Annotated in this window: 106 protein-coding genes, 4 tRNA genes, 2 pseudogenes and 1 riboswitch (2 of these 113 cut by a window edge); of the genes and pseudogenes, 74 read left to right on the top strand and 38 right to left on the bottom strand. The window is 60.8% G+C overall.

The genetic code is table 11. The features are described from left to right. Positions 1-698, bottom strand: the 5' portion of a protein-coding gene (locus LQ249_RS24365) for a LysR family transcriptional regulator (protein ID WP_017847215.1). Its footprint begins 157 nt before the window's first position; the window shows 698 of its 855 coding nt (coding positions 1-698); the start codon lies at positions 696-698; its stop codon lies off the left edge, out of view. 87 nt (positions 699-785) lie between these two features. On the opposite strand from LQ249_RS24365, the gene LQ249_RS24360 reads away from it, so the two are divergent. Continuing rightward, positions 786-1,298, top strand: a complete 513-nt coding sequence (locus LQ249_RS24360; protein WP_046382304.1) for a multidrug/biocide efflux PACE transporter — start codon at positions 786-788, stop codon at positions 1,296-1,298. On the opposite strand, the gene LQ249_RS24355 is transcribed toward LQ249_RS24360, so the two are convergent. Then, positions 1,197-1,955: an SDR family NAD(P)-dependent oxidoreductase gene (locus LQ249_RS24355; protein WP_046382305.1), complete on the bottom strand. Its 759-nt coding sequence runs from the start codon at positions 1,953-1,955 to the stop codon at positions 1,197-1,199. The two genes, LQ249_RS24360 and LQ249_RS24355, sit on opposite strands and share 102 nt — an antisense overlap. A 105-nt stretch (positions 1,956-2,060) precedes the next feature. Between LQ249_RS24355 and LQ249_RS24350 the strand changes: the two genes are divergently transcribed. Continuing rightward, a complete protein-coding gene (locus LQ249_RS24350) occupies positions 2,061-2,957 on the top strand; it encodes a LysR family transcriptional regulator (RefSeq protein ID WP_017847218.1) in 897 nt (298 codons plus the stop codon). On the opposite strand, the gene LQ249_RS24345 is transcribed toward LQ249_RS24350, so the two are convergent. Further along, complete coding sequence (locus LQ249_RS24345) at positions 2,954-3,871, bottom strand: LysR family transcriptional regulator (protein ID WP_017847219.1); 918 nt, start codon at positions 3,869-3,871, stop codon at positions 2,954-2,956. The genes LQ249_RS24350 and LQ249_RS24345 overlap by 4 nt on opposite strands. A gap of 104 nt (positions 3,872-3,975) precedes the next feature. Between LQ249_RS24345 and LQ249_RS24340 the strand changes: the two genes are divergently transcribed. Genes LQ249_RS24340 through LQ249_RS24330 form a run of 3 tightly spaced genes read left to right on the top strand, consistent with a single transcriptional unit; the run spans position 3,976 to position 6,640 of the window. Beyond that, positions 3,976-4,734, top strand: a complete 759-nt coding sequence (locus LQ249_RS24340; protein WP_057004500.1) for a 5-oxoprolinase subunit PxpA — start codon at positions 3,976-3,978, stop codon at positions 4,732-4,734. A 56-nt stretch (positions 4,735-4,790) separates the two neighbouring features. Further along, positions 4,791-5,669: a 5-oxoprolinase subunit B family protein gene (locus LQ249_RS24335; protein WP_017847221.1), complete on the top strand. Its 879-nt coding sequence runs from the start codon at positions 4,791-4,793 to the stop codon at positions 5,667-5,669. Next, complete coding sequence (locus LQ249_RS24330) at positions 5,666-6,640, top strand: biotin-dependent carboxyltransferase family protein (RefSeq protein WP_057004499.1); 975 nt, start codon at positions 5,666-5,668, stop codon at positions 6,638-6,640. The genes LQ249_RS24335 and LQ249_RS24330 overlap by 4 nt, the downstream gene beginning before the upstream one ends. A gap of 141 nt (positions 6,641-6,781) precedes the next feature. Here the strand turns inward: LQ249_RS24330 and LQ249_RS24325 are convergent, their stop codons facing one another. Then, positions 6,782-8,398 carry an inorganic phosphate transporter gene (locus LQ249_RS24325; RefSeq protein ID WP_046382307.1) on the bottom strand — a complete coding sequence of 539 codons (1,617 nt, stop codon included), beginning with the start codon at positions 8,396-8,398 and terminating at the stop codon, positions 6,782-6,784. 140 nt (positions 8,399-8,538) lie between these two features. After that, on the bottom strand, positions 8,539-9,561 hold the full coding sequence (locus tag LQ249_RS24320) for a transporter (protein WP_017847224.1): 1,023 nt from the start codon (positions 9,559-9,561) through the stop codon (positions 8,539-8,541). A gap of 65 nt (positions 9,562-9,626) precedes the next feature. Between LQ249_RS24320 and LQ249_RS31840 the strand changes: the two are divergent. Both LQ249_RS31840 and LQ249_RS31835 read left to right on the top strand, forming a co-directional pair. Next, positions 9,627-10,517, top strand: a pseudogene (locus tag LQ249_RS31840) (hypothetical protein); the annotation flags it as partial. Between the two features lie 165 nt (positions 10,518-10,682). After that, the gene (locus tag LQ249_RS31835) at positions 10,683-11,450 is read left to right on the top strand and encodes a methyl-accepting chemotaxis protein (protein WP_370737557.1); all 768 of its coding nucleotides are present in this window, start codon (positions 10,683-10,685) and stop codon (positions 11,448-11,450) included. Between the two features lie 59 nt (positions 11,451-11,509). On the opposite strand, the gene LQ249_RS24310 is transcribed toward LQ249_RS31835, so the two are convergent. Together LQ249_RS24310 and LQ249_RS24305 are read right to left on the bottom strand one after the other, a co-directional pair. Then, positions 11,510-11,818, bottom strand: coding sequence for a PepSY domain-containing protein (locus tag LQ249_RS24310; protein ID WP_017847226.1), 309 nt, complete (start codon positions 11,816-11,818; stop codon positions 11,510-11,512). A gap of 87 nt (positions 11,819-11,905) precedes the next feature. Then, positions 11,906-13,033: a glycerophosphodiester phosphodiesterase family protein gene (locus LQ249_RS24305; RefSeq protein WP_017847227.1), complete on the bottom strand. Its 1,128-nt coding sequence runs from the start codon at positions 13,031-13,033 to the stop codon at positions 11,906-11,908. Positions 13,034-13,266: 233 nt separating this feature from the next. On the opposite strand from LQ249_RS24305, the gene LQ249_RS24300 reads away from it, so the two are divergent. Further along, positions 13,267-13,590 carry a DUF2025 family protein gene (locus LQ249_RS24300; protein ID WP_017847228.1) on the top strand — a complete coding sequence of 108 codons (324 nt, stop codon included), beginning with the start codon at positions 13,267-13,269 and terminating at the stop codon, positions 13,588-13,590. A gap of 58 nt (positions 13,591-13,648) precedes the next feature. Here LQ249_RS24300 and LQ249_RS24295 read toward each other — a convergent pair whose 3' ends face one another. Together LQ249_RS24295 and LQ249_RS24290 are read right to left on the bottom strand one after the other, a co-directional pair. Beyond that, positions 13,649-13,969 carry an antibiotic biosynthesis monooxygenase family protein gene (locus tag LQ249_RS24295; protein ID WP_017847229.1) on the bottom strand — a complete coding sequence of 107 codons (321 nt, stop codon included), beginning with the start codon at positions 13,967-13,969 and terminating at the stop codon, positions 13,649-13,651. Beyond that, positions 13,966-14,673 (bottom strand): CTP synthase C-terminal region-related (seleno)protein, encoded by a 708-nt coding sequence (locus tag LQ249_RS24290; protein ID WP_126589222.1) that lies wholly within the window; start codon positions 14,671-14,673, stop codon positions 13,966-13,968. Before LQ249_RS24290 ends, LQ249_RS24295 begins: the two co-directional genes overlap by 4 nt. An 80-nt stretch (positions 14,674-14,753) precedes the next feature. On the opposite strand from LQ249_RS24290, the gene LQ249_RS24285 reads away from it, so the two are divergent. Next, complete coding sequence (locus LQ249_RS24285) at positions 14,754-15,635, top strand: LysR family transcriptional regulator (RefSeq protein ID WP_079444558.1); 882 nt, start codon at positions 14,754-14,756, stop codon at positions 15,633-15,635. A gap of 20 nt (positions 15,636-15,655) precedes the next feature. Here the strand turns inward: LQ249_RS24285 and LQ249_RS24280 are convergent, their stop codons facing one another. The 3 genes from LQ249_RS24280 to LQ249_RS24270 all read right to left on the bottom strand — a co-directional run bounded on the left by LQ249_RS24280 (position 15,656) and on the right by LQ249_RS24270 (position 18,174). Continuing rightward, the gene (locus tag LQ249_RS24280; RefSeq protein ID WP_046382313.1) at positions 15,656-16,180 is read right to left on the bottom strand and encodes a DUF1003 domain-containing protein; all 525 of its coding nucleotides are present in this window, start codon (positions 16,178-16,180) and stop codon (positions 15,656-15,658) included. Positions 16,181-16,297: 117 nt separating this feature from the next. Next, entirely contained in the window at positions 16,298-17,356 is a 1,059-nt protein-coding gene (locus LQ249_RS24275) for a diguanylate cyclase (protein ID WP_046382314.1), read from the bottom strand. Between the two features lie 191 nt (positions 17,357-17,547). After that, on the bottom strand, positions 17,548-18,174 hold the full coding sequence (locus LQ249_RS24270; RefSeq protein ID WP_232565953.1) for a TetR/AcrR family transcriptional regulator: 627 nt from the start codon (positions 18,172-18,174) through the stop codon (positions 17,548-17,550). Positions 18,175-18,298: 124 nt separating this feature from the next. On the opposite strand from LQ249_RS24270, the gene LQ249_RS24265 reads away from it, so the two are divergent. From LQ249_RS24265 to LQ249_RS24255, 3 genes are all read left to right on the top strand, one after another. After that, positions 18,299-19,357, top strand: coding sequence for an MBL fold metallo-hydrolase (locus LQ249_RS24265; protein ID WP_126589223.1), 1,059 nt, complete (start codon positions 18,299-18,301; stop codon positions 19,355-19,357). A 198-nt stretch (positions 19,358-19,555) separates the two neighbouring features. After that, positions 19,556-20,209, top strand: coding sequence for a hypothetical protein (locus tag LQ249_RS24260; protein ID WP_232565952.1), 654 nt, complete (start codon positions 19,556-19,558; stop codon positions 20,207-20,209). A 140-nt stretch (positions 20,210-20,349) separates the two neighbouring features. Continuing rightward, positions 20,350-21,855 carry an amidase family protein gene (locus tag LQ249_RS24255; protein ID WP_052735760.1) on the top strand — a complete coding sequence of 502 codons (1,506 nt, stop codon included), beginning with the start codon at positions 20,350-20,352 and terminating at the stop codon, positions 21,853-21,855. 58 nt (positions 21,856-21,913) lie between these two features. Here the strand turns inward: LQ249_RS24255 and LQ249_RS24250 are convergent, their stop codons facing one another. The 4 genes from LQ249_RS24250 to LQ249_RS24230 all read right to left on the bottom strand — a co-directional run bounded on the left by LQ249_RS24250 (position 21,914) and on the right by LQ249_RS24230 (position 25,452). After that, positions 21,914-22,288, bottom strand: coding sequence for a helix-turn-helix transcriptional regulator (locus LQ249_RS24250; RefSeq protein ID WP_057004494.1), 375 nt, complete (start codon positions 22,286-22,288; stop codon positions 21,914-21,916). Positions 22,289-22,445: 157 nt separating this feature from the next. Further along, positions 22,446-23,399 (bottom strand): hypothetical protein, encoded by a 954-nt coding sequence (locus tag LQ249_RS24245; protein WP_232565951.1) that lies wholly within the window; start codon positions 23,397-23,399, stop codon positions 22,446-22,448. A gap of 117 nt (positions 23,400-23,516) precedes the next feature. Next, positions 23,517-24,161, bottom strand: a complete 645-nt coding sequence (locus LQ249_RS24240; RefSeq protein WP_017847240.1) for an HAD-IB family hydrolase — start codon at positions 24,159-24,161, stop codon at positions 23,517-23,519. 364 nt (positions 24,162-24,525) lie between these two features. Then, positions 24,526-25,452: a LysR family transcriptional regulator gene (locus LQ249_RS24230; RefSeq protein WP_046382319.1), complete on the bottom strand. Its 927-nt coding sequence runs from the start codon at positions 25,450-25,452 to the stop codon at positions 24,526-24,528. A 305-nt stretch (positions 25,453-25,757) separates the two neighbouring features. On the opposite strand from LQ249_RS24230, the gene LQ249_RS24225 reads away from it, so the two are divergent. The 3 genes and pseudogenes from LQ249_RS24225 to LQ249_RS24215 all read left to right on the top strand — a co-directional run. After that, positions 25,758-27,194 (top strand): NAD-dependent succinate-semialdehyde dehydrogenase, encoded by a 1,437-nt coding sequence (locus LQ249_RS24225; protein ID WP_128191987.1) that lies wholly within the window; start codon positions 25,758-25,760, stop codon positions 27,192-27,194. Between the two features lie 12 nt (positions 27,195-27,206). Continuing rightward, positions 27,207-27,539 carry a carboxymuconolactone decarboxylase family protein gene (locus tag LQ249_RS24220; RefSeq protein ID WP_017847243.1) on the top strand — a complete coding sequence of 111 codons (333 nt, stop codon included), beginning with the start codon at positions 27,207-27,209 and terminating at the stop codon, positions 27,537-27,539. Positions 27,540-27,568: 29 nt separating this feature from the next. After that, positions 27,569-27,709, top strand: a pseudogene (locus LQ249_RS24215) (zinc-binding dehydrogenase); the annotation flags it as partial. A 186-nt stretch (positions 27,710-27,895) separates the two neighbouring features. On the opposite strand, the gene LQ249_RS24210 reads toward LQ249_RS24215, so the two are convergent. Together LQ249_RS24210 and LQ249_RS24205 are read right to left on the bottom strand one after the other, a co-directional pair. Then, positions 27,896-29,146 (bottom strand): ribonucleotide-diphosphate reductase subunit beta, encoded by a 1,251-nt coding sequence (locus LQ249_RS24210; RefSeq protein WP_079444551.1) that lies wholly within the window; start codon positions 29,144-29,146, stop codon positions 27,896-27,898. Positions 29,147-29,655: 509 nt separating this feature from the next. Further along, entirely contained in the window at positions 29,656-29,925 is a 270-nt protein-coding gene (locus LQ249_RS24205; protein WP_017849219.1) for a DUF2790 domain-containing protein, read from the bottom strand. A gap of 394 nt (positions 29,926-30,319) precedes the next feature. Between LQ249_RS24205 and acs the strand changes: the two genes are divergently transcribed. The 14 genes from acs (at position 30,320) to astE (ending at position 46,382) form a co-directional block, all read left to right on the top strand. Further along, positions 30,320-32,275, top strand: a complete 1,956-nt coding sequence (gene acs / locus LQ249_RS24200) for an acetate--CoA ligase (RefSeq protein ID WP_017849218.1) — start codon at positions 30,320-30,322, stop codon at positions 32,273-32,275. A 668-nt stretch (positions 32,276-32,943) separates the two neighbouring features. Beyond that, positions 32,944-33,729: an ABC transporter substrate-binding protein gene (locus LQ249_RS24195; protein WP_017849217.1), complete on the top strand. Its 786-nt coding sequence runs from the start codon at positions 32,944-32,946 to the stop codon at positions 33,727-33,729. A gap of 91 nt (positions 33,730-33,820) precedes the next feature. Then, positions 33,821-34,510: an ABC transporter permease gene (locus tag LQ249_RS24190; RefSeq protein ID WP_010566615.1), complete on the top strand. Its 690-nt coding sequence runs from the start codon at positions 33,821-33,823 to the stop codon at positions 34,508-34,510. Then, positions 34,507-35,205 carry an ABC transporter permease gene (locus LQ249_RS24185; RefSeq protein WP_017849216.1) on the top strand — a complete coding sequence of 233 codons (699 nt, stop codon included), beginning with the start codon at positions 34,507-34,509 and terminating at the stop codon, positions 35,203-35,205. Before LQ249_RS24190 ends, LQ249_RS24185 begins: the two co-directional genes overlap by 4 nt. 1 nt (position 35,206) lies before the next feature. Then, positions 35,207-36,319: a succinylglutamate desuccinylase/aspartoacylase family protein gene (locus tag LQ249_RS24180; protein ID WP_046382322.1), complete on the top strand. Its 1,113-nt coding sequence runs from the start codon at positions 35,207-35,209 to the stop codon at positions 36,317-36,319. A 27-nt stretch (positions 36,320-36,346) separates the two neighbouring features. Next, entirely contained in the window at positions 36,347-37,111 is a 765-nt protein-coding gene (locus LQ249_RS24175) for an ABC transporter ATP-binding protein (protein WP_046382323.1), read from the top strand. A gap of 209 nt (positions 37,112-37,320) precedes the next feature. Beyond that, entirely contained in the window at positions 37,321-38,301 is a 981-nt protein-coding gene (locus LQ249_RS24170; protein ID WP_017849213.1) for a GlxA family transcriptional regulator, read from the top strand. A gap of 267 nt (positions 38,302-38,568) precedes the next feature. Then, entirely contained in the window at positions 38,569-39,789 is a 1,221-nt protein-coding gene (locus tag LQ249_RS24165) for an aspartate aminotransferase family protein (RefSeq protein ID WP_046382325.1), read from the top strand. 204 nt (positions 39,790-39,993) lie between these two features. Further along, entirely contained in the window at positions 39,994-41,013 is a 1,020-nt protein-coding gene (gene aruF / locus LQ249_RS24160) for an arginine/ornithine succinyltransferase subunit alpha (RefSeq protein WP_017849211.1), read from the top strand. Positions 41,014-41,063: 50 nt separating this feature from the next. Continuing rightward, positions 41,064-42,089: an arginine N-succinyltransferase gene (astA, locus tag LQ249_RS24155; protein WP_017849210.1), complete on the top strand. Its 1,026-nt coding sequence runs from the start codon at positions 41,064-41,066 to the stop codon at positions 42,087-42,089. Continuing rightward, positions 42,086-43,555: a succinylglutamate-semialdehyde dehydrogenase gene (astD, locus tag LQ249_RS24150; RefSeq protein ID WP_165933344.1), complete on the top strand. Its 1,470-nt coding sequence runs from the start codon at positions 42,086-42,088 to the stop codon at positions 43,553-43,555. The genes astA and astD overlap by 4 nt, the downstream gene beginning before the upstream one ends. Before the next feature lie 150 nt (positions 43,556-43,705). Further along, a complete protein-coding gene (astB, locus tag LQ249_RS24145; protein ID WP_046382327.1) occupies positions 43,706-45,052 on the top strand; it encodes an N-succinylarginine dihydrolase in 1,347 nt (448 codons plus the stop codon). A gap of 23 nt (positions 45,053-45,075) precedes the next feature. Beyond that, on the top strand, positions 45,076-45,366 hold the full coding sequence (locus LQ249_RS24140) for a hypothetical protein (RefSeq protein ID WP_017849207.1): 291 nt from the start codon (positions 45,076-45,078) through the stop codon (positions 45,364-45,366). 11 nt (positions 45,367-45,377) lie between these two features. Then, positions 45,378-46,382 (top strand): succinylglutamate desuccinylase, encoded by a 1,005-nt coding sequence (gene astE / locus LQ249_RS24135; protein ID WP_017849206.1) that lies wholly within the window; start codon positions 45,378-45,380, stop codon positions 46,380-46,382. A 131-nt stretch (positions 46,383-46,513) separates the two neighbouring features. Here astE and LQ249_RS24130 read toward each other — a convergent pair whose 3' ends face one another. Further along, entirely contained in the window at positions 46,514-47,023 is a 510-nt protein-coding gene (locus LQ249_RS24130) for a 6,7-dimethyl-8-ribityllumazine synthase (RefSeq protein WP_017849205.1), read from the bottom strand. 113 nt (positions 47,024-47,136) lie between these two features. Next, a riboswitch (FMN riboswitch) is annotated at positions 47,137-47,306 on the bottom strand. Between the two features lie 190 nt (positions 47,307-47,496). Here LQ249_RS24130 and ltaE point away from each other — a divergent pair. The 8 genes from ltaE (at position 47,497) to mgtE (ending at position 55,233) form a co-directional block, all read left to right on the top strand. Next, on the top strand, positions 47,497-48,501 hold the full coding sequence (gene ltaE / locus LQ249_RS24125) for a low-specificity L-threonine aldolase (protein ID WP_079444548.1): 1,005 nt from the start codon (positions 47,497-47,499) through the stop codon (positions 48,499-48,501). A 146-nt stretch (positions 48,502-48,647) separates the two neighbouring features. Then, positions 48,648-51,266 (top strand): alanine--tRNA ligase, encoded by a 2,619-nt coding sequence (gene alaS / locus LQ249_RS24120; RefSeq protein ID WP_232565950.1) that lies wholly within the window; start codon positions 48,648-48,650, stop codon positions 51,264-51,266. 97 nt (positions 51,267-51,363) lie between these two features. Next, the gene (locus tag LQ249_RS24115; RefSeq protein WP_017849202.1) at positions 51,364-52,605 is read left to right on the top strand and encodes an aspartate kinase; all 1,242 of its coding nucleotides are present in this window, start codon (positions 51,364-51,366) and stop codon (positions 52,603-52,605) included. Between the two features lie 173 nt (positions 52,606-52,778). Next, on the top strand, positions 52,779-52,967 hold the full coding sequence (gene csrA / locus LQ249_RS24110; RefSeq protein ID WP_003175645.1) for a carbon storage regulator CsrA: 189 nt from the start codon (positions 52,779-52,781) through the stop codon (positions 52,965-52,967). Positions 52,968-53,029: 62 nt separating this feature from the next. Then, positions 53,030-53,120: transfer RNA gene (locus LQ249_RS24105), tRNA-Ser, on the top strand. 108 nt (positions 53,121-53,228) lie between these two features. Continuing rightward, a tRNA-Arg gene (locus tag LQ249_RS24100) sits at positions 53,229-53,305 on the top strand. A 72-nt stretch (positions 53,306-53,377) separates the two neighbouring features. After that, positions 53,378-53,454 (top strand) — tRNA-Arg (locus tag LQ249_RS24095). 336 nt (positions 53,455-53,790) lie between these two features. Further along, complete coding sequence (gene mgtE, locus LQ249_RS24090; RefSeq protein ID WP_046382330.1) at positions 53,791-55,233, top strand: magnesium transporter; 1,443 nt, start codon at positions 53,791-53,793, stop codon at positions 55,231-55,233. A 102-nt stretch (positions 55,234-55,335) separates the two neighbouring features. Here mgtE and LQ249_RS24085 read toward each other — a convergent pair whose 3' ends face one another. The 3 genes from LQ249_RS24085 to LQ249_RS24075 all read right to left on the bottom strand — a co-directional run bounded on the left by LQ249_RS24085 (position 55,336) and on the right by LQ249_RS24075 (position 56,470). Continuing rightward, positions 55,336-55,662, bottom strand: coding sequence for an Arc family DNA-binding protein (locus LQ249_RS24085; RefSeq protein ID WP_017849200.1), 327 nt, complete (start codon positions 55,660-55,662; stop codon positions 55,336-55,338). Positions 55,663-56,051: 389 nt separating this feature from the next. Then, positions 56,052-56,231: a PA3371 family protein gene (locus LQ249_RS24080; protein ID WP_017849199.1), complete on the bottom strand. Its 180-nt coding sequence runs from the start codon at positions 56,229-56,231 to the stop codon at positions 56,052-56,054. An 11-nt stretch (positions 56,232-56,242) separates the two neighbouring features. After that, complete coding sequence (locus LQ249_RS24075; RefSeq protein ID WP_017849198.1) at positions 56,243-56,470, bottom strand: hypothetical protein; 228 nt, start codon at positions 56,468-56,470, stop codon at positions 56,243-56,245. Between the two features lie 324 nt (positions 56,471-56,794). On the opposite strand from LQ249_RS24075, the gene LQ249_RS24070 reads away from it, so the two are divergent. Together LQ249_RS24070 and LQ249_RS24065 are read left to right on the top strand one after the other, a co-directional pair. Beyond that, a tRNA-Arg gene (locus LQ249_RS24070) sits at positions 56,795-56,871 on the top strand. A 179-nt stretch (positions 56,872-57,050) separates the two neighbouring features. Beyond that, positions 57,051-58,273 (top strand): IS3 family transposase gene (locus LQ249_RS24065; protein WP_165933345.1). Its coding sequence is split into 2 segments (ribosomal slippage): positions 57,051-57,402 and positions 57,402-58,273, totalling 1,224 coding nucleotides; the frame shifts between segments, so codons are not numbered across the junction. Positions 58,274-58,448: 175 nt separating this feature from the next. Here the strand turns inward: LQ249_RS24065 and LQ249_RS24060 are convergent. From LQ249_RS24060 to LQ249_RS24025, 7 genes are all read right to left on the bottom strand, one after another. After that, positions 58,449-58,814 carry a YidH family protein gene (locus LQ249_RS24060; RefSeq protein WP_046382334.1) on the bottom strand — a complete coding sequence of 122 codons (366 nt, stop codon included), beginning with the start codon at positions 58,812-58,814 and terminating at the stop codon, positions 58,449-58,451. A 200-nt stretch (positions 58,815-59,014) separates the two neighbouring features. Continuing rightward, complete coding sequence (locus tag LQ249_RS24050) at positions 59,015-59,203, bottom strand: YgaP family membrane protein (RefSeq protein WP_017849187.1); 189 nt, start codon at positions 59,201-59,203, stop codon at positions 59,015-59,017. 13 nt (positions 59,204-59,216) lie between these two features. Then, positions 59,217-59,636 carry a DUF6691 family protein gene (locus tag LQ249_RS24045; RefSeq protein ID WP_017849186.1) on the bottom strand — a complete coding sequence of 140 codons (420 nt, stop codon included), beginning with the start codon at positions 59,634-59,636 and terminating at the stop codon, positions 59,217-59,219. Then, complete coding sequence (locus LQ249_RS24040) at positions 59,633-60,073, bottom strand: YeeE/YedE family protein (RefSeq protein ID WP_201021460.1); 441 nt, start codon at positions 60,071-60,073, stop codon at positions 59,633-59,635. Before LQ249_RS24040 ends, LQ249_RS24045 begins: the two co-directional genes overlap by 4 nt. Then, positions 60,070-60,384, bottom strand: coding sequence for an ArsR/SmtB family transcription factor (locus LQ249_RS24035; protein ID WP_046385196.1), 315 nt, complete (start codon positions 60,382-60,384; stop codon positions 60,070-60,072). The genes LQ249_RS24040 and LQ249_RS24035 overlap by 4 nt, the downstream gene beginning before the upstream one ends. Positions 60,385-60,663: 279 nt before the next feature. Continuing rightward, on the bottom strand, positions 60,664-61,950 hold the full coding sequence (locus LQ249_RS24030) for a carbohydrate porin (protein ID WP_126589471.1): 1,287 nt from the start codon (positions 61,948-61,950) through the stop codon (positions 60,664-60,666). Between the two features lie 138 nt (positions 61,951-62,088). Continuing rightward, positions 62,089-64,485 carry a membrane-bound PQQ-dependent dehydrogenase, glucose/quinate/shikimate family gene (locus tag LQ249_RS24025; protein WP_232565949.1) on the bottom strand — a complete coding sequence of 799 codons (2,397 nt, stop codon included), beginning with the start codon at positions 64,483-64,485 and terminating at the stop codon, positions 62,089-62,091. An 866-nt stretch (positions 64,486-65,351) separates the two neighbouring features. Between LQ249_RS24025 and LQ249_RS24020 the strand changes: the two genes are divergently transcribed. Beyond that, positions 65,352-66,737 (top strand): MFS transporter, encoded by a 1,386-nt coding sequence (locus tag LQ249_RS24020; protein WP_057005513.1) that lies wholly within the window; start codon positions 65,352-65,354, stop codon positions 66,735-66,737. A 58-nt stretch (positions 66,738-66,795) separates the two neighbouring features. Here LQ249_RS24020 and LQ249_RS24015 read toward each other — a convergent pair whose 3' ends face one another. The 4 genes from LQ249_RS24015 to flgA form a co-directional block, all read right to left on the bottom strand. After that, positions 66,796-67,545 (bottom strand): flagellar brake protein, encoded by a 750-nt coding sequence (locus LQ249_RS24015; protein WP_017849177.1) that lies wholly within the window; start codon positions 67,543-67,545, stop codon positions 66,796-66,798. Positions 67,546-67,641: 96 nt separating this feature from the next. After that, complete coding sequence (locus LQ249_RS24010) at positions 67,642-68,112, bottom strand: flagella synthesis protein FlgN (RefSeq protein WP_057005512.1); 471 nt, start codon at positions 68,110-68,112, stop codon at positions 67,642-67,644. Positions 68,113-68,160: 48 nt separating this feature from the next. Then, positions 68,161-68,484, bottom strand: a complete 324-nt coding sequence (gene flgM, locus LQ249_RS24005; protein WP_017849175.1) for a flagellar biosynthesis anti-sigma factor FlgM — start codon at positions 68,482-68,484, stop codon at positions 68,161-68,163. A gap of 142 nt (positions 68,485-68,626) precedes the next feature. Then, positions 68,627-69,391, bottom strand: a complete 765-nt coding sequence (flgA, locus tag LQ249_RS24000; protein ID WP_032804943.1) for a flagellar basal body P-ring formation chaperone FlgA — start codon at positions 69,389-69,391, stop codon at positions 68,627-68,629. 81 nt (positions 69,392-69,472) lie between these two features. Here flgA and LQ249_RS23995 point away from each other — a divergent pair, with 81 nt between their 5' ends. From LQ249_RS23995 to LQ249_RS23965, 7 genes are all read left to right on the top strand, one after another. Then, positions 69,473-70,405: a chemotaxis protein CheV gene (locus tag LQ249_RS23995; protein WP_026140310.1), complete on the top strand. Its 933-nt coding sequence runs from the start codon at positions 69,473-69,475 to the stop codon at positions 70,403-70,405. Positions 70,406-70,447: 42 nt separating this feature from the next. Next, positions 70,448-71,275: a protein-glutamate O-methyltransferase CheR gene (gene cheR, locus LQ249_RS23990; protein WP_026140309.1), complete on the top strand. Its 828-nt coding sequence runs from the start codon at positions 70,448-70,450 to the stop codon at positions 71,273-71,275. Positions 71,276-71,578: 303 nt separating this feature from the next. After that, entirely contained in the window at positions 71,579-71,986 is a 408-nt protein-coding gene (flgB, locus tag LQ249_RS23985) for a flagellar basal body rod protein FlgB (protein ID WP_003175633.1), read from the top strand. 3 nt (positions 71,987-71,989) lie between these two features. Then, a complete protein-coding gene (gene flgC, locus LQ249_RS23980) occupies positions 71,990-72,433 on the top strand; it encodes a flagellar basal body rod protein FlgC (protein WP_046382341.1) in 444 nt (147 codons plus the stop codon). A gap of 16 nt (positions 72,434-72,449) precedes the next feature. Further along, the gene (gene flgD / locus LQ249_RS23975; protein ID WP_126589468.1) at positions 72,450-73,175 is read left to right on the top strand and encodes a flagellar hook assembly protein FlgD; all 726 of its coding nucleotides are present in this window, start codon (positions 72,450-72,452) and stop codon (positions 73,173-73,175) included. Positions 73,176-73,206: 31 nt separating this feature from the next. Next, positions 73,207-74,523, top strand: a complete 1,317-nt coding sequence (gene flgE / locus LQ249_RS23970) for a flagellar hook protein FlgE (RefSeq protein ID WP_057005510.1) — start codon at positions 73,207-73,209, stop codon at positions 74,521-74,523. 227 nt (positions 74,524-74,750) lie between these two features. Further along, entirely contained in the window at positions 74,751-75,821 is a 1,071-nt protein-coding gene (locus LQ249_RS23965; RefSeq protein ID WP_232565948.1) for a hypothetical protein, read from the top strand. Positions 75,822-75,924: 103 nt separating this feature from the next. On the opposite strand, the gene LQ249_RS23960 is transcribed toward LQ249_RS23965, so the two are convergent. Continuing rightward, on the bottom strand, positions 75,925-78,819 hold the full coding sequence (locus LQ249_RS23960; protein WP_046382345.1) for a ribonucleoside-diphosphate reductase subunit alpha: 2,895 nt from the start codon (positions 78,817-78,819) through the stop codon (positions 75,925-75,927). Positions 78,820-79,604: 785 nt separating this feature from the next. On the opposite strand from LQ249_RS23960, the gene LQ249_RS23955 reads away from it, so the two are divergent. After that, on the top strand, positions 79,605-80,330 hold the full coding sequence (locus LQ249_RS23955; RefSeq protein WP_046382346.1) for a response regulator: 726 nt from the start codon (positions 79,605-79,607) through the stop codon (positions 80,328-80,330). Next, complete coding sequence (locus tag LQ249_RS23950) at positions 80,327-81,937, top strand: ATP-binding protein (protein WP_057005508.1); 1,611 nt, start codon at positions 80,327-80,329, stop codon at positions 81,935-81,937. Before LQ249_RS23955 ends, LQ249_RS23950 begins: the two co-directional genes overlap by 4 nt. A 90-nt stretch (positions 81,938-82,027) precedes the next feature. Here LQ249_RS23950 and LQ249_RS23945 read toward each other — a convergent pair whose 3' ends face one another. Beyond that, positions 82,028-82,744 (bottom strand): 4'-phosphopantetheinyl transferase family protein, encoded by a 717-nt coding sequence (locus LQ249_RS23945; protein WP_057005507.1) that lies wholly within the window; start codon positions 82,742-82,744, stop codon positions 82,028-82,030. 132 nt (positions 82,745-82,876) lie between these two features. Between LQ249_RS23945 and LQ249_RS23940 the strand changes: the two genes are divergently transcribed. Genes LQ249_RS23940 through LQ249_RS23930 form a run of 3 tightly spaced genes read left to right on the top strand, consistent with a single transcriptional unit; the run spans position 82,877 to position 85,224 of the window. Beyond that, complete coding sequence (locus LQ249_RS23940) at positions 82,877-83,185, top strand: hypothetical protein (RefSeq protein WP_057005506.1); 309 nt, start codon at positions 82,877-82,879, stop codon at positions 83,183-83,185. A gap of 18 nt (positions 83,186-83,203) precedes the next feature. Further along, on the top strand, positions 83,204-83,881 hold the full coding sequence (locus LQ249_RS23935; RefSeq protein WP_046382350.1) for a response regulator: 678 nt from the start codon (positions 83,204-83,206) through the stop codon (positions 83,879-83,881). Beyond that, positions 83,878-85,224 carry an ATP-binding protein gene (locus LQ249_RS23930; RefSeq protein WP_046382351.1) on the top strand — a complete coding sequence of 449 codons (1,347 nt, stop codon included), beginning with the start codon at positions 83,878-83,880 and terminating at the stop codon, positions 85,222-85,224. The genes LQ249_RS23935 and LQ249_RS23930 overlap by 4 nt, the downstream gene beginning before the upstream one ends. 21 nt (positions 85,225-85,245) lie before the next feature. Here the strand turns inward: LQ249_RS23930 and LQ249_RS23925 are convergent, their stop codons facing one another. Next, a complete protein-coding gene (locus tag LQ249_RS23925) occupies positions 85,246-86,244 on the bottom strand; it encodes an AraC family transcriptional regulator (RefSeq protein ID WP_232565947.1) in 999 nt (332 codons plus the stop codon). A 339-nt stretch (positions 86,245-86,583) separates the two neighbouring features. Between LQ249_RS23925 and LQ249_RS23920 the strand changes: the two genes are divergently transcribed. From LQ249_RS23920 to LQ249_RS23900, 5 genes are all read left to right on the top strand, one after another. After that, positions 86,584-87,915, top strand: coding sequence for a dicarboxylate/amino acid:cation symporter (locus LQ249_RS23920; RefSeq protein ID WP_057005505.1), 1,332 nt, complete (start codon positions 86,584-86,586; stop codon positions 87,913-87,915). A gap of 254 nt (positions 87,916-88,169) precedes the next feature. After that, the gene (locus tag LQ249_RS23915; RefSeq protein WP_046382354.1) at positions 88,170-88,640 is read left to right on the top strand and encodes a (2Fe-2S)-binding protein; all 471 of its coding nucleotides are present in this window, start codon (positions 88,170-88,172) and stop codon (positions 88,638-88,640) included. Continuing rightward, on the top strand, positions 88,637-90,958 hold the full coding sequence (locus tag LQ249_RS23910) for a xanthine dehydrogenase family protein molybdopterin-binding subunit (RefSeq protein WP_232565946.1): 2,322 nt from the start codon (positions 88,637-88,639) through the stop codon (positions 90,956-90,958). The genes LQ249_RS23915 and LQ249_RS23910 overlap by 4 nt, the downstream gene beginning before the upstream one ends. Continuing rightward, positions 90,958-91,944 (top strand): XdhC family protein, encoded by a 987-nt coding sequence (locus LQ249_RS23905; protein ID WP_046382356.1) that lies wholly within the window; start codon positions 90,958-90,960, stop codon positions 91,942-91,944. The genes LQ249_RS23910 and LQ249_RS23905 overlap by 1 nt, the downstream gene beginning before the upstream one ends. Then, a complete protein-coding gene (locus LQ249_RS23900) occupies positions 91,941-92,525 on the top strand; it encodes a nucleotidyltransferase family protein (protein WP_232565945.1) in 585 nt (194 codons plus the stop codon). Before LQ249_RS23905 ends, LQ249_RS23900 begins: the two co-directional genes overlap by 4 nt. A 115-nt stretch (positions 92,526-92,640) precedes the next feature. On the opposite strand, the gene rne is transcribed toward LQ249_RS23900, so the two are convergent. Then, positions 92,641-95,841 carry a ribonuclease E gene (rne, locus tag LQ249_RS23895; RefSeq protein WP_232565944.1) on the bottom strand — a complete coding sequence of 1,067 codons (3,201 nt, stop codon included), beginning with the start codon at positions 95,839-95,841 and terminating at the stop codon, positions 92,641-92,643. Between the two features lie 768 nt (positions 95,842-96,609). On the opposite strand from rne, the gene rluC reads away from it, so the two are divergent. The 3 genes from rluC to sppA are packed head-to-tail and all read left to right on the top strand — an operon-like array spanning position 96,610 to position 99,223. Further along, on the top strand, positions 96,610-97,569 hold the full coding sequence (rluC, locus tag LQ249_RS23890; RefSeq protein WP_046382359.1) for a 23S rRNA pseudouridine(955/2504/2580) synthase RluC: 960 nt from the start codon (positions 96,610-96,612) through the stop codon (positions 97,567-97,569). Continuing rightward, on the top strand, positions 97,556-98,218 hold the full coding sequence (locus LQ249_RS23885) for an HAD-IA family hydrolase (protein WP_046489270.1): 663 nt from the start codon (positions 97,556-97,558) through the stop codon (positions 98,216-98,218). The genes rluC and LQ249_RS23885 overlap by 14 nt, the downstream gene beginning before the upstream one ends. A gap of 21 nt (positions 98,219-98,239) precedes the next feature. Beyond that, positions 98,240-99,223: a signal peptide peptidase SppA gene (gene sppA / locus LQ249_RS23880; RefSeq protein ID WP_108526640.1), complete on the top strand. Its 984-nt coding sequence runs from the start codon at positions 98,240-98,242 to the stop codon at positions 99,221-99,223. A 130-nt stretch (positions 99,224-99,353) separates the two neighbouring features. On the opposite strand, the gene LQ249_RS23875 is transcribed toward sppA, so the two are convergent. Beyond that, positions 99,354-99,932 carry a Maf family protein gene (locus tag LQ249_RS23875; protein WP_046382362.1) on the bottom strand — a complete coding sequence of 193 codons (579 nt, stop codon included), beginning with the start codon at positions 99,930-99,932 and terminating at the stop codon, positions 99,354-99,356. A gap of 105 nt (positions 99,933-100,037) precedes the next feature. Between LQ249_RS23875 and LQ249_RS23870 the strand changes: the two genes are divergently transcribed. From LQ249_RS23870 to LQ249_RS23805, 14 genes are all read left to right on the top strand, one after another. After that, a complete protein-coding gene (locus LQ249_RS23870; RefSeq protein WP_027607804.1) occupies positions 100,038-100,568 on the top strand; it encodes a YceD family protein in 531 nt (176 codons plus the stop codon). Positions 100,569-100,581: 13 nt separating this feature from the next. Then, the gene (rpmF, locus tag LQ249_RS23865; RefSeq protein ID WP_008152339.1) at positions 100,582-100,764 is read left to right on the top strand and encodes a 50S ribosomal protein L32; all 183 of its coding nucleotides are present in this window, start codon (positions 100,582-100,584) and stop codon (positions 100,762-100,764) included. 4 nt (positions 100,765-100,768) lie between these two features. Further along, positions 100,769-101,779, top strand: coding sequence for a phosphate acyltransferase PlsX (plsX, locus tag LQ249_RS23860; RefSeq protein ID WP_079444532.1), 1,011 nt, complete (start codon positions 100,769-100,771; stop codon positions 101,777-101,779). A 126-nt stretch (positions 101,780-101,905) separates the two neighbouring features. After that, positions 101,906-102,844 (top strand): ACP S-malonyltransferase, encoded by a 939-nt coding sequence (gene fabD / locus LQ249_RS23855; RefSeq protein WP_046489281.1) that lies wholly within the window; start codon positions 101,906-101,908, stop codon positions 102,842-102,844. Positions 102,845-102,868: 24 nt separating this feature from the next. After that, positions 102,869-103,612, top strand: a complete 744-nt coding sequence (gene fabG / locus LQ249_RS23850; RefSeq protein ID WP_046382365.1) for a 3-oxoacyl-ACP reductase FabG — start codon at positions 102,869-102,871, stop codon at positions 103,610-103,612. A 192-nt stretch (positions 103,613-103,804) separates the two neighbouring features. Continuing rightward, the gene (acpP, locus tag LQ249_RS23845; RefSeq protein ID WP_003175607.1) at positions 103,805-104,041 is read left to right on the top strand and encodes an acyl carrier protein; all 237 of its coding nucleotides are present in this window, start codon (positions 103,805-103,807) and stop codon (positions 104,039-104,041) included. 126 nt (positions 104,042-104,167) lie between these two features. Continuing rightward, a complete protein-coding gene (fabF, locus tag LQ249_RS23840) occupies positions 104,168-105,412 on the top strand; it encodes a beta-ketoacyl-ACP synthase II (protein ID WP_046382366.1) in 1,245 nt (414 codons plus the stop codon). Then, positions 105,412-106,227, top strand: coding sequence for an aminodeoxychorismate lyase (gene pabC, locus LQ249_RS23835; protein ID WP_046382367.1), 816 nt, complete (start codon positions 105,412-105,414; stop codon positions 106,225-106,227). The genes fabF and pabC overlap by 1 nt, the downstream gene beginning before the upstream one ends. A 1-nt stretch (position 106,228) precedes the next feature. Next, positions 106,229-107,359, top strand: coding sequence for an endolytic transglycosylase MltG (mltG, locus tag LQ249_RS23830; RefSeq protein ID WP_046382368.1), 1,131 nt, complete (start codon positions 106,229-106,231; stop codon positions 107,357-107,359). A 19-nt stretch (positions 107,360-107,378) separates the two neighbouring features. Then, complete coding sequence (gene tmk / locus LQ249_RS23825) at positions 107,379-108,011, top strand: dTMP kinase (protein ID WP_046382369.1); 633 nt, start codon at positions 107,379-107,381, stop codon at positions 108,009-108,011. Next, positions 108,004-108,993 (top strand): DNA polymerase III subunit delta', encoded by a 990-nt coding sequence (locus LQ249_RS23820; protein ID WP_046489299.1) that lies wholly within the window; start codon positions 108,004-108,006, stop codon positions 108,991-108,993. Before tmk ends, LQ249_RS23820 begins: the two co-directional genes overlap by 8 nt. Positions 108,994-109,056: 63 nt before the next feature. After that, complete coding sequence (locus LQ249_RS23815) at positions 109,057-109,842, top strand: TatD family hydrolase (protein ID WP_046382371.1); 786 nt, start codon at positions 109,057-109,059, stop codon at positions 109,840-109,842. 445 nt (positions 109,843-110,287) lie between these two features. Continuing rightward, positions 110,288-110,956, top strand: a complete 669-nt coding sequence (locus LQ249_RS23810; RefSeq protein ID WP_046382372.1) for a TetR/AcrR family transcriptional regulator — start codon at positions 110,288-110,290, stop codon at positions 110,954-110,956. A 114-nt stretch (positions 110,957-111,070) separates the two neighbouring features. After that, on the top strand, positions 111,071-111,208 hold the 5' end (the start) of the coding sequence (locus tag LQ249_RS23805) for a GTP 3',8-cyclase MoaA (protein ID WP_046382373.1). Its footprint extends 831 nt past the window's final position; only the first 138 of its 969 coding nucleotides appear in the window; its start codon is at positions 111,071-111,073; its stop codon lies off the right edge, out of view.

The following is a 111,208-nucleotide window of genomic DNA, read 5'->3' as shown; positions in this document are numbered from 1 at the left end:
GCGGCCCAGCCAAAACCGAGCTGGGCCATTTCCATCAGCATCAGAAAACTCGGCGCCGACCAGACGCGGCCCATGGGGCGGGTTTCATTCGGGTTGATGATGCTCGCCAGGCGCAGCTCACGGTGTTGCTGCAACACCTGTTGGTTGACGCTTTCCAGGCTGGCCAAGGGGTGCGTGGGCGCGACGAACAGGGCAATTTCGGTGCGCTCTTCCACCGGCGAACGGCTCAGGTCGGGTGGGTAAACCTCCTGGGCCTCCACCAGGGCAATCTGGGCCCGGCCACTTTGCACCAGGGCTATCAGGTCTTCGCACTCGGCGATCAGCCATTCCAGTTCCAGGTCGGGGTAGCGTTGCTCAAAGGCCTTGAGCGCAAGCTCGAAGCGCTCCGACTGGTAGGTGTCGGACATCGCAATCGTCACTTTCGCCTCCAACCCCTGGGATAGCTGACTTGCCGCCAACGCCAGCCGACTGCTCGCCTCCAGCACCTGCTCGGCGCGTTGCAGCAGCACGTGGCCAGCGGCGGTCAGCGTCGGCTTGCGGCTGCTGCGGTCGAACAGCAGCACATCGAGGTCAATCTCCAGGCTCGCCACCGCCGCGCTGACGGTGGACTGGCTCTTGCCCAGCTTGCGTGCCGCCGCAGAAAACGAGCCTTGGGTCGCGGCCTGAACAAAGGCCTGGAGCACTTCATGGGAGGCCATGACTATCGCCTTTATCGATGGTTATTGGTTATGAAGTATCGATAAAAAACGCAATGATGGCAACACAGTCACTCACGGAGCCGGGGCATGAACCCTACCAAGTCGATTACTGAACGTGTGTGCCAGGCCATCGGTTTCGAGGCCCTGGCGTTGTTGATCTGCACGCCGTTGCTGGCGTGGATCATGGACAAGCCCGCGGTGGAAATGGGCATGGTCACCCTGGCAATCAGCCTGATGGCGCTGACCTGGAACGTGATTTTCAACGGCCTGTTCGACCGCCTCAAGGCACGCCTGCAACTGGCCAACAACGGCTGGACCCGGGTGCTGCACGCCTTGCTGTTTGAAGGCGGGCTGGTCCTGATGTGCGTGCCGTTGATTGCCGCGTGGCTGAACATCAGCCTGCTGCAGGCGTTTATCCTCGATATCGGCGTGTTGCTGTTTTTTCTGCCGTACACCTACGTGTACCACTGGGGCTACGACGTGATGCGCGAAAAGCTCTTACAGAAACATGCCGCCCGAAGCCTCGATCCGCTGGCCGGTGATCCAGTGGCTACCGTCCGCCAGCAGGCTGGCAATGGCCCCGCCGATATCATCCGGTAACCCGGCGCGGCCCAGGGCGGTGTTATTGGCGACCATCGCGTTGAGGTTGGCGTTGTCGCGCACGGCACCGCCGCCGAAGTCGGTTTCGATGGCGCCCGGCGCGAGGATATTGACGCTGATACCGCGCGCGCCGAGCTCTTTGGCCTGGTAGCGGGTCAGCACTTCCATGGCGCCTTTCATCGCCGCATACGCGGCATAGCCGGGCAGGCTGAAACGGGCGAGGCCGCTGGAGATATTGAGGATGCGGCCACCGTCACGGATCAGCGGCAGCAGTTTCTGGGTCAGAAAAAACGGGCCTTTGAATTGAATCGCGACCAGTTGGTCGAACTGCGCTTCGCTGGTCTCGGCAAAGCTGGCGTGGATGCCGATACCGGCGTTGTTGATCAGAAAGTCGAAATCATCCCGTGCGAAAACACGCTTGAGCACGCCGCCGACGGCTTCGACGAACGCGTCGAAGGTGGCGCTCTGGCTCACATCCAGTTTCAGCATGGCGGCGCGGCCACCCCATTGTTCGATCTGCTCGACCACTGCCTGGGCTTCATCCGCCTGGCTGTGGTAAGTGCCGATGATATCCACGCCTTGTGCGGCCAGGCGCAACGCGGCGCTTCTACCCAAGCCGCGGCTGGCGCCGGTGATCAGTGCGATTTTGCGGGTCATGGTGCAGTCCTCTGAGGTGATCGTGGGAATGAGTGTATTTGTCCGCCTGTAACGTGATAAACAGCGGTAAAGCGAAATCACTGGCCGGAAAAAGCGAACAATCCCATGAACAAACTGGAGTTGCTGCGCACCTTCGTGCGCGTCACCGAACTGTCGAGTTTCACCGGCGCCGGCGAGAGCCTGGGCCTGCCGCGTTCCACGGTGTCCGAGCATGTGCAGGCACTGGAAGAACTGCTCGGCGCGCGCCTGCTGCAGCGCACCACGCGCAAGGTGCAGGCGACCCAGGACGGCCGCGTGCTGTATGAACGCAGCAAGGACTTGCTTGCGCACATGGAGGAACTGGAGGGCTTGTTTCGCCAGGACGAAACACAACTGACCGGACGCATTCGGGTGGACCTGCCGACCATGATGGCGCGGGATTTGATCCTGCCGCGCCTGCCGCATTTCATGGACGCGCACCCGTTGATCGAGCTGGAAATCAGCGCCACCGACCGTCAGGTCGACCTGCTGGCCGAGGGGTTCGATTGCGTGCTGCGCGTCGGTGCGCAGCCGGACCAGTCGGTGGTCGCCCGGTTGTTGTGCAGCATGCCGATGATCAACTGCGTGAGCGCAGGCTACCTGCAACGCTATGGCGTGCCGCGGACGCTGGCCGACCTGGCCGACCACCACTTGGTGCATTACGTGCGCCCGCTGGGTTCGCGCTCGGCGGGGTTCGAATACCTGCAGGGCAACAAGGTACAGCGCTTGCCCATGGCCGGGCGGGTCACGGTCAACAGCACCGATGCCTACAAATCCGCCTGCCTGGGCGGCTTCGGGATTATCCAAGTGCCGGCCCTGGGCATTGGCGATCAGTTGGCCAGTGGCGAACTGGTGGCGGTTTTGCCGGAATACCCGGCGCCGCCGTTGGACGTGTCCCTGCTCTATGCCGGGCAGCGGCATTTACCGCTGCGGGTGCGGGTGTTCATGGACTGGTTGGCCGCGACGCTGCAAGCCCAACTCTAACGCCGCGCCGACAACTGCTGCGGGGCCAGGAAGGCGTCGTGGAAGTAGTCCCGGAACGCCTGCATCGCCGGGGTAAATGCGCGCTCGCGGTGCCAGGCCAGGCCGACGCTCATGGGCGTCACCGGGTCGGTCACGGTCAGGGTTTCGATGCGCTTGCCTTCCAGGGACCAGGGCCGATGCACCAGGTCCGACAGGATCGCCACGCCGCTGCCATTGGCGACCATGCTGCGCACTGCTTCCACCGAACTGGTGCGCAGCCGCACCTTGGGCGTTTGCCCGGCCTGTTCCCAGTAGCGCATGGCGCTGTGTTCGGCTTCGTCGACGGTCAGCAGGATGTAGGGCTCGCGGGCCACGTCCGCCAAGCTGACGGCGCCGCGTTCGCACAACGGGTGATGGCTGGGCAGCCACAGGCGGCGTTCGGAGTTGAAGAGGATTTCCGACACGATATCCGCGTGGGTGAGGTTGGCGGTGAGCACCACCGCCATGTCGAACTGGCCGTCGAGCAGGCCGTGTTCGATGGCCTGGCGCTCCTGCTCGAACACCTCGATGGTCACGTCCGGGTGCCAGTGTTCCATGCGCTGCAGATGGTGCGGCAGGAAGTAACCGAGCACCGTGTAACTGGCGGCGACCCTTAGCACGCCGCTGGCGCGGTAGTCGGGCAATGGGCTGTTCAGCGCGTCGTCGACACTGCGCACGATCACATAGGCGCGGTTGAGAAAGTGCCGCCCGGCGTCGGTCAGGTTCATGCCCTGGGCCGAACGCACAAACAATTGCACGCCGAGCATCGCCTCCAGTTCCTTGATCGCCGTGGTCACGGCCGATTGGGAGATGTTCAGGTGAATCGCCGCCTGGGAAATCTGGCCGATCTCGGCGGTGGCGACGAAGTAGCGGATTTGGCGCAAAGTCAGCGACATGGCGATATCTGTTTTTCAGAAGATAGGCCATCTGATAATAGATCTTCCCAAGGGGTCAAGCCGCAGCCTACTTTTCAGCATCACCTTTGGCGGAGCGACTTTTCATGCAGGCAGTGGATTTCAATTCAGACATGGGCGAAGGCTTCGGCCCCTGGACGATCGGCGATGGCGTCGATGCCGAGCTGATGGCCTACATCAGCTCGGCCAATATCGCCACCGGCTTCCACGCCGGCGACCCCGGCACCATGCGCCGCACCGTCGCACGCGCCAAGCAACTGGGGGTCGCCATCGGTGCCCATCCGGGCTTTCGCGACCTGGTGGGCTTCGGTCGCCGCCATATCAACGCGCCGGCCCAGGAGTTGGTGGACGACATGCTCTACCAGCTTGGCGCCCTGCGTGAAATCGCCCGCGCCCAGGGTGTGCCCCTGCAACACATCAAGCCCCACGGCGCGCTCTACATGCACCTGGCCCGCGATGAAGACGCCGCGCGGTTGTTGGTGCAAAACCTGCAACTGATTGAGCCGACACTGTTGCTGTACTGCATGCCGAATTCGGTGATCTGGCGCATTGCCAAGGAACTGGGGCAGCCGGTGGTGCGTGAGTTCTACGCCGACCGCGAGTACGACCTGAGCGGCTCCATCGTGTTCACCCGCACGGTGCGCGCCCTCGACCCTGCCACCGTCGCGGCGCGGGTCCTACGGGCTTGTCAGACGGGTCTTGTACGCACCGTAGAAGGCGAAGACCTGTTTATCGAATTCGATTCCATCTGCCTGCACAGCGACACCCCCGGCGCCCTGGAATTGGTCGAAGCCACCCGTGAAGCCCTGGACCAAGCAGGCATTGCGGTCAGAACACCCGAATAAGATCGACCCCATACTTTTTTGCCTGCCTTTCTATAACGATTCCAAGAGGAACAGACATGGCTGAAACGTCCCCCATCCGCTACAGCTTCGGCGCCGATGAACACCTGTTCGCCGAGGTCAGCGACAGCATGTCCCTGGAGGCTTTCTTCAAAGGCATGGCCGTGACCCGCGCCGTGGAACGCCTGGCGTTGGACGGTGTGCTGGATGTGTGCCTGGCCAACGCCTCCTTCCAGATCCGCTTCGACCCGGACCGCATTGCGCCCCATGTGCTGCTCGACGCGGTGCAAAGCGCCGAAGCCCAGGCCGTGGCCGAACGCACCTTGCACACGCGCATCATCGAAATCCCGGTGCTCTACAACGACCCCTGGACCCACGAAACCCTGATGCGCTTTCGCGATCGCCATCAAGACCCCAGCGGCACCGACCTGGAATATGCGGCGCGGATCAACGGCCTGGCCGATGTCGACGCTTTCATCGCGGCCCACAGTGGCGCGCCGTGGTTTGTGTCGATGGTCGGCTTTGTCGCGGGCTTGCCGTTCATGTTCCAGATGGTCGAGCGCGAGCGGCAGTTGCAGGTGCCCAAGTATCTGCGCCCGCGCACCGACACGCCGAAACTGACCCTCGGCCATGGCGGCTGCTTTGGCTGCATCTACTCGGTGCGCGGCGCTGGCGGCTACCAGATGTTCGGCGTCACTCCGGCACCGATCTACGACCCGGCGCAGCAGTTGGCCTACCTCAAGGACCACATGGTGTTCTTCCGGCCGGGCGACATCGTGCAGTTCAAACCGATCGACCGTGAGGCCTACGACCTGGCCGTCGCCGAGGTGGACGCAGGACGTTTCGACCTGCGCATCCGCCCCCTGGAATTTTCCCTGGATGCGTTTCTCGCCGACCCCATCGGTTATCCGAAAACCCTGCAGGAGGCGCTGGCATGATCAAGGTGCTCAAACCCGGCCTGGCGACCTCGGTACAGGACCTGGGCCGCGAAGGTTATTACCACCTGGGTATTCCGCCGTCGGGCGCGCTGGACCAGTACGCGCTGAGCGCGGCCAACCATTTGGTGGGCAACCCGCCGGGCGCGGCCGGCCTGGAATGCACGCTGATCGGTCCCGAGCTGGAGTTTCGCCGGGACGCCTTGGTCGCCCTCAGCGGCGCCTTGATGGCGCCGCGCCTGGACGGTGAAGTGGTCCACCAGGACACCGCGTTCCAGGTCCGCGCCGGGCAGGTGTTGCGCTTCGAATTTCCCCTGGCCGGTGCGCGTACCTATCTGGCGGTCGCCGGCGGCATCGACGTGCCGTTGGTGCTCGGCAGTCGCTCGACCTACACCCTCGGCGCACTCGGTGGCTTTCACGGGCGGCGGTTGCAGGCGGGGGATGAGCTGCCCATCGGCGAGCCCAGTGGGCAGGGGCGGGCGGGCAACAGCTTGCCGATGGCCTTGCGCCGGGCAGTCGGTGGCGATGTGACCTTGCGCGTGGTGCCCGGCCTGTATTACGAACGCCTGACGGCGGCGGCGAAAAGCAGCTTTTTTGCCGAGCCGTGGACGGTGGGGTCCGAGGCGGATCGTATCGGCTATCGCTTCAAGGGCGGCAGTGCGTTGAGCTTTCAGCCACGGGAGCAGCCGTTTGGCGCGGGGTCCGATCCGTCGAACATCGTCGACAGTTGCTACCCGATCGGCTCGATCCAGGTGCCGGCCGGGCTGGAGCCGATCGTGCTGCATCGGGACGCGGTGTCGGGCGGCGGCTACGCGATGATCGGCACGGTGATCAGTGCCGACCTGGACTTGATCGGGCAGATGCAGCCGAACCAGCGGGCGGGGTTTGTGGCGGTCAGCCTGGAGCAGGCGTTGGAGGCGCGGCGGGTGTACAAGAAGCGTCTGAAGGCAATGACCGGGCTCTTCAATACCTGAAACACCACCCAGCAAAATGTAGTGGGTCAGCAGAGTTTGGTGAACAGCCAGTAGAGCAGCATCGCCACCCTGGTCACTGCCACACCGGCCAACAATGTGGGAGCGAGCAAGCCCCCTCCCACATTGTTGACCGGCGCTGGGTCAGAAGAGTTTGGTGAATAACCAGTACAGGCTACCCGACAGTAGAATCGCTGCCGGCAAGGTCAGCACCCAGGCCATCAGCAAATTGCGGATGGTCTTCATCTGCAAGCCGCCGCCGTTCGCCACCATGGTCCCCGCCACGCCGGACGACAACACATGGGTGGTCGACACCGGCAAGCCGAACATATCCGCAGCGCCGATGGTCAGCATCGCCACGGTCTCGGCCGAGGCGCCTTGGGCGTAAGTCATGTGCGTCTTGCCGATTTTCTCGCCCACGGTCACCACGATGCGCTTCCAGCCGACCATGGTCCCGAGCCCCAGGGCGATGGCCACGGCGATCTTCACCCACAGCGGAATGAAGCGCGTGGAGTTGTCGATCTGTTGCTTGAACAGTTGCAGCTTGCCTTGGGTGTCGGCGTCGAAGTTGCCGATCTTGGCCTTGTCCATCAACCGAATGGTTTCGCTGGTCAGGTACATGTCGTTACGCACGTTGCCTACGGCTTCGGCGGGGACTTTAGCCAAAGAGCCGTAGCCTTTGACTTCATCGCCGATCTGGCCGGCGAGGGCGGCGAGGGCCGGGATCAGTTCGGGTGTGGCGTCCTTGGTCCGCACGTAGGTCGAGAGGATGGGGCGCGGGTCGCCCGGCAGCGCTTGCGGCGCGCTTTTCATCAGCGCGACCTGGGTCACTTCAGCCACCGCGGCAAACTGCAGCGATTGTTCGGCGGGCATGGCGCGGTTCAGCGCATACGCCATCGGCAGGGTGCCGACCAGGATCAGCATGATCAGGCCCATGCCTTTTTGCCCGTCGTTGGAGCCGTGGGCGAACGATACACCGGTGCAGGTGAGGATCAGCATGCCGCGAATCCACCATGGCGGCGGGGTGTCGCCTTTGGGCGCCTTGTACAGCGCGCGGTTTTTCACGAAGGCGCGCAGGGCCAGCAACAGCAGGGCGGCGAAAGCGAAACCGATCAGCGGCGAGAGCAGCAGGGCGTAACCGATCTTGATCGCCTGGCTCCAGTCCACGCCGCTGGTGCCATCACGTCCGTGCATCAGGGCATTGGCCACGCCGACGCCGATGATCGAACCGATCAGAGTATGGGAGGACGAGGCCGGCAGGCCCAACCACCAGGTGCCGAGGTTCCATAGGATCGCCGCGATCAGCAGGGCGAAGATCATCGCGAAACCGGCCGAGGAACCCACCTGCAAAATCAGCTCGACCGGCAGCAGGGCAATGATGCCGAACGCCACTGCGCCGCTGGAGAGCAGCACCCCGAGGAAGTTGAAAAAGCCCGACCACACCACCGCGAACTGCGGCGGCAGCGAGTTGGTGTAGATCACCGTCGCCACGGCGTTGGCGGTGTCGTGGAAACCGTTGACGAATTCGAAACCCAGGGCGATCAGCAGTGCCACGCCCAGCAGCAGGAACGGCGTCCAGGTGGTGACCAGCGTGCCCAGTTCGTGCATGTCGCGCATCAGGCTGTAGGCAGTGAACAACAGGCCCATCGCGAGCACGGCAAAGAACATGATCACCGTCAGCAGGCCGGGTTTTTTGTCCAGCCTGGGTCGGGTATCAACGGATGACGTATGCGTTGAAGCTGTCAGGGAAGGGGTGGCCATGCAGTAACATCCAGTGTCGGAAAGGATGTCGCCCATGATCATTGCAGAATATTACAGAGATGCTGCGATAGATCAGTGTTTAGCGGATTGGATCGGCCGTTGGTCTACAAACGCACAGATTTTTTGAGCGCATGTGAGGGTCAGTAGTCGTTGCGTTTCCTGAAGGCCCAGCGCCCGGCAATCAAGGTAAAGGTCGCGACCAACGCCACCAGAATCCAGAAGCCTTCCGGGTCTTGGGAAAGCGGCACGCCGCCTACGTTCATGCCGAAAAAGCCGGCAATGATATTGATCGGCAACGCCAGCACCGTGACCACCGTCAGCGTAAACAGCGTGCGGTTGCTTTGTTCGTTGAGGTTGGCGGCGATTTCTTCCTGCAACAATTTGATGCGTTCGCCCAGGGCCGTCAGGTCGTTGATGATCAGCGCAAACTCCTCGGTGGATTTGCGCAGCTCCTTGACGTCTTCCTTTTGCAGCCACTGCGGCGGGCGGTTGAGCAGCCGCAGCAACGAGCCGGGCTCCAGCGCCAGCAGGCGTTGCAGGCGCACCAGCACCCGGCGCATGGCGCCCAGCTCGGCGCGGTTGGTGGACAGGTGCGAGGAGAGCAATTGGTCTTCGATGTGGTCGACGCTGATGCTGGTCTTGCGCACGATCTGCGTCAGCACCTCGCCCTGGTCGCGCAGCAAGTGGACCAGTAGCTCCAGCGGCGAGCGGAAGTGCTCACCGGCCTTGACCGACGAACGCAACTTGTCCACCGAGTGCAGCGGTTGCAGGCGCGCGCTGATCAGCAAGTGACTGCGGGCGCAGACCCACAATGTGGAAATATCCGACGAGACCATGCTGCTGAAGTTGAACACCACGTCGTTGACCACCGCGAGCAAGGCAGAGTCGACGTGTTCGATACGGGTGGAGCGCGAGCCTTCGTGCAAGGCTTCGAAGAATTCTTCCGGCAATTGCAGATGCGCCAGCATCCAGCGCTCGCATCCGGCATGCGCCAGGTTCAGGTGCAGCCATAGAAACTCCTGCGGGTCTTGCGGTTGCTGCAAGGCCTGGAGAGCGGTGGCTGAATCAATCTGCTCACCCTTTTCGCCTGGGCGGAAACGGAAACCGTAAAGCAAGCCAAACAGATCGGAGTCCTGGTGGCTGTGGTCGATGCTGTGGTTCATGGAGTCTCGCAGAGAAAGGACCTGTAGGACGTTTCACAGGTTCGCGTGAGCGAATCATTGCAAGGATGCTTGACAGTTTTGTGACAGTTTTCGACTTATTTCGCCTTGATGACATTTTATTGACCGGCTATCGAAATGAGCTCAAGAAGTGTCTAGATCGGCCGATTCAGGGCGCAAGAACCGCTGCGGATGACGGCGCCTTCGACGACAGGGATGTCATGACGTATTTGCACCTTTTCCTTGTTTCGAGGCTTTTCCCGATGACTTTTTTGCGAACATCCCTGCGGGCACAGATTTTGTCGCTGCTCGGCGGCAGCCTGCTGGCGATGCTGTTGATAGCCCTGGCCTGTTTCAACTTCCTTTCCAACGGGGTGCAGAGTTACCGCAGTTTGCTCGACGGGCCGTTGCTCACTTCACAGTTGATCGATGAGGCCAACCTGCAATTCAAGGTGCAGGTGCAAGAATGGAAAAACGTGTTGTTGCGCGGCAAGCAGCCGCAGGACCTGGAGAAATACTGGGGCCAGTTCCAGGATCGGCAGCGCGATGTACAAGGCATTCTCTCGCGGCTGGTCACCCAGACCGCCGGTGACCCGGCGCTGAGCCAGCGTATCCAGAACCTGCGTCAGGAACACCAGCAGCTCGGCGTTGCCTACCAGAAGGGCCGCGATGCCTACTTGGCCGCCGGCGCCGACCCGAGCGCCGGAGACACCGCGGTCAAGGGCGTGGACCGCGCCGCCAGTGAACAGATGAGCGCGCTGGTCAGCGACCTGCGTGCCCAAAGCACCCAGCAATCCCAGGTCATCAGCGCCCATGCCGAGCGCACGGTGATGGTGGGGCTGGCGATCATGTTGCTGTCCGGCGTATTGATCGGCCTGTTCAGCCTGTGGTTGATCAACCGCAACCTGATCCTGCCGATCCGTGGCTTGATCGACTATGTGAGCCAGCTGAGTCACGGCCGTTTTGCCGAGCGTGTCGCCAGTCGTCGCCAGGACGAACTGGGGCATCTGGCGGAGGCCGCGAACACCTTGCGCGACTTCTTGGCCGAAACCTTCAGCCGCCTGCAGCGCAGTGCCACCGATCTGGTCCACGCCAGCGGTGAGTTGAATTCGATCGCCGGGCAAATGGCGACTGGTACCCACGAACAATTCAACCGTACCGACCAGGTGGCCACGGCCATGACCGAAATGTCGGCCACCGCCCAGGAAGTAGCGCACCACGCCGCCAGTGCGTCCCGCGCGGCCGATGACGCAGACCAATCGGCCCGCGAGGGCGGCGAAGTGATGAAAGTCACCATTGCCACCATCGGCCAGATGCGTACTGAAATCCTCAACACCGGCACCATCATCCGCCGCCTGGAAACCGACAGCGTGCGGATCGGCAAGGTGCTCGAAGTGATTCGCGGGATCGCCGAGCAGACCAACCTGCTGGCGCTCAACGCCGCGATCGAGGCGGCACGGGCGGGCGAGGCGGGGCGCGGGTTTGCGGTGGTGGCCGATGAAGTGCGCAGCCTGGCGCAACGCACGGCGGCGTCGATCATCGAGATCAATCAGATTATCCAGGCGGTGCAAACCGGCGCGGTCGACGCGGCCGAGGCGATTGTCACTGGCCAGTCGTGCAGCGATGACAGCGTGGAAAAAGTCACTCAGGCCGGCGCGATGCTGGCTCACATCACCCAGGCCGTCGAAGCGATTCGCGACATGAACCGCCAGATCGCCACGGCGGCCGAGGAGCAGACGTCGGTGGCCGAGGATATTTCGCGCAATATCACCCAGATCACCACCGTGGCCACCGCCAACCTCGACAACGTGAAGCGCACCGAAGCGGCGAGCCAGAATCTGCGTGGTTTGTCCGGCGAATTGAACGAGGTGACGGCGCGACTGAGCGCTTGATCAAGCGCCCATAAAAAACCGCGCCACCCGAAGGTGGCGCGGTTTTTTCAGGGTTTGACTCAGGTGTCTTGCTTGTCTTCGAGCACGGTGCCGGTCTTGGCGTCGAGTTTCACTTCAAAGCGCTTGCCGGCGGTGTCGGTCAGTTCAACTTCGTAGACCAGGACGCCGCTGTTGTTGTGGTCCAGCTCGGTGTCGGTAATCTGGGCGCCGGCGTGTTTGGCCACGGCGGCGGCGTTGAGCTTGTCGAAAGGCATCACGGCACCGGATTTGAGCAGACCTTCGATATGATCCGGGCGGACATCGGCCTGGGCCAGGCCGGCGGCCAGGGTCAGGGCGGTCGCGGCAAACAGAGCAGTCAAGGTTTTCATGGTGTGTATCCTTTTTCGGTGAGCTGTTTAAGTGGCGCCAGATTAACCGGCGCAACTTAATTCATCCTTAATGGCACACTGACTCGCTCAGTATTTGTGGTCGTTCAGCAGGTCCTGCACGCTGGACGACGGCCAGCGCTTGTAGAACTTCAGCAGTTCGGCGGCGCGGTTGGTGAAGATACCGTCGACGCCGGCGTTCATCACTTTCTCGAAGTCCACAGGTTCATCCACGGTGTAGACGTGTACCAGCAGGCCCTTGTCGTGGGTCAGCTTGTTCATTCCAGGCTTCACCAGGTCGGTGTAGCTCTGGTCGCCAAGGGCGGTCAGCTCCGCCGACGGGCCCGTGCCGATGGCGCCGAGGCTCTTGGCTTCGTCGACCCACTTTTCGAACTCGGCGGCGTCCTTGGGCTCTTGCTTGGCGTAGTAAGCGGCCTTGGTCGCTTCGCCGGATTCGGCGAAGGTTTGCTTGGATTTCGGCTCGATGCTGCCTTCACCCACCCACAGCAGCAGGATTTTCGGGGTGTTGGGCATTTCTTTCTGCAGCTCTTTCAGGCTGGCCGTCTCGAAGGTCTGCAGCACCACGCGCCCTTTGCCCTGGCCGACCCCGGTGTTGCTCTTGCCCAGCTTGGAGCCGGCGGAGCTCAACCAGCCTTTGTCCAGCAGCTTGTTTTTCAGGTCGGCTTCGATGCCCGGGAATTGCTTGGGTTCTTTGGTTTCGATGTACAGGCCCGGTTTGTGCTGCGGGTTGCCTTCGGCGATCTTGATGATGTCGTCCAGGCTGAGGATTTTCAGGCCGACGAAGCCCGGGCGGGCGCGGTCCGGGTAGGCGGCGTTGAACCAACTGCCGGCGTCGAGGGTTTGCAGTTCTTTCCAGGTGAACTCGTTGGCCGGGGCGTCTTTGCGCTCGGGGAACTTGGTGGCCACGTCGGTGGTGCGTTGCAGGTTGTTGTCGTGCAGGGCGAACAGCACGCCGTCCTTGCTGCGCTGCAGGTCCAACTCCAGGTAGTCGGCGCCCAGGTCGCGCGCGACCTTGTAGGCTGCGGCAGTGGACTCGGGGGCGTCGTAGGACGCACCGCGGTGGGCGATCACCGCAGGGTAGGGAATGCCTTCGTTAGTTGCCAATTCAGCCGGGCTGATCGGGTCGGCAGCCTGCGCCTGGCCAAGGCCAAGCATCAGGGCGAGCAGCAAGGCACTCTTGGTGAACGTGACAGGCATATGTGGAGTCCTTTCGTGGAGGGAGCTTTGAGAAGGCTTCCTTTTTAACAATTGATAACGAAAGGCGCTATCACCAAACCGACATTAACGTGTGTGCGCGCCAATTTTCTGGGTTTTTTTTGCGTGGCTTTGCAGTACTCTTGCCGCGAACCGCCCCGTAAGAGGGCAGTACTTTCCGCCACGCGTGTAAACCATCTTTCCAGTCCCTGTGGGACTTTTCAGTGAGGTTTACCATGCGAATCACCTCCGAGCTTATCTGCCAGGCCGCCGACCAGCTTCACGGTTTTGTCGGCCTCAACCGCAAGACCGGCCAGTACATCGTGCGTTTCAGCGAGGACTCCTTCGGTATGGATGTCGCCGATGACGGCATCATCCCCACTGCCGAATTTGTCTGGCTGCCGGCCCCCGAGCACGTCATGACGTTGTCCCGTGAGCGTCTGCAGCTGCTGCTCGATCAGAACATCGACGACCGCATCAACATCACGGAGCCGCTGCGCGTGTACATGCGGCGTGTGGAGATCCCGCAGATCAGTGCGTTGCGCAGTCTCGTCAGCTAGCCTGAGCGGCGTTTTGGCATCGATGAAGATCAACGGCGGGAGGGCTTCTGGCTGCCGTTCAGTTCTGGAATGTGTAGGCCCGCTCCACCTTGCATACGCGGGTGTGAAACGCCGAGTACCAAGTGGAACGCCCCTGCTCGCGCACCGCCCGATGCTCGGCCTGTTGTTTCCAGGCGAGGATGTCGGCTTCGCTGCGCCAGTACGATACGGTGATCCCCAGGCCATCCTCCCGCGCCGACTCAACCCCGAGAAAGCCCGGCTGCTCGCGCGCCAGTTCCAGCATGCGCGTGGCAGCCTCAGCGTAACCGTGGTCACCGGCGGTGCGCAGTGAGCTGAAGATCACTGCGTAGTAAGGCGGAGCGGGGGTGTGGGCAATCATACCGAGGTCTCCTGGCAGGCTTTGAGCAGAGCGATCACCAGCGGCGGCGTGACGCCCCTGAGGGCGGCGCGTTCGGGTTGGAACAGCGTGGCGACAAAGAACGGATGGTCCAGCAACTCCACCGCGCGCAGGTCGCCGGCCGAGTCGTGGCCGCAGGGGATCAGAGCACCGTCCAGCAGCGCGCTGGCGAAGTCGGGGTTGATGCCGTAGCGGCAGCGATAACCTTCGTGGATATCGCGTGTGCCGTAGGCGTCGGCGATGCGCGTGTAGGCGGCCAGGCGCACGGTGTCGGTGGCTTCCACCAGAGAACAGCTCAGTGGCGCGATCACCGCACGTGGGGCGTTGGGGGCCAGTTCGCCATGTTCGGCATCGGCCCAGCCCAACACATTGCGGGCATATTCCAACACCGCGTGTTGAAAACCGCCGCAGGTGCCGAGGAAAGGGCGCCGCTGCTCGCGGGCAAAACGGATCGCACGCAGTGCGCCGTCGATGTCGCGGTACGGGCTGGCGGGCACGCACCAAAAGCCATCGAAACCCTGCAGCGCGGAGGTGGTGTTGAGGGTGTCGGTCTCCAGCCATTGCGTGCGAACCGTCAGGCCCAAGGCGTCGGCGGCCTGTTGCAGCGCCACGGGAATGGCCTGGTGTGCAATGACATCGGGGTTGTAATCGCCGATCAGGGCGAGGTGCAGCGTGCTGGCGTTCATCTTAGGCATCCCCTGGCTTGTTGTGTCCTGGCGCGCACTATAGATTGGCGTTCACGCAATCAATATTGGCGTTTGCCCACATGTTCAATGCACTCACGCACTATCGAATCGATTACCCCGACCTGTCGCTGATCCTCGCCCTGGTGCGCGGTGGCACCCTGGCGCGGGCCGCCGCGTTGTTGCGGGTGGATGTGTCGACGGTGTTCCGCGCCGTGCGGCGCCTGGAGGCCGCGCTGGGCCAGACGTTGTTTGAAAAAAGCCGCGCCGGTTACCTGCCCACCGGCCTGGCCAGTCATCTGGCGCAACAGGCCGAACGCGCCGAACAAGCCCTGGAAGCGGCGCGGGTCGGCGTCGAGCAAGGCGGTGAAGTGATCAGCGGCACCGTGCGCCTGACCTGCACCGACTCGGTACTGCAAGGCTTATTGTTGCCGGCGCTGGCGCAGTTCATGCCGGATTACCCGGCGCTAACCCTGGAGCTGAGCACCTCCAATGACTTCGCCAACCTCAGCCGCCGCGATGCCGACATCGCCTTGCGCCTGACCCGGACACCGCCGCAGCATCTGGTCGGACGTTGCCTCGGCACCGTGAGGTATCAGGTGTGCGCGAGCACAGATTTTGCGCGGCAGCACGCAGGACGCGAGCTGGCGGAGCTGGCCTGGATCGCACCGGATGATTTCCTGCCCGATCATCCCACCGTCGTCTGGCGCCGCGCGCAGCTGCCGGGTGTGCGTCCCGGCTATCGCTGCAACAGTATGTTGTCGGTCACCGAACTGGTGCGGGCAGGGCTGGGCGTGGCGGCGCTGCCGGATTTCCTGTTGGATGAACACCTGCAACCGCTGGGCCCCGCGTTGGCGGGGCATGACACGGCGCTATGGCTGCTGACGCGCCCCGATTGCCGGGCATTGCGCTCGGTGGTGACGCTGTTTGATCAACTGGGGCGGCATGTCCGACTGAGCCCCTGAGACCGGCGGGCATGGGGTGCTTAAGGTTTTCGCACAAACTGCGCGTGCATTTCACACGTCAGGGTCTCGATGCGCTCGGTCAGTTGCTTGGTCATTTCCGTCAGCCGAGTGTTCTGCTCCAGCAGTTCCAGCAGCTGTTTGCTGGTGTTCTGCGCCTCGGCCTGGCGCTCGGCATTGGCGACGGCCAGCGCTTCACGGTGCTGCGCGTCGGCATCGGACTGGGCTTTGTCGCGCGCGGCCTGGCGTGTCTGGGCCAGCAGAATCAGCGGCGCCGCGTAGGCCGCTTGCAGGCTGAAGGCCAGGTTGAGCAGGATGAACGGGTAGACGTCGAAGTGCGTGATGCCGCTGACGTTGAGCGCAATCCACACGGCCACGATCAAGGTTTGCGCACCGAGGAACATCGGCGTGCCGAAGAAGCGTGCGAAAGCCTCGGCCTTGAGGGCGAAGGTGTCGTTGCCAAAGGTCGGCGCCAGGTGCGCGTGGCGTCGATGAAAACGTAGATGATCGACGGGGACGGCTTTGGGGTTGTCGGGGGTTGGGCTCATGGCAAACTCGGGTCATCAATGTTTAAGACAGGCGGCCACTATAGCCTTGGCGACCTGTCTTACGCATGAATAACCCGAGGACGACCTGGGGTGCCTACGAGATGCCGTATGACCGCCTCAGGCGGAATGGGCGACCGCGTAGTTACTCGCATTGACCCGGTTGCGCCCGGTGTCCTTGGCGGCGTACAGCGCGCGATCCGCCGCGTTCAGCCAGGTGGCGGCATCGGTGAAGATCCGTTGGAAATCGGCGAGGCCGATGCTCAGGCTCACGCGCAACTCGGGGATCTGCGGGTTGCGATAATTACTGAAGTTTTCGCGGATACGCTCCATCACCCGTGCAGCTTCTTCCAAGGGCATTTGCGGAAGAATCACACAGAACTCATCGCCCCCGTAGCGTCCGGCCAGATCGTTTTCGCGCAGGTTGCGCCGTATCTCCAGGCTCAGTTGGCGCAGTACGGCATCGCCGACGATATGGCCGTGAGTGTCATTGATTTGTTTGAAGTGATCGATATCGATCAGCGCGATGGTGGCGTGGCTTTGCTGTTGCCGGCACTTGTGGAACTTGAGGTGCAGCAGATCTTTCCAGGAACCGTGGTTGAGCAGGCCGGTGAGGCTGTCGGTGCGGCTCAGGGCGCTGAGGGCGCGTTTGTGTTCCGACAGTTTGATCGCCAACTCGTAGCAGACCATGCCGATGGCCATGGGGTACAACGTCAACATCGGCAGGCAGGTGTAGACCTGCAGCAGGCTGACGTCGGGGTTGAACCGCACGCCGAACAGCGCCCATGCCACCCCGATCCCCACCCCTTGCGCGAGCAAACCGCGCAGGAACAGGCGCTTGCCGCCGGCGGCGAAGTTGTTCATGGTCATCATCGAGAGGATGGTCACGGCCGTCAGCGGCGTGAACTGGGCAGCGGCGGCCCAGAAACCACCGCACAACGAGTCATACAAAATGTTGCGCTGTTCGGCGTGGTAGGGGAAGGGTGAGCGGATTGACAGTTGGTACGCCACATGTGCCCACGCCAACCCATTGAACAGCAGGAACGCCCACACCCAGCCCGGCATCGCGAGCGGGTACAAGCCGCCGATGACACTGATGCAGCCGATACCCAGGCCGATGATCCTTGGCTTGTAAATACGCCTGGCAAATGAAAGCCCTTTGCCTCGTCTGTTTTCCATAGATTCCCAGGTCAGCTCTTTTTCACAGATTCAGCCGCGCGCGTGTGCAGGGATAACCGTTGATCGGATAATGTGTGTGAATATTGTCGATTATTCATGTAGGAATAATCAGTGTCCTTCCAGGCCATTCGCGCAAAACAGAGGGCAAATAGGCCAAAAACGACCAGGTATGTCGCGTCTGCAACGGTCGTTTACTGCGGGCGGCGAGTGTCGGCGTCGTAGCAGGACAGAAACATATCGATTGCCGACTCGATCACGCGGGCTTGGTCGGCGGCGTCGAGGGTGGGTTGGCCGAGGGTGATCTGCGGCCAGAAGGCGAATGCCTTGAGCAGGCTTTGAATCTGGTGCGCGGCGAAGGCCGGGTCGGCACACGTGAGCCGGCCGTCTTCCTGGGCGGCGCGCACCCATTGAGTGAAACCTTCTTCGCGCATGCTCAAGCGGTTGACCATGTCCTGGGCGCGTTCCGGCGAGTGAATGGTGGCGGCGATGGCGACCCGGGCCAGGTCGAGGAAGTTAACGTCCGACATCATCTTCATCTTCGCTTCCAGCAACCCGCGCAGTTGTTCACGCAACGGGCGGTCGCTGGCGTAGCTCACGTCGAGTTGCGCGACGCTGCTGGCCCAGAGTTGGTTGAGAATTTCGGCGAACAACTCTTCTTTGCTGGGGAAGTGGTTGTACACCGTGCGCTTGGAAACGCCGGCGGTGGCGGCGATCCTGTCCATGCTGGTGACCTCGAACCCATTGACCCGAAACTCTGCGATGGCGGCGGCCAGGATGGCTTCGCGTTTGCGTTGGGTGAGGCGTTGAGGCGCAGTCATGAACAGTGATCGACTCTAAAAGGAAAATTACACTCGGTAGTTTACTTGCTCCGGGTTTTGTTGCAATCTTGAAACTACACTGTGCAGTGTAATTCCATGAGCGGTCCGTAGGAGTCACCTTGTAATGGCCACGATTTCAACCCGTCTCGATCCCTCGCCTGTGGTACGCAAAGCTGCCGAACAGGAGCAAGGCACCTTCAGTAACCATGCTGCCGTACAGCGCGCCGGCTTCGGCAGAACCTTGCGCATTTTCTGGAAGATGCTGTTTCACAAGCCGCGCAGCACGCGGCCGGTGGGGGATATTCCGGTACATTCGCTGACCCGCGAACAGCTGTCGGCCGCCCCCGACCACAGTGTGTTCCGCCTGGGGCATTCCACCGTGCTGCTGAAAATGCGCGGCAAATTCTGGCTGACCGACCCGGTATTCGCCGAGCGCGCTTCGCCGTTCAGTTGGGCCGGCCCCAAGCGATTCCATGCCCCGCCGATCAGTCTCGAAGACCTGCCGCCGTTGGAAGCGGTGATTCTTTCCCACAACCATTACGACCATCTCGACCGCAAGGCCGTCATCCAACTGGCCGACAAGACCCGCTACTTCCTTGCGCCGCTGGGCGTCGGCGACATCCTGGTGAAGTGGGGTGTGGACGCCGGCCAAGTGCGGCAGTTGGATTGGTGGCAGGGCAGCGAAGTCGATGGCATTCATTTTGTCGCCACTCCCGCGCAGCATTTTTCCGGGCGTGGTTTGTTTGATAGCAACCAGACGCTGTGGTGTTCCTGGGTGATGATCGATGGCGCGCGTCGCGTATTTTTCAGCGGCGACACCGGTTATTTCGACGGTTTCAAACGCATCGGCGAACAGTACGGGCCGTTTGATCTGACGCTGATGGAAACCGGTGCTTACAACGTCGACTGGCCCCATGTACACATGCAACCGGAGCAAACCCTGCAGGCGCACATCGACCTCAAAGGTCGCTGGCTGCTGCCGATTCACAATGGCACCTTCGACCTGGCCTTCCATGCCTGGCACGAGCCTTTCGACCGTATCATGGCGTTGGCGTGGGAGCGTAACGTGTCGATTACCACACCGGCCATGGGGCAGGCGTTCAGTTTGAGCCAGCCCGCGCGAGGTGTCGCGTGGTGGTTGGAGGTGGAGGTTCAGAGCGGTAAGGAAGCGCTTGTGAACTGACGGTTGGGAAAAACGGAAAAAAAGGAATTTTCAAGGTGTTGCAGGCCTACGACAAACGCCAGATGAGAGTGCGATGATCTCGGGAAGGTCAATTTCCGGGAGTCGGCTCTGATGGACAATAAATGTGGGAAGTCTTTGCTATCGCCTATGTCTTGTCGGCGGGAAGCGTTTTTACCCCCCTCTGCGGAACCGGTTTGTTTGGCGCAGGCGCCCTCCAACGCTCACGTCGAAACGGGGAGCACGACGGCACTGGGCATCGGCTACGTCCCCGATGCACATCTTGGTGCCGGCGTTGTAATCCCTGGCTATAACGTGCCGGCCCTGCCTCTGAAACCTGTGCGCGACCCCGCGCTGTCATTGATCGCCTTGAGTGGTGTCGAGCCCACTGAATCGGGCAAGGTGGAAGCTGCCTTGGTGCAACACTCCAGCAATTGCGCCGTCCCCTACACGTTGGCGGGCACTCGCGTGGGGTTCGCCGACCGCCTTGTGCGTGGCAATGATCAGGAGCCGATTGAACACAGCACATCCTTCCTGGAAGCGTTGGGCTTCCTGCGTCAGGCCGGTGCCCAACTGGTGGCGGTGCCGGCAGAGCGGGCTGATGACGGCCTGCGCTTCACCCTGCATTCGCGCAATGAAATCGATGAGCGTGTGAGTGAGTATCGGCTGGATGCGCTGGTGTCCGAGAGCCATAGCGCTGCATTCCATGCCGCGTGCTGGAGTGGCTACCCGAGCCTTGGTGAGCCGCTGGGGGACGGGGCGACGCTGTGGTTCTATGGCGCACAGTGGTCGAAAGACTCGCTGAAGGTGCTGGTGCAGGGCTATCGCAACGCCCGTGGCCTGACTAATGGGTAGGCAAAGCTACCAACTGCGCTGAACAATCCCACGGTTTGAACAACCTGCGTCGCGCAGCCTGGAAGGAGGGGGGTTTTTAGACTGGTGTACGGATCAATGTGGGTCCTTCATCACTTCTTACGCCTTCCGGGAGGTGCTTCATGTTGGGTATTGGTTATGGCATGGGTGTGTTTGTTCACCAGGTGCAGCGAGTGCTGCCTGCGCAGTCTTCATCGGGGGCTTCAGCGCCGGTTCCCCCGGGAACGGAATACGCCAGTGTGCGTGAGCTCGGCGAGCAAATGGCCCGACCGGGTGGGCTCACTTCGGCGAATCTGGTCAGTTACCTGCAGGAGCGCATTCATAAGCTGGACCCCAAATTGAGTTCGATCATTGAACTGAACCCCGAGGCCTTGCAGATCGCCCGCGAGCTTGATCTGGAGCGCGCCAATGGCAAGGTGCGTGGCCCGCTGCATGGCATTCCCGTGTTGCTCAAGGACACTATCGAGACGGGAGATACCCAGCAAACCAGCGCTGGCGCCTTTGGCTTGGTGGGCAGTGCGGCGCCCAAGGATGCCTTCATCGTCGAGCGCTTGCGCGAGCAGGGGGCCGTGATCCTGGGTAAAACCAACTTGACTGAACTGGCGGGCTTTCGCGGTGGCCCCGATGGTTCGAGTGGGCGGGGCGGGCAGACGCGTAACCCGCATCAAGCGGGCGCAGAGGTGGGTGGTTCGAGTTCGGGGTCGGCCGCCGCGGTCGCCGCAGGCTTCGCCCCCTTGGCGGTGGGCACCGAGACCAATGGTTCGATCATCGTGCCGGCGGCGTTCAACGGGGTGGTCGGTTTCAAGCCCGGCGTGGGTTTGTTGAGCCGTAGCGGCATCATTCCAGCCAGCCATCGGCAGGACACGCCGGGCCCGATGACGCGTTCGGTGTTTGATGCTGCGTTGATGCTTAACGCGATGTCGGGCAGGGACCCTCATGATGCCGCCAGTGTGGATGCGCCCCAAGGGATTGATTACACCGCGTTGCTCAAGCCCGGTGCGTTGCAGGACAAACGTATCGGCTATCCCGTGACCTTTTCCGCGAATGGCGAAAGCTTACCGGTGGACAACAGTCCGCAATTTCGCAAGACGCTTGAGGTGCTTCGCGCGCAAGGCGCGGTTCTGGTGCCGGTCGATATGCGCTTGGCCGACGCATCACGCTATGGCGAACTCTTGTACGCCGATGTGAAGGATGAGTTGAACGACTACCTGGCCAAGCGCGAGGGGTTGCCGGTCAAGTCGGTGTCCGAGTTGATCGCGTTCAATGAAAAGCGCGATGGCACCGACACCGATCACCAACCGACACTCAAGGAGATCAACGCGTCCACCCTCACAGCCGATGAGCGCCAGCCGTTATGGGACGCAATGATCGAGGATTTTCGTGGCACGGTGGATGAACTGATCACGCAGGAAAACCTCGACGCCATGGTGTCGGACTTTGATACAAACAGCTACTTCGCGGTTGCGGTGGCCGGCTACCCAGGGATCAGCGTGCCATCCGGGAAGAATGAGGACGGCGTGCCGACCAGTGCGTACTTCTTTGGTGCCCGTGGGTCTGAACCCACACTGCTTGCTGTGGGCCATGGCTATGAGCAGGCGGCACAGAAGGTCGCCAAGCCCAGCCTCTAAGCCGTCAGGCAATGTTCACACCCTGGCGTGGCCAACGTTGGGGTTCGCACTCAGCGCCTTACTGCGCCTGCGGGGTTGGTGAATCAATTGACGTCGCTGTTGAACCCATCAATCGAGACAGGATGTTTTGTGCAGCGGGTTCCGTTGCGGCGGCTCCCAACTTGCGCGCACGCATCCCCCAGCCAGGCGCAAACCCTGGGAAAAACGCCAACCCCTCGGCTTCCAGGCGAAACGCCAGGGTCAGGCGCACGTCGTCCTCCACGGTGCCCTGGGTTTCAAACCGTTGAATCGCATCCACCGTCACACCGGCCTGGCGCGACAGCTCTTCGCGGCTCCAGCCGAGCATGACGCGGGCCTGCACGCTGTGCTTGGCGGTGAATTGATGCAGGACGATCTGCTGTTCTACGAAAGAGCTCATTGCCAGAGAGGACATGGGGTGTCTCCAGGGTTCGACGGGGAGGACAAACTATACTGTGTTTTTGTACAGTTGTTTTGACCGCTCATCAACTGGAATGTTCTCCGGCGCCGACACCGTTCTATTTTGAGGCTTGCACGAGGGTATTCGTGTGCGAGGTCGGGCACGGTCTCGGCTAACCCGCCTCAGCCGCCGGCACTTCGCGAATAATCAAATGATCCAGATTCTCGATATCGGCGCTGAACACCCCAAACGTCTGCTCGGGGTATTTCTTGCTGGGCACCTGTCTAAGTGCCGGCGTCACCCCGTAAAAGAAGCAATATAACGGCCGTGCGCTGCTGGCCGCGGCCTTGATCTGCTCGAGGAACGCTGTGCGCTTGCGGTAATTCTCGATGAGTTTCTTGCTCAGGTAGACGTTGACCGAATAGGGCTTCTTGTCGAGCCATACCTTCTTTTCGAAGTCGATGCGAAAGCTGCTGGTGTAGTCCTTGATCGCTTTGATCCGGCCCCAGTAGATCAGGCCCTGATTGTCCTGCAGGTACTCGATCTTCTTGAAAAACGTCCAGTACGTCGCGGTATGGTCGCCGATCTTCAAGGGCATCGCCTTGAGCTTGTCCTTGTCGTCGAGGTTCGACACATAACATTCCACCGGGTGTGCGAACACGCTGGTTTTATCCGGGGTGGTGTCGTTGGCGCCGACAGACGCGCTGGTGCGGGTTGAAGGGGGCTTCGCCGGGGCTTGTGGGACTTGCCCGTCAGTGCCGGCCTGCGGGGTTTTACGCGGGTAGGTGCGCCGGGTCAGGACGAATTCCGATGGGAAGTGTTCCTCGCGCTCGTCCTCACTTTCGCCCGTGGCAGGCTTGTGGCTGCTGGCGTAACGGCAACCCTCGATGTGCCGGGTGCCTGGGGTGTTCTTGAAATGCGGGGTGCGTCGGTAGTTGACGTTTTTTGCGTTGAACGTGCTCAACACATTGCCTGCGTCAAAGGCCGCGCGGCATGTGTCGTTGGGGCAGAGGAAACGGTCCGTGTCGGAGTCGTAGGCGTCGGTTTCGTCGAAATTCAACTCTCGCACGTCGTAGATCGACAGCTTGTCGTCGAGACTCAGGCTGTAGGCCGTGTCGAATTTCATGGGCTCGGGTCCGTGAGAGGTTTGGCTATTGATAGCCGGATATTACGCAGATGTCGCTAGGAAACCGCAACCTCGCGTATCCCAGCGAGGCAGTGATGGCATCCCCCACCGCCCATATCAGCGCTGCAACCTGGCCTGCTGCTTCTTCCCATGAAAATGCCGAAAATGCGCGTCCTGCGCCGCCGCCAACAACTCCCGGTCCCCACGCGTATCGCCCCAGGCCCTGAGCCGATACTCCCCCAGGTCGCCATACACCGCTTCAAGCCGCAGCACCTTGTTCTCGCACCGGCAGTTGTTCCCGGTGAGCTTGCCGGTCAACACGCCGTCGACGACCTCAAGTTCGGTCCCGATCAACTTGATCCCAAGCCGATCGGCAAACGGCTGCAACACCAACGCCGGCGACGCCGAACACAACGTCACCACCGCCCCCGAGCCCAGCTCCTGCTCCACCGACAACACCCCCGCCGGCCGCATCAACCGCGCCCAACTGCGCTGGCAGTACTCCTCGGCCTTCTGCTGCACCCACGCCTTCTCCACCCCGGTCATAAAGGTGCGGATCAACTGCGCCTTCAACTCGTCCCGGCTGATCTGCCGCACCAGAAACCGCAGCCCAGGCACCGCCAGCTTGACCATCCGGCCATAGAACTCGCCGGCGCCAAAGGCAAACTTGAGGAAGGGCACGAAACTGTCGTGATGGGTCAGGGTGCCGTCGAAGTCAAAGACGGAAAGTACTTTGGCATCCACGGGGCCGGCTTCGAGCATATCTGGGTTCACGGGGTGGCCTCGGTCCTGGCTAGTATTGATTGAGAATGCATCAGCTGTGACCGCAAGAGTTTACTCCTGTATCAATCGGCCGATTGTCGAGTAGAGCCCGGCGGTGAATTCATCCCGGTCGTTCGAGCGGTGACAGTGCTGATAGCAATTGGCGGACAAGGCTACAGCATTGGTGATGCGATCCGAACCCTTCGTGATGGACTGCAAAAAATGGCAAAACAAACACTTCAAGTGGTATGACCGAACCTTAGCCCGCCTGATGGTCTTTAGCGTCTTCTGTTTCGAAATGCCTCGGAATGAGGAAGACACCCATCCTGATACTGCCTCCCCGTCGGGCCTTAGTTGGCGTCCTTCAAGCGATGAGCTCCTGAGCGGTCATCATCAGCTCAGTACCGACCCGATTTTTTAACGTATCGATGAATCGAGTAACTTTTGCATCGATGAACTGACGTGATGTGTAGACGGCGTAAACATTACGCTCGTAGGTATGGTACTCGGGCAAAACACGCACGAGCCGGCCTGAACGCAAGTCCTCAATGGCTGAAAAACCGGCCAGCAAACCTATGCCTGCTCCCTCTCGAATGGCGACTGCCATTGCGTCCATATCATTGACGCTGAAACTCGGGCCCTTGGGGGTAAATAGCGCATCCCCGGTCTTGCTCTTTAATTGCCATTCATCCCGCACATAATCGACGGTGCCCAACAGCAAACACTGATGATCGCTGAGATCTTCTGGCGTTACAGGGGCAGCGTGTTGCTCCAGATATGCTGGAGACGCCACCAGCACACAATGGCTGATGCCGATCTTTTGGCTGACATACGCTGAATCTGGCAGCGTTCGGGCAATCAGAATCGAGACGTCCAGTTGGTCTTCCAGGAGGTTAGGCATTCGCTGAGAAAGCATTAAGTCCACGGTGACATCGGGGAATTCCCGGCGGTAATCCAGCACGGCCGAAGTAACCAACTGCCGTGCTAGCCCCGGCACACAATGCACACGCAACGTCCCCCTGGGTTTCAGCGCGGCGTTGCTCGCTTCGGCTTCTGCATTTTCAAGGTCTGCCAGAATTTTGGTACAGCGCTCATAAAAGCGCCGGCCAGCGTCTGTCACCGAAAGGCGGCGGGTCGAGCGCTGTAACAGGCGGGCGTCGAGCACGTTTTCAAGCGCGGAAACCGCACGCGAGACATTGCCGACCGTAGAGTCCAGATGGTTAGCCACCGCAGTAAAACTGCCCATCTCAACAACTTTGACGTACACGGACATGTTCGTAAGCTTATCCATCCAACTCTACCTGTCGATCTGATTGCAAACGTTCTTCACTGCAGAAGTCCCCACCCCAAAAAACAATCAAGCCTGGAGCGACGAGCCAGGTTGTCATTGCCGCATGACGTGGGCGGTATTTGCAGATGCTACACACTCCTGGCGGTGCTCGATATTACCTCCAGGCACAACAATGATTCCCTTCTGGTCGGCTAAATCAAACGGTTCGTACTCCATAGACTTGGTTGCACAGGGCGCCTGAACACGGCAACCCAGGCGCTGAGTCTTGTACGAACTTGTTGATAAACCAACCGAAGGGCAACCTCATGAACACGTCTTACGACCCGCTTTATCTCTTTATCGGTGGTGAATGGATCAGTGCCGAAGGACGCGCGACCGCCGCTGTCGTCAACCCCGCAACCGCACGTGAGATCGGGCGTGTTCCACTCGCCACCGCAGGCGACCTCAATCACGCGCTCGAAGTGACTCAACAGAGCTTTGAACAATGGCGCCAGACCGTACCCGAGAAGCGCGCAAAAATTCTCAAACGCGCTGCCGATCTCATCCTGGAACGGGCCCCACACATCGCCGAGCAAATGACGCTGGAAGAAGGCAAACCGCTTGCGGAAAGCCTGGATGAGGTCACGCGTGCGGCTGAGTACTTCGAGTGGTTTGCCGAAAGCGCGCGCCGTATCGATGGGCGTGTAGTTCCGGCCAATCGTCCCGGTGTGCTGCAAATGGTAAAACGCCAAGCCATCGGCCCTGTCGCTGCGTTCACGCCCTGGAATTTCCCGGCCATTACACCCGCCCGCAAGCTCTCGGCAGCCTTGGCCGCAGGTTGCAGTGTCATCCTCAAGCCAGGGGAAGAAAGCCCCTCCACCGCGCTGGCCCTGGCGCGTGCTCTCGACGATGCAGGATTGCCTAAAGGCGTGTTGCAAGTGGTCTTTGGTGTGCCGGACCAAGTTTCCAGCCACCTGATCGCTTCTCCCATCATTCGCAAGGTGACCTTTACCGGTTCGGTCCCCATCGGTCGGCTGCTATCCGCTCGTGCTGCCGAGGGCGTCAAGCCCATCACCCTTGAACTGGGAGGACACGGGCCGGTGCTGGTATTCGATGACGCAGAAATCGAAAAAGCAGCCGTCGAAGGCGTTGCCAATCGGTTCCGCGGGACTGGCCAAGTCTGCATCTCGTCAACGCGCTTTCTGATTCAGCGTGGCGTCTATGAAACGTTTGTTGAGCACTTTGTGACGGCCACCCTCGCGTTGAACATTGGCGATGGCCTGACGCCCGGCACCCAGGTTGGGCCGCTCGCCAATCCACGGCAGTTGGCCAAGATGGAAGAGCTGGTGGCAGATGCCGTTGCCAAAGGCGCACGCGTGTTGGCCGGTGGTAAACGCCTGGAATGCAGCGGCTACTTTTTTGAGCCCACCGTGTTGGCGGATGTGCCTATGCATGCCCGAGTCATGCATGAAGAACCCTTCGGGCCTATCGCCGTGCTGATGCCATTCGATCACTTGGCTGATGGTTTGAAAGAGGCCAATCGTCTGCCTTACGGGCTTTCAGCCTACGCGTTCACGTCGAGTGCTCGAACGGCCATTGACGTCGCTGACGGGTTAGAGGCCGGGATGATCGGGATCAACCAATACCGCATCGTCGCCACAGAGCTTCCCTTCGGCGGCATGAAAGAAAGCGGCCACGGTTCGGAAGGTGGCATTGAAGGCATCGAGCACTACCTCACCCACAAATTCATCAGCCAGGTTTAAGGAGACAGCATCATGTCCAATCTCAACTTCAGCAGTCCTCGTGAAGCGGCCCGGGCGTTTACCCCAAAGCTGTCGCAATTCGTTGATTCGACGCTGTATCCGCAGATCTGGAGCGATCCGGCATTGTCCCCACGCGACCGCAGCCTGATCACAGTGGCCGCATTGATTGCCGGTGGTCACTCTGAAGAGTTGCCCGCGCATCTGCGACGGGCGCTGAGCAACGGGGTGACCCATGACGAAATCGCCGCCGCGATCACTCACCTGGCGTTCTACGTAGGCTTTCCAGGCGCCATTACCGCCTCTGCTATCGCTAATGCCACGTTTACCGAACCGGAGAAAAACTGATCATGCATGCCGCGGCTATTCCCGAGGGCTTCGATGGCGCTGGAAGTTTGGAGCCGGTCGTCGACAGTACTTTCCCGCTGTCACGCGCGGCCGATGCCCATCGCCGAATGGAGTCGTCTGAAAACGTTGGAAAAATCATCCTGACGATGCAGCCTGCGGACTTGGTTTAAGTGCGAGGGCCAAAGGGGGTGGCATAGAGGCTTCGTTGGCACAAATACGCGGGCACCGTCACCCTTGATGCTGGCGTTCTGATGGGGATTTGGCCGGATTACAGGTAATCCATCTGCTGTTCCAAATCACTGAGTTTTTTACAAAAAAAAGAGCTGCCAATGGGCAGCTCCTTTGTACCGTTAAAATCAATCCCAGCTCAACGCACCGCCAGTCTGGTACTCGATCACACGGGTCTCAAAGAAATTCTTCTCTTTCTTCAAGTCCATGATCTCGCTCATCCATGGGAACGGGTTAGTCGTCCCTGGATACTCTTCCTTCAAACCGATCTGCGACAGACGACGGTTAGCGATGAACTTGAGGTAGTCCTCCATCATCGCCGCGTTCATGCCGAGTACACCGCGTGGCATGGTGTCGCGCGCGTATTCGATCTCCAGTTGGGTCCCTTGCAGGATCATCTGGGTTGCTTCTTCCTTCATCTCGGCGTCCCACAGGTGTGGGTTTTCGATTTTGATCTGGTTGATCACGTCGATGCCGAAGTTCAGGTGCATCGACTCGTCGCGCAGGATGTACTGGAACTGCTCGGCCACGCCGGTCATTTTGTTGCGGCGGCCCATGGAGAGGATCTGGGTGAAGCCGCAATAGAAGAAGATGCCTTCCAGTACGCAGTAGTAGGCCACCAGGTTGCGCAGCAGTTCTTTGTCGGTGTCGACGGTGCCGGTTTCGAATTTCGGGTCGGAGATGGAGCGCGTGTATTTCAGGCCCCAGGCGGCTTTTTTCGCGACCGATGGGATCTCGTGGTACATGTTGAAGATCTCGCCTTCATCCATGGCCAGCGACTCGATGCAGTACTGGTAGGCGTGGGTGTGGATCGCCTCTTCGAAGGCCTGGCGCAGGATGTACTGGCGGCACTCCGGGTTGGTGATCAGGCGGTACACGGCCAGGACCAGGTTGTTGGCGACCAGCGAGTCGGCGGTGGAGAAGAAGCCGAGGTTGCGCATGACGATGCGGCGTTCGTCGTCGGTCAGGCCTTCGGGGTTTTTCCACAGCGCGATGTCGGCGGTCATGTTGACCTCTTGCGGCATCCAGTGGTTGGCGCAGCCGTCGAGGTATTTCTGCCAGGCCCAGTCGTACTTGAAGGGCACGAGCTGGTTGAGGTCGGCGCGGCAGTTGATCATGCGCTTTTCGTCGACAGCGACGCGGGCGGAGGCGCCTTCGAGCTCGGCGAGGCCTTCGGCGATGTCGAGTTTGTCGAGGGCAGCCTTGGCGCGGATGATCGCGGCGGAGTCGTTGGCGGTGACGGCGCGGGCTTCGATGGCGGCAGCGGCGCCGGCACCGTCGAGGCGGTCCATGTTGGCTTCGGTGGCGTGGCCGGCGTTGGCGCCTTTGACGGCGACTTCGCCGTCTTCTTCTTTGTCGAATTCGTCCCAGCTCAGCATGACGTGTCGTCTCCTGCGTGAGGGCTCGAAGGTGCCCGTGTGAAACCGAATGGTTGGGGGTTCACACGGCCCTCGGGCCGCGGTGGATCTTAAGGAATCGTTTGTTGCAACAGCTAGCGCAGGCATTAAACGCAATGGGGTGAACGGGTGCTCTGCGTGAGGCTTGAGGGGCGGAGCGATAGATGCATGCTCCTGCGGAGGCCTCAGGTCGGCTCTTCATCCCAGTGTAAAGGGATATTGCAGGCCCGATTTACCCGCGCATTATAGGGAAAAAAACGGCTTTGTGTTGCGGCAGATGCGCTCGGATTGCTGACAAAACGCCTGGTATTCGAGCCAGAGCGAGGGTTTACAGGGGGTTGGTGCCGGAGGATTTTTTTGACGGACGGTGGGCTATTTATTGCGGGGGCTGGCGAGGTTTTTTGAGCGGGGGAGTGGGAGGCGGGTTTTTGGCCGCAAGAACAATTTCTTGCGGCGAATAAGATCACGGTCAATGTGAACTAACGAAGTTGTTATCCGTTAGAGCAACCGTTACCCATCACATGGTAGTTAAGAATGTGGCGCTGACCTTTGGAGTCTTCATATTCCATTTTTACCGGTACGACTTCGCATACATCTGGAATGGTGCTCATGGAGACTACTTTGGCGACGTCCAGGTGAGTGCTGTAGGTGTAGTCTTCAACAATCGGGGCGTTCTGGCCGGCTACGTCAGTCGGGGCTTCCTCGGCCAGGGCGGCGGTGGCGCACAAGCTGCTGAGGGCCATAACTAATAAAGCTTTCATTTCTCTTTTTACCTTCTTCAGTGCGAAAGGGGGCACGGGGCCCTTTGGAGGCCTCGTGTGTAACTTAGGGGTGTTTACTTCCGATTAACGTGCCTTCGTGGGGGCTGTTACGTTGTTAATCTGGTTGCCTTGTTGGCGGAGTCGATTTTAGGCCTGCGGGTTATATTCATATACCCGTGCTTTTGATAAACACTATTGGTGGTTTTTGTAACAATCCCCCGTCGCAGGTTTTTTACGTGTCCGCCAAGCGCCGCAGGCTACGGGCCAGAGGGGGGAAGGAGATAGCAGGGCAATTTGTAGGGTCTTGTTACTACCATCGTCGAATGGTTCTATAGGCTGACCCCGGCTACAACTGGGGTCATACAAAAACAACTATTTCACCGAGGTAAGAAAGATGAGTGCGGCTTCCCTGTACCCCGTTCGCCCCGAAACAGTAGCCAACACGCTGACTGACGAGGCGACCTACAAGGCCATGTACCAGCAGTCGGTGGTCAACCCCGATGGTTTCTGGCGTGAGCAAGCCAAGCGTCTTGACTGGATCAAGCCTTTCACCACGGTGAAGCAGACCTCATTCGACGATCACCATGTCGACATCAAGTGGTTTGCCGATGGCACCTTGAACGTTTCCTACAACTGCCTGGACCGTCACCTCGCCGAGCGCGGCGACCAGGCGGCGATCATCTGGGAGGGCGATGACCCTGCCGACAGCCGCACCATCACCTACCGCGAGTTGCACGAACAAGTTTGCAAGTTCGCCAACGCCCTGCGTGGCCAGGACATACACCGCGGCGACGTGGTGACTATTTATATGCCGATGATCCCCGAAGCTGCGGTCGCCATGCTGGCCTGTGCCCGCATCGGTGCGATCCACTCGGTGGTGTTTGGCGGTTTCTCGCCGGAGGCCTTGGCTGGTCGCATCATCGACTGTAAGTCGAAAGTGGTAATCACCGCCGACGAAGGTGTGCGCGCCGGTAAGAAGATTCCGTTGAAGGCCAACGTCGACGACGCTCTGACCAACCCGGAAACCAACAGCGTCCAGAAAGTCATCGTGTGCAAGCGCACCAGTGGCAGTATCAAGTGGAACCAGCATCGCGACATCTGGTACGAAGACCTGATGAAAGTGGCGGGCACCGTGTGCGCGCCGAAAGAGATGGGCGCCGAAGAAGCGCTGTTCATCCTTTATACCTCCGGCTCCACCGGCAAGCCTAAAGGCGTGCAGCACACCACTGGCGGCTACTTGTTGTATGCGGCCCTGACCCATGAGCGCGTATTCGACTACCGTCCGGGCGAAATCTTCTGGTGTACCGCCGACGTCGGCTGGATCACCGGCCACACCTATATCGTCTACGGGCCACTGGCCAATGGCGCGACCACGCTGATGTTCGAAGGCGTGCCTAACTACCCGGACATCACTCGGGTGGGCAAGATCGTCGACAAGCACAAGGTCAATGTTCTCTACACCGCGCCGACGGCGATCCGCGCGATGATGGCTTCCGGCACCGCCGCCTGCGAAGGCGTTGATGGCAGCAGCTTGCGCCTACTGGGTTCGGTGGGTGAGCCGATCAACCCGGAAGCGTGGGACTGGTACTACAAGAACGTCGGCCAATCCCGTTGCCCGATCGTCGATACCTGGTGGCAGACCGAGACCGGCGCCACCCTGATGAGCCCGCTGCCGGGCGCCCATGCGCTCAAGCCGGGTTCGGCGGCACGGCCGTTCTTCGGCGTGGTGCCGGCCTTGGTGGATAACCTGGGCAACATCATCGAAGGCCCTGCCGAAGGCAACCTGGTGATCCTCGATTCGTGGCCAGGCCAGGCCCGTACCCTGTACGGCGACCATGACCGTTTCGTCGATACCTACTTCAAGACCTTCCGTGGCATGTACTTCACCGGTGACGGCGCTCGTCGCGATGAAGATGGCTACTGGTGGATCACCGGCCGTGTGGATGACGTGTTGAACGTGTCCGGCCACCGTATGGGGACCGCCGAGATCGAAAGCGCCATGGTCGCCCACCCGAAAGTCGCCGAAGCGGCGGTGGTGGGTGTGCCGCACGACATCAAGGGCCAGGGCATCTATGTGTATGTCACCCTGAAAAATGGTGAAGAGCCGACCGAAGCGCTGCGCCTGGAACTGAAGAACTGGGTGCGCAAGGAAATCGGGCCGATCGCTTCGCCGGACGTGATCCAGTGGGCACCGGGCTTGCCGAAGACGCGGTCGGGCAAAATCATGCGACGTATCCTGCGCAAGATTGCCACGGCTGAGTACGATGGCTTGGGCGATATCTCCACCCTGGCCGACCCAAGTGTGGTGGCGCATTTGATTGAGACCCACAAGACCATGAACGTCGCGTAAGACGGGTGGGTGGGACAGAGCCCCATTCGGCGTGAGCCGGGTGGGGCTTTTTTGTGGTCTCTCAAAGCCACTGAAGATCCCATGTGGGAGGGGGCTTGCCCCCGATAGCGGTGGATCAGTCACTGATCAGTTGGCTGAAGACCGCCATCGGGGGCAAGTCGAATCGTCGCACCGCCCCTCCCACATGGACCTGCATAACCCCAGGCCAATAAATATCGACTTCTTCGTCAGGACGTTTCTGAATGTTACCGAGCGGCGCAAATGTGTAACCCTTCGCCCGAACATGAGGCAAAGTGCTACGGGTTTGCACCGAAAAGCCGCGTTTTAGACAGCTCCCAGTATTAGATTAAACGCCAGACTTGCCGTGCTAGAAGGGTTTGCGAATAATAGGCCCGCTATTTGCAGTATCAACAGGTTTAATATCTTTTGTCTCTGCATAAAAAACAGGGACTGTCAATGTGCTGGAACCGCTTTCTCGGTGCTTCTGTAAATTGTTGTCGCATTGAGGAAATATCGGCTTCCGGCCTGTCGTTAGAATGCCGATCACTCGCTCGTCGTCGCCGCTGTTGAATCGGCGTAGGACGCAGCACCGCTATTCGGTTTCACTCAGTCGCATCGTGGGCCATGGCTCATACTGCTGTTTTGCCCTATACCGATGGAGTCCCAAGATGAAGAAACTCGTGCTGTTGGGCGCCCTGGCGCTGTCCGTGCTGTCCATGCAGGCTTTCGCTGAAGGCAAGCCTCTGAAAATTGGTATCGAAGCGGCATACCCTCCGTTTGCCTCGAAGGCGCCGGATGGCAACATCGTCGGTTTTGACTACGACATCGGCAACGCTCTGTGCGAAGAGATGAAGGTCAAGTGTACTTGGGTCGAGCAAGAGTTCGACGGCCTGATCCCCGCGCTGAAAGTGCGCAAGATCGACGCGATCCTGTCGTCCATGTCCATCACCGACGACCGCAAGAAGTCCGTGGACTTCACCAACCGCTACTACCTGACCCCGGCGCGCCTGGTGTTGAAGGAAGGCACGACCGTCAGCGACAGCCTGGATGAGTTGAAAGGCAAGAAGATCGGCGTGCAGCGCGGTTCGATCCACGACCGTTTCGCCAAGGAAGTACTGGCGCCTAAAGGTGCCACGGTTGTTCCTTACAGCTCGCAGAACGAAATCTACCTGGACGTGGAAGCCGGCCGCCTCGACGGCACCGTGGCTGACGCCACCCTGTTGCAGGAAGGTTTCCTCGATACGGCTGCGGGTAAAGGCTACGCGTTCACCGGCCCAGCCTTTACCGATAGCAAATACTTCGGCGATGGCATCGGTATCGCGGTACGTAAAGGCGACAAGGAAAACCTGGACCGCATCAACGCTGCGATCACTGCGATTCGTGCCAACGGCAAGTACAAGGCTATCCAGGACAAGTACTTCAACTTCGATATTTACGGCCCAGACGCCAAGTAAATCGTCGCAGCGGTCTGTCCAGAATGGCGCAAGCAACAGAATTCCTGCGGTTTGCGCCATTTTTTCATCCCCCTTTTCGAGGACCTGAATCATGTTGAAAGGCTACGGGGCCGTCATCCTCGATGGCGCATGGTTGACGCTTCAGCTCGCCTTGTCGTCCATGGCCTTGGCCATCGTTCTGGGTCTGATCGGGGTCGCGTTACGCCTGTCGCCGGTGCGCTGGTTGGCCTGGCTGGGTGACTTGTACTCCACGGTGATCCGTGGGATTCCCGACCTGGTGCTGATCCTGCTGATTTTCTACGGCGGTCAGGACCTGCTCAACCGCGTCGCGCCGATGCTTGGCTATGACGACTATATCGACTTGAACCCCTTGGCCGCCGGTATCGGCACCCTGGGTTTCATCTTTGGCGCCTACCTGTCGGAAACCTTCCGCGGCGCCTTCATGGCCATCCCCAAGGGCCAGGCCGAAGCCGGCCTGGCGTATGGCATGAGCCCTTTCCAGGTGTTTTTCCGGGTGATGGTGCCGCAGATGATCCGGCTGGCGATCCCCGGGTTTACCAACAACTGGCTGGTCCTGACCAAGGCCACCGCGCTGATTTCGGTGGTGGGCCTGCAAGACATGATGTTCAAGGCCAAGCAGGCGGCGGATGCCACCCGCGAGCCTTTTACCTTCTTCCTCGCAGTGGCGGCGATGTACCTGGTGATCACCAGCGTATCGTTGCTGGCCTTGCGTCATCTTGAGAAGCGCTACTCGGTAGGCGTAAGGGCGGCTGATCTATGATCTTCGACTACAACGTCATCTGGGACGCCATGCCGCTGTACCTCGGCGGCTTGCTGACCACCCTGAAACTGCTCGCCATCTCGCTGTTCTTCGGCCTGCTCGCCGCCTTGCCCCTGGGCTTGATGCGGGTGTCCAAGCAGCCGATCGTCAACGGCGCGGCCTGGCTCTACACCTATGTGATCCGCGGCACACCGATGCTGGTGCAGCTGTTCTTGATCTACTACGGCCTGGCCCAGTTCCAGGCGGTGCGCGAGAGCTTCCTGTGGCCGCTGTTGTCCAGCGCCACGTTCTGCGCGTGCCTGGCCTTTGCGATCAACACCAGCGCCTACACCGCCGAAATCATCGCCGGGAGCCTCAAGGCCACCCCCAACGGCGAGATCGAAGCGGCCAAGGCCATGGGCATGTCGCGCTACAAACTGTACCGCCGCATCCTGCTGCCATCGGCCCTGCGCCGGGCGCTGCCGCAGTACAGCAACGAAGTGATCATGATGCTGCAGACCACCAGCCTGGCATCCATCGTCACCCTGATCGACATCACCGGTGCCGCGCGCACGGTGAACGCACAGTTCTACCTGCCGTTCGAAGCGTATATCACCGCCGGCGCGTTCTACCTGTGCCTGACTTTCATCCTGGTGCGCCTGTTCAAGTTGGCCGAGCGCCGCTGGCTGAGCTACCTGGCTCCACGGAAGCACTGATATGGAACGTATCGATCACCTGTTGCCCTGGGGCCACCTGGGTTGCGAGCGCCAACTGAGCGTGTTCCGTTTCGGCAGCGGCGAGCGCAAGGCCTACATCCAGGCCAGCCTGCACGCCGATGAACTGCCGGGGATGCGTGCCGCGTGGGAGCTGAAAAAGCGCCTGACCGAACTGGAACAGCAAGGCGCGCTCAACGGCGTGATCGAGTTGGTGCCGGTGGCCAACCCGATGGGCCTGGGCCAGCTGTTGCAAGGCAGCCATCAAGGGCGTTTCGAGATTGGCAGCGGCAAGAATTTCAACCGCGATTTCGTCGAGTTGAGCGAGCCGCTGATCGCACAACTGCACGGCAAGCTCGGCGATGATCCCCATGCCAACGTGCGCGTGATCCGCCAGGCGATGCGCGATACGCTCGACGCGCTACCCGCGCCGGCCAGCCAGTTGCAAGGCATGCAGCGGGTGCTGCTGAGCCACGCCTGCACCGCGGACATCGTCCTCGACCTGCATTGCGACGCCGAAGCCGCGCTGCACATGTACGCGCTGCCCCAGCATTGGCCGCAGTGGCGGTCGCTGTCGGCGCATTTGAATGTGAAAGTCGGGCTGCTGGCGGAAGACTCCGGCGGCAGTTCGTTCGATGAAGCCTGCTCGCTGCCCTGGCTGCGTGTGTCGCGGGCGTTCCCCGAGGCGCAGATTCCGCTGGCGTGCCTGGCGACCACCCTGGAACTGGGCGGCCAGGCCGATACCGGCCGCGATGAAGCGATCTTCCACGCCGAAGGCATCCTCGCGTTCCTCGCCGAGCAGGGCCTGATTAAAGGTGAGTGGCCGGCACCACGTCACGAACCCTGCGAAGGCGTGCCCTTCGAAGGCACCGAATTGCTGTTTGCACCCCACGCCGGCGTGATCAGTTACCTGCGTAAAGCCGGTGACTGGGTGGACGCCGGCGAGCCGGTTTTTGAAGTGATCGACCCTCTGGAAGACCGCGTGAGCATCATCTGCGCCGGCACTTCGGGGGTGCTGTTTGCCGTTGAACGGCTACGTTATGCCCAAGCGGGTTTCTGGCTGGCCAAGGTGGCGGGGCGCGAAGCGCTGCGTCACGGGCGCTTGCTCAACGACTGACCACCTGTTTTTGTGAGAACCGACCGCATGTACAAGCTTGAAGTCCAAGACCTGCATAAACGCTATGGCAGTCATGAAGTGCTCAAAGGCGTGTCCCTGGCCGCCGCGGCCGGTGATGTGATCAGCATCATCGGTTCCAGCGGTTCGGGCAAAAGTACCTTTTTGCGCTGCGTCAACCTGCTGGAGCAGCCCCACGCCGGCAAGATCCTGCTCAATAACGAAGAGCTGAAACTGGTGGCCGGCAAAGACGGCGCCCTGCGGGCCGCCGACCCGAAACAGCTGCAACGCATGCGTTCGCGCCTGTCCATGGTGTTCCAGCATTTCAACCTGTGGTCGCACATGACCGCGCTGGAAAACGTGATGGAAGCCCCGGTGCATGTGCTGGGCATGTCGAAAAAGGACGCGCGGGAAAAGGCCGAGCACTACCTGGCCAAAGTCGGCGTGGGCCATCGTAAGGATGCGTTCCCCGGCCATATGTCCGGTGGCGAGCAACAGCGCGTGGCGATTGCCCGTGCGCTGGCGATGGAGCCGGAGGTGATGCTGTTCGACGAACCCACCTCGGCGCTGGACCCGGAGTTGGTCGGCGAAGTGTTGAAAGTGATGCAGGACCTGGCCCAGGAAGGCCGCACCATGGTGGTGGTGACCCACGAAATGGGCTTTGCCCGTGAAGTGTCCAACCAGCTGGTATTCCTGCACAAAGGCATCGTCGAAGAACGCGGCAACCCGCGCGAAGTGCTGGTCAATCCCCAGTCCGAGCGGCTTCAGCAGTTCCTCTCCGGCAGCTTGAAGTAGCCACTCCTTTTATGTGGGAGGGGGCTTGCCCCCGATAGCAGTCTGTCAGTTGATACATCTGGTGACTGATACACCGCAATCGGGGGCAAGTCGAATCGTCGCACCGCCCCTCCCACATTGGATGTTCATCGTTTTTGAGATTTGTGTTCGTTTACGGGCTAGCATTGGCCCACGGCTTCTTTCACTGTTTTTGCTTCGGATAGCCCTCCATGACTGCCCATCGAATTGGTTTCCTGATTTGGCCCAGCACAAAAGCACTGACGCTTGCGCTGGCTGAGGAGGCCTTGCGCGTTGCTCAGCGGGTGCATCCGGAGGTGGTCTATGAACTGTCGTTTCTGCAGGCCGAACCGCAGACCGATGGCGCCTGGCAACTGCCCGGCGGGCCGTGGGCCGGCAAGCTCGAAGGCTTCCAGAAACTGTTCCTGCTGGCCGACGAACCGCCCACCGCGATCGCTTCGCAGCTCAGCACCGCGCTCAAGCAACTGGTGCGCGCCGGGTGTGTGATCGGCGGCTTGTCGGCCGGTGTCTACCCGCTGGCTCATCTCGGTCTGCTCGACGGCTACCGTGCCGCCGTGCATTGGCGCTGGCAGGACGATTTCGCCGAGCGCTTCCCCAAGGTCATCGCCACCAGCCATCTGTTCGACTGGGACCGCGATCGCCTGACCGCCTGTGGCGGCATGTCGGTACTCGACCTGTTGCTGGCGGTGCTGGCCCGTGATCACGGCGCCGAGCTGGCCGGTGCGGTGTCCGAGGAACTGGTGGTGGAGCGCATCCGCGAAGGCGGCGAGCGCCAGCGCATCCCTCTGCAAAACCGCCTGGGCTCGAGCCATCCGAAGCTGACCCAGGCGGTGCTGTTGATGGAGGCCAACATTGAGGAACCGCTGACCACCGACGAAATCGCCCAGCATGTCTGCGTGTCGCGACGACAACTGGAACGCATCTTCAAGCAATACCTCAATCGCGTCCCCAGCCAGTATTACCTGGAACTGCGCCTGAACAAGGCCCGCCAGATGCTGATGCAAACCAGCAAGTCGATCATCCAGATCGGCCTGTCCTGCGGCTTCTCCTCGGGGCCGCACTTCTCCAGCGCCTACCGCAATTTCTTCGGCGCCACCCCCCGCGAAGACCGCAACCAGCGACGCAGCAGCAGCCCGTTCGAGTTGTCGTCGGTGCCGTCCGAACGCGGTTGATCTCACCCGCGCGATCCCTGCGGTAGATAGATAGCCGACCGCCGGCCAAGTTACGCCTATCCTGCTCGACCACCTGCCGCTGTGCCCCGGTAGCGTTTAAACTGCGCCATTGCGATGCTATTTGTCGCATTGGCGTAAACCCGCCAAAATCGCGGGTTGGCGCTATAAGAAGTTGTCGCTTGGCGGCAAGGCCGCGCTGAAAACTGTCCTTACAATCCCTGCATCGCCCGCCAGTTCCAGGCAGGCGTTCCTCTTCAGGAGACTCCGATGTCCGTTGAGCAAGCCCCGGTGCAACGTGCCGATTTCGACCAGGTCATGGTGCCCAATTACGCACCTGCCGCATTCATTCCCGTGCGCGGCGCAGGTTCGCGCGTGTGGGACCAGGCGGGTCGCGAGCTGATCGACTTTGCCGGCGGCATCGCGGTCAATGTTTTGGGCCATGCCCACCCGGCGCTGGTCGGTGCGTTGACCGAACAGGCCCACAAGCTGTGGCACGTCTCCAACGTCTTCACCAATGAGCCGGCCCTGCGCCTGGCCCACAAGTTGATCGACGCCACTTTTGCCGAGCGTGTGTTCTTCTGCAACTCCGGCGCCGAAGCCAACGAGGCTGCGTTCAAGCTGGCCCGTCGCGTGGCGTTCGACCGCTTCGGCAGCGAGAAATACGAGATCATCGCCGCCCTCAACAGCTTCCACGGCCGCACCCTGTTCACCGTCAACGTCGGTGGCCAGTCGAAGTACTCCGACGGCTTCGGGCCGAAGATCACCGGTATCACCCATGTGCCGTTCAATGACCTGGCCGCGCTGAAAGCTGCCGTGTCGGACAAGACCTGCGCCGTGGTGCTGGAACCGGTGCAAGGCGAGGGCGGCGTACTGCCGGCCGAGCTGGCCTACCTGCAAGGCGCCCGCGAACTGTGCGACGCCCACGACGCGCTGCTGGTGTTCGACGAAGTGCAGACCGGCATGGGCCGCAGCGGCCATCTGTTCGCCTACCAGCACTACGGTGTGGTGCCGGACATTCTCACCAGCGCCAAGAGCCTGGGCGGCGGTTTCCCGATTGCCGCGATGCTCACCACGGAAGCCTTGGCCAAGCACTTGGTGGTCGGCACCCACGGCACCACCTACGGCGGCAACCCGCTGGCGTGTGCGGTGGCGGGGGCGGTGATCGATGTGATCAACACGCCTGAAGTGCTGGCCGGCGTCAACGCCAAGCACGACCTGTTCAAGGCCCGCCTGGAACAGATCGGCAAACAATACGGGATCTTCAGCGAAGTGCGCGGCCTCGGCCTGCTGCTCGGTTGCGTGTTGAGCGACGCCTGGAAAGGCAAGGCCAAGGACGTGTTCAACGCGGCCGAGAAAGAAAACCTGATGATCCTGCAAGCCGGCCCCGACGTGGTGCGTTTCGCGCCGAGCCTGGTGGTGGAGGATGCGGACATCAATGAAGGCCTGGACCGTTTTGAGCGTGCTGTTAAGACACTGACCCAAGCCTGATACACATTTATCTGTCGGACTGGGTCGAATGTGGGAGGGGGCTTGCCCCCGATAGCAGTCTGTCAGTTGATACATCTGGTGACTGATACACCGCTATCGGGGGCAAGTCGAATCGTCGCACCGCCCCTCCCACATTGGATATGTGTTGTTCCTGACCTGTCCGGTACTTTTTCCTATGAGTTTTTCGAGTTAAGGAGTGACACCATGCTGGTGATGCGCCCCGCGCAAATGGCTGATCTGGGCGAGGTGCAGCGTCTGGCTGCGGACAGCCCGATTGGTGTCACCTCCTTGCCGGACGATGTGGAGCGCCTGAGCGACAAGATCGCCGCCAGCGAAGCGTCCTTCGCTGCCGAGGTCAGTTTCAACGGTGAAGAAAGCTATTTCTTCGTGCTCGAAGACACCGAGACCGGCAAGCTCGTCGGCTGCTCGGCCATCGTCGCCTCGGCCGGCTACTCGGAACCGTTCTACAGCTTCCGTAACGAGACCTTCGTCCACGCCTCCCGCGAGCTGAAGATCCACAACAAGATCCACGTGCTTTCCCAGTGCCACGACCTCACCGGCAACAGCCTGCTCACCAGCTTCTACGTGGTGCCGGAGCTGGTCGGTTCGCCGTGGTCGGAACTCAATTCCCGCGGCCGCCTGTTGTTCGTCGCCAGCCATCCCGAGCGCTTCGCCGACTCGGTGGTGACCGAGATTGTCGGCTACAGCGACGAGAACGGTGATTCGCCGTTCTGGGACGCCATCGGGCGCAACTTCTTCGACCTCAACTACGCCGCCGCCGAGCGCCTGTGCGGGCTGAAAAGCCGCACGTTCCTCGCCGAGCTGATGCCGCACTACCCGATCTACGTGCCGCTGCTGCCGGACGAAGCCCAGGAAGCCATGGGCCAGGTGCATCCGCGTGCGCAGATCACCTTCGACATCCTCATGCGCGAAGGCTTCGAGACCGATCACTACATCGACATCTTCGACGGCGGCCCGACGCTGCACGCGCGGGTCTCGGGCATTCGCTCGATCGCCCAGAGCCGCGTGGTACCGGTGAAGATCGGCGAGAGGGTCAAGGGTGTCGGCCGCCAGTACCTGGTGAGCAACGCGCAGTTGCAGGATTACCGCGCGGTGCTGCTGGAGCTGGACTACGCGCCCGGCAAACCGGTGACCCTGGACCTGGAAGCAGCCGAAGCCCTGGGCGTCGGCGAAGGCGCCAGCGTGCGTTTGGTTGCGGTTTAACGCAGAGTTTTGCGGGTGGCCTGAGCGGGCGGCCCGCCTGAGGAGATAGCATGATCGTTCGTCCCGTACGCAGCAGCGATTTACCGGCCCTGATTGATCTGGCGCGCAGCACCGGCACCGGCCTGACCACCTTGCCGGCCAACGAAGAGCGCCTGACCCACCGGGTCGGCTGGGCCGAAAAGACCTTCCGCGGCGAAGCCGGGCGCGGGGATGCCGACTACCTGTTCGTGCTGGAAAACGACGAAGGCCGCGTGGTGGGGATTTCCGCCATCGCCGGCGCCGTCGGCCTGCGCGAGCCCTGGTACAACTTCCGGGTCGGCCTGACCGTCAGCGCCTCCCAGGAGCTGAATATCTACCGTGAGATCCCGACGCTGTTCCTGGCCAACGACCTCACCGGCAACTCCGAACTGTGTTCGTTGTTCCTGCACGCCGATTACCGCAACGGCCTCAACGGCCGCATGCTGGCCAAGGCGCGCTTGCTGTTTATCGCGGAGTTCCCGCAGTTGTTCGGCAACAAGATCATCGCCGAGATGCGCGGCGTGTCCAATGAAGCCGGGCGTTCGCCGTTCTGGGAAAGCCTGGGCCGACACTTCTTCAAGATGGAATTCAGCCAGGCCGACTACCTCACCGGCGTGGGCAACAAAGCCTTTATCGCCGAGTTGATGCCGAAATTTCCGCTGTACAGCTGCTTCCTGTCGGAGGATGCGCGCAACGTGATCGGCAAGGTCCACCCGGACACCGAGCCGGCGCTGAGCATGCTCAAGAGCGAAGGGTTCAGCTACCAGGGCTATGTCGACATTTTCGACGCCGGCCCGGCGGTGGAATGTGAGACCAGCAAGATCCGTGCGGTGCGCGACAGCCAGTCGCTGGTGTTGGCCATCGGCACGCCAGGCGACGACGCCACGCCGTTCCTGATCCATAACCGCAAGCGCGAAGAGTGCCGCATCACCGCCGCACCGGCCCGCCTGGCGGCAGGCACGCTGGTGGTCGATCCGTTGACCGCCAAGCGCCTGCAGCTGGTGGTGGGCGATCAAGTGCGTGCCGTACCGTTGTCTGCTGCTCGGGAGTCGAAATAATGAATTCGCTGTATATCGCAGGTAGCTGGCTGGCTGGTCAGGGTGAGTTGTTCGAATCGCGCAACCCGGTGACCCAGCACGTGCTGTGGGCCGGCAATGGCGCCAGCGCCGAACAGGTCGAATCCGCCGTGCAGGCGGCGCGCCAGGCGTTTCCGGCGTGGGCCCGGCGCTCGTTGGAAGAGCGCATCGGCGTGCTCGAAGCCTTCGCCAATGCCTTGAAAAGCCGCGCCGATGAAATTGCCCGCTGCATCGGTGAAGAAACCGGCAAGCCCCTGTGGGAATCGGCCACCGAAGTCACCAGCATGGCCAACAAGATCGCAATCTCGGTGCAAAGCTACCGCGAGCGTACCGGCGAGAAGAGCGGCCCGCTGGGCGACGCCACCGCCGTGCTGCGCCACAAGCCTCACGGCGTGGTGGCGGTGTTTGGTCCTTACAACTTCCCCGGCCACCTGCCCAATGGGCATATCGTCCCGGCGTTGCTGGCGGGCAATACCGTGCTGTTCAAACCCAGCGAGTTGACCCCGAAAGTCGCCGAGCTGACCGTGCAATGCTGGATCGAAGCCGGCCTGCCGGCGGGCGTGTTGAACCTGCTGCAAGGTGCGCGGGAAACCGGGATCGCCCTGGCGGCCAACCCGGGTATCGACGGGTTGTTCTTCACCGGCTCCAGCCGCACCGGCAACCACCTGCACCAGCAGTTCTCCGGGCGCCCGGACAAGATCCTGGCCCTGGAAATGGGCGGTAACAACCCGCTGGTGGTGGATCAAGTGGCCGACGTGGATGCGGCGGTCTACACCATCATCCAATCGGCGTTTATCTCGGCCGGCCAGCGTTGCACCTGTGCCCGTCGCTTGCTGGTGCCCGAAGGCGCCTGGGGCGATGCGCTGCTGGCGCGGCTGGTGGCGGTCAGCGCGACGATTACGGTCGGTGCATTCGACCAGCAACCGGCGCCGTTCATGGGCTCGGTGATTTCCCTGGCGGCGGCGAAAGCCTTGATGGACGCCCAGGAACTGCTGTTGGCCAACGGCGCCGTGGCGCTGCTGGAAATGACCCAGCCGCAGGCTCAGGCCGCGTTGTTGACCCCGGGCATCATTGACGTGACCGAAGTGAGTGAGCGCGCCGATGAAGAGTTGTTCGGCCCGCTGTTGCAGGTGATCCGCTACGCTGATTTCGCCGCGGCGATTGCCGAGGCCAATAACACCCAGTACGGCCTGGCCGCCGGTTTGTTGTCGGACTCCGAAGCGCGCTACCAGCAGTTCTGGCTGGAAAGCCGCGCCGGGATCGTCAACTGGAACAAACAACTGACCGGCGCCGCCAGTACCGCGCCGTTCGGCGGTGTCGGGGCTTCGGGCAACCATCGCGCTAGCGCCTATTACGCAGCGGATTATTGCGCGTACCCGGTGGCGTCCCTGGAAACCCCAAGCCTGGTGCTGCCAGCCACACTCACCCCCGGCATTACACTGATCTAAAGGTGGGAGGGGGCTTGCCCCCGATAGCGGTGGATCAGTCACCTGATTCATCAACTGGCAGACTGCTATCGGGGGCAAGCCCCCTCCCACACTTGACCCGGGGTGTGTTGAAGATTGCCTATAAAAACAGATGTTCGTGGAGCCTCGCCGATGAAATCCTATGAAGTCAATTTTGACGGTCTAGTGGGGCCGACCCATAACTACGGCGGTTTGTCCTACGGCAACGTCGCGTCCCAGAGCAACAGCCAGCAAGCTTCCAACCCCAAGGAAGCGGCGTTGCAGGGCCTGCAGAAAATGAAAGCGCTGATGGACATGGGTTTTGTGCAAGGCGTGCTGGCGCCGCAGGAACGCCCGGACGTGGCTGCCTTGCGCAACCTCGGCTTCAGCGGCAGCGATGCCCAGGTCATCCAGCACGCGGCCAAGCACGCCATGCCATTGCTGGTCGCCAGTTGCTCGGCGTCGAGCATGTGGGTGGCCAACGCCGCCACCGTCAGCCCGAGCGCCGACACGGCGGATGGCCGCGTGCATTTCACCGCCGCCAACCTCAACTGCAAATACCACCGCAGCATCGAACACCCGACCACCAGCCGCGTATTGGGGGCGATGTTTGCCGATGCGAAACACTTCGCCCATCACGCCGCGTTGCCGGCGGTGGCGCAGTTCGGCGACGAAGGCGCGGCCAACCACACACGTTTTTGCCGTGACTATGGCGAGGCCGGCGTGGAGTTTTTCGTGTTCGGCCGCAGCGCGTTCGATACCCGTTACCCGGCACCGCAGAAGTACCCGGCGCGCCAGACCCTCGAAGCCTCCCAGGCCGTCGCCCGCCTGCACGGCCTGAAAGACGCTGGCGTGGTCTTCGCCCAGCAGAACCCGGCGGTGATCGATGCCGGCGTGTTCCATAACGACGTGATCGCGGTGGGCAATGGCGAAATGCTGTTCTATCACGAGGACGCGTTCCTCAACACCGAGACGATGCTTGCCGAGTTGCAGGCCAAGTTGGGCAAGCTGGGCGGCAACTTCCAGTCGGTGTGCGTGCCGCGTGCCCAGGTCAGCGTCGAAGACGCGGTGCGTTCCTACCTGTTCAACAGCCAATTGCTGACCCGCGCCGACGGCTCGATGCTATTGATCGTGCCGGAAGAGTGCCGCGCCAACGCACGTGTCTGGCAGTATCTGCAAGGTCTGACCGCTGCCGGTGGTTTGATCCGCGAGGTCAAGGTCTTCGACCTCAAGCAAAGCATGCAGAACGGCGGCGGCCCGGCGTGCCTGCGTTTGCGCGTGGCGTTGAACGAAACCGAGCTGGCGGCGGTGAACCCAGGGGTTATCATGACCGCGCCGCTGTATGAAACGCTGACCCAGTGGGTCGACAAGCACTACCGCGACAGCCTGCGCGAAAGCGACCTGGCTGACCCGCAATTGCTGCTTGAATGCCGGACGGCATTGGATGAACTGACGCAAATCCTTAAACTGGGCGCGGTATATCCTTTCCAGATCAATTAACGCCACACGGCCGAGAGCTATTTATGAGCACCGATACCCTGCAACTGATCCTTGAAGACACCGACGGCACCCAGCTGCAAACCTCCTGCACCCGCGTTGCCGTGATCTGGCAGGGCAAGGAAGTCTGGATTCAGCACGACGGCCGTGGCCAACTGCTGATCGGTGTGGACGTGGAAGAAGGCGACGCCGAGTACGCCAACCTGCTGATGCGCCCACTGGCCACCAACCTGATGAGCCTGCAACTGGAAATGGAACCGGCCGACGTTGAGGGTGATGACGACGATCACGTCCACGGCCCAGGCTGCAACCACTAAGGAAGCTGCTTATGCTCGCCCTCGGCAAACTCCTTGAACTGACTCTCGCCGGTCGTGAACCGGCGCAAAAAATTCAACTGACTGTCGACGGCGTGCAGATGCGCTGGCTCAGCGAAGGCGCGCTCGAAGTACGCCCGCCGCAAGCGCGGGACAACGGCAGCGACGTGCTGCTGTCGTCCGGCATCCACGGCAACGAGACCGCGCCGATCGAACTGCTCGACCGCCTGTTGCATGGCATCGCCCGTGGGCAGATCAAACCCCGCACCCGTATTCTGTTCCTGTTCGGCAACCCCGAGGCCATGCGCCGCGGCGAGCGTTACCTCGAACTGGACGTCAACCGGCTGTTCAACGGCCGTCACGAAAAAAATATCGGCCCTGAAGCCATGCGCGCCGCCGAGCTGGAACAATTGGCCCGCAGCTTCTTCAGCCTGCCTGGCCGCTCGCGCCTGCATTACGACCTGCACACCGCCATTCGTGGTTCGAAGGTCGAGCAGTTCGCCCTCTACCCGTGGAAGGACGGGCGCCAGCATTCGCGCCACGAACTGGCCCGCTTGCGCGCCGCCGGTATGCAGGCGGTGCTGCTGCAGAACAAAGCTTCGATCACCTTCTCCGCCTTTACCTATGAGCAACTGGGCGCCGAGGCCTTTACCCTGGAATTGGGCAAGGCGCGGCCGTTCGGGCAGAACCAGGATGTGGACGTGTCGCGCCTGGAAACCCGGCTGACGCAGATCATCGAAGGCACCGAGCCGGACACCGGCAGCCTGGATGGCCTGCAGCTGTTTGCCGTGTCCCGCGAAGTCATCAAGCACAGCGATGCATTCCTGTTGCACCTGCCGGCGGACGTGGAAAACTTTTCGCCGTTGGCCCAGGGCTATCTGCTCGCCGAAGACGTCGCCAAGACCCGCTGGGTGATCGAGGAGGAGGGCGCACGCATCATCTTCCCGAACCCGAAGGTGAAGAATGGCTTGCGCGCAGGGATATTGATCGTGCCGACCACGGACGCCGGGCTGGCGTAGATCTCAGCCTTAACCGGATCCAAATGTGGGAGGGGGCTTGCCCCCGATTGCGGTGTAACTGTCAGAAAATTTTTAACTGACAGACCGCTATCGGGGGCAAGCCCCCTCCCACATTGGTGTTGCGGTGTTGCTTAGACTGCTACCGCACGCGGCTCGCTGCGGCGGATCGCACGTACCTTGTGCAAGGTGTCGGCACAGGTACGCGCCGCTTCCTGGCCTTTGTGTACGAAGTGATCATGGAAGAAGGCGTGGTGCTCGCTGCCAGCGTGGAAGTGGTGCGGGGTCAGAGACACCGAGAACACCGGCACTTCGGTTTCCAGCTGAACCTGCATCAGGCCGCTGACCACCGATTGGGCGACGAATTCGTGGCGGTAGATGCCGCCGTCCACCACCAGGGCCGCGGCGACGATGCCGGCGTAACGGCCGGTCTTGGCCAGCAGCTTGGCGTGCAGGGGCATTTCAAAGGCGCCGCCGACTTCGAAGAAATCGATGTCCGATTCCTGGTAACCCAGGGCGATCATTTCGCTGAGAAAGCCTTTGCGCGATTGGTCGACAATATCCTTGTGCCAGCAGGCCTGGATAAACGCGACGCGCTCGCCGTGATGGTTTTTGCTTTTGCTGTCGATTGCGGTGGGTTGCATGTTCTGACTCCTGTTTAAGAAAAAAACAGGGCGTTATGAATCGAATGGGATTTAAGGGTACGAACAGCTGGGTCATGCAGGCATGAACTCAGCGCGCGGCCCTTTTGCGCCAATCCCGTTCTCTCTTCATCCGGACTATGACCGTCGGCCCCGGGATCACACCGGGTCTGCTGACCTTGTCGCCGTCCTGCCGGAGCAGTTCGAGGCGCCAAGCGCTCGCGGGCTATGCACATTGCGCGCAATTACCGCCGGTGGGGAATTGCACCCCGCCCTGAGAACGTTGCCGCCAGAACCCTGGCGGCGGAGAGTTTTTAACATGGTTTTTCAGAAACTGCACGATTGCCGTATCGATAGCCTATATCGGTTTGTTTGATTGATATTCGATTGACGCAGCATAGGGCTTGATATTCCGTGGCTTTACCCGCAGTAATCGTCAGTACGAAAGAACGCCCAACCCATCAGAGGCCAGTTTGATGACCGTGATAGACCTGCGCAGCGACACCGTGACCCAACCCACCCCCGGCATGCTCGATGCGATGGCCAGCGCCGTCAGCGGCGATGACGTGTATGGCGAAGACCCTAGCGTCAATCGCCTGGAGGCCGAACTGGCCAAGCGCCTGGGGTTCGCTGCGGCGTTGTTCGTGCCCACCGGCACCATGAGCAACCTGCTGGCGTTGATGGCCCACTGTGAGCGCGGCGAGGAATACATCGTCGGTCAGCAGGCCCACACCTATAAGTACGAAGGCGGCGGCGCGGCGGTGCTGGGTTCGATCCAGCCGCAACCACTGGAAGTGCAGGCGGACGGTTCCCTGGACCTGGATCAGGTGCTGGAAGCGATCAAGCCCGATGATTTCCACTTCGCCCGCACCCGCCTGTTGGCGCTGGAGAACACCATGCAGGGCAAGGTGCTGCCGCTGGAGTACCTGGCCAGGGCACGTGCGTTTACCCGTGAACATGGCCTGGCCCTGCACCTGGACGGCGCGCGGCTCTACAACGCGGCGGTCAGGCTCGACGTGGACGCGCGGGAGATCACCCAGCATTTCGATTCGGTGTCGGTGTGCCTGTCCAAGGGCCTGGGCGCGCCAATTGGCTCGGTGTTGTGTGGCTCCACGGCGCTGATCGCCAAGGCGCGGCGTTTGCGCAAGATGGTCGGCGGCGGTATGCGCCAGGCCGGTTCCCTGGCGGCGGCGGGGCTGTATGCCCTTGACCATCAGGTGCAGCGCCTGGCCGACGACCACGCCAACGCCCAATGGCTGGGGGATGAACTGCGCAAGGCCGGGTATGCGGTGGAGCCGGTGCAGACCAACATGGTCTACGTGCAGCTCGGCGACCGGGCGCAGGCCCTGAAGACGTTTGCCGCCGAGCGCGGCATCAAGTTGAGCGCCGCACCGCGCCTGCGCATGGTCACGCACCTGGACGTGAGCCGTGCGCAGATCGAGCAAGTGGTGCAGGCATTCGTCGAGTTTTCTCGGAAATGACCGTGCAGACTGTCTAATTGACTGTTTCTATCACATAAACACGCTGTACCACCGGCAAAGGGCCGATATAATGCGGCCCTTTGCCGTCGCTCCGTCTGATGATGTTGCGCACTGGCCTTTGGCCTCAGACTCCGTGGAAGAACCTAATGAAAAGCGCAGAAATCCGTGAAGCCTTCCTTCGCTTCTTCGAAGAGCAAGGCCACACCCGTGTCGCCTCCAGCTCCTTGATCCCAGGCAATGACCCCACCCTGCTGTTCACCAACGCGGGGATGAACCAGTTCAAGGACTGCTTCCTGGGCCAGGAAAAGCGCGCCTATACCCGCGCGGTCAGCAGCCAGAAATGCGTGCGCGCCGGTGGCAAGCACAACGACCTGGAAAACGTCGGCTACACCGCCCGTCACCACACGTTTTTCGAAATGCTCGGCAACTTCAGCTTTGGCGACTATTTCAAGAAGGACGCGATCAACTTCGCCTGGACCTTCCTCACTGGCGTGCTGAAACTGCCGAAGGAAAAGCTCTGGGTCACCGTCTACGCCAGCGATGACGAAGCCTACGACATCTGGACCCAGCAAGTCGGCGTGCCGCCTGAGCGCATGGTGCGTATCGGCGACAACAAGGGCGCGCCTTACGCCTCCGACAACTTCTGGACCATGGGCGACACCGGCCCGTGCGGCCCATGCACCGAGATTTTCTACGATCACGGCGCCGATATCTGGGGCGGCCCACCGGGTTCGCCGGAAGAAGACGGCGACCGTTACATCGAGATCTGGAACAACGTGTTCATGCAGTTCAACCGCACCGCCGATGGCGTGTTGCACCCGCTGCCGGCACCGTCGGTGGATACCGGCATGGGCCTGGAGCGGATCAGTGCGGTGATGCAGCACGTTCACTCCAACTACGAGATCGACCTGTTCCAGAGCCTGCTGGCCGCTGCGGCCAAGGCTATCGGTTGTGCCAATGAAGACCAGGCATCGCTCAAAGTGGTGGCTGACCACATCCGTTCCTGCGGTTTCCTGATTGCCGACGGCGTGCTGCCGTCCAATGAAGGCCGTGGCTACGTGCTGCGCCGTATCATCCGTCGCGCCTGCCGCCACGGTAACAAGCTGGGCGCCAACGGCAGCTTCTTCTACCAGATCGTCGCGGCGCTGGTCGCCGAGATGGGCGCAGCCTTCCCGGAACTCACCCAGAACCAGGCGCACATCGAGCGCGTGCTCAAGGCCGAAGAAGAGCAGTTCGCCAAGACCCTGGAACAGGGCCTGAAAATCCTCGAGCAAGACCTCGCCGGCCTGCAGGGCAGCGTGGTGCCGGGCGATGTGGTGTTCAAACTCTACGACACCTACGGTTTCCCGATGGACCTGACCGGCGACATCGCCCGTGAGCGCAACCTGACCCTCGACGAGGAAGGTTTCGAACGCGAGATGGAAGCCCAGCGCGTGCGCGCCCGTTCCGCCAGTTCCTTCGGCATGGACTACAACAGCCTGGTCAAGGTTGACGTGGCCACCGAGTTCACCGGCTATACGGCCACCCACGGTTCGGCCAAAGTGATCGCGCTGTATAAAGACGGCCAGTCGGTCGACGTCCTGAATGAAGGCGATGACGGCGTGGTGGTCCTGGACCGGACGCCGTTCTATGCCGAATCCGGTGGCCAGATCGGCGACTGCGGTTTCCTCAAGGCGTCTTCCGGTCGTTTCGATGTGCGTGATACCACCAAGACCGGCGGCGCATTCCTGCACCACGGCGTATTGGCGTCGGGCAGCCTGATCGTCGGTTCGCCGGTGGACGCCCAGGTGGACGCCGACGTGCGCCACGCCACTGCGCTGAACCACTCGGCCACCCACTTGCTGCACGCGGCACTGCGCCAGGTGTTGGGCGAGCACGTCCAGCAGAAGGGTTCGTTGGTCGACAGCCAGCGCCTGCGTTTCGACTTCAGCCACTTCGAAGCGATCAAGCCTGCGCAGATCAAGGCCATGGAAGACATCGTCAACGCCCAGGTGCGCAAGAACACCGCGGTGGAAACCGAGGAAACCGACATCGAGACCGCCAAGGCCAAGGGCGCGATGGCGCTGTTCGGCGAGAAATACGGCGACAACGTGCGCGTCCTGAGCATGGGCGGCAACTTCTCGGTGGAACTGTGCGGTGGGATCCACGCCAACCGTACCGGCGACATCGGCCTGCTGAAAATCATCAGCGAAGGCGGTGTGGCGTCCGGTGTGCGTCGTATTGAAGCGGTAACCGGTGCTGCGGCCCTGGCCTACCTCAATGCGGGTGAAGAACAACTCAAGGAAGCGGCCAGCCTGGTCAAGGGTAGCCGTGACAATCTGATCGACAAACTGTCCGCCGTGCTGGAGCGCAACCGTGCGCTGGAGAAACAGCTGGAACAGTTGCAGGCCAAGGCGGCCAGCGCGGCAGGCGACGATCTGTCGGCTTCCGCCCAGGACGTCAAGGGCGTGAACGTCCTGGCGGCGCGCCTGGACGGCCAGGACGGCAAGGCGTTGTTGGCCTTGGTCGATCAGTTGAAGAACAAGCTCGGCCGCGCAGTGATCCTGCTCGGCAGTGTCCATGAGGATAAGGTCGTTCTGGTTGCCGGTGTAACCAAAGACCTGACTGGCCAACTCAAAGCCGGTGATTTGATGAAACAAGCCGCTGCGGCAGTGGGCGGGAAGGGCGGTGGTCGTCCGGACATGGCACAAGGCGGTGGTGTAGACGCCGGTGCCCTGGACGCGGCCCTGGCCCTGACCGTGCCGTTTGTCGAGGCTGGCATTTAAGGCGCTGTGAATGAGCCCGTGGTCTAGTCGCGGGCTCGCTCGGTTGCTGGAAGATTGGTTTATTGGGCGCCCCTTTACGGGCTGAGGCGGCTTAGAAATGGCTTTGATCGTACAGAAATTTGGAGGCACCTCGGTCGGCTCTGTCGAAAGAATCGAGCAGGTCGCCGACAAGGTTAAGAAATTCCGCGATGCCGGCGACGACCTCGTCGTGGTGCTGTCGGCCATGAGCGGCGAAACCAATCGCCTGATCGAACTGGCCAAGGCTATCAGCGGCGATCAACAACCGCTGCCGCGTGAGCTGGATGTGATCGTGTCCACCGGCGAGCAGGTGACCATTGGCCTGCTGGCCATGGCGCTGAACAAGCGCGGTGTGCCGGCCGTGTCCTACACTGGCAGTCAGGTGCGTATCCTCACCGACAGCGCGCACACCAAGGCGCGCATCCTGCAGATCGATGATCAGAAGATTCGCGCTGATCTGAAGGCCGGTCGTGTGGTAGTCGTCGCCGGTTTCCAGGGCGTCGACGAGCACGGCAATATCACCACCCTCGGGCGTGGCGGTTCGGACACCACCGGTGTGGCCCTGGCGGCCGCGCTCAAGGCTGACGAATGCCAGATCTACACCGATGTGGATGGCGTCTACACCACCGATCCGCGCGTGGTGTCCGTGGCTCAGCGCCTGGACAAGATCACCTTCGAAGAGATGCTGGAAATGGCCAGCCTCGGTTCCAAGGTGTTGCAGATCCGCGCGGTGGAATTCGCCGGCAAGTACAACGTTCCGCTGCGCGTATTGCACAGCTTCAAAGAGGGTCCGGGCACCCTCATTACTATTGATGAAGAGGAATCCATGGAACAGCCGATCATTTCCGGCATCGCTTTCAACCGCGATGAAGCCAAGCTGACGATCCGTGGCGTGCCAGACACCCCGGGCGTGGCATTCAAGATCCTCGGCCCGATCAGTGGCGCGAACATTGAAGTCGACATGATCGTGCAGAACGTTTCGCACGATAACACCACCGATTTCACCTTCACCGTTCACCGCAACGAGTACGAAGCGGCCGAGCGTATCCTGCAGAACACTGCGAGCGGGATTGGCGCGCGTGAAGTGGTCGGCGATACCAAGATCGCCAAGGTATCGATCGTAGGTGTGGGCATGCGTTCCCATGCCGGCGTTGCCAGCCGCATGTTCGAGGCCCTGGCCAAGGAAAGCATCAACATCCAGATGATCTCCACCTCGGAAATCAAAGTCTCGGTGGTGATCGAAGAGAAGTACCTGGAACTGGCTGTACGCGCACTGCATACCGCTTTTGAGCTGGACGCTCCGGCCCGACAGGGCGAGTGATGCAAGGCCAGGAAGGCGCGGTTTACCGCGCCTTTCATTTTTTTGTAGGGCGCATGTTGTTTTGCGTGGGCTCGACAATACTTAGCTGGTAGGGCTATGGCCGCTGAGCCGTAGGTCGAAGGCCTTTTTTTGCAGACTGTTGTTCCTGAACTGAAGTGCGTGAGGTGAAAGGTATGTTGATTCTGACTCGTCGTTGCGCAGAAAGCCTGATTATTGGTGATGGAGAAATCACCGTGACCGTGCTCGGCGTCAAAGGCAATCAAGTGCGTATTGGGGTAAATGCTCCGAAAGAGGTAGCGGTCCACCGCGAGGAAATCTATCTGCGGATCAAGAAAGAGAAGGACGAAGAACCAAGCCTTTAATTTTTATCGTTTTTTATGTTTGCAAACGGGGATGAACGTGGTTAATATACGCCCCGTGTTGCGGAGAGCTGGCCGAGTGGCCGAAGGCGCTCCCCTGCTAAGGGAGTACACCTCAAAAGGGTGTCGGGGGTTCGAATCCCCCGTTCTCCGCCATTATTTGCTTAGTACGTTGCAATCTGGATTTATCGATAAGTTGTTGAAATTAATCGAAAAAATCGCTTTACATAGAGATTGAACGGCCTATAATGCGCGGCAACAAATGCACTCGTAGCTCAGCTGGATAGAGTACTCGGCTACGAACCGAGCGGTCACAGGTTCGAATCCTGTCGAGTGCACCATTTAAGAGTCAGTTGCAGTAATGCAGGTGATTCGGTTACAACCAGTTGTGATCTGGTCTAAAAACACAATCTGCACTCGTAGCTCAGCTGGATAGAGTACTCGGCTACGAACCGAGCGGTCACAGGTTCGAATCCTGTCGAGTGCACCATACAAACAAAAAGCCCGCCTAGTGCGGGCTTTTTGCCGTCTGGGGTTTGTAGGATTAAACCTTTTCTTCTCGCGCCATGTGTTTTCCATTCGCGTGGCAGCGTCGCAATTCATAGATGCGGCCAATTCTCAGCTTTGGCTCGCAAGCGCTTGTTCTTACCAGTTTTTTGACGTTAAAAGCGGCGGGCGGTGTATCATTGCGCCCGTCAGCCCCGCCGGGGCTTGTGGAACACCTCCATGGACTTACCCAGTAGTTACTCAGTACCCCGTTTTACCAATCATGAATTGACTGATTGATCCTTCCGGCGTGCCCCGCTGCTGGGAGTGGAGTTCGCCTATGACCGAAGTAGAAGTAAAGAAAACACAAGAAAGCCTGCAGGATCGCCTGGCTCAAGTCATTGAGCTGCTGCAGCGCCAGCGCGTGGTCGAAGAGCTCACGCACCGCCAGGAAGGTCCGCACCACGACCGCGTCGAAAACCTGGTTCATCGGCAAAACCTCGTCGAGTTGCAACGCAAGCTCGATGATCTGCACTCCGCCGACGTCGCTTATATCCTTGAAGCCTTGCCGCTGGATGATCGACTGACCCTTTGGCAGTTGGTCAAGGCCGACCGCGACGGCGACATCCTGCTCGAAGTATCCGACTCCGTCCGTGAAACCCTGATCGCCGACATGGATGATCACGAGCTTCTGGCCGCGGCCCGGGAGATGGACGCCGACGAACTGGCCGACCTGGCCCCCGAGCTGCCCCGTGATGTTGTCCATGAGCTGATGGAAGCCCTCGACAGCCAGCAGCGTGAGCGCGTGCGCTCCGCGCTGTCCTATGACGAGGATCAGGTCGGTGCCCTGATGGACTTCGAGATGGTCACCATCCGCGAAGACGTCAGCCTGGAAGTGGTACTGCGTTACCTGCGCCGCCTGAAAGAGCTGCCAGGGCACACCGACAAGCTGTTCGTGGTCGACTACGAAGGCATTCTCAAGGGCGTGCTGCCGATCAAGCGCCTGCTGGTCAACGACCCGGAGAAGAAGGTTGCGGACGTGATGGCCAGCGATCCGGTGGGTTTCCATCCGGATGAAGACGCCTACGACGCCGCCCAGGCCTTCGAACGTTACGACTTGATCTCGGCCCCGGTGGTCGACAAGAACGGCAAGCTGATCGGCCGTCTGACCATCGATGAAATGGTCGACCTGATCCGTGAAGAAAGTGAAACCGAAGTCCTCAACATGGCGGGTCTGCGTGAAGAGGAAGATATTTTTGCCTCGGTCTGGCGCTCCCTGCGTAACCGCTGGGCGTGGCTGGCCGTAAACCTGATCACCGCGTTCATCGCTTCGCGGGTGATCGGGCTGTTCGAAGGTTCGATCGAAAAGCTGGTGGCACTGGCGGCGTTGATGCCAATCGTTGCCGGGATCGGCGGTAACTCCGGCAACCAGACCATTACCATGATCGTGCGCGCCATGGCGCTCGACCAGGTCAATACCGGCAACACCTCGCGCCTGATGCGCAAGGAGTTGGCGGTGGCGCTGATCAATGGCGTGGTGTGGGGCGGGGTGATCGGGATCGTGGCCTACTTGCTGTACGGCAGTTGGTCGCTGGGGGTGGTCATGACCGCCGCCATGACCCTTAACCTGCTGTTGGCGGCCTTGATGGGGGTGCTGATCCCCATGACCCTGGCACGCCTTGGGCGCGACCCAGCCATGGGCGCCAGTGTGATGATTACCGCCATGACCGACAGCGGCGGCTTCTTCATCTTCCTTGGCCTGGCGACGATCTTCCTGCTCTGACCCCTCGCGGCGGGGGCAACCCAGCCCCCGCCCAGTACTGCCTTCCCGAATTGCGCGCAAAAAAAAGCCAGCACATGGCTGGCTTCGGCTTTCAGGAACAGATCATTCGGCTTCTGCGGCCGCCTCAACGTCGTGCGCAATAAGCGAGACAAGGGCATTTTGCTGGCGGTGGGAGAGCTGACGAAAACGCTGCAGCAGTTCGCGTTCGTGCAGTGACAGCTCAGGGCTGTCCAGGCGCATGCTTAGCTCTTCGCCCAACGCACCTTCCTGAATGAGGCTCTGCTCCAGGCGCGCGATGATTTCGGAGTTCATGCTGCGGTGATGATTGCGAGCCACCTCGGCAATGCGTTCCCGCATTCCGTCTGGCAGACGTACGACGAACTTGTCAGCCGTACGGCTGGAATAAATTGCCTGTTTCAATGGGCGCATATATTTAACCGGTTAGTTCAGGGGAGCGGTTATTGGAATTGGCCGCAAGATGAGTGTTAAGACAAGGCTCACGACCAAAGTTCAACCTGAATTGCAAAGAGGCCGCATCATGCCTCAGTTTTGCCGGTTCCTTGGCGTCAATTCTGTGACAAATATTGAACTGCCTAAAGGCTTTATGCCAGTACTGATTTGCTTTTTTGCGGACTGGTTGGAAAACTTTTTTGCGAGCGATCGTCACAATTCATCGTCCCGCAAGCCGTTGCTGCCAAGGGGTTTGGGGCGCATATCGTATCGTGATATGGCCTTTTGCCCTTGTTTTTAAGACTAGTGGCAATTTGCCGATTTGCTAGTGCGAGGCGACATAAGGTAGGTGTGCCAGCGAGCGAAAATCAGCGCAGCACGGGGTCGAATCTGATTCGGCGGCCGACGATCAGCGTCAACAGCAGGAAGCTGCCGAACACGACGCTGGTGATGAGGGCGGTGGTGCGAGCGTCCTGGGACGAGGTAGACATGCCCAGCACGGCAGTCACGACGGTCAGGCACAAAAACAGCCAGGCGGCTTTGGACATGGAAGGCTTCCTCAGAAAACCCAGTGTTCAGTTGCGGGCGCGGCCTGAGTGCTTTGGGCCAGGCGCACGGGCGATTGCGGGTTGGCCGTCATCACTGCCAATTGCGGACGTTGTTGCAGATGATGCGGCACGGGCTGGCGGATCTGCGCGGTGTCATCGCTACCGTTCGACTGAAAATGAAACATCACCAGTGCGGCCAGGGCGACGGTATTGAGAGCCAACAGAAGGGTGCTGTTCATCGTCATCTTCTCCGCAACGGGTCCAGCCGAATGGTTTTGTAGGAGAAGTATTGCAGATGCCGTGCCAATGTTTTATTTCAATAAAATCAATGGTTTGAGTTTAATCTAAACAGCGCTCGGGTTGCAATTTGCAATGCTGGCATTTTGGCGTAGTGCATTTTGCACGATGGTCTCGAATGCCCGGGTTTGCTGGGCGAAACCGTGATCCGTGGCGCAAGCATTGGCTTACACTCAAAAAGCCCACGGACGACATGACAAAACCCACCTCGGCCGTTAACATGCACGCCGTCCGTCGCAGCGCCGTTGGCCCGATGGTTGTCATTTGTCCCAGTAGCTCAATTGGATAGAGCATCCCCCTCCTAAGGGGAAGGTTGGCCGTTCGAACCGGCCCTGGGACACCATACAAATAAAGCCTCTCGCGCCGATCCACTGCCAGCTCATTTTTCCCCGTGACAGCAGGATGACAGCAACAAGGCCAACAAAAAGCCCCGCCGGGTATTGCACCGGCGGGGCTTTTTTGTTTTTGATGTCCCGTCCTGAATAAGGTTTACGCCTTCTGACCTATCTTCAGGAGGACTCAATGGATACGGGCAAAAGGCGCAGCCAGCGCGACTACACGTTAGCTTTTAAATTATCGGTCGTAGACCAAGTCGAAAAAGGCGAGTTAAGTTATAAAGAGGCTCAACGGCGCTTTGGCATTCAGGGCCGGTCCACGGTACTGGTTTGGTTACGCAAGCATGGCCGACAGGACTGGAGTCAAGGCGCATCAATTCGAGCGCCGCGGAGCAAGCCAATGACCGACCCCAACCTCCCGCTAACACCCGAACAGCGGATCAAAGAGCTTGAAGAGCAACTGGCACTGAGCAATCAGAAAGCCCAGTTCTTTGAGGCTGTCGTGAATGTCTTGAAAAATGACTACGGTGTTTCCATCGTAAAAAAGCGACCCGGCAAGTCCTCTCGCAAGGGCAAATCCAAGACCTGAGCATTACCAGGGCTTGCCTGTTCATGGGTATTTCGCGTCAAGCGTATTACAAACGCAATCGAGTTTTTGATGCCCGAGTCCGCCAGGACCAGGAAGTGGTGGACTTTGTTCTGGAAAAGCGTCGACGCCAACCCAGGCTAGGAACGCGCAAGCTGCATTACCTGATGAGCATTGAGGCTGGTGCGGCATTAAGTGTCGGCAGAGACCGCCTGTTTGCCATCTTGAGAGAGGCGCGAGCGCTCGTTCCACGCAAGCGGGCCTACCATAAAACCACTCATAGCCATCATCGTTTTCGCCGCCATCCAAACCTGCTCAAAGCAGGTCCGGAACAAGTCGTAGCCAGCAGGCCCGAACAGGTTTGGGTCGCAGACATTACCTATCTACCAACGCGGGAAAGTGTCGCCTACGTCAGCCTGATAACGGACGCGTACTCACGCAAGATCGTAGGTCATCATGTGCATGAAAGCCTGCATACGGAATCGGTGATCAAAGCGCTGCAGAAAGCGGTTAGCCAGCGAAGCTCCAAGGAGCCGCTTGTCCATCACTCAGACCGCGGCGCCCAATACTGCTCCGACTTATACCAGCGGATGCACATCAAGCACGGGATCAGGTGCTCAATGACCGACGGTTATGATTGTTATCAGAACGCGATGGCCGAGAGGATAAACGGGATTTTGAAAACTGAATTTTTGCTACATCGCCCCAAAGACTTGGCAGACGCAGTAAAGATGGTGGATGAGTCGGTGCGGATCTACAACGGGGAGCGACCGCATTTCTCCCTGAAATACAAAACGCCCGATGCGGTGCACCGGGCGTTTTGAGACTGAAATAGGTGTAAACCTATTTCAGGACTAGACATGAATGGGCGACTCACTTAATCAGGGTCCAACGGTGAGCCAGGGTTATACTCGTTCGTTTGCTCGTCGAGAGATGCTCGACTGCACCCATCTACCGCCCATCGAGGAGGTCGAGTGAAGTCATGCAGGCCAGTCTTGCTCACATCATGAACAAATAGGCCATGAGCAAAACGCCAAGAATTGCAGTAATGACATTAATGCCAGGGCCGGTATTGACGCTGTAGCCAAGGGGGATCTCAACGGGTTTGAGGGTCTTGACCACCTTTTTGTATTGCCAGGATGACCAGCAGGCAACCCAGGAGCCCAGCATCAGAAAGGCCAGCCCGATCCAGAACGAAAAATGTTTTCCGGGAGAGCCCGGAGCGTCCGGTTTCAGCATCTGGAGCAGTAGCCCGGATCGTTCAATCACAAAGCCAAATGCCATCAGCGAAAGGCTGGTTCGGTTCCATGCCAGCAACGTGCGCTCGGCGGCAAAGAACACACGCGGATCGTTCAGGTCGGACATTGAGATTTCCTTGTTCACACAGCTTTTGAAACGACGCCACGCAGAATAGCTTTAAACAAAACCACTCGACGTGTCCGTTGATAGATCCAGCTGTTGGGATCAACGCACATATGCCCAGCGTAGCGTCCCGTGCTTGGCGCATAGCCACAAAATCGGCTGCGCCAATGCCCTCGTGCACGTGAACGCTATGGGGTTTTTGCTCAGCAACGGTTACAGGTTTGGATGCCCAGCAACCTGTACAAAGGGCAGAAACGGAAAATACCGGTAGCCAGTGGCACTAAGCCGATCCAGCCCCACCAGCCGATCACGCCCGACAGACTGAGGCCAATGAGAACCAGGCCGACGACAATGCGCAGGCTACGGTCAATGGTTCCAAGGTTCGCTTTCATGACGATCTCCCGATCAGTGGTTGCGCCGGGTCTCCAGCGCAGTAAACAACAACATGCCGGCCAGCATGGCCAACATGAACACGATTGCTTGCCAGCGTCCTGTCAGCAGAATTGCCACCGCAGGGCCTGGACAGATGCCTGCTATTCCCCAGCCGATGCCGAACAGCAGGCTGCCGCCGATCAGGCGCGGGTCCAACTCACGCTTGGTCGGCAGTTGCATTGGCTTTCCCAGCAGCGAGCGGGATTGGTGGCGCGCCCAGGTCAGCGGGCCAATGGCGACGCCAATCGCCCCGATCATGACCAGCGCGAGGGAAGGGTCCCAGGCACCGGCCAGATCCAGGAAAGCCAATACTTTGCTCGGGTTGGCCATGCCTGCCAGCAGCAGTCCCAGGCCAAACAGCAGGCCAGCAATGAATGCGGTCAGTTTGTTCATATCCAGGCTCCCAGCAGATGACGCAGGACAAATACGCTAAGGAAACCGCTGAACATAAAGCAGGCAGTGGCGATCATCGATCGCGGCGAAAGGCGCGATATGCCGCACACGCCGTGGCCGCTGGTGCAACCTGAACCGTAGCGTGTACCGATACCCACCAATACACCGGCGACGATCAGCCCGACCCCGCCGCTCTGGAATTCAATCGGCGGCAGCGCGGCGAACAAGCCCCATAGAAGCGGCGCGACGAGCAGGCCGAGGAGAAACAGCGCTTTCTCACCCGCACCTTCGCTGCCCCGTTGTAAAAGACTGCCGATCAAACCGCTGATGCCGGCGATACGTCCGTTGGCGACGACGAAAAGGCTGGCCGCCAGGCCAATCAATGCGCCGCCTGCAAGGGATGACCAGGGAGTGAAGTTGAGCCAGTCGATATTCATGAGGCTTCTCCAGCACAAAATTGTTGATACAAGGTTTGAATGACTGCCAATGCCGCCGGGCTGCAGATGCGATAGAACACCTGCTTTCCTTCTCGGCGCGTATCCACCAGGCCTTCGCGGCGCAGCACCGCCAACTGCTGAGAAAGCGTCGGTTGTTGTATCCCGAGCAGCGACTCCAGATCGCCGACATTGCGCTCGCCTTGGGATAGCTGGCAGAGCAGGATCAAGCGATCCGGATTGGCCAGAGCCTTGAGGAATTGGCTGGCAGCATCGGCGTTGGCGTGAAGCCGCTGGAGATCTGATTCGAGCATACGTTTGATCACTAATTGTTCAGTTGGTTAAATTATAGTATATAAAAATAATAAGTGTATACCGGCGCTGATCTGAATTCGTCACTGGCAGGAGAGGTCGATGGGTAAGTCGGGGGCTAAAGGCGGAGCTTGGGTCGGGCGCGGAGCGCCGGAGAAGGTCGGACAGTCGGCCCGCGTAGCGCTTGAGCACGTATTGATTGCGCTACAAGCTGAGATATCCGACCGCGTGTGCGATTGCGAAAGGGCACCGAATGGATGCCCCCTGTGCAAACGACGTTGTTAAAACGTCGCCTTGACCTGTAACCCCGCCGCCAGCGCGTTGTCACGCTTTTTGCCGGAGAACGCGCCGGGCTCGATGTAGTACTGCAGATCGGGGCGTAGTAGCAGCCAAGGTGTGACCTGTGCGCCGTAGTTGAGCTCAAGCATCTGCTCGCCGTTGTCGAGGTTGGCGATCATTTCGGCGTCTTCGAGGTTGGTCGCCTTGGCTTCTTGCACATCCCGTGTGCGCGAGTTGAGCACGGCGCGCCCATAGCCAAAAGAGATGGAGTCGTTCGGGCGGCTCGCGAAAGGCTTTTGTTTGACCAGGCCCACCGAGTACCAGCGGCGCATCGGCGAGGTCGCCGCGTTGCTGCTGGCCGCTTGGCCGAAGAGGCGTAGTACGCTTTGCGGGTCTTGCTCATCCCGCCAGATGGCTTGGTCAATCAACACATAGGCGCCGGTACGGTTTTCGCTCTTTTGCGTACTGCCGATCTTGGGGGCGTTGGAGGTGTCGTAGTACCAACCGACTTTGTATTGGCCGTTCAGGAAGGCGTTGTTATTGAAGATCGCCTCCAGTGGCAAAATCGCTCCCGTAGTGCCGTTGCTGGGCATGGAGAACGCTTTGGACGAGCGCGTGTTGTATTCCGGGTTGACTTGGAATACGGCGGTTTGCAGCGTCAGCGACGGGTTGACATCGTAACGCAGCTCGCCGCCCCAATGTGCTGTCGGGTAGTTGCCCCAGCCACTGCCGCTCGACATGGTCAGTGGGTGTGCACAAAAACCGGCGCTCACAAAGTTGCTCAAGATGGGCATACCACCGAAATCGGTGCCCATCACCATGAAGCCGAGTTTGGTGGAGAGGTCCGGCGAAAACAGGTTGCGTTGATAACTGAACTCGGTCAGCCGGGTGTATTCGCCGCCATAGTTTTCTTGGGACGACAGGCGGTTTCCAAGCAAGTCTTCGGTGGCGCTGTGGCCGCGACGGTCGTTAACCAGCAGTTGCACGCGTCCCGCATCGGGGCTGTCGAGCAATTTACTCAGATCAAACTGGGCGCCTATGCGTATTTGTTGCGAATAGCGGGTGCCGCGCTTGATCCCGCCATGCAAGTTGGAAATCGTTTCGGAACTGTAGTCACCGGTCAGTTTGATGCCCTTGTCGGTCAACTTTTGGCGTTCACCGCCCCAGTCGCCAGTGAGTGTAGAGCGGTTCATCAGATCGTCGGCCAGTGCCGGGGATGGGGCGAAAAGGCATAGGGACAAACCGCTGCACAGGCTGCTGGTCAGCATGGCGCGGAAAGAAAAAAGCATTTGGATGTGCTCCGTTACTGAGAAAGTGGGGGAATAGCTCAACGGCCCGCGTTGTTTATCGGTTGCACCGTTCTTTTGTGACTTGGAAAAATAACCCCCGTAAACGGGGGTTATTTTCATGCAGTGGCAACTAACGCATTACGGCTTGATGTTGTCCGGCAATGCATAAGCAATGATGTAATCACCGACGTCAGGCGAATGGCTCATGCCGCCGGCGGAGATGACCACGTACTGCTTCCCGGTGGTGGGCGACTGATAGATCAGTGGGGCGGCAACTGCGCCAACCGGCAGGCGGGCTTTCCAGACTTCTTTGCCGGTGGCCGAATCGAGCGCGCGCAGGTAGTAGTCCTGGGTGCCCGCAAAGAACACCAGGCCAGAGGCTGTCGACGTCGGACCGCCGAGCGTCGGCATGCCCAGCGGAATCTGCAGGTGTGTCTTGATCCCCAGCGGGCCGGTGTCCTGCACGGTGCCCATGGGAACCTGCCAGAGCAGTTTCTGCGTATTGAGATCAATCGCACTCATGCTGCCGAAGGGCGGGGAGTTGCACGGCACGCCCAGTGGCGACTGGAGAATGTCGATTTTCACGCCGCCATAGATACCCGCGACTTGCGGGCGAATGGTGCCCATGAAACCCGGCACTTCATCGGTCGACACCTTGAACTTCTTGGTTTCTTCCTTGGTCACCAATGACATCCGCAGCGGCATCCGCATGTCGTTGACGAACATCGTGCCGGTGTTCTCATCGATGGAGATGCCACCCCAGTTCATCCCGCCCAGCAAGCCAGGCCATTCGATGTACGGCTTTTCGGTTGGCGGCGTAAACGGCCCCGCGTAAACCGAGTCTTTGAACATGATCCGGCAATACAGTTGGTCGAATGTCGACACGCCCCACATCGACTTTTCAGTCAGAGGGTCGGCCCCGATCACCGGCATGCCGGCCGAGTACGGTTGCGTCGGCGACAAGTGTTCGCCTTCTGCCGCAGGAGAAGTCGGAACGGCACGCTCCTGCACCTCGGTGACCGGCTGGCCAGTACGACGATCCAGCACAAAAATCTGGCCGGTCTTGGTGGTCTGGATCAAGACCGGGGTTTTCACGCCTTGGGCATTCTTGATGTCATAGAGAACCGGCTGCGATGGCAGATCGTAATCCCATACATCATGGTGAATGAGCTGGTAGACCCATTTGGCTTTGCCGGTCGAGGCATCGACTGCCACGACGGCCGAACCAAATTTTTCTTTGACTGCGTTGCGATCACCGCCCCAATAGTCGGGCGGGCCATTGCCGGTCGGCAAGTAGACCAGGTTCAGCTCTTTATCGTAGGTCGGGATCGTCCATACGTTAGGTGTTTCCAGCGTGAACTGGTGATCGGCCGCGGTCGGGTCGGTGCCTTCGGGCGCGCCGACGTCCCATGCCCACACCAGCGCACCGCTCAGCACGTCGAAGGCGCGCACGGCGCCGGAAGGTTCGCCTGCCACAATATCGCGTACCCAACCGCCCACCACCGTGAGGTGGCCCATGACCACAGGCAGGGAGGTCGGGTGGTAGCGCTTGCTGTTCTCGGTCGGGCCCATGCCTTTCTTGAGATCGACGTAACCGTTGTCACCAAAACTCTGGCACAAGGCGCCGGTGTGCGCGTCAAGTGCAAACAGGCGGGCATCCACCGACGACACCAGAATACGCTGGCGACATTGCTGCTGATCGGTATACGAGGCCTTGACCGCCGCGCTCAGGCTGTCGTCTTTTTCGATGTCGTAATAGCCCACGCCACGGCACGTCACATGCTCTTCGCTTTTGGCGTGAGGGTCGAACGTCCAGATCGCCTTGCCCGTATCGCCATCCAGCGCGGTGATCAGGTTTTCCGGGGTACACGAATACAGCACGTTGCCGATCTGCAGCGGGGTGTTTTCATCAACGCCAGCGCCGGCGCCGGTGGTCCTGCGTCCGGTTCGGTAGGTCCAGGCTACTTGCAGGTCCTTGACGTTTCCCGGCGTGATCTGCGTGTAAGGCGCAAACCGCGTCCCTGACGCATTGCGCCCGAAGAACTCCCAGTTTTCAGGTGCGCTGGCGGGGCTCGTGGCCTTGCTCGAGTCAGTCGCGGCCACAGGGTTCGAGATCCCGCCGTGCGGGTAGAACGCTGCAATGAAGGTGGCGATCAAGGCCAGGAATACGGCGAAGCCGAATCGGTTCGCCGTGCGCCGGGTGCTCAAGGCTGTTTCCGGGAATGCGGCACCGACCCACAAGCTGAGGGTCAGGATGATCGCCGGCACCACCAGGCGCGGCAGCAGTTGCCAGTAGCTGAGCTGACCCACTTCGTAGAACGCCCACACACAGGTGGCGAGGAATACGACGACGGAGAGGGCGATGCCGATAGGTTTACGCAAGACAAACAGTGCCGCCAACAACAGATAGGCGAGGCCAGCCAGCAAGTAATAACTCGACCCGTCGAGTGCTACCAGCTTGAATCCGCCATAAATCAACGCCAGTGCCACGGCAAAAACAAGCAGGGAAAACAGTCCCCTTGCAATAGTGCTCATTGAGGATCTTCCAGAGTGAGATCGATGATCGTCTGTCATATTTGTATATGCTCAGTTGGGGAAATACGTAACGGCTTGCGCTATTTACCAACAACTTGGCCGAATATTGAGTTCGGCCTTTAGTTGGCCGGGTGCGGTTCTTCCATGATCCCGATAGGCTGGCTTGCCGACGGCAAGCGAGCTTTGGAAATCAGCGTAATAATTGGCCATCCCCGTATTCCTGGTCTGGATGCCGACACTCTTTCGCCCCAGCCCTCCACGTTGAAAGCGCCGTTCGATAACGAACGGGATGCTTAATAGAGGCTGATTGAGTTTCGGCAGGAGGGATAACGAAAACGTTGGCGGCTGTATTACGCCCGCTTGACGATTGTCCACGTGCTCAGTCGCGAGTGAATCGTTCCGAAGGCTCTGTCGGCCTTGTTCGGGTTACATGCTTTACTCCGACTGATTCGCTGGTTAATCGCGGTGGATTAACGCGTAGACCAGTCTATAGCGCTGGTTTTTTGGATAAATCCATAAGACTGGAAAACAATGTTGATAAAACAGTAACAATTCGCGGCGATACGCATCGGCGACGCCGGCGTGCGGGTAATCATGTGCAGGCGCGGCGGGGGGCTTTTGGGGCGTGCTCGGTCTTTTCAACACTCGGTCGAACCTTGCGCGTGATCGAGGTTCACAGGTGGTGCGGCGAGTATTTCGCGCAACCTTGTACCTTGTGTGTCACCCGGTAGCGTCTGAGCTGTAGTCCATCGTTTTCACACAAAATATTCCCCGGAAACAGCGCCTGGTGCCTGTCCGGACCCGACCCCCGGGACTATCATGCCGGTAGCCCTGACCCTCACTGCAAGGAGCCGCTCGGAACGCCGATGCGCCAGATCTGGAAATCTTTTCGAGCCCTTTATTTCGCCTCCTTGATGATGCTGATCGGCTCCGGCCTGCTCAGTACGTACCTGGCCTTGCGCCTGGCGGCCGACAACGTCGACAGCCTGTGGGTCGGTGCGCTGATGGCGGCCAACTATTCCGGCCTGGTACTGGGCGGCAAGATCGGCCACCGCCTGATCGCCCGGGTCGGGCATATCCGCGCGTATGCCACCTGTGCCGGGATCGTCGGCGCGGCGGTGTTGGGCCATGGCCTGATCGACTGGCTGCCGGCCTGGATCGTCCTGCGGGTCATCGTGGGCCTGGGGATGATGTGCCAGTACATGGTCATCGAAAGCTGGCTTAACGAGCAGGCGGACGCCAAGCAGCGTGGCGTAGTGTTCAGCGGCTATATGATTGCGTCCTACCTTGGCCTGGTGCTGGGGCAGTTGATCCTGGTGATGCATCCCCAGCTCGGCCCCGAGTTGCTGATGCTGGTCGCGCTGTGCTTTGCCCTGTGCCTGGTGCCGGTGGCGATGACCCGGCGCATTCACCCGGCGCCCCTGCGTCCGGCGCCGATGGAGCCACGCTTCTTTATCCAGCGCGTGCCGCAGTCGTTGAGCACGGTGCTGGGGGCGGGGTTGATCGTCGGTTCGTTCTACGGTTTGGCGCCGCTCTATGCGTCCCAGCAGGGGCTGAGTACCGAGCAGGTCGGTCTCTTCATGGGTAGCTGCATTTTTGCCGGGTTGGTGGTGCAGTGGCCGTTGGGCTGGCTGTCGGACCGTTACGATCGCGCACTGTTGATTCGCTGCTTCGCCCTGTGCCTGGCGGTGGCGGCATTGCCGTTGGCGATCCTGAGCAAGGTGCCGCTGGAAGTGCTGTTCGTGGCCGGGTTCCTGTGTTCGCTGGTGCAGTTCTGCCTGTACCCGCTGGCCGTGGCGTTTTCCAACGACCACGTCGAAGGCGATCGTCGGGTATCGCTGACGGCCATGCTGCTGGTGACCTATGGCGTGGGCGCCAGTATCGGGCCGTTGCTGGCCGGTGTGGTGATGAAGCTGTTTGGCAGCCAGATGCTGTACGCGTTTTTCAGCCTGTGCGCGCTGATCCTGGTGTGGCGTATCCGGCCTAAAGCGGTGACCAACCTGCATCAGGTCGACGATGCACCGCTGCAGCACGTGGCAATGCCTGACAGCATGTCCAGCTCGCCGCTGGTGGCTGCCCTCGATCCGCGGGTCGATGAGCAGATGGTGCAGGAGCAGATGCAGACGGCGGTTGTCGAGCCCGAGCCTGAAACCGACGCGGAATCATCGGCGGATGAGCCGCTCTTCGAAGGGCCGCCGGAACCACCGGGCCCGGATGAGCATCCCCACGGCCTGAGCAGGGCGCGCCCCTGAATGCAAAAACGGGCAGATCCCCAAAGGGTCTGCCCGTTTTTTATCGCGATCTGAATGCTTAAAAATCGTCGTCTTTGTCGAAGCGTCGTGCTTCGCGTTGCAACTGGTACACAAAACGCTCGACCTGGCGCTGCACCAGGCCGCTCATGTTGTGGAAGCGCACGCCGGCGAAGGTGGTGTTGATCTTCTCTTCGAAGTGCAGGTAACGCAGTTCGACCGAGGTGGTCATGCTGCCAAAGGGCAGTGCGGCGATAAAACGGTCGTAGACCTGGCCCAACTGCAGGCGCTCGGAAATATCGCCTTCAAAGCGCAATTTGCAGCCGGTGGCGGAGATATCCAGCAGCTTGCCGCTGACCGGCGCCTTGAGTTTCTCGCCGCCCAACTCGATATTCACCAATTGCGCGAGTTTCAGCGCGGCGCGGAACGCATTGCGGCGCTGATGGTAGACCACTTCGTCCGGCATGTTGCCGCTGTAGATACGGTGGCCGCCTTTTTCGCTGATGCTCAGGGTGCCGTTGCTTTCCCAGGCAACGCGCACGCCGTCGTGAAAGCCTTCGATGCGGAAGGGTTCGCCATTCTCAAGGTAGCGTTCGCCATCGCGGGGGATCATTTCGTCCAGGGCCAGGGTCTTGCTGTCCCGGTCGACGTCGACCAGGTAGCTTTGAAAGCGCTGGCTGCGTTCATGGAAGGTGATGATCAGCGGGTCATGGCTTTCTTGCAGCATGCGCAAGGTGCCAGCGATTTCCAGAGGCGTGGTGAACACCTTGGGTGGCTGCGGAGCTTCTTCCGCATTAAGGGCGTTGAACACGGTTCTTCCATCTCCAGACAATATACGACTACACGCAAGAACCATCATTTTGCCAGTATGTCGCACGCCTTGGATAGGGCGCACGTTAAACCGACGTCAGGCTTGGCTGCGGGTGCTTGGCTTGACCATGCGCGAGGTAGAGCCTTGGGCGTTATACAGGGCCGGAGGTTCGCCGCCATGGAGTATGCGCAACTGATTGGCGGTCGTGGCTTGCTGAAGCTGGATCGACTGACCGTTGAGCAGGTTGGCTTCCTGACACTGGGTGAGTAATTGATTGAGTTCTTTGCTCTGGGCCAGCAACTGATCGCCGACCGAGGAATGACTGGCCAACTGAGCGAGGCCGTCTTGATCTGCCGGTAGGCCGAGGCTGACGAGAATCTGGCTACGCTTCTTGCCGTGCTGTTCCAGCAGGACAATCAGCGACTGCTTGCGCGCCAGGATTTCTTCCAGCAGCGGCATATCCCGGCCATACAGGGCCAGGGATTCTTCTTTGAGCAGCTCGAGCAATTGTTGCGTCGGCGCCAGATCATCAATGATCAGTTGAAGCAGATTTTCGTCGTGGTGCATGGCTGGCCTTGGGTTTTAAGCGTCCAAAAGCCTGGCGCAGGCCTTTGCCTAGCGCTCGGCTTCGAAGTTAAGCAGCTTGCTGGCTACACGGTTGCTGTCGACTTTATAGCTGCCATCGGCGATTGCCTGTTTCAATTCGGCCACACGGGCTTGATTGACGACAGGTTGATCGCGCAGCGAGTCAGTGACCTTCTGCAACTGTTGAGCCTCATTGCTCAGGTGTACGGATTCCCCGCTTTGGCTGGCGCCGGCCTGTTCCGCTTTGGCGGGCAGAGGCTGGGCCTTGGCGTCTACGCTGTCCTTGGTGCCGCTGGTGCGCGTAGTGCCTGGCAAAGCCGGGGCGTTATTCAAACGGCTGAAATCGATGACCATGATAAAAAAACCTCTGGGTATTTGGACGCTTGCCATGGTTTCGGCCATACCCGGACAAACTTTAGGCGCGATTGACAATAAACCTGCATGCACGAACGTCAGGCGTACAGTGTAGGAAAAGCTGGCGTCCTATTCCAGTGATCTATAAAGCCACCTCGACTTGGCCCGGCGCGGTGACCCGTGCCTTGATGACGCGGTTGGAATTGAGGTTCTTGACCCGGATCTGTTCGCTCATGCCGCCGTTGGACAGCGCTTCGCCCGGCATCTTCACATTCAGCCCGCCGCTGCTGGCGGAAATGATGACCTGGTCGCCCTTGCGAATGACTTCTGCCTGTTCAAGATGGACCAGGGTGATGACCTGGTCGGCGACCATTGGTCGGGTCAATCGTTGCCCGACAGCCTGGTCCACTGACGTCAGGTAACCCTGATTGATCAGGCTGATGTCCCGCTCGCGCAAGATGACATCCTCATAGCCGATGATTCCGCTGCGTTTGAGCGGCCGCGACACCACGACGACATCGCGGAACAGTTTGACCTGGGCGGGCACGAACACGGTCCAGGGCGAGGTCCCTTCACAGCGCACCTTGACCGTCACGCGACCAATGGGCTGGGCCGGGCTTTCCAGGCTGGCTGTCAATTCCTTGTCGCACATCGGCATGCGCAGGCGCGGATCCAATTGGTTGACCTGGATTTCATAGCGTCCTGGCGTCTGGGTGGTTGCCAGATAATCTTCTACAGTGAATTCAAGAAAGCCTTGGGTGACGCCGATAAGTAGATCAGGCAAGGTGACGTCGGCGGCGCGGGCAGTGATGCCTGCGCCCACGGCAAACAACGCCATCCAGGCGCAGAGCAATCTGCGATACCGTGAGTGGCGAGTGCGTCGGGAAACTGTCGTTTTCATATCCATAGCCAATAAAAAGCAAAGCTCGTGCCGTTTAGTGTTGGGTGCGCGTCGTACCCCCAAAGGTTTTAGCGTAGGAGTCTGGGCATGGCAGGTGTAATGGATTCAGTAAACCAGCGTACACAGCTGGTAGGGCAGAATCGCCTGGAGTTGTTGCTTTTTCGCCTGGACGGCAAGCAGCTCTATGGCATCAACGTGTTCAAAGTGCGGGAAGTGCTGCAGTGTCCCAAGCTGACGATCATGCCCAAGTCGAGCCCGGTGGTGTGTGGCGTAGCCAACATCCGTGGCGCGACCATCCCGATTCTCGACCTGGCATTGGCCACGAGTTCGGCCGGCCTGCAAGACCGCGAAAACCCGTTTGTGATCATTACCGAATACAACACCAAGACCCAGGGTTTCCTGGTGCGCTCGGTGGAACGTATCGTCAACATGAACTGGGAAGAGATCCATCCACCGCCCAAGGGCACCGGTCGCGATCACTACCTCACGGCGGTGACGCGAGTAGACAACCAGTTGGTCGAAATCATCGACGTGGAGAAAATCCTCGCCGAAGTCGCACCGACTTCCGAAGCGATTTCGGTTGGCGTCGTCGATGCCGAAACGGCGCACAAGGCGGTTTCGCTGCGGGTGCTGACGGTGGACGACTCCTCGGTGGCGCGTAAACAGGTGACCCGTTGCCTGCAAACCATCGGCGTTGAGGTGGTGGCGCTCAACGATGGCCGCCAGGCGCTGGATTACCTGCGCAAACTGGTGGATGAAGGCAAGAAGCCGGAAGAAGAATTCTTGATGATGATTTCCGACATCGAGATGCCGGAAATGGACGGCTATACCCTCACGGCTGAAATACGCAACGATCCACGCATGCAAAAATTGCATATCATCCTGCATACTTCGTTGTCGGGCGTATTCAATCAGGCGATGGTCAAGAAGGTCGGTGCTGACGACTTCCTGGCTAAGTTCCGCCCTGATGACCTGGCATCCCGGGTAGTCGACCGGATCAAGGCAGCAGATCACGGCTAGGGGAATTTCCCTGGCGGTCACACGATTTAAGAGGCGGTATCATTGTCTACGGGTAATTTGGATTTCGAACAGTTCCGGGTCTTCCTGGAAAAAGCCTGTGGCATATTGCTCGGTGAAAACAAGCAGTATCTGGTATCCAGCCGTCTCAACAAACTGATGGAACAGCAGGGCATCAAGTCCCTCGGTGAGTTGGTCCAGCGGATTCAGAGCCAGCCGCGCAGCGGGCTCAAGGAAATGGTGGTCGATGCCATGACCACCAACGAAACCCTATGGTTTCGCGACACCTACCCCTTTGAGGTACTCAAGAGCAAAGTGCTGCCCGAGGCGATCAAGGCCAGCCCGGGTCAGCGTTTGCGGATCTGGTCGGCAGCCTGTTCCTCGGGGCAGGAACCGTACTCGATTTCGATGGCGATCGACGAGTTCGAACGGACGAACATGGGCCAGTTGAAGGCCGGCGCGCAAATTGTCGCCACCGATCTGTCGGGCACCATGCTCACCAACTGCAAGACCGGCGAGTACGACAGCCTGGCCCTGGGCCGCGGTTTGTCCCCGGAACGCCTGCAGCGTTACTTCGACCCGAAAGGGGCGGGGCGTTGGGCGGTCAAGGCGCCGATCAAGAACCGGGTGGAGTTTCGCTCGTTCAACCTGCTCGACAGCTACGCCAGCCTGGGCAAGTTCGACATGGTGTTCTGCCGTAACGTGCTGATCTACTTCTCGGCCGAAGTGAAGAAAGACATCTTGCTGCGCATCCACGGCACGCTCAAGCGCGGGGGGTATCTGTTCCTCGGTGCATCCGAGGCGCTGAACGGCCTGCCGGATCATTTCCAGATGGTGCAGTGCAGTCCTGGGATCATTTACCAGGCCAAGTAAGTCGCACGCAGTCAAAGTGTGGGAGGGGGCTTGCCCCCGATAGCGGTGTGTCAGTCTCAGTATCTATGACTGAACCACCGCTATCGGGGGCAAGCCCCCTCCCACATTTGTTTTGCGGCAAGGTAAAAGCGGCAACTCCCGATTGCCGCTTTACTGGCGCCACGCGGAAGCCGTTTGCCGCTTTTCTGGCATTGCCGCCGGCAATCTCTGCGTAACCCCTTGATATATGGGCTTTAGCCAGATTGGCATGCACCTTGCTATAACCCTGTTAACGAACAGCAGGTCAGCCTAAAGGTTTCCGCCATGAGCATCAGCTTCGATAAAGCGCTCGGTATCCACGAACAAGCCCTCGGCTTTCGCGCCCAGCGTGCCGAAGTCCTGGCCAACAACATTGCCAACGCCGACACCCCGAACTACAAGGCTCGGGACCTGGACTTCTCCGCCGTGCTCGCCGCACAGCAGGACAAGACCAAGAACGGCACCTTCGCCTTGAACATGACCAACAGCCGTCATATCGAAGCGCAAGGCCTGAGCAGTGGCGACGAATCGCTGCTGTATCGCACGCCGATGCAGCCGTCGATCGACCAGAACACCGTCGACGCGCAGTTGGAGCAATCGGCCTACGCCGAGAACTCGGTGAACTTCCAGGCCAGCTTCACCCTGCTCAACAGCAAATTCAAAGGGCTGATGTCAGCCCTGCGTGGAGAGTAAGCCATGTCCTTAGCCAGTGTTTTCAATATTGCCGGTAGTGGCATGAGCGCGCAGACCACGCGCCTGAACACCGTCGCCAGTAACATCGCCAACGCCGAGACGGTGTCTTCGAGCATCGACCAGACCTACCGCGCCCGTCACCCGGTGTTCGCCACCATGTTTCAGGGCGGCCAGAGCAGCGGCGGCGATTCGCTGTTCCAGAATCAGGACGCTGCCGGGCAAGGCGTGCAGGTACTCGGCGTGGTTGAAGACCAGAGCAATCTGGAAGCGCGCTATGAGCCTAATCACCCTGCGGCGAACGAAAAAGGCTACGTGTACTACCCGAACGTCAACGTGGTCGAGGAAATGGCTGACATGATCTCTGCCAGTCGCTCGTTCCAGACCAACGCGGAAATGATGAACACCGCCAAAACCATGATGCAGAAGGTCCTGACCCTGGGTCAGTGATAAGGGGCGCCAAACAATGGCCATTGTTGATACGACGAACAACACGGCAGTCCAGGACCTGTTCAACAGCAAGGTCAAGACTGCGACGGACAACAGCAGCCTCAGCACCGCCACCAAGACGGCAACGGGCAACCAGTCGCTGGGCAAGGATGCGTTCCTGCAACTGTTGGTGACCCAACTGAAGAACCAGAACCCGCTGTCGCCTCAGGACAACGGTGCGTTCGTGGCTCAGTTGGCGCAGTTCAGTAGCCTGGAAGGCATCAACACCCTGAACGACTCGGTAAACAGCATCTCCAGCAACTTCAGCTCGTCGCAAGCATTGCAGGCTTCGTCGCTGGTCGGTCGCTCGATCATTACCCAGACCGACAAGGCGCTGGTGGACACCAGCAAGAGCATGACCGGCTCGGTCGCAGTGACGGCGGCAACGGGCAACGTCTCGGTCAAGATCACCGACAAAGACGGTGTCGTGGTGCGTACCCTCGATATGGGCGCACAGAGCGCGGGCAGTTCCGACTTCATCTGGGATGGCAAGAACGCTGACGGTGAGGTCGCCCCGGCAGGGACTTACACCTTTACGGCCACCACCAAGAATGACGCGGGCGACGCAGTGGCTCTGGCCACTTCGCTGCCGGCGACGGTCACCAGCGTGACCCTGAGCAAGACCGGCGGCGAAATGCTGCTCAACCTTGCAGGCGGCATGGGCAGCGTCAAGCTGTCGCAAATTCAGACTATCGGTACATAGAGCCGGCTAGATACGGCAGAGGGAGAGAAACATGTCTTTTAACATCGGCCTGAGCGGCCTCTATGCGGCCAACAAACAACTGGACGTGACCGGCAACAACATCGCCAACGTCGCGACCACTGGCTTCAAATCGTCCCGTGCGGAATTCGCGGACATCTACGCGGCGTCCAAGCTGGGCACCGGCCAGAACAGCATCGGTAACGGTGTGAACCTGGCGGCCGTGTCCCAGCAATTCACCCAGGGCGACGTCAACAACAGTGGCGGCATCCTGGACATGGCGATCCAGGGCGGTGGCTTCTTCGTACAGAAGGGCAGCGACGGTTCGCTGGAATACACCCGTAGCGGTGCTTTCCGTGCAGACAAAGACGGCTACATCACCAACAACACCGGTACTTCGCGCCTGCAAGGCTACGCGGCGGATGACAACGGCAAGATCGTCAAGGGTGGCTTGGTCGACCTGCAACTCAACTTGTCGAACCTGCCGCCAAAAGCCTCCAGCACCGTCGATTCCACCAGTAACCTGAACTCCTCGGAGGCGGTGATCGACCAGGTGGCCAAGCCTTTCAACCCAACCGACACCAAGACCTTCACCACCCAGTACAGCACCACCTTGTACGACACCCAAGGCAACGCTCACCCGATGGTGCAGTACCTGGTGAAGACGGGTTCCAACCAATGGAACTCCTACACCCTGATCGACGGGCGTAACCCTGATGGTACCCCGATCAGTGGCGCAGGCGCGGTGGCACCTGTCGCGTCGACCCTGACGTTCGACACGGCCGGTAAGCTCGCTGGCGTGGTCACCCCGCCCAGCATAGTCTCCAACACCACCCTGACCATTTCCAACTGGAAACCGGGCACCGTGACCAACGGTGTATGGACTGCTAACGGCGCCGCTGCCAACACCGGCGGTATTGCGGTCAACATGGCGAATATCACCCAGTACAATTCGGCCAGCTATCGCAACCCACCGGTCACCGATGGCTATGCCACCGGCCAGATCACCGGGCTGAAAATCGACGGCAGCGGTGTACTGTTCGCCACCTTCAGCAACCAGCAGAGCAAGGCCATTGGCCAGATCTCCCTGGCCAGCTTCAACAACGAACAAGGCCTGCAACCGGCAGGCGGCACGGCCTGGAGAGAGACCTTTGCCTCGGGCCAACCGGGATACGACACCCCTCAAGCCGGCACCCTCGGTTCGATCGTGGCCAACTCCCTGGAGAACTCCAACGTCAACCTGACCAACGAGCTGGTGGACCTGATCAAGGCCCAGAGCAACTACCAGGCGAACGCCAAGACCATCTCCACCCAGAGCACCATCATGCAGACCATCATCCAGATGACCTGATGCGCTAACGCTGCACAAGAAGCCCCTCGATCGAGGGGCTTTTTTTTGCGTTTTATTTGGCATCAGGACCTTTTCCCACCCCCGATGCGGTTACGAGATGACACGCCTTTGTTGGAACGCACCACACCTGTCTTTCCACCTATCAAGCCGAGAGGCGTTGGGTTGTTTCATTACCTGGGAGAGGCGGTATGTGGAATTCATCGATATCCGGCCAAGGGGCTGGGGGGATGCGTTACGAGGGGGGGTGGGGAGGACAGTACCAGAAGGGGGTCAACCAGTCTGATGGCACCAAGGACGACAAGGGGGCCGTCAAGGACAGTATCACGAAGCTGATCAAGGAGCTTGAAGATGCCGAAAAAACCTCCAAGAACCAGACGGCCCAGGAGCTGCGGGACAAGCTGAATGAAAAGCGAAAGGAGCTCGGCGAAGAGAAGTTCAAGGAGATCCTCGAAGAGGTGAAGAAAGACGCGCCTGAGGGCTTTCAGGCGTTCATGAAGAGAGCCTTCCCGGAGGAATTTCCGGATGGCCCGGATGCGCCGCCGTCACCAGCACCGTCTCCATCCCCCTCTCCGGACGGCGGTGGGGGAGGGGGGGGCGGCGGCGGCGGCGGTGGAGGCGGTGGAGGCGGTGGAGGCGGCGGCGGTGGTTTCGGCCCCAGCGAGTCCATGAGCGACAAGCCGATTACCGAAGGCGCGAAGCATTTCGACTACAAGCCCGATGACAGCGAGCCGGGGAAAAAACCGGAGAATATCTGGAGCGGCTTCAGACAGGGGCCGGACGGCAATTGCGTGACGGTTTCAGCGATTAAAGCCGCCATGATGCAATTTGGCGAGAAGCCCACCGACGTCTTCAAAGAGGTCAAAGAGACGGGTAATGGCTACTCTGTGACCATGCGCGATGGTGTCAAGGTTGACCTGACCAAGGATGAAGTGCGGCTGGCTGCCACCCATGCACGTTTCCAGGGCGATGACCCGAAAATGATGACCAACGCCAATTTCATGTTTGCCGTCAGCGCAAAACGGGCGCAATTGGAAAACAACGACGGCACTGCCGGACGCAGCTTTCTGGATGGCATACGTACCCTCAATGATGGCGAGTACAGCCGGGAAGGCTTGGACCGTCTGGGCTTGCGCAAAAATTACCGGCAGGCCACGGATGCCGACTTGCGAAGCGGCAAGGTGGGGACGGTGGAGTATGGCGGTCATTCGATGGCGGTGATCGGTGGCCGGATTGAGCTGTGGGGCAAGCGGGGCGGGGTGCCCCGGTCGGGGATTGCGACCATATTGTTCGACGACTGATGAGCCTTTGCCCAGGCAAAAGAAAACCCCGATAAACCCAACTGCAGCAAGGGATTATCGGGGTTTTCCAATCCCGGGCCATCAAGCCCGGAACGTGCTCAGCTTATTGGCAGGCTTCGCAATCCGGCTCGTCGATCGCGCAGGCTTTCGGCACGGGGGCCGGGCCGGCTGGTGCGGCGAGCACCGAGTCATCACCGTGGTTGCCGCTGGAAACCGCGTTCAGCTTGCCGGTGTTGATGGTCGACTTCTCGGTGCTGGTCGCGGCCAGGGCACGGAGGTAGTAAGTGGTTTTCAGGCCACGGTACCAAGCCATGCGGTAGGTCACGTCGAGCTTCTTGCCCGAAGCGCCGGCGATGTACAGGTTCAGCGACTGCGCCTGGTCGATCCACTTCTGGCGACGGCTGGCGGCGTCAACGATCCATTTGGTGTCCACTTCGAAGGCAGTCGCGTAGAGCTCTTTGAGTTCTTGCGGGATGCGCTCGATCTGCTGCACCGAACCGTCGTAGTACTTCAGGTCGTTGATCATGACCGAGTCCCACAGGCCGCGGGCTTTCAGGTCGCGAACCAGGTACGGGTTGATCACGGTGAATTCGCCCGACAGGTTCGATTTCACATACAGGTTCTGGTAGGTCGGTTCGATCGACTGCGACACGCCAGTGATGTTGGCGATGGTCGCGGTCGGTGCGATGGCCATGATGTTGGAGTTACGGATACCTTTCTGCACACGGGCACGTACCGGCGCCCAGTCCAGGGATTCGTTCAGGTCAACGTCGATGTACTTCTGGCCACGTTGCGCGATCAGGATCTGTTGCGAATCCAGCGGCAGGATGCCTTTGGACCACAGCGAGCCCTGGAACGTCTCGTAGGCGCCGCGTTCGTCGGCCAGGTCGCAGGAAGCCTGGATCGCGTAGTAGCTGACCGCTTCCATGGACTTGTCGGCGAACTCGACCGCGGCGTCCGAACCGTAAGGAATGTGCTGCAGGTACAAAGCGTCCTGGAAGCCCATGATCCCCAGGCCAACCGGACGGTGCTTGAAGTTGGAGTTCTGCGCCTGTGGCACCGAGTAGTAGTTGATGTCGATCACGTTATCGAGCATGCGAACAGCGGTGTTGACAGTGCGCTCCAGCTTGGCAGTGTCCAGCTTGCCGTTGACGATGTGGTTCGGCAGGTTGATCGAGCCCAGGTTGCAAACAGCGATCTCGTCCTTGTTGGTGTTCAAGGTGATCTCGGTGCACAGGTTCGAGCTGTGGACCACGCCTACGTGCTGCTGCGGGCTGCGCAGGTTGCACGGGTCTTTGAAGGTCAGCCATGGGTGGCCGGTTTCAAACAGCATGGACAGCATTTTACGCCACAGGTCTTTGGCCTGGATGGTCTTGAACAGCTTGACCTTGCCTGGGTACTCGGTGAGGGCTTCGTAGTACTCGTAGCGCTCTTCGAAGGCCTTGCCGGTCAGGTCGTGCAGGTCCGGCACTTCGGATGGCGAGAACAGGGTCCACTTGCCGTCGTCGAAGACACGCTTCATGAACAGGTCAGGAATCCAGTTGGCGGTGTTCATGTCGTGGGTACGACGACGGTCATCGCCGGTGTTCTTGCGCAGCTCGATGAACTCTTCAATGTCCATGTGCCAGGTTTCCAGGTAGGCACACACAGCGCCTTTGCGCTTGCCACCCTGGTTGACCGCTACGGCGGTGTCGTTGACGACTTTCAGGAACGGTACGACGCCCTGGGACTTGCCGTTGGTGCCCTTGATGTACGAACCCAGTGCGCGCACCGGCGTCCAGTCGTTGCCCAGGCCACCGGCGAATTTGGACAACATGGCGTTGTCGTGGATCGCGTGGTAGATGCCCGACAGGTCGTCCGGCACGGTGGTCAGGTAGCAGCTCGACAGCTGTGGACGCAGGGTACCGGCGTTGAACAGGGTCGGCGTGGACGACATGTAGTCGAAGGACGACAACAGGTTGTAGAACTCGATGGCACGGTCTTCTTTGTGCTTCTCTTCAATCGCCAGGCCCATGGCCACGCGCATGAAGAACACTTGCGGCAGTTCGAAGCGGATACCGTCCTTGTGGATGAAGTAACGGTCGTACAGGGTTTGCAGGCCCAGGTAGGTGAACTGCTGGTCGCGCTCGTGGTTGATCGCCTTGCCGAGTTTTTCCAGGTCGAAGGTGGCCAGGACCGGGTTCAGCAATTCGTATTCGATACCCTTGGCGATGTAGGCCGGCAGGGCCTTGGCGTACAGGTCGGCCATCTCGTGGTGGGTGGCGCTGTCGGCCACGCCGAGGAAGCCCAGGCCTTCGGCACGCAGGGTGTCCATCAACAGGCGCGCGGTGACGAACGAGTAGTTCGGCTCGCGTTCAACCAGGGTACGGGCGGTCATCACCAGGGCGGTGTTGACGTCGGTCAGGGCCACGCCGTCGTACAGGTTTTTCAGGGTTTCGCGCTGGATCAGGTCGCCGTCGACTTCTTCCAGGCCTTCGCAGGCCTCGGTGATGATGGTGTTCAGGCGGCCCAGGTCCAGCGGCGCGAAGGTGCCGTCGGCCAGGGTGATGCGGATCGATGGGTGCGCGTGTACGGCGGCTTCGTCGGCCGGGGAGCGAACGGCACGTTCCTTGGCGCGCGAATCACGGTAGATCACGTAGTCGCGGGCGACTTTCTGCTCGCCGGCACGCATCAGGGCCAGTTCGACCTGGTCCTGGATTTCTTCGATGTGGATGGTGCCGCCCGAAGGCATGCGACGCTTGAAGGTCGCGGTGACTTGTTCGGTCAGGCGGGCAACGGTGTCGTGGATGCGCGACGAGGCGGCAGCGTTGCCGCCTTCAACTGCAAGAAACGCTTTGGTGATGGCGACGGTGATTTTGTCATCGGTGTAAGGAACGACAGTGCCGTTACGCTTGATCACGCGCAGTTGGCCGGGTGCAGTGGCGGACAGATCCATATTCGAATCAGCGGCCTGCGGCACGGAGCCCTGCGGGTTCTCGCGAGTTGTGTCGGTTTGCATGGGGGGTTGTCTCCACATTCTATATTTATTTGGGCACCATCACGGTGCCCACCGTTCCGTCCTGAAGCACTTACAGCAGGCCTTGGCCTGGCATAACAACTTCGGGACAGGAGGAAGGGGGGCTTATCGCGCCGCTTCCATGCCGAAGTCTTCGGTTTGGCGCTCAAAAGCGCCTCGCCGTATTCCTGGTGGGTGACAGTTGCCCGGTTCAAGCACTGCAACACCCGTACCGTTTTACGCTGTTGGAGCGCTAAAACGGTTGCCATCCGCATGAGCGGTTTGGGCTTTCAAAAAATGCTGGAGTTGGACCAAACAGGAGCAAGAAAGGGCTTGAGTTTCTTGTCTGATTTGTGTTTGGTCTTTTAGTTCAAAACCCTACATGTAGGGTTTTTTTGGCGCCGAGGTACAAGATAATGCGTTTTTGGAGGCTTAGCAATCCAGGGCCTGTGGATAACGCTGTGAGTAAAATGTGTATGAAACGTAGAATGCCCGTGTAGGCCGCAGTACTGCTGGACCGCGCCGTTTGTCACTGAATATTCCAAGAAAAAAACGGCTCTTTGGATTTTTGAGGGCGCGAACCCTATCACAAAAAAACCGCATCACCGAATGCATTTCCTGGCTTGTGTTCGAGGGTTGGGGCATGGCTACAATCGATCATTGTTATGCCCTCACAACATTACAAATAAGGTGTGGCTGGCGAAGATCAACATGTGGGAGGGAGCAAGTCCCCTCCCACATTTGATCGAGCAGACCAACCAATCCCCTAATAACAACGAGGATTACCTGTGGAGCATGAAGCCTGGCAAATCCTGATCGTCGAGGATGACGAGCGATTGGCCGAGTTGACCCGTGATTACCTGGAGAGCAACGGCCTGCGCGTGTCGGTGGAAAGCGACGGCGCCCAGGCTGCGGCGCGGATCATCGCCGAACAGCCGGACCTGGTGATTCTCGACCTGATGCTGCCCGGCGAAGATGGCCTGAGCATCTGCCGCAAGGTGCGCGAGCGCTACGACGGGGTGATCCTCATGCTCACCGCGCGTACCGACGACATGGACCAGGTATTGGGCCTGGACATGGGCGCCGACGACTACGTGTGCAAACCCGTGCGCCCACGCCTGCTGCTGGCGCGTATCCAGGCCCTGTTGCGCCGCAGCGAGCCAGCGGAACCGGCCGTCGCGCAAAACCAGCGCCGCCTGCAATTCGGCCCGCTGCTCGTGGATAACGCCCTGCGCGAAGCCTGGCTGCAGGGCGACGGCATCGAACTGACCAGCGCCGAGTTCGACCTGCTGTGGCTGCTGGTGGCGAATGCCGGGCGCATCCTGTCGCGCGAAGAAATCTTCATCGCCCTGCGCGGCATCGGCTACGACGGCCAGGACCGCTCGATCGACGTGCGTATCTCGCGCATCCGTCCGAAGATCGGCGACGATCCGATCCACCCGCGCCTGATCAAGACCGTGCGCAGCAAAGGCTATCTGTTCGTCCCCGAAGCCGCTGGCGACATACCGCTGTGAACTCGATCTTCCTGCGCATCTACGGCGGCATGTGCGCGGCGCTGATCCTGGTGGCGCTGCTGGGCGTGCTGGCGTTGCACCTGCTCAACGACGTGCGCAGCGGGCAGTACCGTGAACGTCTGGCCCACGGCACCTTTGCCTTGATGGGAGACAACCTGCAACCCATGAGCGTGATCGAGCGCCAGCGCGCGCTGGCGGTGTGGGAGCGCCTGTTGGGCATTCCCCTGATGCTGCGCACGTACACCGATGCCCAACTGGACCTCGGCCAACGCACCCGCCTGCAGCATGGCCAGGTGCTGGTGCAACAGACCGGCCCCCATGCGGCGCGGGTCCTGCGTTTGGTCAGCGAGCAGGATCAGTTGGTGCTGGAAGGTGAAGTGCAACAGATCAGCGAGCAATTGGCGCGGGCGACGATCTACCTGTTGGCCGACGAGTTGGTGCGTTTTCCGGTGGCCGAGCAACCGCAACGCCTGGCGGATATAAAGGAAGCCAAAGGGTTTGGCTTCGAGATGCACCTGATGGCCCTCGATCAGGCCGATATGGACGACGACCAGCGCCGCCGCGTGTCGGAGGGCGATACGGTGATGGCGCTGGGCAAGGGCGGCGACTCGATTCGGGTGTTTGCCGGCATGGTCGGCACGCCCTGGGTGCTTGAAATCGGCCCGTTGTATCAAATGAACCCGTACCCGGCGCAATGGTTGATCCTGATCGCATTGATCGGCCTGACCCTGATTGGCCTGATCGTCTATCTGTTGGTGCGTCAGCTCGAGCGCCGGCTCAGAGGCCTGGAGGCCGCTGCCACGCGTATTGCCAAAGGCAACCTGGAAGTGCGCGTGCCCGCGCGCGGCGCCGACTCGGTGGGGCGCCTGGCCGCCGCCTTCAATGGCATGGCCGAGCACCTGCAGCAGTTGCTCGCGATCCAGCGCGAACTGGTGCGCGCGGTGTCCCACGAGTTGCGCACCCCGGTGGCGCGCCTGCGTTTCGGCCTGGAGATGATCGGCGAGGCCGCCACCCCGCAGGCCCGGCGCAAATACCTCGAAGGTATGGACAGCGATATTCAGGACCTCGACGGCCTGGTCGACGAAATGCTCACCTACGCGCGCCTGGAGCAGGGCGCGCCGGAGCTGAATTTCCAGCGGGTCGACCTCAATGCGTTACTCGACCAGGTGATCGGCGAATTATCGCCACTGCGCCCGCAGGTCAGCGTGAGCCGTGGTATCTGCCTGTCATCGGTGCATTGGGACGATGCCTGGGTCGATGCCGAACCGCGCTACCTGCACCGCGCCCTGCAGAACCTGGTGAGCAACGCCATGCGCCATGCCCAGGGCCGGGTGCTGATCAGTTACCAGGTCGGCCAGGTGCGCTGCCGCATCGATGTGGAAGACGATGGCCCCGGCGTACCGGAAAGCGCCTGGGAACGCATCTTCACGCCGTTCCTGCGCCTGGACGACAGCCGAACCCGCGCCTCGGGCGGGCATGGCCTGGGCTTGTCGATTGTGCGGCGGATTATTCATTGGCATGGCGGGCGGGCATTGATCAGCAAGAGCAACAACCTGGGAGGGGCGTGCTTCAGCCTGAGTTGGCCACGGGACCAGGATAAATCCTGATACTGCTATCGGGAGCAAGCCGAACCCTCGCACCGCCCCTCTTGGAATGCATTCCAGTGTGGGAGGGGGCTTGCCCCCGATGACGCTAGATCAGACGCCGATTGCTACAAGGCTCAACAACTGTTCCCCATCCACCGCAAATTGCCCAACCAACTCCTTGCCGTGGCACCACTCGCCGGACAACTCCGTCAGCAGCCGCAACCGCATCTGGCCGTGCTCGGACCATTCCACCACTTCGGCATGCTCAAAGTAGAAGCGCTTCTGCACGATCGGGTAGAGCGCCTTGAACAGGCTCTCCTTGGCCGAAAACGTCAGTGTCACCAGCTGCGCATGTTGCTCACGCGGCAACCTGGCCATGCGCTGCAACTCATCGGCGGTGAGAATTTCCCCCGCCAGGCGTTCCGCGCGCTCCAGGCTCAGGACATTTTCCAGGTCCATCCCCAGCCCGCGCCATTGCGCCTTGTGCCCGACGATTGCCGCCGCGTGCCCGCTACTGTGGGTGATGGAGCCGCTGATGTGCGGCGGCCACACCGGCGCCCGGTCTTCGCCGATTGCCGGCACGCAGTCCAGGTTATCGAGCTGTTGCAAGGCGGCGCGGGCGCATAACCGTCCGGCGAGAAACTCCGCCTGGCGCTTGGCCACCGAACGCTGGATGCTCGCCGGCGGCGGCACCGCGCTGCGTTGGAAATCACCGGCGATCAACAGGGCCGGATCAAAGCGCGTACTGAGCAACACCGTACCCGGCAAGGGATCGGGCAGTGGCCAATGGGCGTCGAGTGGGGTGCAGCAAGCGGGTAGGGGCGTCATGGGCGGTATTTTGCCGAGTTGGCGCGCCAGTGGATAGTCCGTAGCGGTTCAGGCCAGGTTCAGAGCCTGTTCAGGGGGAGTTCAGGGGCGCTTGCGTAGTGTGGGCCTACAGCCTACGTGGAGGTAAGTACCATGACTGCAATCAAGAAGCTGATGTTGGCGTTGACCATGTTCAGTGCCACCGCCGGGGCGCAGGCCAGCGATGGCGCCTTTGCGGCATTCGGTAGCGAGAGAACCAAGAAATCCAGCACGCTGATGCAGCGTGTGAGCTTCGAGGCGGTGCGCAGCCAGGCCGCGCCTTGGGGCCAGTCGCTGGGTTCGAGCAGCCCGCAGGCGACGTATCGTGCCGGTTATGAGCATCTTGGTGGCCAATACAATGGCATTAAACTGCGCCCGCAAGACCTGCAGGGCCGCTATGATATCCCTCTGTCGGACAGTTGATTTGCCTTGGAGAGCCTTATGAAATTGCTGGTCGTGGAAGATGAGGCTCTGTTGCGTCATCACCTGTATACCCGCCTGACCGACAGCGGGCACGTGGTCGAAGCCGTGGCCAACGCGGAGGAGGCCTTGTACCAGACTGGCCAATTCAACCATGACCTGGCGATCATCGACCTCGGCCTGCCCGGCATGGGCGGTCTTGATCTGATCCGCCAACTGCGCGCCCAGGACAAGACCTTCCCGATCCTGATCCTCACCGCTCGCGGCAACTGGCAGGACAAGGTCGAAGGCCTGGCCGCCGGCGCCGACGACTACGTGGTCAAGCCGTTCCAGTTCGAAGAACTGGAAGCGCGGATGAACGCGTTGCTGCGTCGTTCCAGCGGCTTTACCCAATCGACCATCGTCGCCGGCCCCTTGCTGCTGGACCTCAACCGCAAGCAGGCCTCGTTGGACGAGCAACCCCTGGCGCTGACCGCCTACGAGTACCGGATTCTCGAGTACCTGATGCGTCACCATCAGCAGGTAGTGCCCAAGGACCGCTTGATGGAACAGCTCTACCCCGATGACGACGAGCGCGACCCGAATGTCATCGAAGTGCTGGTCGGCCGCCTGCGCCGTAAACTGGAAGGCCCGGGCGGGTTCAAGCCGATCGACACCGTGCGCGGCCTGGGCTATCTGTTCAATGAGCGCTGTCGTTGATTCGCTCGTTACGTGTGCGCTTGATGCTGGCGGCCGCCACCCTGGCCGTGCTGTTTATGCTGGGTTTGTTGCCGGCCATGCAGGGCGCGTTCAGCCTGGCCTTGCAGGACTCGATCGAGCAGCGCCTGGCGTCGGACGTCACCACCTTGATTTCGGCGGCGCGGGTTGAAAACAACCGCCTGCAAATGCCGGCGCAGTTGCCGGACGAACGCTTCAACCTCACCGATAGCCGGTTGCTCGGTTATATCTACGACCGCGAAGGCCATCTGGTGTGGCGCTCGCGGGCGACCCAGGAAGAAAACATCAACTACAGGCCGCGCTATGACGGGCGCGGGAATGAGTTTGCGCGGATTCGCGAGGGCAATGGCCAGGAATTCTTCGTGTATGACGTCGAGGTCAAGCTGCTCGGCGGCAAGAGTGCGGCGTTCAGCATCGTCGCGCTGCAACCGGTGCGCGAATACCAGTTGACCCTCGAAGGTCTGCGCGAAAACCTCTACCTGGGCTTCGGCGCGGCGTTGCTGGTGTTGCTGACGTTGCTCTGGCTGGGCCTGACCTGGGGCCTGCAAGCGTTGCGGCGCCTGAGCCAGGAGCTGGACCAGATCGAAGGCGGCACCCGCGAAAGCCTCAGCGAAGAACACCCGCGCGAACTGCTGCGCCTCACCGGGTCTCTCAACCGCTTGCTGCACAGTGAGCGCGAGCAGCGTACCCGCTACCGCGACTCCCTCGACGACTTGGCCCACAGCCTGAAAACCCCGCTGGCGGTGTTGCAGGGCGTGAGCGAAGACATGGCCCAGCGCCCCGAAGACCGCGACCAGGCCTGGGTGCTGCAATCGCAGATCGAACGCATGAGCCAGCAGATCAGCTACCAGTTGCAGCGCGCCAGCCTGCGTAAAAGCGGCCTGGTACGCCATCAGGTACGCCTGCAGCCGGTACTGCAAAGCCTGTGCGACACGCTGGACAAGGTCTACCGCGACAAGCACGTCAAAGTGAGCTTCGTATTGCCGGACGCGTGCGATGTGCCCATCGAAAAAGGCGCCTTGCTGGAACTGCTCGGCAACCTGCTGGAAAACGCCTACCGCCTGTGCCTGAGCGAAGTGCGTATCAGCCTGGTGGAAAGCCTGGATGGCATCGAACTGTGCATCGAAGATGACGGCCCCGGTGTGCCGCCCGACCAGCGCGCGCGGATTCTGCAACGGGGCGAGCGGCTGGACCGCCAGCACCCGGGGCAGGGGATCGGCCTGGCGGTGGTCAAGGACATCATTGAAAGCTACGGCGCGCGCCTGACCCTGGGCGACTCGCCTTTAGGGGGCGCGGCGTTCAAGATCCACTTTCCGGCCGTTTGACCTTCCTTGAGTGGCGCCTGCCTAACTCTCCTGTGCCCGATAAGCCCCCGGCGTCAATCCCGTCCACTTCTTGAACGCCCGATGAAACGCCGACGGCTCGGAGAACCCGAGCTGCCCGGCAATTTCCTGCAATGACAGATCCGCGCGTCCCAGGTGGTAAATGGCGATGTCCCGCCGCAGCTCATCCTTGAGCGCTTGAAAACTGCTGCCTTCTTCACGCAGATGTCGGCGCAGGGTCTGCGGGCTGATGTGCAAGTGCTGGGCAACGGCGTCCAGGTCCGGCCAGGGTGTGCGGTCACGGCTGAGCAGGCGGCGGATCTGGCTGCTCAAACTGTCGCCCTCATCGGGCCGCGACAACAAGTCGGCGGGGGAGCGCTGCAGGAAATGCTTGAGGGTGCGCTCGTCCTGCAGCAGCGGCAGGCTCAAGTAACGGGCAGGAAACACCAGGCTGCTGTTCGGTGCGTCGAACACCTGCGGGCAGGGAAACAACAAGTCGTACTCGCTGGCGTGGGCCGGCATCGGGTAGCTGAATGTGGCCTGCTGCAGGCGGATGCGCTGGCCGATCAACCAACTGCCGAGGCGATGCCAGATCAGCAGCAGGGATTCGCTGAGAAAGTGATCCGGGTCCCCGAGCTGGGAGTCGTCCAGGCTCAAGCGGGCCATTTCGCCTTCCCGTGTCAGCTGCCAACGCGGACCTTGTGGGAATAGGCTGTAAAACAACAAGCCGCGTTCGAGTGCCTTCTCCAGGGTGCGGCAATGGATCAGCGCGTGGCACATCATGGCGAACGTGCCGCGCTTGCTCGGACCTTCGGCAAAGCCCAGGTATTCGTCGTCCAGCGCGAGCCAGAGCATTTGCAACAGCCGGGTAAATTGTTCCGGGGCGATGCGGGCGCGGGGTTCGTTCAGCAGTTCCGGGGTGATGCCCACCTGCTGCAACAGGCCCGAGTAGTCGTAGCCGGCCCGGCGCGCACCGCCGAGGGCCGCTCGGGCGTAGTGACTGGCGATGGTACGTTCGCGCATGCAAGGGCCTCGTCCATGGAAGGGCGGATGGTAGCCATCACCCGCTACAGCGACAAGGCGGATATCCGCCAAATTGTAGGACGAGATACGGCGAGTTGGCGGAAACCCGCCATGCAATGGACGGCGCTCAGGCGCGCCTTGATCCCTCCAGCCCTGATGTCTAAGGGGCTTCAGGCCGTTTAAGCAAAGTGGCACGACGTTTGCGATAAGGATTACAGCGCAGGCTTGGTCCTACAGGTCTCGCAAACAACAAATCCCTCCAGTGCAGGAGGGTTCGCAATTCAAGTGCCGTGGGCAATGGCGGATATTTGCCACACGGGACGATTGAGGAACTTTGCAATGACGACTCGTCAGCCACTGTACAAATCCCTGTATTTCCAGGTGATCGTTGCCATCGTTATCGGTATTTTGCTCGGTCACTTCTACCCGCAGACCGGTGTGGCGCTCAAGCCGCTGGGTGACGGGTTCATCAAACTGATCAAAATGGTCATCGCCCCGATCATCTTCTGCACCGTTGTCAGCGGCATCGCTGGCATGCAGAGCATGAAATCGGTCGGCAAAACCGGCGGCTACGCGCTGCTGTACTTCGAAGTCGTGTCCTCCATCGCCCTGCTGATCGGCCTGTTCGTGGTGAACGTCGTGCAGCCGGGCGCTGGCATGCACATCGACGTGGCCACCCTGGACGCATCCAAAGTGGCGGCCTACGTGACAGCTGGTAAAGACCAGAGCATCGTAGGGTTTATCCTCAATGTGATTCCAAACACCATCGTCGGCGCATTCGCCAACGGTGACATCCTGCAAGTGCTGATGTTCTCGGTGATCTTCGGTTTCGCCCTGCATCGCCTGGGTGCCTACGGCAAGCCGGTGCTGGACTTCATCGATCGCTTCGCCCACGTGATGTTCAACATCATCAACATGATCATGAAGCTCGCGCCAATCGGTGCCCTCGGCGCCATGGCGTTCACCATCGGTGCCTATGGTGTCGGCTCGCTGGTGCAACTGGGCCAGTTGATGATCTGCTTCTACATCACCTGCGTCCTGTTCGTGGTGGTGGTGCTCGGCGCCATCTGCCGCGCACACGGTTTCAGCGTGCTGAAACTGATCCGCTACATCCGTGAAGAGCTGCTGATCGTTCTGGGTACGTCCTCGTCTGAATCGGCACTGCCACGCATGCTGATCAAGATGGAGCGTCTGGGCGCGAAGAAATCCGTGGTTGGCCTGGTGATCCCGACCGGCTACTCGTTCAACCTCGACGGTACCTCGATCTACCTGACCATGGCTGCCGTGTTCATCGCCCAGGCGACTGACACCCACATGGACATCACCCACCAGATCACCCTGTTGCTGGTGCTGCTGCTGTCCTCCAAGGGCGCTGCAGGCGTGACCGGCAGTGGTTTCATCGTGCTGGCCGCGACCCTGTCGGCCGTGGGCCACCTGCCGGTTGCCGGCCTGGCGCTGATCCTCGGCATCGACCGCTTCATGTCCGAAGCCCGCGCGCTGACCAACCTGGTCGGTAACGCCGTGGCGACCCTGGTTGTCGCCAAGTGGGTCAAGGAGCTGGACGAAGACAAGCTGCAAGTCGAGCTGGCTTCCGGTGGTCGTGGGATCTCCGACACCCGTGAAGAAGATGACCTGGGCGTGGCCGAAGGCCCTGCGCCGGTGATCAAGTAACCCGCTGATGGCGTGAACTGACGCCCACAGCAATCCGCAAACGCCCCGACTGGTTCGGGGCGTTTGCGTTTCTGCGCGGCCAAATTCGAATTTTTTGGTTTACAGTTAGTCAATGCTCCATCAAAGGCCCGGTGAAGATCCGTCTTCGCAAGAGAGCCTCCTCAGCCTGAGCCCATCTGCGTGCACCCGAACCAGCGATACCTTTCGCAGCAGATGGCTCGCCCCTAAATGCAAAAAATAGGCGGGCGTGCCCAATGATTACCCTGAAACTCAACGGTCAAGACCATCAACTGGACGTCACCGAGGATATGCCGCTGTTGTGGGCGATTCGCGATGTGGCGGGTTACAACGGCACCAAATTCGGCTGCGGCATGGGCCTGTGCGGCGCGTGCACCATTCATATCGACGGCGCCCCGGCGCGCAGTTGCATCACCCCGATCGGCGCGGTCAAGGGCCAGGCCGTGAGCACCATCGACAACCTGCACACCGACCCCATCGGCCAGGTCGTGCAGCAAGCCTGGCTGGACAGTGCCGTGGCCCAGTGCGGTTACTGCCAGGGCGGGCAAATCATGTCGGCCACCGCGCTGCTGAAAACCAACCCCAACCCCAGCGACGAGCAGATCGAGGAGGCGATGGTCGGCAATATCTGCCGCTGCGGCACCTACAACCGCATCAAGACCGCGATCCGCCAGGCCTCGACGCACCTGCAGGGGGCCAAGGCATGAACCGTTTACCCGCTGATTTCGTCCTCGATAACCTCAGCCGCCGCGGTTTCCTCAAGGGCGTCGGCGCCACTGGCGCGCTGGTGATCGCCGCCAGTTGGGGCCTGCCCGCAGCGTTTGCCGCCGATGGCGCCAAGAAGTATGGCGGCGATGCCATGCCCCATGGGCTGATCGATGACCCCAAGGTCTACGTCAGCATTGCCACCGACGGCACCGTGACCGTGATCTGCAACCGTTCGGAAATGGGCCAGGGCGTGCGTACCAGCCTGAGCCTGGTAGTCGCCGATGAGTTGGACGCCGATTGGGCCCACGTGCGCGTCCAGCAGGCGCCGGCTGACGAAGTGCGTTACGGCAACCAGGACACCGATGGCTCGCGCAGCATGCGCCACTGGTTCGAACCGATGCGGCGTTGCGGCGCGAGTGTGCGCGCGATGCTGGAACAGGCGGCTGCCGAACAGTGGAAGGTGCCGCTGGGCGAGTGCCGTGCGCAGCTGCATAAGGTGGTTCACCAGCCCAGCGGTCGCACCTTGGGCTATGGCGAGCTGGCCGCCGCTGCCGGTGCATTGGCGGTGCCGGCGCGCGACACGCTGCGCCTCAAGCAGCCGTCGGAGTTCCGCTACATCGGCAAAGAGGGCGTCAAGGCCATCGACGGCGCCGATATCGTCAACGGTCGCGCGGTCTACGGCGCGGACGTGCATTTCGACGGCATGCTCTACGCCACCATTGCACGGCCGACGGTGTATGGCGGCAAGGTCAAATCCTTCGATGCCAGTGCGGCGTTGAAGGTGCCGGGGGTGATCAGGGTCCTCGAAATCGAAAGCCGGCCTCTGCCCTCGGAGTTCCAGCCGCTGGGCGGCGTGGCCGTGGTGGCCAGCAACACATGGGCAGCGATCAAGGGCCGCGAAGCGCTGGCGATTGTCTGGGATGACGGCGTCAACGCCGGCTACAACTCGATCGATTACCGCAAGGAACTGGAAGCGGCCGCGCGGCAACCGGGCAAAGTGGTGCGCAACACCGGCACCCTCGAGCAGGCGATGAACGAGGCCGACAGCACTTTGGACGCCGCTTATTATTTGCCGCATCTGGCCCAGTCACCGATGGAACCGATGGTTGCCGTTGCCCGTTTCGACAAGGGCCAGTGCGAAGCCTGGGCCCCCAGCCAGGCGCCCCAGGTGACTCGTGAGCGCGTCGCCGAGCGCCTGGGCCTGCCTTTCGATAACGTGACGATCAATGTCACGCTGCTGGGCGGCGGTTTCGGTCGCAAGTCCAAGCCGGACTTCGTGGTCGAGGCGGCCATCCTCGCCAAGGAATTCCCCGGCAAGGCCGTGCGCGTGCAGTGGACTCGTGAAGATGACATCCACAACTCCTACTTCCACACGGTTTCCGCCGAGTACCTCAAGGCTGGCCTGAATAAGGACGGCCTGCCTTCCGCCTGGCTGCACCGCACCGTCGCGCCGAGCATCACCGCGTTGTTTGCGCCGGGGATGAACCACGAGGCGGCGTTCGAGCTGGGCATGGGCTTTACCAACATGGCCTACGCGATTCCCAACGTGCGCCTGGAAAACCCCGAAGCCGCCGCCCACACCCGGGTTGGTTGGTACCGCTCGGTGTCGAACATCCCGCATGGCTTTGCGATTCAGAGCTTTGTCGATGAGCTGGCGCACAAGGCCGGCCAGGACCCGTTGCAGTACCAACTCAAACTGCTTGGGCCGGACCGTCAGATCGATCCGAAAACCCTGAGCGATGAGTGGAACTACGGCGAATCCCCGGAGCGCTACCCGATCGATACCGCCCGCCTGCGCGGTGTCCTCGAAACCGCCGCCAAAGCCGCCGGCTGGGGGCGCACGCTACCCAAGGGGCGAGGCCTGGGGCTGGCGGTGCATTACAGTTTCGTCACCTATGTGGCGGCGGTGATCGAGGTGGAAGTCAAAGACGACGGCACGCTGATCGTCCACAAGGCGGATATCGCTGTGGACTGCGGCCCGCAGATCAACCCGGAACGCATTCGCTCGCAATTCGAAGGCGCCTGCGTGATGGGCCTGGGCAACGCGGTATTGGGCGAGATCAGCTTCAAGGACGGCAAGGTCCAGCAGGACAACTTCCATATGTATGAAGTGGCGCGCATGTCCCTGGCGCCCAAGGTTGTCGCGGTCCACCTGGTCACGCCACAGGGCGAGGTGCCGTTGGGCGGTGTCGGTGAGCCCGGCGTGCCGCCGATTGCGCCGGCGCTGTGCAATGCGATCTTTGCCGCCACCGGCAAGCGTATTCGCAACCTGCCCGTGCGTTATCAGTTGCAAGGCTGGCAGGAGGCGAAGGCTTGATGGACAGCGTGGATCTGAATGTCCTGCGCAGCGTGCTCGAATGGCGCCGCGCCGGGCAGCGGGTGGTGTTGTACAGCGTGGTCCAGACCTGGGGCAGCGCGCCGCGTCCGCCCGGGGCCATGCTGGCCTTGCGCGGCGACGGGGTGGTGATCGGCTCGGTGTCCGGCGGTTGCATTGAAGACGACTTGATTGCGCGTTTGCAGGATGGTCGGTTGGCGGACGACGGGCCCGCGGTGCAGTTGGTGACCTACGGCGTGACACGCGATGAAGCGGCGCGTTTCGGCCTGCCGTGCGGCGGCACCCTGCGCCTGACCGAAGAGCGCGTGACGGAGTGGCAGTGGGTGGCCGAGTTGCTGGCGCGCTGTGACGCCCATGAAATCGTCGCTCGGGAGCTGGACCTGGCCACCGGCGACGTGAGCTTGAGCCCCGCGAGCAAGACCGACGTGGTGAGCTTCGACGGCGAGCGCCTGCGCGCCATCTATGGCCCGCGCTGGCGCCTGCTGTTGATCGGCGCCGGGCAGTTGTCCCGCTACGTGGCGCAGATGGCGCGGTTGCTGGATTTCGAAGTGCTGATCTGCGACCCGCGTGAAGAGTTCGCGTATGGCTGGGAAGAACCGCACGGCCGCTTTGTGCCCGGCATGCCTGATGAAGCGGTGCTGAACATCCAGACCGACGAACGCACGGCCATCGTCTGCCTGACCCACGACCCGCGCCTGGACGATATGGCGTTGCTGACGGCACTGAACTCCAATGCGTTCTATATCGGCGCGCTGGGTTCGCGGGTCAACACGCGTAAACGCCGGGAAAACCTGGCGGCGCTGGGATTGTCTGCGCAGGCGATCGCGCGGTTGCATGGGCCGATCGGTTTGCATATTGGCAGCCATACACCGGCGGAGATCGCGCTGTCGTTGCTGGCGGAAATTGTCGCGATCAAGAATGGCGTGGTGCCGCTGCAGAAAAAGCCGCTGTCGGTGCAGGTTGAATGACCGTCACGGTGATTGTGCTGGCGGCGGGACAGGGCAGTCGTTTTCGCGCTGAAGCCGGGGCAGATCGGGATAAATTGCTGGCTAAGTGCGTCGGCCGGGACGCAGTGGTGCGGCCGGTGATCGAGCAGGTGCTGGTGAATTTGCCGGCGTGGGCGCTAAAGCGCGTGCTGGTGACGTCGCCCGAGCGGCTTGAAGTCATTCGTCTGGCGCAGGTCCATGGCTGCGAGGTAGTGCAGCTGTGCTCGGCCGGAATGGGCGACAGCATTGCGGCAGCGGTCGCGGCCAGTGCTTCCAGTGATGGCTGGCTGGTGGTGCTGGGTGATATGCCGTTCATCCTGCCGTCCAGCATTGAACGGGTGCTGGAGCACGTGGACAGCATCAACGTGCCGGTGCATGCCGGCCAGTATGGGCATCCGGTTGCGTTTGGACGAGCGTTTGGGCCAGCGTTGATGGCGTTGACGGGCGATCGCGGGGCCAAGCCGCTGTTTGCCCAGGGGCAGGTGCGCGAGATCCAGGTAAACGATCCTGGCGTACTCTGGGATGTGGATCTGCCACATCTGTTGGATTTCAAACCGCTCTGAAATGTGGGAGGGGGCAAGCCCCCTCTCACATTGAATCTTCGGTGTTTTCAGAATTTGTTGGCATAAAAAAGCCCCGCCTGAGTGATCAGGCGGGGCTTTTCAGTGGCTGATGGAATCAGACGAGGGGTTTAGGCTCGTGCTCTTCTTCCAGGGCCTTTGGGTGGTGCTCTGCCACTTCTTCAACGGAACGCGGGGTCTCGTCGACGATAGGGGCAGCGTGCTCGACCACTTCGGCGACAGCCGGTGCGGCAGCGGCAGCAGCGGCGGCCGCTTCGGCTTCCTTGCGACGACGGCGCACTTCACGTGGGTCGTTCGGCGCACGGCCGTTTTCGGTCAGGGCGCTGGCCGGTGCGGCTTCAACCACCGGGGCGGCGGCTTCGGCAACCACGGGCGCTTCAACCACGGGCGCAGGCTCGGCAACCACTACCGGAGCGGCTTCAACCACTTCGGCAACCGGGGCCGGTGCGGCTTCTACCACGGGGGCAGACGCTTCAACCGGGGCGGCAGGTTCGGCAGTCCACTGGAAGGCGGTCTGTTCTTCGCGAACTTCACGCACGGCCGGGGCGGCGGCTTCGACAACCGGAGCTTCCACGACAGCTTCAACCACTGGCTGTGGCTCAACCACCGGGGCAGGCTCGGCGGCAGCCACTTCTTCTTGCGCCTGGGCTTCGCGAACCGGCGCAACTTCCACTTCCGGAGCCGCGGGGGCTTCGATCGGGGTGGTTGCTTCTACGACTGGTGCTTCAACCACTGGGGTCTCGGCGACTGGCGCTTCTACCGCAACGGTTTCTTCGGCGGCGGCAGTGGCGCGTTCAGCCTGCTCGTGAGCCTGGGCTTCGGCAGGTGCGCTGATGACCGAGCTGGCAACAGCGGCGGTAACGGCCAGGCCGGCAGCCAGTTCGGTGCTGGTCGGTTCGCTGGTAGCGGCTTCTGCGTTCTCGCCGGCTTCTTCCGAACCTTCGATCACATTGCCGTTGGCGTCACGTTGACGCTCGCGACGGTTGCTGCGACGACGCTGGCCACGGGAGCGGCGGCGCGGACGATCGCCTTCGGCGTTGTCCTGGCCGTCTTCCTGCAGTTGCTCTTCGCCGGTCAGCACTTCTTCTTCGCTGGCGGCAGCCGCCTGCTCGGTACGTGGTTGACGTTCTTCACGCGGTGGGCGCGGTTGACGCTCTTCACGTGGCGCACGCTCTTCACGCGGCGGGCGAGCCGGGCGTTCTTCCTCGGTAGTGGCGGCAACAGCAGCGGCGGCAACGGCAACGGCTGGCGCAGCGTCCAGCGGCTCGCGCAGTTCACGCACACGTTCTTCACGCTCGCCACGTGGCTTGCGATCTTCACGCGGTGCGCGTGGTGGACGTGGTGCGCGCTCTTCGCGCGGTGCGCGTTCTTCGCGGGCTACGACCGGGGTCTCTTCACGGGCTTCGCGAGGCGCACGCTCTTCACGGGGTGCGCGCTCTTCACGCGGGGCCCGTTCTTCGCGCGGCTTGCGCTCTTCGTCACGGCGACCGTTGCGGTTACGGCTCTGCTGGCGACCGTTGCGACGCTCTTCGTTACGCGCCGGACGCTCGGTGGCAGGTTTTTCGACCACCACCGGTGCCGCAGGCTCTTCCTTGCTGGCGAACAGGCTGACCAGCGATTTCACCAGGCCCTTGAACAGGCTTGGCTCAGGCAGGGCGGCCGGGGCTGCAACCGGGGCAGCCACTTCAACCGGAACCGGTGCGTTGGCACGCGCCGGAGCGGTCTTCACGGCGGCTTCCTGGCGAACCAGGGTGCGGGTCGCGGCGGCTGGCTGGACTTCTTCCACTTCGGCAGCGGCAGCGGCGATTTCGTAGCTGGACTGGCCGCTGTGGGCTTCCGGGCTGTCATCACGCAGGCGCTGCACTTCGAAGTGCGGCGTTTCGAGATGATCGTTCGGCAGGATGACGATACGGGCACGGGTGCGCAGTTCGATCTTGGTGATCGAGTTGCGTTTTTCGTTGAGCAGGAACGCGGCAACCGGGATCGGCACTTGTGCGCGGACTTCGGCGGTGCGGTCTTTCAGGGCTTCTTCTTCGATCAGGCGCAGGATCGCCAGGGACAGCGATTCAACGTCACGGATGATGCCGGTGCCGTTGCAACGCGGGCAGACAATGCCGCTGCTCTCGCCCAGGGACGGACGCAGGCGCTGACGGGACATTTCCAGCAGGCCGAAGCGCGAGATGCGGCCGACTTGCACGCGGGCACGGTCAGCTTCCAGGCATTCGCGGACTTTCTCTTCCACGGCGCGCTGGTTCTTGGCGGGGGTCATGTCGATGAAGTCGATCACGATCAGGCCGCCGATATCACGCAGGCGCAGCTGGCGGGCGATTTCTTCAGCCGCTTCCAGGTTGGTCTGCAGGGCGGTTTCTTCGATGTCGCTACCTTTCGTGGCGCGCGCCGAGTTGATGTCGATGGACACCAGGGCTTCGGTCGGGTCGATCACGATGGAGCCGCCGGAAGGCAGTTCGACCACGCGCTGGAAGGCGGTCTCGATCTGGCTTTCGATCTGGAAACGGTTGAACAGCGGAACGCTGTCTTCGTACAGCTTGATCTTGCTGGCGTACTGCGGCATCACCTGGCGGATGAAGGTCAGGGCTTCGTCCTGGGCTTCGACGCTGTCGATCAGCACTTCGCCGATGTCCTGGCGCAGGTAATCGCGGATGGCGCGGATGATCACGTTGCTTTCCTGGTAGATCAGGAACGGCGCGGAACGATCCAGGGACGCTTCTTTGATGGCGGTCCACAGTTGCAGCAGGTAGTCGAGGTCCCACTGCATTTCTTCGCTGCTGCGGCCCAGGCCGGCAGTGCGGACGATCAGGCCCATGTCGGCTGGAGCGACCAGGCCGTTCAGCGCTTCACGCAGTTCGTTGCGTTCTTCGCCTTCGATGCGACGGGAAATGCCGCCGGCACGCGGGTTGTTCGGCATCAGTACCAGGTAACGACCGGCCAGGCTGATGAAGGTGGTCAGGGCGGCGCCCTTGTTGCCACGTTCTTCTTTTTCGACCTGGACGATGACTTCCTGGCCTTCGCTCAGGACGTCCTTGATGTTCACGCGGCCTTCGGGGGCTTTCTTGAAGTATTCGCGGGAGATTTCTTTGAGGGGCAGGAAGCCGTGGCGCTCGGAGCCGAAATCGACAAAGGCAGCCTCAAGGCTTGGTTCGATGCGAGTAATACGGCCTTTATAGATGTTGGCCTTCTTCTGCTCGCGTGCGCCGGACTCGATGTCCAGGTCGTAAAGGCGTTGGCCATCTACCAGCGCAACACGCAACTCTTCGGGTTGAGTTGCGTTAATCAGCATTCTTTTCATGTTGTACCGTCGGTTTCCGGGCTGCCGGAAACGGCGTTCGGCACACACGACTTCTCACGGTCGGTGTCAGGTGCGTCAAGAGTGGTTGGCCACTCCAGTGTCCAGCAATAACCGGCGAATTGGGCTGGTATCGCGACGGACGCGTCCTGCTTGTTAGCGGTGGTGACAAAGGCACCACTTCAACAAAAGCTAAGGTCAGGAGGAGGAATCAACCGGCGACTGTGGACGAGATGAAGCGTCTATATATAAGCCTAGTGCTACACGGTCCGACGGTTGTGCATCTCCACCCTACACGTATCCCTGATAATTCGGGTGCTGCCGCGCGCAGAATCCGCAGCGGGTTGGCATTTACCGTGTTCTCCAATGGGGAGTCCACGCTCATGGCTAAACAAGACCAAGTGTGGGCGATTGCGCTCTCACTCGGCTCTTAACAGGCGTTGTTTCCGAAGCATTCGCCATGGTGTGTCCCAAGACTGACTGCACTTTGTGAACTGGCCGTAAATATCGGCGCAAAATGCGAGTATTCACTCTGCTTTCTGCACTCGCTTCAGGCCTCATGTCACCTGCGCTTGTTACAATCTCGGGCTTTCCAAGGTAACGAAAGCCCCGTAGGACGGCCTCGCGTCCTGATGAATTGCGAAGGTCAGGGCCGGCAATTTGCCGCAAGTCCTCTGTCCAGGCCGCTTTTGGCGGCGTTCGCGACTATAGCAGTAATGATTAAGTGCTTCAATTCCATAAAAAATTGTTATCATCGCCGACATGACGACTACCGCCCCCCAGACCCCCAGCGTCCAGCTGCTTGAGGTCTCGCCGGAATATGCCGGCCAACGCATCGACAATTTTCTCCTGGCCAGGCTCAAAGGCGTGCCCAAGACCTTGATCTACCGCATTTTGCGTAAAGGCGAAGTGCGCGTGAACAAGGGTCGCATCAAGCCCGAGTACAAGCTGCAGGCGGGCGATATCGTCCGGGTGCCGCCGGTGCGCGTGCCTGAGCGCGACGAACCTGTGCCGCTGGCTCAGGGCCTGTTGCAGCGCCTTGAAGCGTCGATTGTCTACGAAGACAGCAAGCTGATCGTGATCAACAAGCCCTGCGGCATTGCGGTTCACGGCGGCAGCGGCCTGAGTTTCGGCGTGATCGAAGCCTTTCGTCAGTTGCGTCCGGATGCCAAGGAGCTGGAGCTGGTCCATCGCCTCGACCGCGACACCTCCGGCCTGCTCATGATCGCCAAGAAGCGCAGCATGTTGCGCCACCTGCACACCGCCCTGCGCGGCGATGGCGTGGACAAGCGCTACATGGCGCTGGTGCGCGGCAACTGGGCCAGCTCGATCAAGAGCGTGCGCGCGCCGTTGCAGAAGAGCAACCTGCGCTCCGGCGAGCGCATGGTCGAAGTGGACGAGGAGGGCAAAGAAGCCCTGACCCTGTTCAAGGTGCTGCGCCGCTTCGGCGACTTCGCCACCCTGGTCGAGGCCAAGCCGGTCACCGGGCGCACTCACCAGATTCGCGTGCACACCCTGCATGCGGGCCACTGCATTGCCGGTGACACCAAGTATGGCGACGAGGCGTTCTCCAAGGAGATTCGCGACCTGGGCGGCAAACGCCTGTTCCTGCACGCCTACATGCTCACCGTCCCGCTGCCCGATGGTGGCGAATTGAAATTGCAGGCGCCGGTCGATGAGATGTGGGCCAAGACCGTGGAGCGTTTGAGTGCCGCACCTTGACTACAAACTGCTGATTTTCGATTGGGACGGCACGCTGGCCAACTCCATTGGCCGTATCGTCGAGGCCATGCACATGGCCTCGACGCGTTCTGGCTTCGAGCTGTGCAGCGATCTGGCGGTCAAGGGCATTATCGGCCTGGGGTTGCCTGAGGCGATTCGCACCTTGTACCCGCACATCGCTGACGCTGAATTGGTCGCGTTCCGCGAGCATTATGCCGATCACTACATTGCGCTGGAGGCCGAGCCTTCGCCGCTGTTTGATGGCGTGGTGCAGTCCCTGGAAGCGTTCCGCGCCGAGGGTTATCAGCTGGCGGTCGCCACCGGCAAGGCCCGCCGCGGCCTGGACCGGGTGCTCAGGGCCCACGGCTGGGAAGACTATTTCGACGTTACCCGCGCAGCGGACGAAACCGCCAGCAAGCCCCATCCGCTGATGCTTGAGCAGATCCTCGCCCATTGCGGCGTGTCGCCACGCCAGGCGTTGATGGTCGGCGACGCGTCCTTCGACCTGATGATGGCGCGCAATGCCGGCATGGACAGCGTGGCGGTCAGCTACGGTGCGCAGGCTGCCGAGGCGCTGCAGGCATACGAGCCCAGGCTGACGATCGATCATTTTTCTGAATTGCAGGCCTGGCTCAGCCGGGCCCACTGAGTCTTTGCTGGGGTAGATGGCATGAGTGATGAGTGGAAAGCGCCCGAAAAGGCCGACAGCAGTGACGACAAGAGTTGGAAGCTGCTGGAGAAGACCCTTCTGGCCAGCGTGCAAGAGCAGCGTCGTTCGCGGCGCTGGGGGATTTTCTTCAAGCTGCTGACCTTTGTTTACCTGCTCGGCATGCTGGTGCTGTTCAGCCCGCTGGTGGACATGGAAAAAACCGCGACCCGTGGTCCCAACTACACCGCCTTGATCGAAGTGCGCGGGGTGATTGCCGACAAGGAGTCCGCCAGCGCCGACAATATCGTCAGCAGTCTGCGCACCGCGTTCGAAGACCCCAAGGTCAAGGGCGTGATCCTGCGCATCAACAGCCCAGGCGGCAGCCCGGTGCAATCGGGCTACGTGTATGACGAGATTCGCCGCCTGCGCTCGCTGCATCCGCAGATCAAGCTGTACGCGGTGATCTCCGACCTGGGCGCCTCGGGTGCGTATTACATCGCCAGTGCCGCTGACCAGATCTACGCCGACAAGGCCAGCCTGGTGGGTTCCATTGGCGTCACGGCGGCCGGTTACGGCTTTGTCGGCACCATGGAGAAGCTCGGTGTGGAGCGTCGCACCTACACCTCGGGCGAGCATAAGGCGTTCCTCGACCCGTTCCAGCCGCAAAAGGCCGATGAAACCCAGTTCTGGCAGAGCGTGCTCGACACCACTCATCGCCAGTTCATTGCCAGCGTCAAGCAAGGGCGCGGTGATCGTCTGAAGGACAAGGACCATCCGGAGCTGTTCTCCGGGCTGGTCTGGTCTGGCGAGCAGGCCTTGCCGCTGGGCTTGATCGATGGCCTGGGCAGTGCCAGTTCGGTGGCGCGGGACGTGATTGGTGAAAAGGAACTGGTGGACTTCACCGTTCAGGAGTCGCCGTTTGACCGTTTCTCCAAGAAGCTCGGCGCCAGCGTGGCGGAGAAGTTGGCCTTGTACATGGGCTTCCAGGGCCCGACCCTGCGCTGAGATCCCAAGGTCTGCGTAGATAAATGTGGGAGGGAGCTTGCTCCCGATAGCAGTGGATCAGCCAGCTTATCTGTAGCTGACCCACCGCAATCGGGAGCAAGCCCCCTCCCACATTTGGTTTTGCGCTGGTTTAAGGGATTTGCACGCCCTCGGCCAGCAGCATATCCACCAGGCGAATCAGCGGTAAGCCGACAAGGCTGGTCGCATCCGGGCCTTCGGTGCTTTGAAACAGGCTCACGCCCAGCCCTTCGGCCTTGAAACTGCCCGCGCAGTCATAGGGCTGCTCGATCCGCAGGTAGCGCTCGACCCGCTCCGCGTCCAGCACGCGCATGTGTACGGTGAATGGCACGCAGTCGACCTGGCAATGCCCGGTCTCGCTGTTCAGCAGCGCCAGCCCGGTGAGGAAGCTGACACGCTTGCCGCTGGCCGCCAGCAGTTGCTCGCGGGCGTTCTCGAAGGTGTGGGGTTTGCCGATGATCCGGCCTTCGAGTGCGGCGACCTGATCGGAGCCGATGATCAGGTGCCCTGGATGGCGGGCGGCGAGGGCGCGGGCTTTCTCTTCGGCCAGGCGTTTGACCAGTTCGACGGCTGACTCATTTGCGCGGTGGCTTTCATCGATATCCGGCGAGCTGCAGATGAACGGTAAGTGCAGGCGGCTCAGCAATTCCCGGCGATAGACCGAGCTGGATGCGAGTAATAAAGGCAGCATGGGCGTCTCCTCAGGGCGACCGGGGATTCTAGCGGGACGACCGGCTGACGCACAGGGCTGAATTTCCTTTGACATGGCTGGGGGCATCCCTATAATGCTGCGCCTATGTTGAATGACCCGATTCCACCTCACGTTGACCCGCGCAAATTGGCTGATCGTGGCACTTCCCTTCAAGGTGAATTGCTGCTGGCCGATTTGGAGAGACTCTGCGACCCGCTTTCCGACACTGTCGGTACGGTGCAGGCCAAATTCGTTTTTGAACGAGATGAACGTAAATCTGTGGTTATTCACAGCTTTATCGACACCGAGGTCAAAATGGTTTGCCAGCGTTGTCTTGAGCTGGTCACCCTGCCGATTCACAGCGAATGCAGTTACGCTGTGGTAAAGGAGGGTGCGAATACCCAGTCGTTGCCGAAAGGTTATGACGTGCTGGAACTGGGCGAAGATCCTTTGGATCTGCATGCACTGATCGAGGAGGAGCTTTTGCTCGCCTTGCCCATTGTGCCTGCTCATCATCCGGAAGAATGCCAGCAGCCGGCGGGCCTCGATGACGAGTCCGAACCGAGCGAGGACGAGGTAACGCGGTCCAACCCGTTCAGTGTATTGGCGCAGTTAAAGCGTGACCCAAACGTTTAGGAGTTAATCAATTATGGCTGTTCAGCAGAACAAAAAATCCCGCTCTGCCCGTGACATGCGTCGTTCGCACGACGCCCTGACGGCAAGCACTCTGTCTGTAGAAAAAACCACCGGTGAAATTCACCTGCGTCACCACGTATCGCCAGAAGGCGTATACCGTGGCCGTAAAGTGATCGACAAGGGCGCTGACGAGTAATCACTTGTCTGCTCAAGTCATCGCGATTGACGCAATGGGCGGGGACTTCGGTCCCCGCAGCATTGTTCAGGCTTGTATTGCCAGCCTGTCTGCTACGCCCTCGCTGCACCTGACCCTCGTCGGTCAACCTTCCCTTCTTGAAGAACTGATTGCCAGCCATCCGGCGGTGGATCGCGCGCGCCTGACGATTACGCCCGCCAGCGAAGCCATCGGCATGGATGAAAAGCCGGCGGTCGCCCTGCGTGGCAAGCCCGACTCTTCAATGCGGGTCGCCCTCGAGTTGTTGCGTGATGGCAAGGTGCAAGCCTGTGTCAGTGCCGGCAACACGGGCGCGCTGATGGCGTTGTCGCGGCACGTGCTCAAGACCTTGCCGGGGATCGACCGGCCGGCGATAGTCGCGGCGATACCGACGCAGACAGGCTATTGCCAGTTGCTCGACCTGGGCGCGAATGTCGATTGCAGTGCCGAGCATCTGTTCCAGTTCGCCGTGATGGGCTCGGTGGCTGCCGAGGCGCTGGGTGTGGCTCGTCCGCGCGTGGCCTTGCTGAATATCGGCATCGAAGACATCAAGGGCAACCAGCAGGTCAAGCTCGCCGCCGCTTTGCTGCAAGGTGCGCGGGGGTTGAACTACATCGGCTTTGTCGAAGGCGACGGTTTGTATCGCGGCGAGGCGGATGTGGTGGTGTGCGACGGGTTTGTCGGCAATATCCTGCTTAAATCCAGCGAAGGCCTGGCGACCATGATTGCCACGCGGATCGAGGCCTTGTTCAAGCGCAACCTGGCGACACGCCTGGTCGGCGCCCTGGCGTTGCCGCTGATGCGCCGCCTGCAGGAGGACCTGGCCCCGGCGCGACATAATGGCGCAAGCTTTCTCGGCTTGCAGGGCATCGTGGTGAAAAGCCATGGCTCGGCGGGGGTGGAAGGCTTTCAGAGTGCGATTGCACGGGCGTTGATCGAGATCCAGGAAAACCTGCCGCGACGCTTGCACGGCCGCCTGGAAGATCTGTTGCCTTAGGCGAATCGGCCCGGGAATGCTTAAATGTGACCGGCCGGTTCAATTGACCATCCAATCTGTCAGTTTCGTGCGCTCCCATCGTAGGGGCGCCTATATCCGACGACCAGATCATTAGGGGCTTGTTACATGTCTACATCCCTCGCATTCGTCTTTCCAGGGCAGGGTTCGCAGTCCCTCGGCATGTTGGCCGAGCTGGGCGCGCAATATCCGCTGATCCTGGAAACCTTCAAGGAAGCTTCCGATGCCCTGGGTTACGACCTGTGGGCGCTGACCCAGCAGGGGCCGGAAGAGCAACTCAATCAAACCGATAAAACCCAGCCGGCCATCCTCACCGCTTCGATCGCCCTGTGGCGCTTGTGGCTGGCGGAAGGCGGCGCGCGTCCGGCATTCGTCGCCGGTCACAGCCTGGGCGAATACAGTGCCCTGGTCGCCGCGGGCAGCCTGACCCTCGCTGAAGCGGTCAAGCTGGTCGAGCGTCGTGGCCAGTTGATGCAGGAAGCGGTTCCGGCCGGGCAGGGTGGCATGGCCGCCATTCTCGGCCTGGATGATGCGGTGGTGATCGCCGCCTGTGCCGAAGCGGCCCAGGGCGAAGTGGTCAGCGCGGTGAACTTCAACTCGCCGGGCCAGGTGGTGATTGCCGGTGCCAAGGCCGCCGTTGAGCGCGCCATCGAAGGCTGCAAGGCCCGTGGCGCCAAGCGTGCCTTGCCGTTGCCGGTGAGCGTGCCGTCGCACTGCGAGCTGATGCGCCCGGCGGCCGAGCGTTTTGCCGAGTCCATCGCCGCCATCAACTGGCAGGCACCGCAGATCCCGCTGGTGCAGAACGTCAGCGCGGCGGTTGCCGCGGATCTCGACACCCTCAAGCGCGACCTGCTGGAACAACTCTACAAGCCGGTGCGCTGGGTTGAATCGGTACAGACCCTGGCCGCCAACGGCGCCACCGAGTTGGTCGAGTGCGGCCCGGGCAAAGTCCTGGCCGGCCTGAACAAGCGCTGCGCCGACGGCGTGTCGACCTCCAACCTCAATACCCCGGATGCCTTTGCGGCCGCTCGCGCGGCACTGGCCTGAACCCCGAACTTAGGAGAAGCCTGCATGAGTCTGCAAGGTAAAGTTGCACTGGTTACCGGCGCAAGCCGTGGCATTGGCCAGGCGATCGCCCTGGAACTGGGCCGTCAGGGCGCCGTCGTGATCGGCACCGCCACTTCCGCCGCGGGCGCCGAGCGTATCGCCGCGACCTTGAAGGAAAACGGCGTGCAGGGCACCGGCCTTGAGCTGAATGTGACCAGCGATGAGTCCGTGGCTGCCGTACTGGCCGAGATCACCGCACAGTTCGGCGCGCCGGCGATTCTGGTGAATAATGCCGGTATCACCCGCGATAATCTGATGATGCGGATGAAAGACGACGAGTGGCATGACGTCGTCGACACCAACTTGAACAGTCTGTTTCGCCTGTCCAAGGGCGTTTTGCGCGGCATGACCAAGGCGCGTTGGGGTCGAATTATCAATATTGGCTCCGTAGTGGGTGCCATGGGCAACGCAGGCCAAGTAAACTATGCCGCGGCGAAAGCCGGTCTGGAAGGTTTCAGCCGCGCACTGGCGCGTGAAGTCGGCTCGCGGTCGATTACGGTCAACTCGGTGGCCCCTGGGTTCATCGACACCGATATGACCCGCGAACTGCCGGAAGCACAGCGTGAAGCCTTGCTGACGCAGATTCCGCTGGGCCGTCTGGGCCAGGCTCAAGAGATTGCGAATGTGGTCTCTTTCCTGGCATCCGACGGTGCGGCATACGTGACTGGGGCTACAATCCCGGTTAACGGCGGGATGTACATGAGTTAAATTGTGACGGATCGCTTCAAAAAAATGTCATACGAGCTGTCTAAAATCCGTTATAAAGCTGCAACTTAATTTATACGCGGGTGGCCGACCGGGTACGGGGTGAACCTTTCAGTTGAAAAGCTGAAATGGCTTTCTATACACTTACCCACTGGCCAGCTGCCTGAATTTGTCCATTAGGAGTGAAAACAAGGTATGAGCACCATCGAAGAGCGCGTCAAGAAAATCGTTGCCGAGCAACTGGGCGTTAAAGAAGAAGAAGTGGTCAACACCGCTTCCTTCGTTGAAGACCTGGGTGCCGACTCCCTTGACACCGTTGAGCTGGTGATGGCTCTGGAAGAGGAATTCGAGACCGAAATCCCGGACGAAGAAGCTGAAAAAATCACTACCGTTCAAGCTGCAATCGACTACGTTACCAGCCACCAGGCGTAATAGTTTGTAGTCGTCGCTTGCTGTCAGGGAAAAACCGCACTGCTGTAACGGCGTGCGGTTTTTTCTTTAGCTCTGATGAAAAGTGATTCTGAAGCAAAGTGTCGTCATTAGAAAAAGGAGAGTGCTGTGTCGCGTAGACGCGTCGTAGTCACCGGTATGGGTATGTTGTCGCCACTGGGCACGGATGTGCCGAGCAGTTGGCAGGGCATTCTGGCTGGCCGCAGTGGTATTGGTCTGATCGAACACACGGACCTTTCTGCCTATTCCACCCGTTTTGGCGGCTCGGTAAAGGGGTTCAATGTCGAGCAATACCTCTCGATCAAAGAGTCCCGCAAACTCGACCTGTTCATTCAATACGGCCTGGCAGCCGGTTTTCAGGCAGTGCGTGACGCTGGTCTGGAAGTCACCGACGCCAACCGTGAACGCATCGGCGTGGCCATGGGTTCGGGTATTGGCGGTTTGACCAATATCGAAGAAACCAGTCGCACGTTGCACGAGTCCGGTCCGCGTCGAATTTCACCGTTCTTCGTGCCGGGTTCGATCATCAATATGATTTCCGGTTTCCTGTCCATCCATCTGGGAGCACAGGGACCTAACTACGCCATTGCCACGGCTTGCACCACAGGCACGCATTGCATCGGCATGGCCGCGCGCAATATCGCCTATGACGAAGCGGACGTGATGATTGCCGGCGGCGCTGAAATGGCGGCCTGCGGCCTGGGCATGGGCGGCTTCGGCGCGTCGCGTGCGCTGTCGACCCGCAACGACGAGCCGGCTCGTGCCAGCCGTCCGTGGGACAAGGGCCGTGACGGTTTCGTCCTGGCCGACGGCGCCGGTGCGCTGGTACTGGAAGAGCTGGAACACGCCAAGGCGCGTGGCGCGACGATCTACGCCGAGCTGATCGGCTTTGGCATGAGTGGCGACGCCTACCACATGACTTCGCCACCGGCCAACGGCGCCGGTGCTGCGCGTTGCATCACCAACGCCCTGCGCGATGCGAAGATCAGCCCGGACCTGGTGCAGTACATCAACGCCCACGGCACTTCGACAGCGACCGGCGACCTGGCGGAAGCCGAAGCGATCAAGTCGGTGTTCGGCGAGCACGCCTACAAGCTGGCGGTCAGCTCCACCAAGTCCATGACCGGCCACCTGTTGGGTGCGGCGGGCGCGGTCGAAGCGATCTTCAGCGTGCTGGCCATCAGGGATCAGGTCGCTCCGCCGACCATCAACCTCGATGAGCCGGATGAAGGCTGCGACCTGAACTTCGTGCCTCATGAAGCGCAGAAAATGCCGATCGACGTGGTGTTGTCCAACTCGTTCGGTTTCGGTGGCACCAACGGTTCCCTGGTGTTCCGCCGGTTCGCCGAGTAATGCACAGCTGGGTCGACGGTCAGCCAGCGGACAGCGTGCCCCTGAAAGATCGTGGCCTGGCGTATGGCGATGGCCTGTTCGAAACCATCGCCGTCAAGGCCGGGCAACCGGTGTTGCTCGACCGCCACCTGCAACGCCTGGCCGAGGGTTGCAGGCGGTTGGCATTGGTTGTGGACCCGGCATTGGTCCGCAGCGAAGTGCTCGCTTATGCCAGCGCCCTCGGCGATGGCGTACTCAAATTGATCCTCACCCGAGGCGACAGCCTGCGCGGTTATGGCATCAACCCCGGCGCCCCGGTGCGCCGTATCCTGCAGGGCAGTGCGCCTGCTGCTTATCCCCAGGCCCATGGCAACGACGGTATCCGCCTGTTTCCGTGCGCCACCCGTTTGTCCGAACAGCCGCTGCTGGCCGGTCTCAAGCACCTCAATCGCCTCGAACAAGTGATCGCGCGCGCCGAGTGGCAAGATACCGAGCATGCCGAAGGTTTGATGCTGGATATGTCCGGGCGCGTCATCGAAGGCGTGTTCAGCAACCTGTTCCTGGTGCGTCACGGCGTGTTGTTGACCGCTGATCTGAATCGTTGCGGCGTGGCCGGCGTCATGCGTGCCGAGCTACTGGCCCAGGCGCAGGCGCTCGGCACCCCGGTGGTCGTGGCCGATATCAGCCTTGAGCAGTTGCAGTCGGCCGACGAGGTTTTTGTCTGCAACAGCGTTTATGGCATTTGGCCGGTGCGCAGCTGTGCTGCGATGAGCTGGTCGGTTGGGCCGCTCACCCGTAAACTGCAGGGCATTGTTCGCGCGCTATTGGATATTTGAGTTGATACGAAAACTGTTGTTACTGCTGCTGATCGGTCTGTTCGCGGCGGCGTTGCTGTTGGGGTTTTCGGCCTGGAAGCTCGACTCAGCCCTCAAGCAGCCCTTGCACCTGACCGAGGAGCAACTGCTCGACGTCCCCGCCGGAGCCACGCCGACCGGCACTTTCAATCGCCTGGAAGCCGACGGTGTGCTCGACGGCGCCTTCTGGTTGCGTCTGTACTGGCGCTTCAACCTCGAAGGCCAGCCATTGCACAGCGGCGAATACCGCCTCACTCCCGGCCTCACCGCCCAAGGCTTGATCGGCCTGTGGCAGCGTGGCGAAGTGGTGCAATACAGCCTGACCCTGGTGGAGGGCTGGAATTTCCGCCAAGTGCGCTCGGCGCTGGCCAAGCATGAAAAGATCGTGCAGAGCCTTGCCGGCCTGAGTGACAGCGAAGTGATGGACAAGCTCGGCCACCCAGGGGTTTTCCCCGAGGGGCGGTTCTTCCCCGATACCTATCGCTTTGTGCGCGGCATGACGGATGTCGAGTTCCTCAAGAAAGCCTACAACCGCCTGGACGACGTGCTCGCCCAGGAGTGGAGCAAACGCGCCGCCGACGCGCCGTACACCGACCCCTACCAAGCGCTGATCATGGCCTCCCTGGTGGAGAAAGAGACCGGTGTGCCGGAGGAGCGCGGGCAGATCGCCGGGGTATTCGTGCGTCGCATGAAGATCGGCATGCTGCTGCAGACCGATCCGACGGTGATCTACGGCCTGGGCGAGCGCTACAACGGTAAGCTGACGCGTGCCCATCTCAAGGAAGCCAACCCCTACAACACCTACATGGTTGCCGGGCTCCCGCCGACACCCATCGCGATGGTCGGCCGCGAGGCGATTCATGCGGCGCTGAACCCGGTGCCGGGCAGCAGCCTGTATTTCGTTGCCCGGGGTGATGGCAGTCATATTTTCTCGGACGACCTGGATGCACATAATGCCGCGGTGCGTGAGTTCCAGCTCAAGCGTCGCGCCGATTACCGTTCCAGCCCGGCGCCGCAGGTGAAGCCGTTGGAAGACCCCGCGCCGACGAACGATGCCCCCGACGCACCCGCCGAGCCTGCGCCGGACGCCGCCGCACCGCAAAGCCCGCAATGACTCTGACTAAGGACTGCCTGTGACTGGCTTGTTTATTACCCTGGAAGGCCCGGAAGGCGCCGGCAAAAGCACCAACCGCGATTACCTGGCCGAGCGTTTGCGCGCTGCGGGCGTCGAGGTGGTGCTGACCCGCGAGCCCGGTGGTACGCCATTGGCCGAGCGCATCCGTGAAGTGCTGCTGGCCCCAGGTGAAGAACAGATGAACCCGGACACCGAGCTGCTGCTGGTGTTCGCCGCACGCGCCCAGCACCTGGCCGAAGTGATTCGCCCGGCGCTGGCCCGCGGCGCCGTGGTGATTTGTGACCGTTTCACCGATTCCACCTATGCCTACCAAGGCGGTGGCCGCGGCCTGTCCCAGGCGCGCATCGCCACCCTGGAGACCTTCGTCCAGGGCGATTTGCGTCCCGACCTGACCCTGGTGTTCGACCTGCCGGTGGAAGTCGGTCTGGCCCGTGCCAGTGCGCGTGGCCGCCTGGACCGCTTCGAACTGGAAGGCCAGGCGTTTTTCAACGCCGTGCGCAGCGCATTCCTTGCCCGGGCCAAGGCCGAGCCGGCGCGTTACTACCTGTTGGACGCCGCCCAGCCGCTAGCCCAGGTGCAGCAGGCCATCGATGCGCTGCTACCCACATTGCTGGAGCGCGCCCGTGGCTGAAGCCTACCCTTGGCAGGACAGTCTCTGGCAGCAACTGGCGGGACGTGCCCAGCACGCTCATGCCTACTTGTTGCACGGCCCGGCGGGTATCGGTAAGCGCGCACTCGCCGAACGCCTGATGGCCAGCCTGCTGTGCCAACGTCCGGTCAACCTGGAAGCCTGCGGCGTGTGCAAGTCCTGCCTGCTGCTCAAGGCCGGCAGCCACCCGGACAACTACCTGCTGGAACCCGAGGAAGCGGACAAGGCGATCAAGGTCGACCAGGTGCGTGACCTCGTCAGCTTCGTGGTGCAAACCGCGCAGATGGGCGGGCGCAAGGTCGTACTGATCGAGCCGGTGGAGGCGATGAACATCAACGCGGCCAACGCCTTGCTCAAAAGCCTCGAAGAACCTTCCGGCGATACCGTGCTGTTGCTGGTCAGCCACCAGTCCAGCCGCTTGTTGCCGACCATTCGCAGCCGTTGCGTGCAGCAGGCGTGCCCATTGCCCAGCGAGGCGATGAGCCTGCAATGGCTGGAACAGGCTTTGCCGGACTGTTCCGAAGCCGAACGCGTCGAGTTGCTGACCCTGGCCGCCGGCTCCCCCCTGGCCGCCGTGAAGCTGCAGGCCCAGGGCGTGCGCGAGCAACGCGCGCTGGTGGTGGACGGGGTGAAAAAGCTGCTCAAGCAGGAGTTGTCCGCCACCCAGTTGGCGGAAACCGCCTGGAAGGACATCCCCTTGCTGCTGCTGTTCGACTGGTTCTGCGACTGGTCGAGCCTGATCCTGCGCTACCAGTTGACCCAGGATGAAAATGGCCTGGGCCTGCCGGACATGCGCAAGGTCGTGCAATACCTCGCGCAGAAAAGCGCACAGGACAAGGTGCTGAATATCCAGGACTGGATTCTCGCCCAGCGCCAGAAGGTCCTCGGCAAGGCCAACCTCAACCGCGTGCTGTTGCTCGAAGCGCTGCTGGTGCAGTGGGTCGGTTTGCTCGGCCGGCGTTAATTTCCGTGGCCGACGGGTGTATCGTCGGCCAGATCCTTCCCGTGATTGAAGTTGTCATTTCCTATGCTCGTAGATTCCCATTGCCACCTTGATCGCCTCGACCTCGCCCAACACGGCGGTTCCCTCGACGCCGCCCTGGAAGCGGCCCGCCAGCGTGGGGTCGGGCACTTCCTGTGCATCGGCGTCAGCGCCGACAATGCGGCCGACGTCAAAGCCCTCGCGGATCGCTACGCGGACGTGGATTGCTCGGTGGGTATCCACCCGCTGGACCTCAAGCCTGGCGAAGCTCCGGCCCTCGACTGGTTGCTCGGCGAACTCAACCACCCACGGGTGGTGGCGATTGGTGAAACCGGCCTGGACTATCACTACGAGCCCGAAGCCGCGCTATTGCAGCAAGCGTCGTTCCGCCTGCACCTGCACGCCGCCGAGCAGACCGGCAAACCGGTCATCGTCCACACCCGCGGCGCCCGCGCCGACACCCTGAGCCTGCTGCGCGAAGCCGCATTGCCCCAGGCCGGCGTGCTGCATTGCTTCACCGAAGACTGGGACATGGCCAAGGCGGCCCTCGACCTGGGGTTCTACATTTCCCTGTCGGGCATCGTCACCTTTCGCAATGCCGATGCCCTGCGTGACGTGGCGCGACAAGTGCCGGCCGACCGGCTGCTGGTGGAAACCGACTCGCCGTACCTGGCGCCGATTCCCCATCGCGGCAAGCCGAACCTGCCGGAGTATGTGCGTGACGTGGCGGATTACCTGGCGATGCTACGCGGTGAATCCTACGAACGCTTTGCCGAACAGACCACCGAGAACTTCAAGCGCCTGTTCCCGCTGGCGCACGTCGCGGGTTGACGCGACCAAATCCGAGGCAAAAAAAACCCGGGTTCTGGGGGGGGAATCCGGGTTAAGACCATTAGGAGTAAAACAAGGGCACGCAGTCCGTCGGTACCCAGGTCGACGCTTCACTTGGGGGAGATGTCGCGCCGACAGTTGAAGTATTGATCAGTATCCGATTCAGTCCAGTCGCGTCTGGTCGTTTTTTAAACAGATTTGGAATACGCGCGCTTCGCTTGAGTTCTCATTGAGCGGATGTACAGGCGTAGACGTCACGTATTATTTCTGACTGAACGCCATGAATTCGTCGGCATGCTGAAAGTAATGTGTGTGAGCGGTTCACATAAGCGTTGCCCAACGACCGTTCAGTCGGGATAATCCCTCGTACCGGGTAAATCGTATCGCCACGTCTCCTTGGCCCTGCGCAACCCTCCCTATACCGACCTCTGCAGACCTTTTCCTCATGCAAAAAGAACCCCGTAAGGTCCGTGAGTTTCGCCGCCGCGAGCAGGAAATTCTCGACACCGCCCTCAAGTTGTTCCTCGAACAAGGTGAAGACAGCGTTACCGTCGAGATGATCGCGGATGCCGTAGGTATCGGCAAAGGCACCATCTACAAGCACTTCAAGTCCAAGGCCGAGATCTACCTGCGCCTGATGCTCGACTACGAGCGCGACCTGAACGAGCTGCTGCATTCGGCCGATGTGGACAAGGACAAGGAAGCCCTGTCGCGGGCCTACTTCGAGTTCCGCATGCGTGACCCGCAGCGCTACCGCCTGTTCGACCGCCTGGAAGAGAAGGTGGTCAAGGGCCATCAGGTGCCGGAAATGGTCGAGGAGTTGCACAAGATCCGCGCCTCGAACTTCGAACGCCTGACCCTGCTGATCAAGGGCCGCATCAGCGAAGGCAAGCTGGAAGACGTGCCGCCGTACTTCCACTACTGCGCCGCCTGGGCGTTGGTGCATGGCGCAGTGGCGCTGTACCACTCGCCGTTCTGGAGCAATGTATTGGAAGATCAGGAAGGTTTCTTCCAGTTCCTGATGGACATCGGCGTGCGTATGGGCAACAAGCGCAAGCACAGCAGCGAGCTGCCACCCGTTGACGCTGCACCTGCTGGCACGCCTGCCGCGTAATGATTTGCTGCCAGGTGCAGTAACCCAGGAATATACTCAGGTAAGGCTATTGCTAAAAGCTGATTTATGAGTCAGCTTTTGCTGCGTCTGAATTATCCTCTGCCGGAGTGATCCATGATCGTTGATCGTCAAGGCAGGCGTTTTCGCAATTTGCGGATCAGCCTGACCTCAGCCTGCAATTACGCGTGTACCTATTGCGTGCCTAACGGCAAGCGGCTGGTGGCTGCCCAGGACGAACTCTCGGCCGAGGCC

The sequence above is a fragment of the Pseudomonas sp. 7-41 genome (genome assembly GCF_021233075.1).
GTDB classification, from domain to species: Bacteria; Pseudomonadota; Gammaproteobacteria; order Pseudomonadales; family Pseudomonadaceae; genus Aquipseudomonas; species Aquipseudomonas veronii.
This window is presented reverse-complemented; position numbering and strand designations above follow the sequence as displayed.

Excerpts from the sequence above, each read along its gene's own strand:
- LQ249_RS24360 (WP_046382304.1), top strand. The coding sequence starts at position 786 with ATGAACCCTACCAAGTCGATTACTGAACGTGTGTGCCAGGCCATCGGT.
- LQ249_RS24355 (WP_046382305.1), bottom strand. The coding sequence starts at position 1,955 with ATGACCCGCAAAATCGCACTGATCACCGGCGCCAGCCGCGGCTTGGGT.
- LQ249_RS24350 (WP_017847218.1), top strand. The coding sequence starts at position 2,061 with ATGAACAAACTGGAGTTGCTGCGCACCTTCGTGCGCGTCACCGAACTG.
- LQ249_RS24345 (WP_017847219.1), bottom strand. The coding sequence starts at position 3,871 with ATGTCGCTGACTTTGCGCCAAATCCGCTACTTCGTCGCCACCGCCGAG.
- LQ249_RS24340 (WP_057004500.1), top strand. The coding sequence starts at position 3,976 with ATGCAGGCAGTGGATTTCAATTCAGACATGGGCGAAGGCTTCGGCCCC.
- LQ249_RS24335 (WP_017847221.1), top strand. The coding sequence starts at position 4,791 with ATGGCTGAAACGTCCCCCATCCGCTACAGCTTCGGCGCCGATGAACAC.
- LQ249_RS24330 (WP_057004499.1), top strand. The coding sequence starts at position 5,666 with ATGATCAAGGTGCTCAAACCCGGCCTGGCGACCTCGGTACAGGACCTG.
- LQ249_RS24325 (WP_046382307.1), bottom strand. The coding sequence starts at position 8,398 with ATGGCCACCCCTTCCCTGACAGCTTCAACGCATACGTCATCCGTTGAT.
- LQ249_RS24320 (WP_017847224.1), bottom strand. The coding sequence starts at position 9,561 with ATGAACCACAGCATCGACCACAGCCACCAGGACTCCGATCTGTTTGGC.
- LQ249_RS31835 (WP_370737557.1), top strand. The coding sequence starts at position 10,683 with ATGGCGACTGGTACCCACGAACAATTCAACCGTACCGACCAGGTGGCC.
- LQ249_RS24310 (WP_017847226.1), bottom strand. The coding sequence starts at position 11,818 with ATGAAAACCTTGACTGCTCTGTTTGCCGCGACCGCCCTGACCCTGGCC.
- LQ249_RS24305 (WP_017847227.1), bottom strand. The coding sequence starts at position 13,033 with ATGCCTGTCACGTTCACCAAGAGTGCCTTGCTGCTCGCCCTGATGCTT.
- LQ249_RS24300 (WP_017847228.1), top strand. The coding sequence starts at position 13,267 with ATGCGAATCACCTCCGAGCTTATCTGCCAGGCCGCCGACCAGCTTCAC.
- LQ249_RS24295 (WP_017847229.1), bottom strand. The coding sequence starts at position 13,969 with ATGATTGCCCACACCCCCGCTCCGCCTTACTACGCAGTGATCTTCAGC.
- LQ249_RS24290 (WP_126589222.1), bottom strand. The coding sequence starts at position 14,673 with ATGAACGCCAGCACGCTGCACCTCGCCCTGATCGGCGATTACAACCCC.
- LQ249_RS24285 (WP_079444558.1), top strand. The coding sequence starts at position 14,754 with ATGTTCAATGCACTCACGCACTATCGAATCGATTACCCCGACCTGTCG.
- LQ249_RS24280 (WP_046382313.1), bottom strand. The coding sequence starts at position 16,180 with ATGAGCCCAACCCCCGACAACCCCAAAGCCGTCCCCGTCGATCATCTA.
- LQ249_RS24275 (WP_046382314.1), bottom strand. The coding sequence starts at position 17,356 with ATGGAAAACAGACGAGGCAAAGGGCTTTCATTTGCCAGGCGTATTTAC.
- LQ249_RS24270 (WP_232565953.1), bottom strand. The coding sequence starts at position 18,174 with ATGACTGCGCCTCAACGCCTCACCCAACGCAAACGCGAAGCCATCCTG.
- LQ249_RS24265 (WP_126589223.1), top strand. The coding sequence starts at position 18,299 with ATGGCCACGATTTCAACCCGTCTCGATCCCTCGCCTGTGGTACGCAAA.
- LQ249_RS24255 (WP_052735760.1), top strand. The coding sequence starts at position 20,350 with ATGTTGGGTATTGGTTATGGCATGGGTGTGTTTGTTCACCAGGTGCAG.
- LQ249_RS24250 (WP_057004494.1), bottom strand. The coding sequence starts at position 22,288 with ATGTCCTCTCTGGCAATGAGCTCTTTCGTAGAACAGCAGATCGTCCTG.
- LQ249_RS24245 (WP_232565951.1), bottom strand. The coding sequence starts at position 23,399 with ATGAAATTCGACACGGCCTACAGCCTGAGTCTCGACGACAAGCTGTCG.
- LQ249_RS24240 (WP_017847240.1), bottom strand. The coding sequence starts at position 24,161 with ATGCTCGAAGCCGGCCCCGTGGATGCCAAAGTACTTTCCGTCTTTGAC.
- LQ249_RS24230 (WP_046382319.1), bottom strand. The coding sequence starts at position 25,452 with ATGGATAAGCTTACGAACATGTCCGTGTACGTCAAAGTTGTTGAGATG.
- LQ249_RS24225 (WP_128191987.1), top strand. The coding sequence starts at position 25,758 with ATGAACACGTCTTACGACCCGCTTTATCTCTTTATCGGTGGTGAATGG.
- LQ249_RS24220 (WP_017847243.1), top strand. The coding sequence starts at position 27,207 with ATGTCCAATCTCAACTTCAGCAGTCCTCGTGAAGCGGCCCGGGCGTTT.
- LQ249_RS24210 (WP_079444551.1), bottom strand. The coding sequence starts at position 29,146 with ATGCTGAGCTGGGACGAATTCGACAAAGAAGAAGACGGCGAAGTCGCC.
- LQ249_RS24205 (WP_017849219.1), bottom strand. The coding sequence starts at position 29,925 with ATGAAAGCTTTATTAGTTATGGCCCTCAGCAGCTTGTGCGCCACCGCC.
- acs (WP_017849218.1), top strand. The coding sequence starts at position 30,320 with ATGAGTGCGGCTTCCCTGTACCCCGTTCGCCCCGAAACAGTAGCCAAC.
- LQ249_RS24195 (WP_017849217.1), top strand. The coding sequence starts at position 32,944 with ATGAAGAAACTCGTGCTGTTGGGCGCCCTGGCGCTGTCCGTGCTGTCC.
- LQ249_RS24190 (WP_010566615.1), top strand. The coding sequence starts at position 33,821 with ATGTTGAAAGGCTACGGGGCCGTCATCCTCGATGGCGCATGGTTGACG.
- LQ249_RS24185 (WP_017849216.1), top strand. The coding sequence starts at position 34,507 with ATGATCTTCGACTACAACGTCATCTGGGACGCCATGCCGCTGTACCTC.
- LQ249_RS24180 (WP_046382322.1), top strand. The coding sequence starts at position 35,207 with ATGGAACGTATCGATCACCTGTTGCCCTGGGGCCACCTGGGTTGCGAG.
- LQ249_RS24175 (WP_046382323.1), top strand. The coding sequence starts at position 36,347 with ATGTACAAGCTTGAAGTCCAAGACCTGCATAAACGCTATGGCAGTCAT.
- LQ249_RS24170 (WP_017849213.1), top strand. The coding sequence starts at position 37,321 with ATGACTGCCCATCGAATTGGTTTCCTGATTTGGCCCAGCACAAAAGCA.
- LQ249_RS24165 (WP_046382325.1), top strand. The coding sequence starts at position 38,569 with ATGTCCGTTGAGCAAGCCCCGGTGCAACGTGCCGATTTCGACCAGGTC.
- aruF (WP_017849211.1), top strand. The coding sequence starts at position 39,994 with ATGCTGGTGATGCGCCCCGCGCAAATGGCTGATCTGGGCGAGGTGCAG.
- astA (WP_017849210.1), top strand. The coding sequence starts at position 41,064 with ATGATCGTTCGTCCCGTACGCAGCAGCGATTTACCGGCCCTGATTGAT.
- astB (WP_046382327.1), top strand. The coding sequence starts at position 43,706 with ATGAAATCCTATGAAGTCAATTTTGACGGTCTAGTGGGGCCGACCCAT.
- LQ249_RS24140 (WP_017849207.1), top strand. The coding sequence starts at position 45,076 with ATGAGCACCGATACCCTGCAACTGATCCTTGAAGACACCGACGGCACC.
- astE (WP_017849206.1), top strand. The coding sequence starts at position 45,378 with ATGCTCGCCCTCGGCAAACTCCTTGAACTGACTCTCGCCGGTCGTGAA.
- LQ249_RS24130 (WP_017849205.1), bottom strand. The coding sequence starts at position 47,023 with ATGCAACCCACCGCAATCGACAGCAAAAGCAAAAACCATCACGGCGAG.
- ltaE (WP_079444548.1), top strand. The coding sequence starts at position 47,497 with ATGACCGTGATAGACCTGCGCAGCGACACCGTGACCCAACCCACCCCC.
- alaS (WP_232565950.1), top strand. The coding sequence starts at position 48,648 with ATGAAAAGCGCAGAAATCCGTGAAGCCTTCCTTCGCTTCTTCGAAGAG.
- LQ249_RS24115 (WP_017849202.1), top strand. The coding sequence starts at position 51,364 with ATGGCTTTGATCGTACAGAAATTTGGAGGCACCTCGGTCGGCTCTGTC.
- csrA (WP_003175645.1), top strand. The coding sequence starts at position 52,779 with ATGTTGATTCTGACTCGTCGTTGCGCAGAAAGCCTGATTATTGGTGAT.
- mgtE (WP_046382330.1), top strand. The coding sequence starts at position 53,791 with ATGACCGAAGTAGAAGTAAAGAAAACACAAGAAAGCCTGCAGGATCGC.
- LQ249_RS24085 (WP_017849200.1), bottom strand. The coding sequence starts at position 55,662 with ATGCGCCCATTGAAACAGGCAATTTATTCCAGCCGTACGGCTGACAAG.
- LQ249_RS24080 (WP_017849199.1), bottom strand. The coding sequence starts at position 56,231 with ATGTCCAAAGCCGCCTGGCTGTTTTTGTGCCTGACCGTCGTGACTGCC.
- LQ249_RS24075 (WP_017849198.1), bottom strand. The coding sequence starts at position 56,470 with ATGAACAGCACCCTTCTGTTGGCTCTCAATACCGTCGCCCTGGCCGCA.
- LQ249_RS24060 (WP_046382334.1), bottom strand. The coding sequence starts at position 58,814 with ATGTCCGACCTGAACGATCCGCGTGTGTTCTTTGCCGCCGAGCGCACG.
- LQ249_RS24050 (WP_017849187.1), bottom strand. The coding sequence starts at position 59,203 with ATGAAAGCGAACCTTGGAACCATTGACCGTAGCCTGCGCATTGTCGTC.
- LQ249_RS24045 (WP_017849186.1), bottom strand. The coding sequence starts at position 59,636 with ATGAACAAACTGACCGCATTCATTGCTGGCCTGCTGTTTGGCCTGGGA.
- LQ249_RS24040 (WP_201021460.1), bottom strand. The coding sequence starts at position 60,073 with ATGAATATCGACTGGCTCAACTTCACTCCCTGGTCATCCCTTGCAGGC.
- LQ249_RS24035 (WP_046385196.1), bottom strand. The coding sequence starts at position 60,384 with ATGCTCGAATCAGATCTCCAGCGGCTTCACGCCAACGCCGATGCTGCC.
- LQ249_RS24030 (WP_126589471.1), bottom strand. The coding sequence starts at position 61,950 with ATGCTTTTTTCTTTCCGCGCCATGCTGACCAGCAGCCTGTGCAGCGGT.
- LQ249_RS24025 (WP_232565949.1), bottom strand. The coding sequence starts at position 64,485 with ATGAGCACTATTGCAAGGGGACTGTTTTCCCTGCTTGTTTTTGCCGTG.
- LQ249_RS24020 (WP_057005513.1), top strand. The coding sequence starts at position 65,352 with ATGCGCCAGATCTGGAAATCTTTTCGAGCCCTTTATTTCGCCTCCTTG.
- LQ249_RS24010 (WP_057005512.1), bottom strand. The coding sequence starts at position 68,112 with ATGCACCACGACGAAAATCTGCTTCAACTGATCATTGATGATCTGGCG.
- flgM (WP_017849175.1), bottom strand. The coding sequence starts at position 68,484 with ATGGTCATCGATTTCAGCCGTTTGAATAACGCCCCGGCTTTGCCAGGC.
- flgA (WP_032804943.1), bottom strand. The coding sequence starts at position 69,391 with ATGGATATGAAAACGACAGTTTCCCGACGCACTCGCCACTCACGGTAT.
- LQ249_RS23995 (WP_026140310.1), top strand. The coding sequence starts at position 69,473 with ATGGCAGGTGTAATGGATTCAGTAAACCAGCGTACACAGCTGGTAGGG.
- flgB (WP_003175633.1), top strand. The coding sequence starts at position 71,579 with ATGAGCATCAGCTTCGATAAAGCGCTCGGTATCCACGAACAAGCCCTC.
- flgC (WP_046382341.1), top strand. The coding sequence starts at position 71,990 with ATGTCCTTAGCCAGTGTTTTCAATATTGCCGGTAGTGGCATGAGCGCG.
- flgD (WP_126589468.1), top strand. The coding sequence starts at position 72,450 with ATGGCCATTGTTGATACGACGAACAACACGGCAGTCCAGGACCTGTTC.
- flgE (WP_057005510.1), top strand. The coding sequence starts at position 73,207 with ATGTCTTTTAACATCGGCCTGAGCGGCCTCTATGCGGCCAACAAACAA.
- LQ249_RS23965 (WP_232565948.1), top strand. The coding sequence starts at position 74,751 with ATGCGTTACGAGGGGGGGTGGGGAGGACAGTACCAGAAGGGGGTCAAC.
- LQ249_RS23960 (WP_046382345.1), bottom strand. The coding sequence starts at position 78,819 with ATGCAAACCGACACAACTCGCGAGAACCCGCAGGGCTCCGTGCCGCAG.
- LQ249_RS23945 (WP_057005507.1), bottom strand. The coding sequence starts at position 82,744 with ATGACGCCCCTACCCGCTTGCTGCACCCCACTCGACGCCCATTGGCCA.
- LQ249_RS23940 (WP_057005506.1), top strand. The coding sequence starts at position 82,877 with ATGACTGCAATCAAGAAGCTGATGTTGGCGTTGACCATGTTCAGTGCC.
- LQ249_RS23935 (WP_046382350.1), top strand. The coding sequence starts at position 83,204 with ATGAAATTGCTGGTCGTGGAAGATGAGGCTCTGTTGCGTCATCACCTG.
- LQ249_RS23925 (WP_232565947.1), bottom strand. The coding sequence starts at position 86,244 with ATGCGCGAACGTACCATCGCCAGTCACTACGCCCGAGCGGCCCTCGGC.
- LQ249_RS23920 (WP_057005505.1), top strand. The coding sequence starts at position 86,584 with ATGACGACTCGTCAGCCACTGTACAAATCCCTGTATTTCCAGGTGATC.
- LQ249_RS23915 (WP_046382354.1), top strand. The coding sequence starts at position 88,170 with ATGATTACCCTGAAACTCAACGGTCAAGACCATCAACTGGACGTCACC.
- LQ249_RS23910 (WP_232565946.1), top strand. The coding sequence starts at position 88,637 with ATGAACCGTTTACCCGCTGATTTCGTCCTCGATAACCTCAGCCGCCGC.
- LQ249_RS23905 (WP_046382356.1), top strand. The coding sequence starts at position 90,958 with ATGGACAGCGTGGATCTGAATGTCCTGCGCAGCGTGCTCGAATGGCGC.
- LQ249_RS23900 (WP_232565945.1), top strand. The coding sequence starts at position 91,941 with ATGACCGTCACGGTGATTGTGCTGGCGGCGGGACAGGGCAGTCGTTTT.
- rne (WP_232565944.1), bottom strand. The coding sequence starts at position 95,841 with ATGCTGATTAACGCAACTCAACCCGAAGAGTTGCGTGTTGCGCTGGTA.
- rluC (WP_046382359.1), top strand. The coding sequence starts at position 96,610 with ATGACGACTACCGCCCCCCAGACCCCCAGCGTCCAGCTGCTTGAGGTC.
- sppA (WP_108526640.1), top strand. The coding sequence starts at position 98,240 with ATGAGTGATGAGTGGAAAGCGCCCGAAAAGGCCGACAGCAGTGACGAC.
- LQ249_RS23875 (WP_046382362.1), bottom strand. The coding sequence starts at position 99,932 with ATGCTGCCTTTATTACTCGCATCCAGCTCGGTCTATCGCCGGGAATTG.
- LQ249_RS23870 (WP_027607804.1), top strand. The coding sequence starts at position 100,038 with ATGTTGAATGACCCGATTCCACCTCACGTTGACCCGCGCAAATTGGCT.
- rpmF (WP_008152339.1), top strand. The coding sequence starts at position 100,582 with ATGGCTGTTCAGCAGAACAAAAAATCCCGCTCTGCCCGTGACATGCGT.
- fabD (WP_046489281.1), top strand. The coding sequence starts at position 101,906 with ATGTCTACATCCCTCGCATTCGTCTTTCCAGGGCAGGGTTCGCAGTCC.
- fabG (WP_046382365.1), top strand. The coding sequence starts at position 102,869 with ATGAGTCTGCAAGGTAAAGTTGCACTGGTTACCGGCGCAAGCCGTGGC.
- acpP (WP_003175607.1), top strand. The coding sequence starts at position 103,805 with ATGAGCACCATCGAAGAGCGCGTCAAGAAAATCGTTGCCGAGCAACTG.
- pabC (WP_046382367.1), top strand. The coding sequence starts at position 105,412 with ATGCACAGCTGGGTCGACGGTCAGCCAGCGGACAGCGTGCCCCTGAAA.
- LQ249_RS23815 (WP_046382371.1), top strand. The coding sequence starts at position 109,057 with ATGCTCGTAGATTCCCATTGCCACCTTGATCGCCTCGACCTCGCCCAA.
- LQ249_RS23810 (WP_046382372.1), top strand. The coding sequence starts at position 110,288 with ATGCAAAAAGAACCCCGTAAGGTCCGTGAGTTTCGCCGCCGCGAGCAG.